The following is a 109855-nucleotide window of genomic DNA, read 5'->3' as shown; positions in this document are numbered from 1 at the left end:
GCCGCCCAAATCGACGGGCAAGGAGGACCGGGCCATTCCCGGGGCGGGCATCGCGTGTTTGCAATCCCGACGCATCCGGGTTGCGCACCTATGCCTGCGTCCCCGCCCGCCCTATCAGGGCGCCTTCGGAGCGCAATTTCGCGTCCTGTTCATGAGCGGCATCCTGGCCGGTTGGGTCGTGCGACGATATCCGGCCCGATCGCCATATTCGATCGTAACGAACTTTGGCATCGTGAGGACTCCTTTCAGGGTTTGACATAAGGCTTGGGCGACCGCTGCCAAGCAGGCTATCTGCAACTGCGACAGCGCAAAAGGTTCAGCCGATCTCGACCCAGGCGGGGGCGTGATCGCTTGGCTTTTCCCACCCACGAGTCTCGACATCGACACCTGCGGCCAGAATGCCCTTCGCAAGAGACGGGCTTACGAGCAGATGGTCCATCCGCAGGCCGGAGCTTCGGTCGTAGCCGCCGCGATAGGAAAAGTTCCAGTAGGTGTATATGCCCTTGTCCGGATGGATACGGCGCATCGCATCCACCCAGCCCAAGCTCAGCATGTGCGCATAAGCTTTCCTGCTTTCGGGGAAGAGCATCGCCCAGCCAACGCCTGGGTACTGCAGCATCTATCTCAGTGGGCACGACGTTGTAGTCACCACAAAGCACCGTGCGCTCGCCCAACAGCGATCGGCTGTAGGTGATGAGACGCTCGAACCAGCGGAGCTTGTAATCGAACTTGGGCCCTGGCGCGGGATTGCCATTGGGCAGATAGATGCAGCCGACGATGAGACCGTCGATCTCTGCCTCCAGATAGCGGCTGTGCGTGTCATCGGGATCGCCAGGCAAGCCACGGCGGCGTCCGACCGGATCCTTTCCGCGCACCAATATCGCCACCCCGTTGTAGGATTTCTGGCCGTGCCAGATAGCGCCGAAGCCGGCGTCCCGTATTGCCTCGATGGGAAAATTCTCGTCGGACGTTTTCAGCTCCTGGAGGCAGACAACGTCATAATCGGTTTCGCGAAGCCACTTCAGGAGCACGGGGAGTCGGCCGTTCACACCATTGACGTTGAAGGTCGCGATCCGGGTCATCTCCTCAGCTCCGACGTGGGCAATCCAATTGCCGGCGCCTCGCTCGCCCGGCAAAAAAAGACCCCGCCGAGAGTTCGACGGGGCCGCATTTCTTAGAGCGGTGTGGTTCGCCGAACACGATCTCGTTCAGCCTCAATGTCATCATAGGGCTCCGCGGCAGCGTCAAATCCTGTCCATCCCCCGGCCTCGTAAGCGCTACGCCGCTCGTCAAGATTGACGGCACGCTCTCCACGCAGGATCCGTTCAGCCTCGCCGGCAAGCCGATCATCCACTCTGGCAGTCACGAGACTGCCGCCACGGCGCACGCCCTCAGCATAGACATGCGCATCGCGTTCCGAGACGCCGGATTCGGTCAGCGCACCGACGATGCCGCCAGCGGCTCCGCCGACCAGAGCGCCGCCGACCGCGCCGGCAGCCGTCGCAGCGAGCCAACCTGCCGCCACGACGGGCCCGACACCCGGGATGGCCATGATCCCAAGCCCGGTAAGGAGCCCGCCGGCGCCGCCGACGAGCGCTCCCAGGCCAGCGCCGGCGGCGGCATCTTCACCGGCGTCTGAAGTCTCATCCTGTCGATACCGATTGTCGGCATTGTTCGCCACGATGCTGATGTCGTCTCGCGGCACGCCGATCGCTTCCAACTCGCTTACGGCGTTGGCAGCGTCCTGATAGTCATCGAAAAGTCCGGTGACAGTCGTCATTTTTCACTCCATTCGTAATCTTGGTTATTGAGCCCCGGCAACAACGTTGCCTTTGAAATCAAGCGCGACGGCTACCTGCTTTCCGTCTTTCTCGGCGGTGCCGCGCCAGATACCCTGGTCGTCCTTCGTCAGCGCGCTGACATTCGAGAAGCCGGCATCCTGAATGCGCGATTTCGCCTGCGTTTCAGTGAAGCTATTGGCTCCGGGCACCGGGGCGGATGCGTTCTGATCGGTGCCTGTGGCCGCGGGGGCGGTGCTGGTGGTTGTGGTATCGTCGGTTTTGCCGGAGGCGATCTTTTCGACCATCTCCTGATGCATTTTGAGCGTCGGCAGCGTCTGCTGCGCGAATGCCTTGAGATCGGCGTTGTCGCCGTCGGCCGCATAGTCCTGGAACAGTTTGACCGCGTCGGCATGCGCGTCTTGCTGCATCTTCACGTAGGACTGGTCGACCGATCCGTTCGCGGACTTCAGCGCCTCGAGGTCGCTCTTGTGCTTCGCATCGGTGTCCGCGGGAACCTGTAGTTTCTGCTCGCCGGCGATCGACTGCAGCTTGGCGTTAGCCGCGCCATGATCGGTTATCATTTTCTGGGCGAAGTCGTTGACGGCCTGGTCTTTCGCCTTGCCCTGGACGATCTTGCTTGACTCGACTTCGAAGATCCCGCCTTCGGCTGCCTTGTTAACGAAATCCTGTGCCTTCTCGGCGCTGAGCGCCGGCTGGGCAAAACCCAGCGCGACGGCCGTGCAGAGCCCGGCCGATAGCAAACGAAGTTTCATAGATGATGTCCTCCAACGCACTGAATTGTGCCTGGAGGCAAACAGAGGGGCGAAGCGTTTGTTCCAACGCCAATTCGATTTGGTGCTAAGCCGCTGAGCTTCGCATCTACGTCGCGCCTAAGGGGCTGGGAAGATTTCGGTACCGACGGACTCCTGCGCTCACGGGCGCAGAACGCGCAGCTCAATTTTCCGCGACGAAGGTTACGGCCTCGACATTGTGCCCATCCGGGTCGAGCAAGAAAGCTGCAAAGTAATCCGGCGCGTATTGGGTGCGAATGCCAGGCGCGCCGTTATCGCGACCTCCGGAGGCAAGGCCTGCCTCGTAGAACGCGTGTACCATTCCCCGAGAGCCGGCGCGGAACGCCATGTGGATGGGTCCAGGAGGAGGACCGAATGCCCCGATCCAGAGACGACCGGAGTAGCCGCCCAACATGGCCCAGCCCTCGCCAGATTCCAGCACGCCAAGACCGAGAGGTGCCAGCACTGCTTTGTAAAAGGCGAGCGATTTCTCTAAATTCCCGACGTTGAAGCCGATGTGGTCGAACATGCGCCTATCCTCTGATTAGCCCAACTCAGTAACGTTTAGCTTTTGGTGATCTGTCACTCGGGCGGCTGACGGTCGGACACCTCTTCGATCTTGTCCAAGACTGCCTCCGGCGCCACATCGCGCTTGAGTTCCTTGATCTCGTGATCCGCGTCGGTATCTATGTTGAGACGCTTGGCAATCTCCTCCACCAGCTTGATGAGCTTGGTGGTTTCGTGCTCGTTAAGCAGGCTGACCTGCAGATCGAGGTCTGCCCTGGAATTATCCTCCGCGGCCATTCGGTTCTGATTGATGAGCACGAAGGTCGAGAGGAAGATGGCCTCGACCGAGGCGAACATGGCCAGGATGACCAGTGATGGGTCCCAAGGTCTTACGGAGCTCAGGATGCCCACATTGAGGGCGATCCAACCGCCGAAGAAGGCGACGTGTAAGTAGACGAAGACCATGCTTCCGGCGAAGCCGCTGATCGCTGCGGCTGCGCGCTCCTCCAGCGTTGCGGCTTTGGCTTCGCGTTTTCGCCTCTCGATCAGCGCCTCAATGTTTCGCGCCAGGGCAGGGGCGAGGCCTTCTGGCGCCGGCTTGGTTGGCGTGAAATATCTGTTCCTTTTCGACGCGGCCATCCGTCCAATCCAGTCTCTTCGGTCTAGCCAGCCTAACTCGCCGATTGACAATTCGCTCCACGGAGCCTTCTCAGATGGCCGAATGTGGCGAGAATGCTCTTGCTTGCGATCACAGGCGCCGCGCCACACCGGATTGCCTCTCGAACCGGCGTTGTGCTGGGCCCAACCCGGCCTATTTATCCGATATGCCCGGGCGCCAAAAAACCGAACCGACCGCCAAGTTGATCGCTGAGTGGCCGCTTTTGCCTGCGGCGACTTTGGGATCGTCCATGCGGGCGAGGGGCATTTTCCTCGAGATCCGCGCGCGCCTTCCCGCGCCGCTGAGAAAGCTGCTCCACATCGAATCCCGTGTGCTTACTTTGCGGCTCCCAGATGGCTCGGATGCCGACCCTGACGCGGCAAGGGCGATCGTATCCAAAGCCATGCGCGACATCGAAGATCTGCCGGTCATCCCTCGCGAGGTCGAGGATATCCTGACGATCTCGTCCGGCGAGCGGCACCGCTGGCTAAAGGACGGTCGGCTTCAGAGCGCCGGGACGCGAACCGTGAAACTTCGCGGCCGGGCGAGGAAGATCACTTTCCACGTGTTTGACCCGCGCCACATCGAGGATGTGCTCGACCGAGATCTGGTCACTGTCTGGCGTGATGAAGACGCGGCGACAGCTGCCGAGAACCGGAGACGCGCCGCCGCAAGGGCAGCTCTGAAGCGCTCCCAAAAGAATCGCGGCGGGGCCGCAAGTAACACCGACGAGAGTCGGAACGATGCGCCCCGCCTGAGAGGTTGGGAAGATTTCGATATCGACGGCCTTTTACGCTGAGGGAATTGCCCGCCAACGTGCTTCCAAGCGACGCGTATATCATTGGCCGAGATGGACCGTCGCTTCTAGTGCGTTTCACCGTTTCATAGAAACGGCGAAACGCCCTATCTATTTGTTTTTACGCAATTCCGGGCGGAAAACCGCGCACACTTTTCCTGGAATTGCTCTAGCCGAAGCCGGGCCCCTATCGGCGGCGATTGTTGCCACCGTCAAAGTTACGTCCTATCCGGCGATACATGAAAGCATCGTCGCCGGCGGTATTGCTGCGCCGCGTTTCATCGACCAAGGTGGCCATACGGGCGTGTGCTGTCGACTTGATGCAGGCTGGATCTGTTGCGGCGGCATCGCCGACAATCGCCAATGCCTGACAGCGGCAGCCACCCCAATCGACCTCGCGGCGCTCGCAGCTTCGACACGGCTCCCGCATCCACTCGGTGCCGCGGAAGGCGTTGAATGCCGGTGAATCGGTCCAGATTTCGGCGAGGCTGCGGTCTCCGAAGCGCTCGAAGCGCAGCGAGGGGATCGTCTGGGCGGCGTGGCACGGCAACACGGTGCCGTCGGGAGTCACCATGAAGGCGTCGCGCGCCCAGCCGCCCATGCATGGCTTGGGGTAGATGGCGAAGTAATCCGGTGTGACGAAATCGATGTTCATGATGCCGGCTAGCTGTTCCTGGGCAGCCGCGACGATGTCGGCCTGCCGGTCGACGGCGGCACGGTCGGGCATCAGCAAATCGCGATTGGCGAGCGCCCAGCCGGAATATTGGACATTGGCGATCTCGAGCCGCTCCGCATCCAAGGAGAGGGCAAGGTCGATGAATTCCGGCACCTCCTCGATATTGTGGCGATGGACCGGCGCATTGATGGTGAGAGGCAGCCCGGCCGCGCGGGCGCGGTGCGCCGTCTCCAACTTCTTCTCATGGCTGCCTTGGTGGTTGCCGATACGGTCGGTGGTCGCCGGACGGGCGCCCTGGAAGCTCAGTTGCAGGTGGTCGAGACCGGCTTCGGCAAAGGCCTCGATGCGACCTTCGGCAATGCCGACGCCGGCGGTAATGAGGTTGGTGTAGACGCCAAGCGCCGAACACGCTGCGATCAGCTGTTCGAGGTCGCGGCGCAGCGTCGGTTCGCCACCGGAAAGATGCACCTGCAGGACACCGAGATCGGCGGCCTGTGAGAAGAGATCGAGCCAGGTCTGCGTGTCGAGTTCGCGGTTGGCCTTCAGCAGTTCGAGCGGATTGGAGCAATAGGGGCACCGCAGCGGGCAGCGATGCGTCAGTTCCGCCAGCATGCCGATCGGAGGCAGAAGTGCCTCGCTCACAGCTTCACCAAAAGCTTGTCCGACCACTCCTGCAGGAAGGCGACAACATCGTCCGCTACGTCCTGCGGATCGGCGTCGTAGTCCGCCGCAAGATCGGCGATGATGCGCTCGACGGTGGATTGCCCGTCGCAGCGGCGTAGTATGTCGAGGCTGATGTCGTTCGGCCAGAACACCTTCTCCGGCGAAAGCACGGCGAAGGCCAGTCGCACGGGATCGTACTGGATGCGCACATGCCTGGGCAGCGATGGCGCCGACCGCAACGACACGATGGCTCTTTCGCACAGCGCCGTCATGAGGCCGCCTCGGAGCGGAAGGCGCCGGGCGGTATGTTTCCCGGCGCGCCATAGGCATGCTGGAGCGCATCGAGCATGGCCCAGAGTATGTCGCATTTGAGCACCAGCGCATCGATAGCCTGCTGCTGGCGCTCGGGCGTGTCGGCGTGGGCGAGCACATAGGCGAGAGCGAAGTCGGCGTCGCGCGCTGCCTGTTCGGGCCGCCGGCTGAAATAGACCAGCGTATCCTCGGTGATGTAATCATATTTGGCCAGCATCGCCGGCACCCGCTCGCCGATGATGCTCGGCGAGAACATTTCCGTCAGCGACGACGCGACCGCCTCGAGCAGCGTACGGTCGGTGCAGAAAGAAAGGTAGGCGCCGACGGCGAAGCGGGTCGCCGGCAGCGCCAGCCTTTCGCTCTTGACGGATTCGGCATCGAGCCCAAGCGAGGTCGCCAGATGCAGCCAGCGCGCCATGCCGCCGCTCCAGCCGTCCTCGCCGTCGTGATCCTCGATGCGCTTGCGCCAGGCGGCGCGGAACGCCGGATCCTCGGCGCGCGCCAGGATCATTGCGTCCTTGCGCGGAATCACGGCTTGGTAGCAATAGCGGTTCAGCGCCCAGGCCTGCATCTCGGCCTTCGACAGGGCGCCGACGGTCATTCTGTGATGGAAAGGATGGCGGTTGTGATAGCGCTCGTCGCCGATCCGCCGCAGCACGGCCTCGAGCTCGCTCTTCGACAGTCCGTCTCGCGCCGCGTCGTGGAAATCGCTCAAAATTCCATCTCCATGCCATCGGCGGCGACTTCCCAGCCAGCCGCCTTGACCGCCGAGTGCTCGGCGGAATTCTCGTCCAGAACGGGATTGGTGTTGTTGACGTGGATGAAGATACGGCGACCGATCTTCACATCGGCGAGAGCGGCGATCGAACCCGCTTCTCCCGACATTGCGATATGCCCCATGCGTGCACCGGTTTTCTGGCCGACGCCGGCCGTGATCATCTCGTCGTCCGTGTAGACGGTACCGTCGAACAGAAGGCAGGCGGCTCCGGCGAGGCGCTCGCGCAGCGCGGCATCGATACGCGCGCAGCCCGGAACGTAGAAGACGGCGCCGCGACCGTCGGCCCCGCTGATGCGGACGCCGATCGTGTCGCCCGTGCCGGAGCTGAAATCGGCGGCGGGGTCACTTCTTTGCTCGAGATAGAGCGCGACCTTGCCGGGCACCGGAAAGCTGCCGACGACCACGCCGGTCGGGTGGCCGTCCGCGCCGCAGATCGCCATCTCTTGCGTCGGCGCCAGCAGGCGCCGTGGTACGATTGCCGGATCGAGGACATTGAAAATCGAATTAGCCTTCAGCGTCGCCAGCACCTGCGCCGTGGCATAGATCGCGAAAGGCTGTCGCTCACGCAGGCTGAGCAGGCCGGCGACATGGTCCACGTCGGCATTGGTCAGCACCACAGCGCGGATGGGCGTCGAACGCAGAGGTGCGTCGGCCGCGGGATGCAGCTCAGGCGTTTGCGCAATCTGCTGGCGGATGTCGGGCGATGCGTTGAACAGAACCCATCCTGTCCCGTCAGCCGACGCGGCAACGGATGATTGGGTTCGCGACTGCACGCCGGGCATGCAGGTGCGAGCCGCGCGGCTCAGGCGGTAATTGCAGTTCCATTGCGGAAAGCCGCCTCCCGCCGCCGATCCGATGATCTTCACGCGCATGGCAGTGCATGCCCAGCGGTCAACTGACCGGCACCACGTTTGCGACTGCGATCGATTTGCGTCCGCGTCTCCTGATATCGCAAAGAATTGCATGCCCCGTTGAGGGGGCATGCAATTCACGAGCTACTTTTTCGGCCGGATTTCAGCAGGCAAATATCGCGAAATCTCGAAGCCCGCAGCCACCTGACACATGGTTGGTTTTTTCCAGGTCTTCTTCATCGAGTTCTCCTTTCTGCAACCATAAGGACCGACGGCCGCCGGTAGGTTGCTAGGCCGCCTGCAAAGCACGTTGATTGGCGTCGTTCTCACCAAGAGCGTTGAGCGCCTCGTCGGTTGCCGACTCTTCCTTCAAAGTCTGCCGGAGCAGCGGAAGAGCATCCTTGAGACCGAGCTGTTCGGCCCATGCGATCAGCGTGCCGTAGCGCGCGATTTCATAATGCTCGACCGCTTGGGCGGCACCAACCAGCCCTGCGTCAAGCGCCGGCTCGTCCTTGTACTCTTCAAGGATTTCCGAGCCCTCCTCGATGATGCCGTCAATGGCCGGGCAGGTCTTGCCCCTGGCCGGCTTGCCGAGCATGTCGAAGACTTGCTCCAGGCGATCCACCTGGTCTTCAGTTTCCTTGAGGTGCTTTTCGAAAGCGGCGCCTATCTTTTCGGACTGAGCTGCTTTCGCCAGCTTTGGCAAAGCCTTCAGGATCTTCTTTTCCGCGTAGTAGAGGTCTTTTAGTCCGTCCAGGAACAAGCTTTCCAAGCCGTTCGAGGTCGCGGTCGAAGCTTTCTTCGGCATTTTTTGGATCCTCCTTGGGTGTAGGGATGTGCCTGCGGCACTCTCCCTAATCCGCTCGACGACCCGAAGTTCCGACAAGATCGCGGTGTTGCGTCAGCGCGGTCGCGGTGGCCGACGCAAACAGGCTCGTCACCTCAAGAGTGTCATCATTGCTAACAACGTGCTCACAACGACTTAGCTCCGAAGGCAGTCCGATTAAGGAGACGTCAACTTCCGCCTCGTCCGACATCGCGCATCCGCTCGATTTCCTCCGGCTCCTTGTCGTCCATTCCGGCGATCTCGTTGCGAGCCTTGTCGTTCGCCTTGATCAGCTCATCGAGCTTCGCCTGCAGCGCTTGGGTGTCGCGATGCTCGGCCCTCTGAATAAACAGCGTCATTGCCCAGGTGATCAGCGTCGCGGCGCCGTGCCAGTCAAGCGTCTCCCGCTCGAAGAGGAACCAAGCAACAGTGTAGCCGCCCAAAATCAAAAAGGCCGCCGGTCGGGACGTCAGCGTGCCGACCTTGGTCAGCGCTTCGCGAAGCTGCAATGTTGCCATGCCTGCGAACGGCTGAGAGCAATCCGGGTTCCCGCTGGAATTGGACTGGAACCAAGCTCGGGATGGGAACGTCCCCCTCGTGTCAAGCGCTCTCGCCGTGGAAAGCCATCGAGTGTTCTCGCCAGAGTGTTCAAGCTCCCCACCGTCCAGCGATCCTTTCATTCCCCACGGTTTAGGTTTACGGGAACATCAGCGTCATCGTCCAGTTATCTCGCGTCGAGGAGGAGGTGCTCCATGAACGCGACAAAGGAATTCCTGCGCAGCTGGCTGGAAGAGAATGTCGGCAACTTGCCACCCGACACCGAGATCAGCGTTCCAATGCTGGCGCAGCAATTCGAGCAGGATGCCGACGCCGCCGGCTACGGCCGCGAGGTGCGGGAGCAGGAGGTGGGCAATATTGAAGACGCGATCCAACGTGCGCTGGACAAAACCGGCGAGGAAAACAGAGGGTCGGAATCCAGTCCCGTTGAAGAGAATTCGCTGGCGCCTGTGATCAATGCCCTGGAAGCCGTTGAGCCTGAACAGGGTGATGCCGAGGGGTCCGGCAGGCCGGCCGACTCGTCTAGCGGGTCTCCTTGGTAAGCGCCGCGATTACCGCGTCCAGGACCGCCTTTGGGCAGGTCTCTCCTTCGCGAAGCGCTTCGAACAACGAGGTCACCACGCTTTCCAGCGTTCCGCCGTGATCCTTCGACAGTTTCGAAGCTGCTTGCGTGAGCGCTTCGAATTCCAAGAGACTGAGTGGAGAGTGGCGCGTCATGGTTCCTCCGTCGCGAGGCGGACGCAGGAGGCAACCGGACGCTTGCCGCACTCGTAGAGCCGAAGCGATTCAGCCTCAACCACATTTGTTGCAAGAGCAGCTGTTGCTTCTGCCCGGCTGTAGAGCAGTGGCGAGGCCGGTCCCGCCGCGCACGGAACAAAGCCCGGCCACAGAGGTTTGGCCGGCTCAACCTGCCCGGAAGTCAGCAGACGTCCGATGAATGCGGAGAAGGTGCTCAATGACGAAGCCCCGCCAAGATGACGATCCCGCTCGATCCACCCCAAGTAGGGATCGGACCGGCCAGCAAACAGGAACGGACAGGGATTCGCCGCAAGAAGATCCGGTTGAAGGCTCGCGCAAGGTTGTGGATCGCGAGCTCGCCCGGCAAAAGCCGTCGACCGGGGCTGGTAAGGACGAGGCCGAGCAGAGTCTGCGCGACCAAATCGAGGAAGAGACCGAGCTGCCTCAGAAGGGGTCGGCCTGATAGGCAGCGCACCACTGCAAAGTCGCCTGTTTTCGCCACCCCCGCCTTGATTTGCGACCATGACGGCAAAGTCCAGGAAGAACCTGCTTTTGTTGCTTGCGGCGACCACGGCTGGCTTGGCGCTCTACAACAATCTCCTCGCGAGACGGGCATTGGATGCACGCCTGCTCGGGCGCTTCATCGATCTCGGCGGAACGAAGCTGCATTTCCTGGAGGCGGGCAATGGGCAACCGCTTCTGCTGTTGCACGGCAATGGCGCCTCCGCGGAAGACTTCACGACAAGCGGCATTTTTGACAGAGCCGCCGCCAGATATCGCGTACTTGCCTTCGACAGGCCCGGCTTCGGCATGAGCACACGCCCGGCAGGCAGACCTTGGACTGCAGCCGCCCAGGCCGACCTCATCGATGCCGCGGTCGCGAAACTCGGCATCGAGCGCTACATGGTTGTCGGCCATTCCTGGGGGGCAGCGGTGGCGCTTGAGATGGCGCGCCGGCATCCCCGGTCGGTTGCCGGCGTCGTTGTCGTCGCCGGTTATCATTACCCGTCGCCAAGATTGGCGCTTGCCATCTCCGCGCTGCCGGCGGTTCCGCTGATCGGGACTGTGCTGCGCCACGCGGTGCTTCCTTCGCTGGTCAGGCTGAACTGGCGCTGGGCGATGAGGAAGATTTTTCATCCGGCAACGATCGCGATCCCTTTCGCGACAACGACAAGAGGGTTGGCGAGCCGGCCCTCGCAGCTGCGATCCATCTCCGCTGAATCCTTCCTGATGCTGGCATCGGCACTTTTCCCAAATCGCAGATATGCCGACATCGCCGTCCCTGTCGGGATAATTGCCGGCGCCGGTGATCAGCTGTTCGATGCCAAGGCCGAGGCGCTGCGGCTGCAATCCGAGATAAGCCATTCACTTCTGGATATCGTCCCGGATGCCGGACATATGGTGCATCAAAGCAGTCCGGCGGCGATCCTGGCGATGATCGACAAGGTTGCGGCTCTTGCCAATATTGGTGACATGACGAAGCAGCCGGCTCGTACGATATGATCAAATCCGCGGCCCGCGGAACAAAGTACCACGGCCGAGTTTCGGCTGGTTTCCGACGGAGAACCAGCCACGTTTTTTACCGACAAGAAATTGCAATTCCCGGCCTGGGTAGAAAAGCCGAACCATGTTGTCGCGCGCGCCCTGCAGCAGGCAGTCGGTGGCGCAAATCCCCAACACGGAGGAACTTTCCTGTGGGTGCGGCTTTATCATCGTGATTTCAAGAAATTGCAACGAGTGAAAGATGTTGCGCACCGTTGCCCGGCCGTGCCGGGTCTTCCTGCCTCTGCTGGCGCTGGCGGTTGCCTCCTGCTCCTCGTCTGAAACCGTCGACCAGCAATCAAAGCTTGCAGCATCGACGGCCCAGGCGGCGGTGCTGGTGAGCGATGCCTGGCTCGCCGGCGCCGCGCCGTCCCGCTACGCATCGTCTGCCTTGCAATCCTTCGCCAAGACACTCGCCGACGCCGGCCGGCAAGTGGAATCGGTGTCTCCGTCCGACGAGGCAAAGCGGGATGAACTGGCAAAGGCTCTCAGCCGGCTGTCGAACGCGGCAAAGCAGGCCAAGAACGCGGTCGAGGCCGAACAGCACGCCGAGGCCGCCCAGGCGCAACAGGAGCTTCGCGCCGCGCAAGGCGATCTCGCCACTGCCTATCGGCAGTATTTCTCGCCGGGCCGATGAAGAAGCTGCTGGAGATATCGCTCGGTGTCGTGACCAGCGTCGGCGGCTTCCTGGAGGTCGGGTCGATGGCGACGGCGGCACAGGCCGGCGCGCTGTTCGGCTTCCAGCTCATCTGGGCGATCGTGCTCGGCACGATCTGCATCATCTTCCTGGTCGAGATGGCCGGCCGTTTCGCTGCGGTCAGTCATCACACCATCGCCGACGGCATCCGCGAAAGGTTCGGCTTCAATGCGTTCATCTGGCCGCTGCTTGCAGTCTTGCTGGTCAACTTCCTGGTGCTTTCCGCAGAGATCGGCGGTGTTGCCATTGCCGCCGAGCTTGCCACGGGGATCAGCTTCCAATGGTGGGCCTTGCCGGTCGCTTTCCTGGCGTGGCTGCTGCTGTGGAAAGGCACGTTCGGCCTCATCGAGAAAGGGGTGTCGATGCTTGGCCTCGTCACGCTCTGCTTCGTCGTCGCGGCCGTAATGCTGCGCCCTGAATGGAAAGAGGTGGCTGTCGGCGCCGTGCCCAGCCTGCCGCACCACGACACGGCAAAATACTGGTTCATGGCCGTCAGCATTCTCGGCGCCTCGATCTCGCCCTACCTTTTCATGTTCTATTCCTCGGGCGCGATCGAGGATCAGTGGGACAAGAGCTATCTTGGCACCAATCGCGCGATCGCCGGTCTCGGTATGAGTTTCGGTGGCACGATCTCCGTGGGCGTTCTGATCGTGGCCGCGCTCGTGCTCGGCGCTCATGGCGTTAACGAGGTGGACGACTACAACCAGCTTCCGCTGATGCTGATCCCGATATTCGGCTTCTGGGGCTTTGTCCTTTTCGTTGCTTCGCTGGCCATCGCCTGCTTCGGCGCCGCTCTGGAAGTGGCTCTGCAGCAGGCCTATCTCGTCGCGCAGGGGTTCGGCTGGAATTGGGGTGAGGATCTCAAGCCGCGCGACGATCCCGGCTTCAGCCTCGTCTACACGCTGACGCTCTTCCTCGCCGCCGTTCCGATAGCGCTCGGCCTCGATCCGTTGAAGCTCACCATCTTCTCGATGGCGCTGACGGCGGCCAGCCTGCCGCTGACGGTCGTGCCGTTCCTCTTCCTGCTGAATGACGAACGCTATGTCGGCCAGCACCGCAACGGCGTGGTTTCGAACGCTGCGGTGATCTTCGTCATCGCGCTCGGCTTCGTGCTGGCGGTGGTGAGCATTCCGCTGCAGATATTCGGAGGCACGTGATGCAGTTGCTGCGCGACATACTGGACAAGCAGGTCGTCGATCGCGAGCAGATCAAGATCGGGAAGGTGGATAGCATTGTCGCCGAACTGAAGCCGGGCAAGCCGCCCACGGTAAGCGCCGTTGAACTCGGCTCGATTGCGCTGGCGCGACGGCTTGGCTCGACGCCCGCAAGATGGACCGCGAAGCTCGCGGCAAGGCTGAGCGGCAGGCGGCAGGCACGGCCGCACCGGATCGCGTGGAACAAGGTGCGCGATATCGGCGTCGATATCGAGTTCGACATCGACGTGCGCCGGACCAGGATCTTCGCCTGGCAGGACTGGCTGCGCGAACATGTTGTCGGCCGAATCCCCGGAGCGTGAGCATGGCGACCGTGCACCTCGATCACCTTGCCGGCAGGCACGTGTTCTCCGAGCACGGCAGGAGCATCGGCTATATCGAGGAGATCATCGCCGAGCGGGACGGCAGCGATCTTGTCGTCACCGAATTCCATGTGGGGATCTTCGCCGCGTTCGAGCGTTTGTCCGCTTCGACCATCGGTACGGCGCTGCTCGATTTCTTCGCGTTGCGACAGCGTGAAGGCCTTTATCGCATTCCCTGGGGCAAGCTCGATATTTCCGATCCGGCGCGCCCCAGACTGCTCTGCAGCGACGAGGAGCTTGCCGCTTTCAAGGCGCAGCCCGAGGGCAAATGACGATTTGCTAAAAAGCTGTGCGTGCGGGGGAACATAGCAGCCGGCGCGAAGTTCGGATTGGCATGGAGGAGGCTGCGCCATGAACAGTGTCATCTATCTCATCGGTCTGATCGTCGTCGTGCTCGCGGTGCTTTCCTTCCTCGGGTTTCACTAGGAGGCACCATGCAGCGCGAGAACGATCGGGGCCGCGAGCCGGCCGACTTTGCCACGGCGAAGGACGAAGTTTCCGACAGGATCCAGCAAGAAACGCAAAGCGCCGGCGAAGCGCTCCACGATGCCCGTGACGAGGTCGCCCGCAGGGCCAGCGCATTTGCGGGCGAAGCCCAGCAGGCCGTCGCCGAAAAAGCCGAGGAGGCGCAGCGCGATATCGGATCGAGCCTGTCTGCTTTCGGCGGCGCCCTGCGCGCCGCGAGCGATCACCTGGCCGAGAGCGATCAGAGCGCGGCCTCGCAGTTCATGCAGGAGGCGGCGAGCGGGCTGGAAAGGCTGTCCTCCTCGTTGAAGGAAAAGCCGTTCGGGCAGGTGCTCGAAGACGTGCAGTCTTTTGGCCGTCAGAATCCCGGAACGCTCCTTGCCGGTTCGGTTCTGGCGGGGCTTGCGCTTGGCCGATTCATCAAGGCTTCGCCGCCCGGAACGCGCGGCACGACGCAGGGCGCGGCCACGCCTGGATATCCCAGCCAAACCGGCACGGAAACGAGCGCCGGCCGGGATAAATCTCCAGCCAACTGGGGTTCCGAGGGCGGCATGCCAGGGAAGGCAGCGGAGTTGAAGAAATGAGCACCCAGGATAATCCAAGTCTCGGCACATTGGTCGCCGATCTGGCGCAACAGGTAAGCAGGCTCGTGCAAACGGAGGCCAGGCTCCTAAGGGCGGAAATCTCGGAGAGCGCGACCAAGGCCGGCGCAGGCGCCGTCGAGGTGCTGGGCGGTGCGGTATGCCTGCTCGCCGCGCTTTTGATTTTGCTGCAGGCGCTTGTCATCGCCCTGGCTCGGCTTGGCCTGGGCGCCGGGTGGTCCGCGTTGCTCGTCGGCGTGGTGGTTGCCGCTCTGGGCGTGATCCTGTTGCGGACGGGCATGGCAAGCATGGCGCCGGCTGAGCTCGCGCCGGACCGCACACAGGAGCAGCTCAAGCGTGACGTGAACGTGATCAAGGAACAAGCGCGATGACAGACAAATCCGCAGCCGAGCTCGAACGCGAGGCGGAAGCCACGCGCGCAAGAGTGGTGGCGACCGCCGACTCCATTCGCGACAAGATGACCCCCGGCCAGCTCTTCGATGAGTTCACTGGGCTTCTCAGGAATGGCACAGGCTCCGACATGCTCCACAACCTGAAGGTCCAGGTTCGGGACAATCCGTTGCCCCTGACCGTGATCGGCGCGGGCCTGGCCTGGCTGATGTTGGGCAGCGGCGCTTCGACCGCGTCGGCTGGTGCCGATGGCGTGACGCGGCGCGGTCCCGGGCTCGATCACGGAGCATTCGGTGCGGGAATGGGTTCCAGGGTCTCGGATGCGGCCGACTCTGTTGGCGAAGCGGCCAGCGGAGCGACCGCAACTGTCTCGGGAATGGCAAGCGAAGCAGCCGGTACAATGTCGGACATGGCAAGCAGCGCTGCGGACACACTCGCAAGCTCGGCGGCAGCCACGGCCGATATGGCGACAAGCGCTGGCCGGTCCGCGCACAATCTGCTTCAGGACCAGCCTCTCGCTGCGGCGGCCGTCGGCCTTGCCGTCGGAGCTGCGATCGGCGCCATGCTGCCTCACACGGAAGTCGAGGATGAGCGATTGGGTGCCTATCGCGAGAGACTTCGGGAAAGCGCCGAAGAGACTTTGAAAGAAGGCCTCGACGCCGCAAAGCAGGTCGCGGCCGAAGCCTACCAGACCGCGAGCGACGAGGCCGGACGGCAGGCGTCGGGCGAAGGGACACTGGCCGATAAGGTTAGCGATGTCGTCAAAGCCACGGCCGACAAGACCGACGAGTCGGTGCGCCAGAAGCTCTCCGATTCCGATCCATTCTCCTCGCGGAAATCGTAATCGGAACTCACGTTCAAGGAACAATGCACGCCACCGGCGGTTCGGGCGGCGTCAGATCGATGGAGACATTAAATGGCTGAATCGCGCGAATGGCTTGTCCAATGGTTGAGGGACGCTCACGCCATGGAGGAGCAGGCAGAGACGATGCTGTCGGGACAATTGAGCCGGATTGAGAGCTACCCTCAGCTCAGTGACCGAATTCGTACTCATCTGGAAGAGACGAAAGAGCAGGCAAGGCGGCTGAAGAGCTGCCTGGACCGACTCGACGAAGGATCGTCCATGCTGAAGGATGCAGGCGGCAAGCTGACCGCCACGGCGCAGTCGATCAGCGGCGTGTTTGCCGGCGACGAAGTCATGAAGGGCTCGCTGGCGAGCTACACTTTCGAACATATGGAAATCGCCTCGTACACGATCCTCATCGCCGCGGCCAATGCCGCGGGCGAGGCCGAAATTGCCCGCGTGTGCGAACAGAACCTGCGTGAGGAGGAAGCGATGGCCGAGTGGCTGAAGAGCAACCTGCCGCAGGTCACAGAACAGTTCCTGGCGCGGGCAGACATGGACAGCGACAGCGCGAAACGCTGACATTGGAAGCAGGAACAATCGGAGGTTCCACGAGTCCAGGAACATTCCTTGCTGAAAATCATTAGGTCGCTGCGGTCCTGGAGTTCCCGTGGCGATTTCGAACATCCAACTTGGCTTGCTCGACCTGAGCCGCATGCGGCTCGCGCTGGCGTTTGTCGGTCTGCTCGCTATCGCCTTCCCCGCGCTTGCCGGGCCGCAGACGATGGTGATCGGCTATCTCGGCGAACAGCGCAAACTGCCTCCACCCCTAGGGCCGTTGGACGAGGCCGTCACAGACGATGGCCTGCAGGGCGCCAGGCTGGGGATCGCCGACGACGCCGGCACCGGCCGCTTTCTCGGCCAGCAATTTCGTCTGCAAGAAAGGGTTCTCAAGCCGGGCGAAGCACCTGCCGAAGCTGTCAACGCATTCGCAGCCGCCGGCATTAGCTTCGTCGTTGCCGATCTCGATGCCGCGCAATTGCTGCAGGCGAGCGCAGCGCCTGGTGCCCAGCGAATGACGCTCTTCAACAGCCGCGACCCTGATGACAGCCTGCGTCAGGAGGACTGCCGAAGAAACGTTCTGCACACCATTCCGAGCCGCGCCATGCTGGCCGACGCCCTGGCGCAATATCTGGTCTGGAAGCGATGGCAGCACTGGTTCCTGCTGACTGGTCCGCATCCCGGCGACGTGGCCATGGCGGCGGCCTTTCGGCGCGCAGCGACGCGGTTTGGGGCGCAGATCACCATCGACAAACCTTGGACGTTTCGGCCCGCCAACGGCCGCGCCGACACCGGACATGTCACGCTCCAGACAGAGATCCCTGCCGCAACGCAGGTCGGCGACTATGATGTTCTGGTCGTCGCCGACGAAGCCGACGAATTCGGCGCTTATCTCGAGGGGCGCACCGCCTTGCCGAGGACGGTGGCCGGGACGCAAGGGCTGGTCGCAACCGGCTGGAGCGCGGTCGACGAAGAATGGGGCGCCACACAGCTCCAGGACCGCTTCCACAAGCAGTCCGGACGCTGGATGCTGCCCAGCGACTACGCCGCCTGGCTGGCGGTCAGAAGCATCGGCGAGGCGGCAACGCGGCTCCACAGCCTCGATCCGGCCGCGATCGCAAAGTATCTGCGCAGCGACGATTTCCTGCTCGCCGGCTTCAAGGGGCAAGGGCTGAGTTTCCGTCCGTGGGACGGGCAGATGCGCCAGCCCATTCTGATCGCAGGCCCGCGGCTGCTTGTTTCCAGTTCCCCGCAACCGGGTTTTCTGCATCAGCGCACGCCGCTCGACACTCTGGGTATCGATCTGGAGGAGAGCACATGCAAACTCTGATTGCGCTCGTGCTGGTGGCAATCCTTGTCCCTCCTGCGGCGGCCGAGACGATTTACGTCTCCAACGAGCAGGATAATACCGTCACGGTCGTCGACGGTGCGACCATGACACTGCAGGCGGCGATCGATGTCGGCCGGCGCCCGCGCGGCATGGCGCTTTCGGTCGACAAGAAGATGCTCTTCGTTGCCGAAGGCGACGACAACCGCATCGACGTGGTCGATCTCGCCAAGCGGCAGGTCGTCGGTCAACTGCCTTCGGGCGCCGATCCGGAATTCTTTGTCGTGCACCCGGACGGCAAGCGGCTCTTCGTGGCCAATGAGAACGACAACCAGGTCTCGGTGGTGGATATAGCTGACGCGAAAATCATCGGCACAGTCGATGTCGGCGTCGAGCCGGAGGGGATGGCGATCAGCGCCGATGGCCGGACCGTCGCCTGCACGTCCGAGACGACGAGCATGGTCCATCTCATCGACGCCGCTACGCTCGAACTCATCGACAATCTGCTCGTCGACACGCGGCCGCGCGCCGCGGCGTTCTCGGTGGACGGCAAGCAATTATGGGTGTCGTCCGAAATCCGGGGCACCGTCACGGTCTTCGACACTGCGACACGCGCTCAAACGGGCAAGATCGAGTTCGAGGTGCCGGGCATTCGGCGTGAGGGCGTGCAAGCGGTCGGCATCGAGATGTCACGCGACGGCGCGACTGCCTATGTCGCGCTCGGCCCAGCCAACAGGATTGCCGAGGTCGACACGAGGACATTCACGGTCAGGCGCCTCTATCTCGTCGGCCAGCGGCCCTGGCATGTCGCGCTCTCCGGCGACCAGAAGCAACTGATCAGCGCCAACGGCAACTCCGGCGATATCTCCTTCATCGACCTGGAGAACCAGGAGGTCGTGAAGTCGCTGCCGGTGGGGCGCGGTCCATGGGGAGTCGTGATCGGCCCATGAACGCCCTGGCGATCGAGAATCTTAGCCACAGCTTCGGAAGCCGGCAGGTTCTCCAGAATGTCTCGTTCACTGTGGATGAGGGCAGAATTTGCATCCTGCTTGGCCGTAACGGCGCCGGTAAGACAACGTTGTTCTCGCTGATCACCGGTCTCTACTACGCGCGCGCCGGGCTGGTGCGTGTGTTCGATATGGCGATGCAGGCGAACCCGTCCGCCGCGCTTGCGCAAATGGGCGTCGTCTTCCAGTTGCCGACGCTCGATCTCGATCTGACGGCGGGCGAGAACTTGCGCTACCACGCCGCGCTGCACGGGCTTCCGACGGAACTGAGCAAGGCGCTCTCGCGGGAGGAATTGAGCCGCCTCGAAGTGCTGGACAGGATCGACGATCGGACCCGCACGCTATCCGGCGGCCAGCGCCGGCGCGTGGAGATTGCGCGGGCGCTGATGCACGGCCCGCGCCTGCTGCTGCTCGACGAGCCGACCACCGGGCTTGACGTGCCGGGACGGCGCGCGCTCGAGCAGCATGTAAGGGACCTTTGCCGGGAACGTGGCATCGCCGTCCTATGGGCGACGCATTTTCTCGAAGAAGTAGCGGCCGACGACGACGTCGTAGTGCTGGATCAGGGTAGGGTTTGCTGGACCGGCCCCGCGGACCGCATCGCGCCCGTACTCGGCGTAGGAAGCGTCGCTGAAGCATTCGCCTTGCTGACGGGTTCGCCATGAAAGTCGACCACGCATTACGAGCACTCGACGGCATCTTGCGGCGGGAAATGCTGCGCTCGCTGCGGCAGCGCGCGCGCCTTTTCTCCGCAATGGTGAGGCCGCTGGTCTGGCTGGCGATTTTCGCGGCCGGCTTCCGCTCCGTTCTCGGCCTGTCGATCACGCCGCCCTACCAGACCTATGTTCTTTACGAGGTCTATGTAGTGCCTGGGCTGGCGGCCATGATGCTGCTGTTCCATGCCATGGCGAGCTCGCTGGCCATGGTCTATGACCGCGAGATGGGCAGCATGCGCCTGTTGCTAACGGCTCCTCTGCCGCGCTGGTACCTGCTTGCCGCGCGCCTTCTTGCCAGCGTGATTGTCGGCCTGCCGCTCGTATATCTGTTTCTTTTCGTAGCGCGCTTCTGGGACGTGCGGCCGCCGATCCTGGGCTATGTCGCCGTGTTCCCGGCGCTCGTGCTGTCGGGCTTGATGCTCGGCGCGTTCGGTCTGTTGGTCTCCTCGATGTCCACTCAGATGGAAAACTTCGCCGGCGTGATGAACTTCGTCATCTTCCCGATGTTCTTCGCCTCGACAGCACTTTATCCGATCTGGCGCCTCGCTGAAGCCGGTCCGGTGCTGGCGACGATCGCCGCCTGGAATCCGTTCAGCTCGGCGGTCGAGTTGATCCGCTTCGCGCTCTACTTGCGCTTCGACATGGTTTCCATGCTCGTCGTTGTCGCCTGTCTCGTGGCATTCTTCCTCGCGGCGGTGGCCGGCTATGATCCCGGCCGCGGCCTGTGGTCCCGGCGCGGCGGCGAGGGCTGATCATCTGAGCGCATAGAGATAGGCCGCGATGTCGCGCGCCTGCTGCTCGGTGATCCTTGTCGAGGGCATGGCGGTGTGCGGGTTGATTTCCCGTGCCGAGCGGATCCAGCGGATCAGGTTCTCCGGGTTGTTCGCCAGCACACCGCCGATATAGACGCGCCCGGCAAGGCTGCCGTCGAGCCGCGGCCCGACCTGGCCTTGCGCCCCCGGCACGCCGGGAATCGTATGGCAGCCTGAGCAGCCATTCGCTGTCATGATCGGAATGGCCCGCGCGCCCACGCCGCCGGTCGCCACGTCCGACTCGTGTTGGACACGCTCGCGCCGGTCGAACCACAAGGTCGTCGCCGCGATTACGACCACCAGAAGCACGATCGCGACGAGGACGCCCCCGAGCAGCCTAGCCAGGTCGGAGCGCATGGGCCGCCTCCCTGGTTCCGCTGTTGCTTATCCAAAGGCCGGCGAGCAGCAGGGCGGCTCCGCCGTAAATCAGCCCGGCCGGCACCCACATCACCAGCCCGGCGAGTTGCTGATCCTCGAGCGGGCTCAGGCGCCAGAGCGCGGCGCCGGAGGCGTTCTCCGGATACCAGAGTTTTGGCGAGACCAGCAGCAGGACGCCGAGCAAGCCGGTGTGAAGCGAGGTGAAGAAAAGATGCATGACGGAAATGCCGTAGGTCTGCTGTCGGCCGGAACGCGGCAGAAGCACCGACCAGAACAGCAGGGCGGTGCCGAGGAAGCTCGCATGCTGCGCATAATGCAGCACACCCTGCTGCAGCGCTACCTCGAACAGCACCGGGACATGCCAGATCCAGATTGCTATCCCATGAAGGATCGTCGCGCTGAGCGGGCGAGCGGCGAAGACCCAGAGCGCCTGCAGCACCTTGCCACGGGTGAGCTTTCCCGTTCCTCGACGGAGTGTGGTTGGCAATGCCCACATCAAGGCCGCACTGGGGCAAGCGGCGACAAGAAGCGGCGCCGCCACGGCCATCAGCAATTCATGCTCGATCATATGGGCAGAAAACACCCGCTCACCGAGCGCATGGATGGGGCTCACCAGAGCAACGGCCAGCACGCCCCAGCCGGCCGCGAACAGCAGAGCTTGCCGCAGCCGTTCGGGACGGCCGCGGCCGCTGCGACGCCATAGACGGCCCGCGCCGATCCCATAGATCAGAGCGATCGCTGCCAAGGGAAGCGTGATGGGAAACGCCAATGTCCATCCGGCGTCCGGCGCGCCGGCGCCGTAGCATATCGAGGTCGAGAAGAAGGTGTCGAAGCTCATCGCAGGCACTCGTCGAGGATGAGCGCGGCGCTGCCCTGCATGATGATGACGAGGGCGAACAGCAATGCGGCGAGAATGCCGAGATTGGCGACGAAACGCTCGGTGTCTCGCGTGCGCTCCGGTTTGAATGCCGCGCCGCCTTGCCGCTTAGCCCGCCATGACAGCGCGCCGCCAAGCAGGGAAAACACCGCGAGCAACAGCGCCACCGGTAGCACCACCTGGACCTGGCGATTGCACTGCCAATGCACGAGGGCGTAGTTCACCTGCGTCGAGATTGCCCAGGCCAAAGGGCCCGACAACAAACCTCCCCATGACGTGCCCAGCCGCAGCGCGCGCATCTCAGCCTAACCTCGGCAGCCAGTAGATGAGCAGGTAAATCGGAATCCAGGTGAGGACCACGAAATCCCAATAGAAGGCATTGTCGCCGACATCGCCAAAGCGACGGCCGCTATAGCCATGGTGCGTGAACATCAGCACCGTCAGGACAATCGTGTCGCCAACATCGGTGATCAGATGCGTGGTGTGGAGACCAAGCAGCACCCAGAGCATCGAGCCGTAGGCGTTCGTGTCCCAATAGATATTCAGGGCGGGGAACTCGAACCACCGCACGACAAGAGGCGCGAGGCCGAGCAGCGACATCACCACCATGCCGATCCTCACCGGCCCCATGGCGCATTGCTTGGCATAGCGATTGAGCATGTGGTTGGGCACCAGACTGACGACGAGAAGCAGCGTCACGATCGTTCCCGGCCAATGATTGGGATGCGGAGCGCTTAGGCGCCAGTTGGGCCACAACGTCGCCAGATAGAGATAGGCGCCAGCGGCCAGCGCGAAGCCCATGCCTTCCAGTGCCATGAAACCGAGCGTGCCCCACCAGGTCGGGCTACGCGGGCCATGCCCAAAGGTCGGGAGGCCGGCAAGATCCATGGCGGGACGCTGGTTCATTCCTCGTCCTCCGGATCGCCCTTGGGCCAGAACCAACCGACCAGGGTGACGGCGATCGGCGCGGCGCCCCAGACGATCGCCCATGGCGTGAAGATCGAATAGAGGAAGGTGGCCCCGACCGCGATCGCCGCCAGCAGCGGCCAGATCGACGGCGTCGCCGATTTTTCGCGGATGTCGGGATAGGCTTCCGCGACGGTGGAGACGAGCAATTCGCGAACGTCGACGCGAAGCCCGGTCGCGACGGGAAGCGCCCCACGTTCGGCCCAGAGCGGCTCGACATTGGTAACGACTGGAATGCGGGCGAAATTATAGCTGGGCGGCGGCGAGGACGTCGCCCATTCAAGAGTGCCCGCGTCCCAGGGATTGTCGCCCGCGGGCGCGCCCCTTAGCGCGCCATGGACCAAGTTGAAGGCGAACAGCACGAAGCTCAGGAAGAAGAGCACCGCGCCAGCGCTGATGAAGAGATTGATGTTCCCCCAGCCGAGCTCGGCCGGATAGGTATAGACCCTGCGCGGCATGCCCCACAGGCCGACGATGTGCATGGGGAAGAATGCCGCGTTGAAGCCGATCATCGCCAGCCAGAAATGCCAGCGCCCGAGGCGCTCGCTCATCATGCGGCCGGTGATCTTGGGGAACCAGAAATAGGCGGCTGCGAGCAGCGGGAAGACCGAGCCGCCGATCAGCACATAGTGGAAGTGAGCGACGACGAAATAGGTGTCGTGCACCTGCAGGTCGAGTGGCACCGAGGCGAGCATGACGCCGGTAAGGCCGCCGATGACGAAGGTGAAGAAGAAGCCGAAGACGAACAGCAGCGGCGTGCGGATCACCGGCCTGCCGTCCCAGAGAGTGGCCAGCCAGCAGAAGATCTGAACGCCGTTGGGGATGGCAATCAACATGCTGGACGCGGTGAAGAAACTCGCGCCCAGCTTCGGCAGCCCGGTCGCGAACATGTGGTGGACCCAGAGGCCGAACGACAGGAAGCCGACCGCGATCAGCGACAGGACCAGCCCGAGATGGCCGAAGGCCGGGCGGCGGGCGAAAGCGGGAATGATCGCCGAGACCATGCCCGTCGCCGGCAGGAAGATGATGTAAACTTCGGGATGGCCGAAAAACCAGAAGAGATGCTGGAACAGCAGCGCGTCGCCCCCCTCGGCCGGGTTGAAGATATGCGTGCCGACGAGCCGGTCGAGGATCAGGAAGGTCGAGGTGATCATCACCGCCGGCATGGCGAAAACGACGACGAAGGACGTGACCAGCAGCGCCCAGACATAGAGCGGAATCTTATCCAGCGACATGCCCGGTGCGCGCTGTTTCAGTACGGTCACGATGGTCGCAACCGCGACCGCCAGTGAGGACACTTCAGTATAGGTGATCATCTGCGCCCAGACGTCGGCGCGCTTGCCTGGACCGTATTCCGGTCCGGACAGCGGCACATAGGCGAACCAGCCGACATCCGGCGCCATCGCGAGGGCGAACGACACCCAGGCGAACAGGCCACCCGAAAGATAGACCCAATAGCTGAAGGCGTTGAGGCGGGGAAATGCGATGTTGCGGGTGCCAACCATCAACGGCACCAGGTAGATGCCGGTCGCCTGCACGATGGGCACGGCGAACAGGAACATCATGGTGACGCCGTGCATCGTGAACAGCTGATTGTAGAGATCAGGGCCGACGAGCCCGCGCCGCGGGCCTGAGAGCTGGACGCGCATGACGACGGCGTTGAGCCCGCCCAGACACAGGAAAAGGAAAGCGGTGATCAGATAGCGGCGTGCGATGACCTTGTGATCGACGCTCGACAGCGCGCCGATGATGCCGGGGGGCGTGCGCCATGTGCGCGCCAGCCAGCGATGCAGGCTGGCATCGTCCATGCCTGTGTCGCGCGGTCCGTCACGCTCTGGCGCTATATCGCCTTTGGCGGACGTTTCGCGCTCTGGCGTCAGATCGCGTTCGCTGGTGAGATCCGCGCTGCTCATTTCAGCCCCTCGAGATAGGCGACAATGGCGTTGAGTTCGTCGCCGCTCAGATCGACCACCGGCATGTGCGAGCCGGGCTTCACGCCCTGTGGGTCGGCGATCCAGGCGGCGAGATTGCCCCGGCTCATCGTCAATGTCCCGGCCGCGAGCGTCTGCCGGCTGGCGACATGGGTGAGATCGGGCGCGACCGTTCCGCCGGCAGGCGTGCCGCCGATCTTGTGACACATCACGCAGGGGCGTTTCAGGAAGAGCTCCCCGCCGGCTTTTGCCTCGTCGCTCGTTGGAGCAGCGGCCGGCTGCAACTGGTCGTTCCACCAGGCGTCGAATTTTGCGCGCGGCTCGGCGATGATGAAGGTGCCCATATTCGCGTGCTGCGCGCCGCAAAACTCGGCGCATTGGCCCCGGTAGATGCCAGGCTTGTCGGCCTTGATGTCGAGCACATTCATTCGGCCGGGAATGAGGTCGAGCTTGCCGGACAGGCTTGGGACCCAGAAGGAGTGGATAACGTCGGTCGAGGTGAGAAGAAGCCGCACAGGTTCGCCGGCGGGAATATGGATCTCGTTCGCCGTGGTCAGGATGCGGCTCGGCGTGGCATCCTCGTAGCGCACCTCCCACCACCATTGATGGCCGGTGACGCGAATGGTCAGCGCGGCGTCCGAGCCGATCGCCGCAAGCGTCCTGTTGGCGAAGAAGCTGAGCAAGGTCAGCCCGACCAGGATCACGGCGGTCAGCCCGACGGCAATCATCACCACGCGCAGCTTGCGACTATCGGCGCCGGCATCCAGCGCAAGCGGCTCGGCATGTTGCCGCGACCGCATCAGCAACGGCACGGCAAGGGCGGCCATCACCAGCACCCACACCACCGCGCACAGGCCGGTGAAGAACCAGATCAGCCATGCGAGTTCGCTCGCCGCCGGGCCTTTGGGGTCGAGCGCCGATTGCCACCCTGCGCATCCCTGAAGAAACAGGGTGATTGCCGTGGCGAACGCAATCGATGCGAGGCGTTTCACGGCGACTTCCCCAGCGTGGCGGCATCCGGCATGCGGTTTTCGGACGGATGCACCATCATGTCGTCATTGCGCGAGGGCGCGGCGGAGGAGGGCGCGTTGCCGCTCAAGGAGCGAACGAAGGCCGCAAGCTCCCAGATCTGGTCGTCGGGTATCTTGTCGCGGAAGCTCGGCATGCCGTTCGGACGGCCGTCGCGGATCGTGGCATGGATGCTTTCCATCGAGTCGCCGTAGATCCACTTCTCATCCATCAAAGCAGGGCCCATACCGCCGCCGCCATTGGCATGGCACCCCGAACAGTTGAACCAGCCGAACAGGCGCTTGCCTTCGCTCAGATGAAAGGCATTGGCCTCGAAGCTCGCCGCTTTGTTGTCCGTGGGGGATGGCCGCTGCCCACCAGGTTCCAGCGTCGTCACCGGCGTCGGCCGCTCGCCGGAGCCGAGCGCCGATTGCGGGCGCGTGTCCCGCTCTTCGCGCTGGCAGGCAGCAAGGGCCAGTGATGCGAACAGGAGCAGTGCGATGACCGGCCTCATCGCACCGGGCTCCCGGAGGCATCGAGGCGCGGCACGCCATATTGAGCCAGCAAGGCGTCTATCTCGGCCTTGTGCCTGGCCAAGGCGCCGTTCACATCGCCGCGTAGCGCATCGTCCTCGCGGCGCACGCCCATGGAGATGTCGTAAATCATGGGCAGTTGCGGGCCGTCTATGCGCGGCGTGACCGGCGTGATGCGCAGCGGCACCTTCTGCTTCTGGGCGAAATAGCCGGCGAGCGGACCCCAGACCACGGCAAGATCGATCTCGCCGTTCGCCACCGCATCGACGATGCGCGCCGGCGGATTGGGAGCGGCGTAGTCGCCATAGACGGGGTAGCCGATGAGATGCCCGACGATGCCGCGGCGGCCAAGCGCCCGGACAGGAGGCGAGTTGGCACCGTCGTCGCCGATGAGTTGAACGCCGATACGCAGGCCGCGCAATCGCGGATCGTTGAAGGAGGTCACGTCCGGGCCGTCCTGGCGCGTAAGGAAGACATAGGACGACCGGTAGTAGGGCGTGGTGGTGCGCAGCATTTCGAGATTGGCCGGCGTGCCGGGCACGAGGTCGCACAGCCCCGCCTTCAGCGTGTTGCGCACGAAGCCACGGCGCTGCGCCCACCAAGTATAGGTCAGTTTGGCGCCGAGATCGTCGGCGATGATCTCGGCGATCCTGTTCTCGAAACCCTGACCGGCCGCGTTGGAGAAGGGCAAGTTGTTCGGGTCAGCGCAGACCCTGAGCTCGCGAGCGCTGGCGGTCGCCGGCAAGAGTAGCAAGGCGAGCGCGGCGATGCCGAGCGCGATGCGCGTGAGCAGCTTCTGGGCCACGCCGTGGATCAAGCCGAACACATCAGGGCAGACGGAACACATACAGCGTGCCTCCCGCCGTGGTCGCGTTCTTCAGGTCCTTCATGACATTGACGAAACCGAGCGCCGCGGTGGCGTCGCGCGGGTCGAGGTCGCCCGAAACGATGGCGCCGGCCCAGCCGCCGACGCCGGATAAGATGGCGACATATTGGTGGCCGTCCGGGCCGCGATAGGTGATGGGTTGGCCTATGATGCCGGACGAGGTCTTGAACTGCCAAAGCAGGTCGCCGGTCTTGGCGCTCACCGCCTTGAACCAGCCTTCCATCGTTCCGTAGAAGACCACGTCGCCGGCGGTCACGACCGCGCCGCTCCACACCGGGAAATTCTCTTTAAGGCTCCAGGCGGGTTTTTCGGCGGCGATATCCCAGGCCGTGAAGGCGCCGCGATTGCCGCCCGGCCCGGGGATCATGCGGACGTTCATTCCGACATAGGGCGTGCCGGCGATGTAGTTCACCTCGACGCCCTCTTCGTCCATGCACAGATTGTTGTGCGGGATGTAGAGCAGGCCGGTCTTCGGCGAAAAGGCCGAAGGCTGCCAGTCCTTGAGGCCCGAGGCGGTCGGGCAGATGTCGCGGACAACCTTGCCGGTACCCGTCAGCTTGTCCGGGTTTTCTATCAGGCGGCCGGTCTTGAGGTCGACGCCCTTGCTGGAATTAACGGGGCCATAAGGTTTTGCGGACAGGACTTCGCCGGTCGTCCGGTCGAGGACGTAAAGATAGCCGTTGCGTTCCGGGCGGACGAGCACCTTGCGCGGCTTGCCCTGCCAATTCATGTCGAGCAGGACCTGCTCGTTGATGCCGTCATAATCGTGAAGATCGTGCGGGGTCCACTGGTAGAACCATTTCGCCGCTCCGGTATCGGCATCTCGGGCAAAGATGCCTGACGTCCATTTGTTGTCGCCGGGCCGCAAATCGGGATTCCAGGGGCCGGGATTACCGGTGCCGTGGAAGATCAGGTTGAGATCCGGATCGTAGGAAATCCAACCCCACATGTTGCCGCCACCGATCTTCCAGGCTTCCGGCGGCCATGTCGTGACGCCGAGGTCCTTGCCCTTGTCCATGTCGTAATGCGGCTTGAAGTCGGGTCCGATCAGCACCTCCTTGTCGGGACCGGTGTTGTAAGCCGTCCAGACGACATGACCGTCGCCGGCGTCGAGCGCCTTGACCCAGCCGCGCACGCCCATCTCGCCGCCGGAATTGCCGACGAGCACTTTGCCCTTCACCACCAGCGGCGCCATGGTGATGGTCTCGCCAATATTGATGTTGGCGATATGGGCGTTCCAGATCGGCTGGCCGGTGTTCGCGTCGAGCGCGATGGTGTGGCCGTCCAGCGTGTTGAAGAAGATGCGCCCGTCCGCGAAGGCCGCGCCACGGGTGACCACGTCGCAGCAGGCAACCCCTTGCGCGGCCGGCTCGGGGTTGGGCTCGTATTTCCATTTCATCGGCGCGCCGGGCTTGGAGAGGTCGAGCGCGTAGGCGACGTTCGGAAATGGCGTCACGATATACATCGTGTTGCCGATCACCAGCGGCGCCGCTTCCTGGCCCTTGTTCACCCCGGTCGAGAAGGTGAAGGCGACCTGCAGGTTCTTGACGTTGCCTTCGTTGATTTCGGCAAGCTCGCTATAGCGGGTCGAGGCGTAGTTCTTGGCCGGCATCGTCCATTGCCCGTCATCGGGCGGTGCGGCCGTGGCAGGCGGAGAGATCGCAGGTGCTGGCGGGGTCTGTGAAGCGGCCGTCAGCAAGGGCGCGCAGACCAGCAGCGTGGCAGTAAGAACGCCAAAATGTTTTCGAAATGCCGGCGCGCGGTCCGTACATACCGGGTCACCGCAGAATGCTGCAAGTTGCATTGCTTGCTTCATTTCGGCGTCGAACCTCCGACGCCGGAGCCGATTTCCGCCGCAATGTCGGCCTCGTGGCCGGCGCAAAGCGGATGACCCCAGCCGGAGGCGCTTTTTCCGCCGGGATCGAGATCGTAGATGATGGCGTCCTTGCGATTGGGATTAACACCCGCAGGAACCTTGTCCAAGCCGAGGGCCGCGCGAACGCGCCAGGCGACATTATGGTCCGCGCAGGAGGAATCGCCGCTGACACCGAGGCCACCGACAATGGCCTTGCCGTCATACAGAGCCAGGCCTCCGCCGAACACGACGAGGCCTCCGATCGGTTTGCCGATCAGCGGGTCACTGGCGCTGCCGAACGTCTTCGGATCGCCTGTGTAAGCCGCTGCCTGGTTGACGGGGTTTGTGGCCTGCAGGCCGAACAGCGGCCCACCGGGCTGCACCCCCGCGTAGAGATTGGCTGTCGAAAGCGCCATGTTCGCCAGGCTGAGCCCATTGGCCGTGTTCGCTTTCTCGGCCGCAATCAGCCGGCTGCCCGGCCACTGCGCATCGGCCGTCGGCCCGCTGAAGGCGACCGCGCAGACGGTGCCGTCGCGAGCTACGATCGCTGCCCATTCATTGGTCTCGAAGCCGCCATTCGCGGGGCCGCCGCTCGCCTTGACATTGGCCTTCAAGGCCGAGAGCAGCTTGTCGTGATCGGCCGGGCAGGGCGCCTGGGCCCGAGCAGTGCCTTGCTGCATCGAGCCAAATGCCAAGACAAGCAGGCCCAGAGCTAGTGACAAAAACCGACGATGAGCCATGACCCGAAAACGTTTGTTGATGTTACCGAACTGACAATCGGCCACTTTGTTCCTCGAACATCGCGAAGGGTTGCACTGGCGAGGTTGGCTGGCCGAGATGAGCGATCGGCGGCTCGGGGAGCTTGCGCTATCCGCTTCCCTGCGAGTCCGATACAGCAGGATTTCTGAACACAAGTCCGATCGGGGCGTTACAGGAGATGGTCGTCGGTATCCTGCAATTCGGCATCGGAACCCTTGTGGTCTGGTTCACGCTTCGCGATGTCTTTGATACCGTCGTTGTTCCGGGCGAGAGCCGGGCGTCCCTGCGTCTTGCAAGCCGGATGGTTTTCGCCGGCTTGTTCGGGCTGCGGCATACGCGCAGGCCCGGCGCCGCCATTCCGGCGGCCTTCGCGCCTTTCGTGCTGGTAGCGTCCTTCACCGGCTGGATGCTGCTTCTCATTTTCGGTTTCGGGCTGATGGTGGATGCGTTGAGTGCTTGGTACCGGCCCGCGGTCCCGACTTTCTCCCAGGCAGTATTCGTCGCAGGAAGCAGCCTGGTGACGGTCGGCCTTAGCGAAACGGACGCAACCGGTCCTGCCCGTTGGGTCAACATCGCGGCGGGATTTTGCGGCCTGTCCGTCATGACGATGGCCGTCACCTACCTGCTTCAGGTGCAGACCAGCATCGGCAGGCGTGACTCCGGCATCCTCAAGATCACCACCGCGTCAGGCGATCCGCCATCCGCGGTCGCGCTGCTGGAACGCTATGCTTCACTCGGTTGCAAGGATGAGCTGGAGCAGGTGCTCGTAAAGGGCAGGGACTGGTGCGCCGAGGTTCTGCAGAGCCACGCATCGCACCCGTTCCTGATTAATTTCCGATCCCTGGAAACCGGTGCGGGGTGGCCTGCCACGCTCGCCGCGTTGTTGGACCTTGCTGCCGTTCTCGAAGCGATCGATGAGCCCAAGCTGCGCGGCAAGGCTATCCTGCTGCGTGAGGAAGGCACTCACCTTGCAGACGAGCTGAGCAAGTTGCTTCGGCTCGACATCGACCGCCCGACAACCGATAGAGAGGTGCTGCAGCAGGTCCTGGAGCGTGCGGCTAGGGCAGGCTACGGAACGCCAAAGCCGCATGGCTTGGGACGACTGGCATCGCTCAGGGAACGCTATGCCCCAACAGTCGAGGCATTGTCGCGTCATCTGGGCAGTCCGCCTGCGCCCCTTCTGCCGAACGACCGCGGTTTGTCACGCGAGGAACTGGCGCAGTTTCCTTGACCTTGGTCACATTTCGCTGTTGCCGATTATCCCGGCTTCGCCTTCGGCGAGATTGGTGACGTGCGGAGCCTTCGAAGCGTGCAATCGAACGACAGGCTTGCCGGAGCTGTCCTGTCCAAAGAACTCGACGCCGGCGGCCTGCAAAACCTGGCGCATGGCAAGCAGTTTTTCCGCCGAGGGCATCCGGCCCCCGCGCTCGAATTCGCGAATGCTGGCTTCTCTCAAATCGCATTTTGCCCCAGGCCGTACCCGGGGCCAGTTCAACAAGGCCCTGGCTGCCATTACCTGCTCTGGCGTTAGAGGAGCCACCAAACATCTCCGCTGCTTCTTGATCCTGGCTCGAACTGAAAGTTCAAGAACATGTTCCATTGCCCGCAAAAATCGCAGGCAACATGCCCCTCGGACCGCTGCCCCTTGGAACAATGATGATCACCTTTCGTTCGGTTGCGATGAAACAGCTTCTTTCAGATTTCGCGGCAATGGCGCAGCCGGGTTATTGGATTGCCCTCGGTCTTCTCTTCATCCCTTATGGAGTGGGCGCGTTTTTCCTCGTGAGGATTTGCCACTGTATGTAACTGCGCGCGTGATGCGATCATGAGTCCGGACGGTCGACGTTGTTCGGCGGGTTTTCTTTTTGCAACTCGGAACAAGCTGCAGTTTGCCATGTTGAAAAGGTCTGCGACTGTCCCCCTCAAGCGGTCGCAGAATGGTGGAAACACCGGCCCGCGTCCTCGCCGAGGGGCGCGGGTTTCCCTTTTCGGGGTACGCCGGAACCAACCGGGATGGTTGGCGGTTCCTTCCCCTCAAAACCGGAGAACGAGTACATGCTTAGATTTATGATCGCCCTCGGCGCGGTGTATGCTGCCTTCAGACTTGGCAGGGATGTCGGGCGCGGTGAGGCTCGGATGTTGTTCAGTGGCCCGGTGGACTACGAGCGGCGGCCATCAGCACGGAGCCGGGAGGAACTCGGCCTTTGGACAAAGTGAATCGGCATCTTATGGTTGGAGCAAGGCGCCGCCGTATTGTGCCCATAGCCGGTCGCAGTCCCATTTTCTCAGGCTCGGCTTTCCCTGCAATCCGTAGAGGACCATCGCACCGCGAACATCGTAGCCCAGCACTGACGCGTTAGCGACAAATTGGATAGCATGTCCCAAGCTGAGGGTGCTGAACCTGGCTTCGGTTTTGGTGGTGAGATCAATGACACCAAAGATTTCCGCATCCCTCCCTCTGCCGGCCAAAACAGCCGACGAGATCGCATCGTCCACGGCAAGGAGCATAGCAAAGTCCCGTAAGCGCTTCCTAACTTTGGCGCGTGGAATTGGTTCCGCGTCCGGCACGGAATATCGTTTCAGGGAATGAATTGGCGAACCCCGCGATCGAAGACCGCACCGGATAGAAGGCGCTACCGTTGATGCTGCACAAGCAGCGTGGTGGTGAACGCTAACGAACCTCGCTTCTGCGGGTTCTTTCGGTCAATGGGCTGCCTTCTTTTTGGCTGCCGCCTTGGGCTGCCCCGACTTGCCCCTTGAGGCAGCGTCTTTCGAGTGGGCCGACATCGCCGGAGCAGCACCAGTCTTCTTGGCGGCTGACGATCCAGCAGACGCTCTTTTCGGAGCGTCACTCTTCGGCGCAGCTTTTCTTTCACGCGCCTTTTTCGGTTCTTTCTTCGACGAGAAAATGCCGGTGATGCTCTCAATGATGGACATTGGCTGGCCCTCTATTGAAACCGACCAACAATTCCGACCGTCCAGGAATTGTTCCATTGTTGATTCAGTTGCACCTAATGGAACAGAAATCACTCGGCGGGTTTTGGTGGATTGGCAACCAGCGATAGCGCGGGCCTCAGCCGGACCTGATCCGGATAGATCAGGTCCACTGCATACCTTCGGTTTCGGCTTGGCGGATTCTTGACAATTTGTTACGCAGATTAAGGTCGCTTCGATCTTGAAGCACTTCGTGAATAATATAAGTATATGAAATCATTGGTTTATTAGGAAAATAGCTGGCGGAGAGAGCGGGATTCGAACCCGCGTTACGGTTTCCCGTAAACACACTTTCCAGGCGTGCGCCTTCAACCACTCGGCCACCTCTCCGTCCTTGACATCTCGCGCCGGCCGGTTTTGCCGCGCGGGTTGGGGAGATGCTCCCATGGGAAGTCCTTGACGGATATGTGGTGTGCCTTCAACCGGCAGGCAACCCTTCCCTGCGCCGCCAGCCGTCCAGGCAAACAGGCGCGGGGCTCATCTAGTCGATCCGAAAGCGAATGCCAAGCCATAATGGCGTTGCAAAGGCTTTTGGCCGTCGATGGCCCCGAAGGCCGCCTTGACGACGGCCTGCCGCGCGTTCGCGTGACGTATTCGGGCTGACCCCCAAGACCCGTTCGCGCCTAAGCCGCAGCCTGGTTTCGGAGCGCGTGAGAGCCGGACAGCCGATCCGCAGCCAATGTCGTGGAAGTCGACAAGGTAACCGCATTGGCGGGGGATGCTCCGCCGTAAGCTCGCGCACGGGTATTGAGCCGGATCAAATTCCTTGCAGCCGTCGCCTTGCTATGTTGCACGCTTCCCGGGACAAGGTTGAATGCGCATCGCGATCCTGTCTGACATCCATGCCAACCGTGAGGCGTTCGACGCAGTCCTCGGTGTCGTTGGCAAGCGGGCACCGGACCAACTGGTCCTGCTTGGCGATCTGGTCGGCTACGGACCTGATCCTGTCTATGTGGTCGAGAAGGTCGCCGATCTGGTGGAGGGCGGTGCGTTCTGCATCAAGGGCAACCACGATGAAGCGGCGGCTTTGGGCCGGACCGACATGACGGAGAACGCGCGGACCGCCATCGAGTGGACCCGCGAACGGCTCGCCCGGGAGCATCTCGACTTTCTCGCGCAGCTGCCGCTTTCGCTCCGGTCCTCGGACCGGCTCTATGTTCACGCCAGCGCCGAACGGCCGGAAAAATGGCGGTACATACGCGACGTCGACGCGGCGGAACGCTGCCTCTCCTCAAGCGATGCCCGCTTCATCTTCTGTGGCCATAACCACATTCCAGCCATTTACTATGCTTTGCCCGGCAGTCGGCCGGTTCATTTTCGGCCGCTCGACAATGTGGCGGCACCCTTGTCCGAGCTCAGGCGGCACCTTGTCGTCGTCGGGGCGGTCGGCCAGCCGCGTGATGGCAATTCGGCCGCCTGCTTCGCGCTTCTCGACACGGAGCGGCGCGAGGTGACGATGGTGCGCGTTCCCTACGATCATGAAGAAACCGCTCGCAAGATTCAGGCGTCAGGCTTGCCCGGGTGGCTTGGCATGCGCTTGAAGATCGGCCGCTAGAGCGTTTTCACCGTTTCACGGAAACGGCGAACCGCTCTAGCTCCTTGTTTTTACGCAATTCCGGACGGAAAACCGCTCACACTTTTCCTGGAATTGCTCTGGTCAGCCTGGAGGCGATGGATGCAGAAGTTCGAGGCAGGGGCAAGCATCGATGGTTTCGAGCTCGTCGAGCGGCTTCAATCCGGTGGCATGGCGACGCTATGGCGGGCGAGAAATCCGAAATTCGATTTCCCGCTTCTGCTGAAGATCCCATTTCTCGACCCGGGTGGAGATGTTTCCGTCATTCTCGGCTTCGAAGCCGAGGAACTGATCCTCAAACGCCTGTCGGGTCCGCATGTGCCGCGCTTCGCGGCATCCGGCAGCCTGGCGAAGGTTCCCTATATCGCCATGGAGTTCGTCGCCGGCGTCGGTCTGGCGGAACTGACGAACGGCGCCCCACAGCCGCCGGACGAGGTGGCAAGGATCGGCGCTGAGATTGCTAAGGCACTCGCCGCCTTGCACCGCCAGAAGGTCGTCCACCTCGATCTCAAGCCTGAAAACATCATTCTGGCCGAGCGCGGCGCCGTGCTTTTGGACTTCGGCCTCGCCCGCCATGCAGAGCTTCCGGACCTTCTCGGCGAAGAGAGTTCCGTGCCGATGGGTACCGCAGCCTATATGTCGCCGGAACAGGTGCTGGGCGAGCGGTCCGACCCGGCAAGCGATATATTCGCGCTGGGCTGCATCCTCTATCAGCTCGCCACCGGCGAGGAGCCGTTCGGGCGTCCGGCCACCTTCGCGGGAATGAAGCGCAGGCTCTATCATGCGCCCCAGCCGCCGCGAGACATCGACAAGGCCATACCGAGGTGGCTGGAGGCCGTCATTCTGCGTTGCATGGAAGTCGACAGATCAAGGCGCTATGGCGAAGCGGCGCATGTTCTCTCGGATCTCAGGAACCCCGATCAGGTCGTGGTCGCCAGGAAGAGCGCGCCATCGAACGAACGGGGCTGGGGCGCGATCAGAAACCTTTTCCGCCGGACGGATGAGAAGTCGCTGGTGGGCAAGGCGGCCAGCTCCGAGGTCCGCGCCGGACCGCCGATCGTCTTGGCCGCGGTCGACCTTGCCAGCGGAAGCGATGTGCTGGCGGGCGAGGTTCGCAACGAAACCGCGCGTGTCCTTGCGGCACGTCCGGATTCCTGGCTGGCCTGCGTGACGGTGCTGAAGACCGAGATTGTCGGCAAGACACCGGATGTCGATGAATCGGGGCGCCTGGTCTATCTGCAGCGGCTGGTCGCGTTGAAGGACTGGGCGCGCCCGCTGCATCTGCCGGAGGACCGCATAAGCTATCACGTGCTGGAGGCGGTCAGTCCTGCCGACGCGATCCTCAACTATGCCGAGCACAACGATGTCGGGCACATCGTCGTCGGCGCCCGATCCTCTTCGGCAATCCGCCGCCACCTCGGCAGCGTGTCGACCAAGGTGGTGGCGCGAGCCCTTTGCTCGGTATCGGTCGTGCGATTGAAAGCGGTCGAGGAGGAAAGCCGGCTGCGGCCGTGAGGTGGTCGGTGCCCTGCAGACCATCCGAGCTTGACTTCGGCCTTGCCTGCCTGTCGACTGCTTGCAGAATTGCATTGGGCTTTGCGAGGGGCATTGTCCTGACATGGCATCGATCGACCAGCAACCCGCAGGGCGGCCGGACAGCGGGCTTTCCTTCATCCCGGTGGCCTGGCTCGTCATCGTCATGGGTCTGTCGGCCTATGGCCTGATCTCGAACTGGCGGCTGATCGGCGACTTCAGCCTGCCGGATAACGTCCTCTTCCTGATCTATGGCGGCCTCGCCGGCGGCGTCATCACCATTCTGTGGGGGCTGTACCTGCTTGGTCTCGCCTTCAACCGATCCGCCCGTTTCCCGCGCCACTACACGATCTGGCAGATCGCCATCATCATCTGGATCCTGGTGCGCCAGGCCTATGTGCTGCTCGTGTCCGACTTCGTCTTCTCGGCCGAGGGGCTGGGCTTCACCGTCGCCGAGATCGCCATCGGCCTGCTCTGCATCTATCTCCTGCGCAGCGGGGCCGGCGCCGAGACGATCTACGCCAATCCGGAGACCGAGCGGCCGCCGGTCTTCGTCTCGATCCTTGCCGCGCTGCTCGGCATCATCCTTGGCGGCGCGGTCGGCGCCTGCGGCGGGTTCTTTGCCGGTTCGCTGATTGCCGACCTGACCCATATGAGCTGCTTCGAGGGCGCCTGCGGATTCTTCGCGGCATTCGTCGGGCTGGGTGGCCTGATCGTCGGGGCGATCGCCGGTGGCATTTTCGCCATCTGGCGGGTCAACCGGCGCAGACCGGCGCGGGCTCGCTAATTTCATGGATCCGCGATTGCGCGGGAACCACGCACGCTCTATGTCGATGGCGGGGTAGACGGGAGCCTTCCCGGGGAGAGCGTCGATGCTGCGTTTCATCTTTCGGCTGGCAGCCATGGTTGCGCTGTCGATTGCCGTCATCATGGCGGTGATCGACACGACACGCTCGGTCGCCGCTTCCTCGCTGGTGATGACGCCGCTCAACGCAAGCTGGCTGGCGGTTTCGCCGGATACCCGCGCGGCCTTCGAGACTTTCGTGCGCGCCAAGGCAAATCCGCTGGTGTGGGACGGCGCAGTGGCCTGGGTGCTTGCGCAGCCCGGTTTCGCCGTGTTCGCGGTGCTTGCCTTCCTGCTCTACGCCATCGGCTATCGGCGCAAACGCCGGGGCGCCGATTTCGCTCCCAGCCCCTGAGAGCTCTTGTTCCGACGCAATTCCGGACGGAGGCCTACGGCGAAACCGCCGAGCCTGACCGCGCCGGACCGCCGGTAACCGCTTTTTCCAACAGGTCAAAAATCCACGTGAATTTTGTTTCGCGCCGTGCCAGATTGGCCGCGAGCGGGAAGGGCAAACACTTCCTGCCTGGCATCGCAAGCCTGCCGGAGAACCGGGCAGGCAGGCGGTGCAAAACGGAAAAAATAACCGACAGGGTGTGGATCACATGAAACGTATCGTTCTCGGCCTTCTGGCCGCAACCGCAATGGTTCTTCCGGCTTTCGCCGCGGACGTGCAGCCGGCCATCCTCTATGATCTGGGCGGCAAGTTCGACAAATCCTTCAACGAGGCCGCCTATCACGGCGCCGAGAAATTCAAGACCGAGACGGGCGTCGCCTATGTCGAGTTCGAAGTCTCGAATGCCTCGCAGCGCGAGCAGGCGCTGCGCCGCTTCGCCGAGGACGGCCGCAACCCGATCGTCATGGCCGGGTTTGCCTGGGAGGACGCGCTGAAAGCGGTCGCGAAAGATTATCCGGACCTGAACTTCGCCATCATCGACGACGCCGTCGACCTGCCCAACGTCCGCTCACTGGTGTTCAAGGAGAACGAAGGCTCCTACCTCGTCGGCATCCTGGCGGCGATGGCGTCGAAGTCAAAGAAGGTCGGCTTCATCGGCGGCATGGACATCCCGCTGATCCGCAAGTTCGAATGCGGCTATGTCGGCGGCGCCAAGTCGGCGGGTGCTACCGACGTTATCCAGAACATGACCGGCGACACGCCGGCCGCCTGGAACGACCCGGCCAAGGGCGGTGAGATCGCCAAGACGCAGATCGACCAGGGCGCCGACGTGGTCTACGCGGCGGCCGGCGGCACCGGCGTCGGCGTGCTGCAGGCGGCGGCGGATGCCGGCAAGCTCGGCATCGGCGTCGATTCCAACCAGAACGGCCTGCAGCCGGGCAAGGTGCTGACCTCGATGATGAAGCGCGTCGACGTCGCCGTCTACAACGCCTTCATGGACGGCAAGAACGGCACCTTCAAGGGCGGCCTCCAGAATCTCGGCCTCAAGGAAGGCGGCGTCGACTACGCCATGGACGACAACAACAAGGCGCTGGTGACCGACGAGATGAAAGCCGCGGTCGAAAAGGCCAAGGCCGACATCATCGCCGGCAAGATCGAGGTGCACGACTATACCGCTGACAACAAGTGCCCCTATTGATCGGCACATGAAGCAGGATTTGAACCGCCGGGCCAGTGCCCGGCGGTTTCATTTTTGAGAAGGGATGATGCGGCCGACGATCGAAGCCATGGCCGAAGGCGACGTTCTATAGCGTGCCGACGATATAGCCGAGCGCGAACGCTGCCAGCAGGGCGAGCGCAATGACAAAACCAAGCCTGCCGCCAAGCGAATGCAAGCCGACGCCGTAGGGCTTGCGCTCGAGCCGGTGGATCATCACCGGCGGCGGTTCGGCCTCCGGAGCGGCAATGCCGGCGAGCCGCGCCTGCATCTGCGGCAGTTCGGCAAGCCGTTGCGTGACCAGCTCCCAGCGATTGCCGCGTGCCTCGGCTGCCGCGGGATCAAGCGCGCGCAAGCGCTCGGCGAGCCGCAGCACCGTGTCGCGAAAGGCGGGATCGTTCTCGAGGTCGCGTTCGGCGCGAGCGCGTTCCCTGTCGTTCATCAAGCCGAAGACATAGTCGCCGGCCCGGGCGACACGTTCGCTTTCACTGGACATGGCCGTCTTTTCCCATGGCTCCTCACCAATGCGGCGGTTTGGTCACCGGCACGTCGGAGGCGGTCTGCTCCAACTCCAGGAACCGGTCAGTCAAGGCTGCAAGCTTGCGCTCCATACGCTCGATCACCTTCCACTGTTCGGCGATCTGGCCGGACAGTTCCTCGATGGTCTTTTCCTGTTCGGCGGCGCGGATTTCCAGCGTCGTCAGCCGATCGTCAGGCATGGCCATGCAAAACCGGGTCCTTGCGAATGTGAGAACTCTAGCCACGTTCGAAATTGACAAGGGCGCGGGGATTTGTCGAGAGTGAACAGCCGATTGGCATAAGCGGGGCATCATGCTAGGCATTTTGACCAAGCGATAAAAAAACTGAGTGGGACAGGCTGCATGGCGCAAGCCGCAATTGAGCTCATAGGCATCAACAAGAGCTTTGGCGCGGTACGCGCCAACCGCGACATCAACCTGGAGGTCGCGCGCGGCACCATCCACGGCATTGTCGGCGAGAACGGCGCCGGCAAGTCGACGCTGATGTCGATCCTCTACGGCTTCTACCAGGCCGACAGCGGCGAAATCCGCGTCGGCGGCAAGCCTGTTTCGATCCACACGTCCAACGACGCGATCGCGCTCGGCATCGGCATGGTCCACCAGCATTTCATGCTGGTGGACAATTTCACGGTGCTGGAAAATGTCATCCTCGGCGCCGAAAGCGATGCGTTGCTGAAGAGCAGCATAACCAAGGCGCGCTCGGAGCTTGACCGGCTGGAACGCGAATACGGCCTCGAGGTCGATCCCGACGCCGTCATAGAGGAGCTGCCGGTCGGCCTGCAGCAGCGCGTCGAGATCCTCAAGGCGCTCTATCGCGGCGCCGAGATCCTGATCCTCGACGAGCCGACCGGCGTTTTGACGCCGGCCGAGGCCGACCACCTTTTCCGCATCCTCAAGCAATTGAAGGACCAGGGAAAGACGATCGTGCTCATCACGCACAAGCTGCGCGAGATCATGGCGATCACCGACACGGTTTCGGTGATGCGCCAGGGAACCATGGTGGCAACCAGGACGACAAAGGAAACCACAGTCGGTGAATTGGCCGAGCTGATGGTCGGCCGGCGGGTGCTGCTCAGGGTCGAGAAAGGCCAGTCGGAAGCCGGCGCGGTGAAACTGTCGGTGAAGAACCTGACGGTGAAGGACCAGCGCGGCGTCACCATGGTCGACAACGTCTCCTTCGATGTGCGCGGCGGCGAGATCGTCGGCATCGCCGGCGTTGCCGGCAACGGCCAATCGGAACTGCTCGAGGCGATTTCCGGCATCAGGCATGCAATCTCCGGCGAGGTGATGCTCGATGGCAAGCCGATCGACCTCACCGGCAAGGCCGATCCCGGCGAATTGCGCGATCGCGGACTCGCCCACGTGCCGGAGGACCGCCACCATGTCGGGCTGGTTCTCGCCTTCGAGGAGAACGAGAATACCATCCTCGGCTATCACGACGACGAGCGCTATCTGAAAGGCCCGTTCCTCGACGTCGATGCCATCATGGCCGACGCCAAGGATAAGATCGAGAAATACGACATCCGCCCCGCCAATCCGCGGCTGAAGACGGCCAATTTCTCCGGCGGCAACCAGCAGAAGATCGTGCTGGCGCGGGAAATGGAACAGGATCCCGGCGTGCTGATCGTCGGCCAGCCGACGCGCGGCGTCGACGTCGGCGCCATCGAATTCATCCACAAGCGGCTGATCGCCATGCGCGACCAGGGCAAGGCGGTGCTGGTGGTGTCGGTCGAGCTCGACGAGATACGCTCGCTCTCCGACCGTATCCTGGTGATGTTTGCCGGCCGTGTCGTCGGCGAGCGCGGCCCGGACGCGACCGAAGGCGAACTCGGCCTGCTGATGGCCGGTGTCGAGCACCAGGAGGCCGCCGAATGAGCACGCCCTACGCCAAGCTGCCGGCCTGGGCCGATTACGGGCTGATCCCGCTGATCAACCTGTCGGTTGCCTTCATCGTCGCCGGTTTCGTCGTCATGCTGGTCGGCGAGAACCCATTCCGCGCCGCCGTCATCCTGGTCGAAGGCGCCTTCGGCAAGGGCACCGGCATCGCCTTCACGCTGTTCTATGCCACCACCTTCATCTTCACCGGACTGTCGGTGGCGGTGGCGGCGCATTGCAGCCTGTTCAACATCGGCACCGAAGGCCAGGCCTATATAGGCGGCCTCGGCATCGCGCTTGTCTGCCTGAGCTTCGACAGCGTGCTGCCCTGGTGGGTGATCTTTCCGATCGCGATCGTGGCCGCCGCGGCGTTCGGCGCGCTCTGGGGCCTGATCCCGGCCTATCTCCAGGCCAAGCGCGGCTCGCACATCGTCATCACCACCATCATGTTCAACTTCATCGCGGCCTCGACGATGGTCTATCTGCTGGTCGGCGCGCTGAAGCCGGCCGGCTCGCAGGCGCCGCAGACGCGGAATTTCCTTGCCGGCGCGGAACTGCCGAAGCTCAACTGGGTGATCGAATTGTTCGGCGCAAAGATCCGCTCGGCGCCGCTCAACATCTGTTTCCTGCTGGCGCTGGTCATGGCCTTCCTGGTCTGGCTTCTGATCTGGCGCACCCGGCTCGGCTATGAAATGCGCACTTATGGCCACAGCCCGAAGGCGGCGCGCTACGCGGGCATTTCGGAAACCCGCATCATCATCACGGCGATGATGATCTCGGGGGCATTGGCCGGCATGATGGCGCTCAACCCCGTCATGGGCGATCAGCACAATGTCGCGATCGATTTCGTGTCCGGCGCCGGCTATGTCGGCATCGCGGTCGCGCTGATGGGCCGGCTGCATCCGGTCGGCATCGTGCTGGCGGCCATCCTGTTCGGCATGCTCTACCAGGGCGGCGCCGAGCTTGCCTTCGAGATGCCGGCGATCAGCCGCGACATGATCGTCATCATCCAGGGGCTGGTCATCCTGTTTGCCGGCGCGCTGGAGCATATGTTCAGGCCTTACATCCAGGCGCTTTTCGCCTCAGTCAGTCCGAAGTCGGTCGGCATGCAGGCGGTCAAGGGGACGGGGGCCTGAGATGGATATGTTCAACGCAATCGTCCAGGTGCTGGACTCGACCATCCGCCTTTCGGTGCCGCTGCTGCTCGCCTGCCTGGCGGGCCTTTATTCCGAACGGGCCGGCATCTTCGACATCGGGCTGGAAGGCAAGATGCTGGTCGGCGCCTTTGCCGGGGCTTCCGCTGCCGCCGTCTTCCATTCGGCGCTGATCGGCCTCGGCACGGCGATCCTGATCTCGGTCGCCTTCGCCCTGGTGCATGGCTTCGCTTCGATCACGCATCGCGGCAACCAGATCGTCTCCGGCGTCGCCATCAACTTCATCGCCGCCGGATCGACCATCATCCTCGGCCAGGCCTGGTTCCAGCAGGGCGGGCGCACGCCGGCGCTGCAGCCGGGCGAACGTTTCGAGGCGATCACCTGGCCCGGCGCCGAGGCGATCAGGGATGTGCCGATCATAGGCCCGATCTATGCCGAGCTGATTTCCGGCCACTCGATCCTGGTCTATTTCGCCTTCGCCATGGTGCCGTTCACCTGGTGGGTTCTGTTTCGCACCCGCTTCGGGCTGAGGATGCGTGCCGTGGGCGAGAATCCGGCCGCCGTCGACACCGCCGGCATCTCGGTCGCCTGGCTGCGCTATCGCGCGCTGATCTGCACCGGTATCCTGACCGGCGTTGCCGGGGCTTATCTGTCGATGGTCCAGAATGGCGGCTTCGTGAAGGACATGACGGCGGGCAAGGGCTATATCGCGCTGGCAGCGCTCATCTTCGCCAAGTGGAAGCCGGTCAACGCCATGTTCGCCTGCCTGCTGTTCGGCTTCCTCGACGCGGCCTCGATCCGCTTGCAGGGTTCGCCGCTGCCCCTTGTCGGCAAGGTGCCGGCGCAGTTCATGCAGGCGCTGCCCTATGTGCTGACCGTCATCCTGCTCGCCGGCTTCATCGGCAAGGCCATCCCGCCGCGCGCCGGCGGCGTGCCTTACGTCAAGGAACGCTGAGGCTGGATTTTCGTCCGCCGCGGCCGGCATTTGAACAAGATCGTGGGAGAGAAGAACCGTATGTCGCATGATCTGTTCGAGGCGGCGAAGACGGCGATGGCCAAAGCCTATGCGCCCTATTCGAAATTCCCGGTGGGTGCCGCACTTCGCACCGAGGACGGGCGTGTCTTCACCGGCGCCAACATCGAGGTGGCGTCCTATCCGGAAGGCTGGTGCGCCGAGACGACGGCGCTCGGCCACTACATCATGGGCGGCGGCGGCAGGATCGTCGAGATCGCGGTGATCGCCGAACGCATGGCCAAATGCCCGCCCTGCGGCGGCTGCCGGCAGCGGCTGGCGGAATTCTGCCGGCCTGATACGAAGCTCTATCTCTGCGACGACACCGGCGTGGCCGAGACGGTCACCATGGGCGACATGCTGCCCTACGGCTTCAGGGGCGATATGTTGAAATGATGGAAGCGCTGGATCATCTGGTCGAGAAGTTGGACGGGCTGGCGCCCACTGCGGCGCTCGTGCTGGGCTCGGGCCTCGGCGGGCTGGTCGACCAGGTCAAGGATGCCAGGCGTATCTCCTATGCCGAGCTGCCGGGTTTTCCGCGCAGCGGTGTCTCAGGCCATGCCGGCGAGGTGGTTGCCGGGCATTTCGCCGGCACGCCGGTGCTGATGTTGTCCGGCCGCGCGCATTATTACGAGCATGGCAACGCAGCCGCCATGCGCCCGGCACTCGAGGTGCTTGCCGGCATCGGCATTTCGCATCTGATCCTCACCAATGCCGCCGGCTCGGTCGATCCCGAGATGGGACCGGGCTCGGTGATGCTGATCACCGACCACATCAATTTCTCCGGCTCCAACCCGTTGATCGGCGAGCCGAGCGACCGCCGCTTCGTCGGCCTCACCGAGGCCTATGATGCCGGCCTGCGCGGCGCGATCGAAAAGGCGGCGAAGGCGACCGGCACGGCGCTGCATCAGGGCGTCTATATGTGGTTCTCCGGACCGTGCTTCGAGACGCCGGCCGAGATCCGCATGGCGCGCGTCATGGGCGCCAACGCGGTCGGCATGTCGACCGTGCCGGAAGTCATCCTCGCCCGCTTCCTCGGCCTCAAGGTCGCCGCCTGCTCGGTGATCACCAACCTGGCGGCGGGGATGACGGGAGCGGAGCTCTCGCACCAGGAAACCAAGGACATGGCGCCGATCGGCGGCGCGCGGCTGGCGACGATCCTGCGGCGCGTCTTCCAGGACGGCTTGCCCGACTGATGCTGCCGCAGGAGATCATCCGCCGCAAGCGCGACGGCCACAGGCTCTCGACCGACGAGATCGCGGGTTTCGTCAAAGGGCTGACGGCCGGCACCCTCTCCGAGGGCCAAGTCGGCGCTTTCGCAATGGCCGTGTTCCTCAACGGCATGAGCCGCGAGGAAGCGGTGGCACTGACGATCGCCATGCGCGATTCAGGCGACGTGCTCGACTGGTCCGACCTGCCCGGCCCGGTCACCGACAAGCATTCGACCGGCGGCGTCGGCGACAACGTCTCGCTGATGCTGGCGCCGATCGTCGCCGCCTGCGGCGCCTATGTGCCGATGATCTCCGGCCGCGGCCTCGGCCACACCGGCGGCACGCTGGACAAGATGGATGCCATCCCGGGCTATGCCAGCCAGCCGGATGTGGCGCATTTGCGCAAGACGGTGCTTGAAACGGGATGCGCCATCATTGGCCAGACCGCCGATCTGGCGCCCGCCGACCGCAGGCTCTACGCGATCCGCGACGTGACGGGCACGGTCGAATCGGTCCCGCTGATCACCGCTTCGATCCTGTCGAAGAAGCTTGCCGCAGGCTTGGGCTCGCTGGTGCTCGACGTCAAGGTCGGCAATGGCGCCTTCATGGAAAAGTCGCGCGATGCCGTCGCCCTGGCCAACAGCCTGGTCGAGGTCGCCAAAGGCGCCGGCCTGAACGCTTCCGCGCTGGTGACGGGCATGAACGAACCGCTGGCTTCGGCTGCCGGCAACGCGGTCGAAGTGAAGAACGCGGTCGATTTCCTCACCGGCCGCTATCGCGACCGCCGGCTGGAGGATGTGACGCTGGCGCTGGCGGCCGAAATGCTGCAGTCGGCGGGGCTGGTTTCGTCGCAGCAAGATGGTCTCAGGCGCGCCACCGAGGCGCTTGCCGGGGGGCGTGCAGCAGCCGTCTTCGCGCGAATGGTGGCGGTGCTTGGCGGACCGGCCGATTTCATCGAGAAACCGGAAAAATATTTGCCGGCGGCGCCGGTCGAACTGGCCGTGAAAGCGGAACAGGCCGGCTTTGTGACCGGAATCGCCACGCGCGATATCGGGCTTGCCGTCGTGACGCTTGGCGGCGGGCGTTCCCGTCCGGATGACAAGATCGATCATGCGGTTGGTCTGACCCGACTGTTGCCGGTCGGCGCGGAGTTGCGCCCGGCGGAGGCGCTGGCGCTGGTCCATGCCCGCACCGACGCGGAGGCCGAGGCGGCAGCCGCGGCCGTGCGTGCTGCTTACACGATCGGGAGTTCCAAGCCACCCGCCGAAAAGACAGTGCTCAGGCGAATATTGCCCCGATAGAGCAGGTCACCGTTTCCCGGAAACGGTGACCTGCTCTATCTGTTTTGTTATGACGCAATTCCGGACGGAAAACCGCTGCACACTTTTCCTGGAATTGCTTATGACGCTTACTGGACGAGCAGCAACGCGCCGTCCTGGACCTGGTATTTCTGCAGCCGCTGCAGGAAGCTCATACCGATCAGGTTGGTCTGCAGCGCCCGGTCATCGAGCACCACCGCCTGGACGTTGTCGACCGAGATCTTGCCGATCTGCAGGCGGTCGACCGTCACGACGGCGGCCTTGATCGCTCCATTGGCGGTGTTCACCTGTTGATTGAAATCTGACGGGTTGAGCGAGATGCCGATCCTGCGCGCGGTCGAACTGTTGATGGCGACCAGTGTCGCGCCGGTGTCGATCAAGCCGTCGATCTGCCGGCCATTGAGCTTGAACTGCGATGTGAAATGGCCGCGTCCATCGGCATTGACCAGCACCTGCCGGCCAAGCGGCATCGGCGTAGCCGGCTTGGCCGGGACCGAGACGAGATTGACCTGGGGCTCGGCCTTCGCCGCCGCCGGCTGCGCGGCATCGGTCGATTTCAGCAGGCCGTCCACCAGGTGCGGATTGGCCTGAAAGACGATCGGAATCGACGCCGAGGTTCCGGCAAAGATGCCGAGGATGAGAAGCTTGCGCAGCATGGATGCCCCTTAGGTCAAGGCCACATCCTAACGCCGACATGGTGTTTTCCGCTTTAACCTGCGCCGGAACCGCGCGGTTGTGTAAACGCGCGGTTAACCGATGCGCTCATTTTGTCCCGTACATGCGGTCGCCGGCGTCGCCAAGGCCAGGCATGATGTAGCCCTTGTCGTTCAGCTGGCGGTCGATCGAGGCGGTGAAGATCGGCACATCCGGATGCGCCTTGGTGAAGCGCTCGATGCCTTCCGGGGCGGCGAGCAGGCACAGGAAGCGGATGTTGGTGGCGCCGCGTCCCTTCAGTTTGTCGATCGCGGCGATCGCCGAATTGGCGGTCGCCAGCATCGGATCGACGACGATCACCAGGCGGTCGGCAAGATCGCTCGGCGCCTTGAAGAAATATTCGACCGCTTCCAGGGTCTCATGGTCGCGGTAGAGGCCGATATGGGCGACGCGCGCGGCCGGCACCAGGTCGAGCAGGCCTTCGAGCAGGCCGTTGCCGGCGCGCAGCACCGAGGCGAAGACCAGCTTCTTGCCTTCCAGCGTCGGCGCCTCCATCTCCTCGATCGGCGTCTCGATCATAGTGGTCGTCAGTTCGAGGTTGCGGGTCACCTCATAGCCGAGCAGCAGCGAGATCTCGCGCAGCAGCCGCCGGAAGCCGGCCGTCGAGGTCTCCTTCTTGCGCATGATGGTCAGCTTGTGCTGGACAAGGGGGTGGTCGACGACGGTGACGCCCTGCATGATGTGCTCCGACTGGTTCGCAGTGGGTGGTGGTCAGTAGTGAGTAGAGAATAGTGAGCCGATTTGCGAGTCCTCGCCTCGGGGAAAGCTCCGGCCTTCAACCGCTCTATGCGCGTTCAGCCAAATCCCATAACTACTGACTGCTGACTACCGACTACTCCCTACTCACTCACCGCACCTTTGCGTCCAATCGGCTGAGCAGCATCGCCTTGGTCTTTCTGTCCACGAATGCCGCCTCGATGGTCGTCCTCGTGATCCCGGTAAGCGCCTTGTCATCCATGCGGAAATGCTCGGCTGCGATATCGTATTCGCGCTTCAGCGAGGTCCAGAAATAGGGCGGATCGTCGGAGTTGAGCGTCACCTTGCAGCCCGCCGCGCGCAGCGCCGGAAAGGGATGGTCGGCGAAGCTGTCGAACACTTTCAGCGCGATGTTGGAGCCCGGGCAGCATTCCAGCACCACGCCTTCGGCGGCGATGCGGCGGACGAGGTCCGGGTTCTCGATGGCGCGCACGCCATGGCCGATGCGCGACGGGCGGATGTGGTCGAGGGCCGCCTTGACGCTTTCCCAGCCCATCAGCTCGCCGGCATGGATGGTGATGCCGAGACCCGCCTCGCGCGCGATCTCGAAGGCGCGCACATAGTCTTCGAAGTCACCGATGCGCTCGTCGCCAGCGACGCCGAAACCGGTCACCAGCGGATGGCCGCAGCGCGCCGCGAAACGCGCCGCCTGTTCGATCGCCTCGACCCCGACATGGCGCACGCCGGTGACGATCATGCGGCCTTCGATCCCTGTCTTGGCCTTGGCGCGGGCCATGCCTTCGCCCAGCGCGTCGGTATAGGCTTTTGGCGAGAGGCCAGCCTTTATCGCATGGTCCGGCGAGGTGAAGACCTCGGAATAGATGGCGCCGTCGCGGGCGAGGCTGGTCAGATAATAGTCGGCGAGGCGAGCATAATCGTCTTCCGTGCGAAACAGGTCGGAAGCGAAATCATAAGCAGCGAGAAACGAGGTGAAATCGTGCCAGACGAAGGAGCCGTTCTGGATATAGGGCGAAGGGTCCTTGCCATATTTGCGGGCCTGGCTGACGACAAGCTCCGGTGCCGCCGCCCCTTCGATGTGGCAGTGCAACTCGGCCTTCAAAATCATGCGGTCATTCCGCCCGGCATGCTGTTCTCGCACGGAATCTGGTCGGAAAATCATGCGGGACCTTTCTCGACCGGGTTTTGCAAGCGCGGCCGAAAACCGCGCCTTGGACAATAGCGTCGGCACCATCGATCGGCTATGGTCCCGCCGGTTTTATGACGGATCAAAATAATGTCAGTTGAGAGAACCACGGCCGCGGGCGGCATGGAAACCTCCTATGGTTTCAGGAAGGTCGGGGCAGGCGAGAAGCAGCCCCTGGTCAACGACGTCTTCCACAAGGTGGCCAATCGATACGACCTGATGAACGATCTGATGTCGGCCGGGTTGCATCGCTTGTGGAAGGACGCGATGGTCGCCTGGCTGAACCCGCCGAAGCGGCCGGGCTGGAAGGTGCTCGATGTCGCCGGCGGCACCGGGGATATCGCCTTCCGCATCGTCGAGGCCAGCCAGCGCCAGGCCCACGCCACGGTGCTCGACATCAACGGTTCCATGCTTTCCGTCGGCCGCGACCGCGCCGAGAAGCTGGGCCTTGCGGCAAACACCGACTTCGTGGAGGCCAACGCCGAAGAGCTTCCTTTCGGGGACGACAGCTTCGATGCCTATACGATCGCATTCGGCATCCGTAACGTGCCGCGCATCGAGGTGGCGCTTGCCGAAGCCTATCGCGTGCTGAAGCGCGGCGGGCGGTTTCTGTGCCTTGAATTCTCGGAGGTCGAGATGCCGCTGCTCGACAAGGCCTATGAGGCCTGGTCGTTCAACGCAATCCCCAGGATCGGCAAGGTGGTGACCGGCGACGGCGAGCCCTATTCCTACCTCGTCGAATCCATCCGCAAGTTCCCCAACCAGCAGAATTTCGCGGCGATGATCGCGCGCGCCGGCTTCGATCGCGTCACCTTCCGCAACTATTCAGGCGGCATCGCCGCCCTTTATTCCGGCTGGAAGCTTTGAGGCCGGACCTTTGAAGCAGGCCCCCTTGAAACAGGCCCTCTTGAATCGGGTTGGCCAATGAGCAGCGTCGGCGCCGCCTTCAGGCTCGCCAGGGCCGGCTGGGTGCTGGTCCGCGAGGGTGTCGTCGCGGCGTTGCCGGGCGAAGAGCTTTCCGGCATGCCGAAATTCGGCTGGAGCGTGGCGCGGCTTTTCACCCGCCGCCGGGCGCTGAGCTATCAGCGCGGCGACAGGCTGGCGCGCGCGGTGGTGCGGCTCGGACCCTCCTATGTCAAGCTCGGCCAGTTCCTGGCGACGCGACCCGATGTCGTCGGCAACGACATGGCGCTCGACCTCGCGCTATTGCAGGACAAGATGCACACCTTTCCGAAGGCCGAAGCGGTGCACGCGATCGAGGCCTCGCTCGGACGCAGGATCGATGACCTTTATGCCAGCTTCGGTGAGCCGGTGGCGGCGGCCTCGATCGCGCAGGTGCACAGCGCCGAGGTCTTGCGCGAGGGCACTGCTTCGCGCGTCGCGGTGAAGGTCATCCGGCCCGGCGTGCGGCACCGCTTCTTCCAGGACCTCGAAAGCTACTTTCTCGCCGCCCACCTGCAGGAGAAATACATTCCATCGTCGCGTCGGCTGCGCCCGATCGAGGTGACGCAGACGCTGGCGCAGACCACCAGAATCGAGATGGATCTGAGGCTAGAGGCGGCCGCGCTTTCGGAACTCGGCGAGAACACCAAGGACGATCCGGGATTCCGCGTGCCCGCGGTCGACTGGGAACGGACCGGTCGCGACGTGCTCACCATGGAGTGGATCGACGGTGTCAAGATGAACGACATCGCCGGCCTCGCCGCCGCCGGGCACGACCTCAAGGCGATCGCTGCCAACCTCATCCAGTCGTTCCTCAGGCACACGCTGCGTGACGGTTTCTTCCATGCCGACATGCATCCGGGAAACCTGTTCGTCGAGGCAAACGGCACCATTGTCGCCGTCGATCTCGGCATTGCCGGGCGGCTCGGCAAGAAGGAGCGGCGCTTCCTGGCGGAAATCCTCTACGGCTTCATCGTGCGCGACTATCAGCGCGTCGCCGAAGTGCATTTCGAGGCGGGCTATGTGCCGCGCCAGCACAATGTCTCGGCCTTCGCGCAGGCGATCCGTGCCATCGGCGAGCCGATCCACGGCCAGTCGGCCGACACCATTTCGATGGCGAAGCTTTTGACGCTTCTCTTCGAGGTCACCGAGCTGTTCGACATGGCAACGCGACCAGAACTGATCCTGCTGCAGAAGACCATGGTGGTGGTCGAGGGCGTCGCGCGCACGCTCGATCCGGCCTTCAACATGTGGAAGACCTCGGAGCCGGTGGTTGGCGACTGGATCGCCGGGAATCTCGGTCCGCGCGGGTTGCTCACCGATGCGCGCGATGGCGCCAAGGCGCTGCTGGCACTGGCGCGCCAGGCGCCGGACCTTGCGGCCCGCACCGACCGGCTGTCGCGCGAGATCGACCTGATGGCGGAGAACGGCTTGCGCTTCGATGAAGCGACCGCGCGCGCTATCGGCAAGGCCGAAGCACGTCACACCCGCTCCGGCCGCGTGGCGCTGTGGGTAATCGCGCTGACTCTGATCTATGTCGCGTGGAAACTGCTGTGACCGCGGGAAGGGTCTCAGTTTGAAATTTCACCGCAGCTGGGATCTTTCCGATACTCCGAAGCCATCCCGTAACGGAAGCGGATGCCGTGTGTAGCGAGCCTCTTTGATATTCCAAACAAAATAGGCTCAGCAGTTAGAGCGGGCTGAAAGCGGAATCGAAGCACAATCGAAACCTTGTCTAGCGGGGTTGCGGGATATCCCTGGCGAAATCGATCGCTTGTTGCGATCTGCATGTAGGAGTCCACCCTCGCCGATATGATTTCGAGATGCGCAGCTATCATCTCGTCATCTGTCCAAGGCAACGTATCAGTGATGACGAACCGCAGACCATTGTTTCCCAAACGAACTTCCAAATCGTTCGAAAATTCATCCCTGATGGCAAAACTCTCGTTATTCATTATCCTTCAATCGTATTTGTGAGGCACCCGAGACGATACCTAACCGCCATGCGGCTTGCCGCCATTTGATTGCATTGCTATCATTGCAGGCGCGTTTCTGAAAGCGAGTGCAATCACATGGCCAGCATCACGATCCGAAATCTCGATGATGAGGTCAAGGATCTGCTTCGGCAGCTCGCCGCCGAAAACGGCTGCTCGATGGAAGAGCAGGCGCGGGCGATGATCCGCGCCGCGGTCGAGGGCCGGGCGGGGCAGGCCGACCGCATCGGCCAGATCGAGGAGAAGCTGCGCGCGCTGACAGGCTCACACGAGCAGGCGGTGCAGGCTGTCGCCACGTCCGGTAAGCCGGTCCCGCGCGGCTCACTCTCCGGCAAGCGCATCCTGCTGATCATCGGCGGCGGCATCGCCGCCTACAAATCGCTCGACTTGATCCGGCGGCTGCGTGAGCGCGGCGCTTCCGTGCGGGTGGTCATGACATCGGCCGCGCAGGAATTCGTAACCACTTTGTCGGTCGGCGCGCTTTCGGCCGACCACGTCTTCACCGAGCTGTTCGACCGCAAGGACGAGCACGATGTCGGCCATATCAGGCTATCGCGCGAGGCCGACCTGCTGGTGGTGGCGCCGGCGACCGCCGACCTCATGGCGAAGCTTGCCAACGGCCATGCCAACGACCTTGCCTCGACGTTGCTTCTCGCCACCGACAAGAAGGTGGTGATGGCGCCGGCGATGAATCCGAAAATGTGGGCGCATCCGGCAGCGCGGCGCAACCGGGCAACCTTGCAGAAGGACGGCATCGCCTTTGTCGGCCCCGGCAAGGGCGAGATGGCGGAAAGCAACGAAGCGGGCGAGGGGCGCATGGCCGAACCGCTGGAGATCGTCGCCGCGATCGAGGCGATGCTCGACGAGAAGCCGAAGCCGCTTGGCGGCCGCAGGGTCATCGTCACCTCGGGGCCGACGCATGAGCCGATCGATCCGGTGCGCTACATCGCCAACCGCTCGTCCGGCAAGCAGGGCCATGCCATCGCGGCCGCGCTGGCGAAGCTCGGCGCCGATGTGCGGCTGGTTTCCGGTCCGGTGAACATCCCCGATCCCACCGGCGTCGCGACCACGCATGTCGAAACGGCCGCCCAGATGAAGCAAGCGGTCGAGAGCTTGCTGCCGGCGGATGCCGCCATATTCGTCGCCGCGGTCGCCGACTGGCGCACGGCCAGTGCCGCCGGCGAGAAGATCAAGAAGGTGGCGGGCGAGGGACCGCCGTCGCTCAAGATGGTCGAGAACCCGGATATCCTTGCCGGCATCGGCCATCACAGCCAGCGGCCGGGCCTCGTCGTCGGCTTCGCCGCCGAGACGCAGGATTTGATCGCCAATGCCGAAGCCAAGCTCAAGAAAAAGGGCGCCGACTTCATCGTCGCCAACGACGTCTCGCATGAAAGCGGCATCGGGCCGTCCGGTGTGATGGGCGGCGACCGCAACAAGGTGCGCATCGTCTCCAGGACCGGCGTCGAGGAATGGCCGGAGATGGGCAAGGAGGAGGTTGCGGCGCGGCTCGCCGCGCTGATTGCCGAGCGGCTTCAGGCTATCGTCGTCTGAGCAGCTCAGCCTTCCTCGAAGAGTTCGATGCAATTGCCGGAAGGATCCTGGATGACGAGCTGCGAACCGCCGGGGCCGGTCCTCAAGGGCACTCGTATCTTGCAGCCGGCAGCCTCGATCGCGGGCAAGCGGGATTTCAGATCCTCGGTGATCAGGACGATCCGGTTCCAGCCCCCGGCCGAAGGCGTCTCGCCCTCGGCGGTCGGCTGCGCTGCCGACGAGCGGGGACCGGCGAGCCACAATGTCAGCGATCCGTGCCTGACGATGGCCATCGCGGGTCCATATTGCGCTATGAGCTCGAACTCCAGGACATCCTTGTAGAAGGCAATCGCTTCCTGAACATCATGGACGAAGTACCGTACGGCCGACATCGGTTATCCTCACTGCGGGGTTTTTCCACACAGTAGCCAATCCGCATGCGAGCGGCAGCATCTAGTTGTTAAAAAACGGCGTGGATGGGGCTCGCCTGGATGCCGACGCCATCCCCAATAGCCTTATTCGGCGGCGATACCTGGACGGTTCGTGTTCACGGTGGCTTCGATCGCCTCAGCAATGATCTTCAGCCCCAGGTCCAAGTCCTCTTCGGAAATCGTCAGCGGCGGCGCGATGCGGAAGACGCCGCCCATGCCAGGGAGCTTGACGATGTTCATGCTCAGCCCGCGCCGAAATGCTTCCACGGCAATGGCGGCGCCAAGCTGGTGATCGGGAACCCTGCCGTCCTTGACGATCTCGACACCGAGCAGGAGGCCACGGCCGCGCACGTCGCCGACGCAGTCGTAACGCTGCTTAAGTCGCGAGAGGCCATCGAACAATCGCGCGCCGAGATGGCGGGCGCGCTCGACCAGCTTTTCCTCCGCCACCACGTCGAGCACGGCGAGGCCGACGGCCGCCGGCAGCGGATCAGAGACGTGGGTGGTGTAGAACAGGAAGCCTTTCGCATGCGCTTCCTCCTCGATCTCGGCCGTCGTCATGACGGCCGATAGTGGCAGGCCGGCGCCGATCGTCTTGGAAAGCGTCAGGATGTCCGGGGTGACGCCGTCCCGCTGGAAGGCGAACATATGCCCGGTGCGGCCGATGCCGGTCTGCGCCTCGTCAAGGATCAAAAGCATGCCGCGCTCGCGGCACTTCTTTTGCAGCGCCGCCAGATAGCCTTGCGGCAATTCCAATATGCCGCCGCTCGACAGGATCGGTTCGGCGACGAAAGCGGCCAGATTGCCCGTCGACTGGCTGTCCACCAGATCGAAAGCATCATCGAGCTCGGTCTGCCAATCCAGCGAGCCGTCGGCCTGCTTGAAACGCGGCCGAAAACTGTTCGGCGCGGGGATTGCGAGCGAGCCGACGGCGGCCGGGCCGTAGCCCTTGCGGCCGGCGCTGTAGGTCGCCGATGCGGCGACACCGGTCATGCCGTGCCAGCTCTTCGAAAAGGCGACAATCTCATGCTTGCCGGTGACCAGCTTGGCCATGCGGATCGCGGCTTCGTTCGATTCCGCGCCGGTCGACAGGAGCAGCACCCGGTCGAGCCCCGGCGCCAGCGCCGCCAGCCGCTCGGCGAGTTCGACCACCGGACGGGACAGCATGCCGCTGAACAGGTGCGCCACCTGCCCGACCTGGCGGCTCACCGTGGAGACGATGCGGGGATGGGAATGGCCGAGCAGCGCGCTCATCTGGCCGGAGGTGAAATCGAGGATCGGCCGGTCATCGGCGTCGTAGACGAACGATCCCGCCGCGCGCTCGATGATCGCCGGCTCGAAACTCCCACCATACCGGATGAGATGCTTTTGCGCCGCATTCCAAAAACCATGATCCTGGTTCTTCGACATCGTTCCAGCTCCACCGCATCGATTGGCAACAAATAGCGGTTGGCGTGTGTGCAGTAAAATTGATAGTGGTCAAATCCGGATATCAATGGATTTGATATGCAGGCTCCGCTCGATCTCAAGCTCTTGTCGACATTCGTGCGTGCGGCGCATTCCGGCACGCTGAGCGCAGTGGCGGTGCAGGTCGGGCGCACGCAATCGGCCGTGACCATGCAGATCCAGCGGCTGGAGGAAGCGCTTGGCCAAAGCCTTTTTCATCGCAGCGGCAGCGGCGTGCGGCTTACCGGCAGCGGCGAACGATTTCTGGCCTATGCCGAGCGTATCCTCAAAATCCACGACGAGGCGATCTCGGCCTTTTCCGACAAGGGGCTGCACGGCTCGATCATCTTCGGTAGCCCCGAGGATTATCTGAGCGCGTTCTTTCCGGCGCTCTTGAAGAGTTTCGGCACGGTGTATCCCGATGTCGAGATCAAGGTGGTCTCGGCGCCGACGGTCGAACTGCGCACGCTCATCAATGCGCGTCAGGTCGATCTGGCGCTCGTTTCCACGCCCAATCCAAGCGATGCGCCGGATGTGGTGCGCAGGGAGTCCCTGGTCTGGGTCGGCAGCCGGCCAACCCTGGAACTCTACGATTTCGGCGACACCGTTCCGCTCGCCCTGGCCGCGTCGAACGCGATCGACCACAAGGGCGCCTGCGAGGCCATGACCCGCGCCGGGCTGCGCTACAAGATAGCCTATGCCTCAAACAGCCTTGCCGGGCTGATCGCCGTGGCCCGATCAGGCCTGGCGATCAGCGTGATGGCCGAGGGCGCGGTGCCGCCCGATCTCCATATTCTCGGCGCTCCGCTTCCTCCGCTGCCCGGGCTCGGCATTGTGATCGTTTTCGCCGACGCGGAACGATCGCCCGCGGCCACGGCCTTTGCCGATCATATCTGCAACGTTCTGCCGTCGCTTTGAGGGTCTGCTGGCTTGCGGCTTCTGGATCAGCTTGTGGCCTGGACCGTCAGCCCGCGGCCATTTGCGGCCGGGTTGCCGTCAAAGACATCCTGAGCGCCGCCAGGCACCCGACGATCCCGAGCGGCACGAAAGCCAGGAACAGCCAGCCGGCGACAGTCGCGGCCGCCTCGCGGCTCAGCCCGTCGGAGAAGCCGCTGGCATTGGCGATGATGCCGGCGACGGCCGCGCCGACCGCATAGCCGATGCGCTGCATCGTCGGCACTGCGGCGGAGGCGATGGTCTGTTCGCCCTCGCGCGCCGATGCGACGATGACGCGGGTCAGGAACGGCCAGGCGACGCCGAAGCCGCCGCCCTGCAAAAGGGCGCAGAGCAGGATCAGCGGGATCGAGCCGGCGGGGATCGTGTAGGCGAAGCCTGCAATGCCGCAGGCGATCATCAGCGCCCCGACGACGATGATCGAACGCTCGCGATGCAGTGGCGCATTAGCGACGAGGATCGACAGGATCGACCATGAGATCGATTCGGCGGCGATGATATAGCCGGTGGTGAGAAGCGGGATCTGATGCAGCGTGGTCAAGAGCAGCGGCCCGTAGATGCCGAAGGAGCAGGTCGCCACCGAGAACGCCGCGACCATGGTCATGCCGTTGCCGACCGGCGAGCGCCACGAAAACAGATTTGACGGGAAGAGCCGCGAGCGGGGTCTGAGCCCATCGACCCGGACGAACAGTGCCAGGGCGATCAGGCCGAGGCAAAGAAGCAGCGTGGAGCGAAGCAGTGTGATATCGACGCCGGCGGTTGCGATCAGCACGACGGCGACGGCAAGGCAGCCGAGCGCGCCATAGGGGAAGGGCGGTGCCGCATCGCCCGAGGCCTGCGGCCGTGACGCGCCGGCGGTGTTGAGGACGGTGAGGCTGGCAAGCGCGACGGCGATGCCGCCCAGGGTGAAGATGCCGACCGCCCAGCGCCAGGACAGAAGCTCGACCATGATCGCCCCGATCATCGGACCGCTGAAGGCGGCGATGCCCCAGATCGCCGACATCACGCCGAAGAGCTGCGGCCAGATGTTGCGTGGAAACAGGCGCTCGACGGAGATGTACGCCAGCGACACCAGCGCGCCGCCACCGAGGCCCTCGATCAATCGTCCGGCGAGGAACTGGGCCATCGAGGGCGCTACGGCGCTTACCAGCGCACCGGCCGCGTAGAGCAGGGCGGCGACGGCCATGTTGTTGCGCAGGCTGACATAGCTGACCAGCCGTCCGGCCGCGGCGCCCGCGGTGATGGCGCCAAGCTCGTAGATCGCCAGCGACCAGCCGACCAGTTGCACACCGTCCAGTTCGCCGACCATCGCCGGCATCACCGTCGCTACCATCGTCTCGTTGGTGGCGTAGAGCAGAATGCCGAGATTGATGAAGCAGAAGCGCGCCAGGTCGCCGCTCATCCACAGCGCCCGCCAGTCGACCTTGTTTTCCGATTCCCTATTCAAGACGCTCTCCCGATTTCATGTCGGGCATGTCTGTAGAACCTCAAGCGGGCTTGAGCTCAAGCGGATTTTTTATGCCGTGATGACGGACGTCAGTTCGCCGTGCTGCGCAGCTGGAACTGGCTGACGCCGATGGCGATGTTGAGGCCGGTCTGGGTCTGGATGCTGAGCGGCTGCAGGGTGAAGGCGTTGCCGGTGCCGCCGACCAGGAGATTGGCGCCGGCGCCGACCGCGGCGGTCACTTCGGCGCTGGCGCCGACATAGTCGCCGGCGAGCGCGCCCGGAGCGTAGATGTTGTTCATGGGCGTCAGCACCAGCCAGCGCATCACGCTCTGGCTGGTGGTGCCGATGTCGAGACCGTATTTGTTGACGGCGCCGAAATAGGCTTCCGGCGCGAAGGTCTTGTCGGCCGGTGTGAAGGTGCAGCTCAGATCCTTGCTGGAGCCGAAGACGAAGCCGGTGCCGCCGCCGATGGCGCAATCCAGCACGCCGAGCTCGACGCCGCCGGTTTCCGCCCGAGCCTGTCCGGCCAGTGCAACAATCACGATCGCGGCTGCGGCGATGATCCTCGACATATGTCCCCCTCTTCTTTTTGACGCAATTCCGGACGGAAAACCGTGTCACACTTTTCCTGGAATTGCTCAAAAGCATGCGCCCGGAACGGCTACAATGTCCTGTTCCGGGCCGCGCGTATAGGCGGATGTCGTTGGCGGCTGAGCGCCTATTTGTAGGAGTGGACCAGATCCAGCGATGCCACCGCGACGGCCAGGTTGACGCCGGTCTGCGCCTGGACGCTGAGCGGCTCGAGCATGAAGGCGCCGTCGAGGCCGCCGACCAGCAGGTTGGCGCCGCCGCCGGTCACGACGGAGGCCTCCGCGTTGACGCCGTAATAGCTGCCGGCGAGGTCGCCCGCCTCATGATGGCGCGTGGCGCCGAGCACTGCCCAGACGAGCTGACCCTGATGCGTCTGGCCGATGTCGACGCCGAGCTTGGAGATCATGCCGGTGTACTGCTCGGCCGGACCGTGATGATAGGGACGGAAGGTGCAGGAGACGCCCTTGTTGGATGTGATGACATAGCCGACGCCGCCATCGATGGTGCAGTCGAGCGTGCCGAGCCGGAGCGTGCCGGCGCTGACCGGCGAGGCGAGGACCGTGGCGGCAAGCGCGGCAGCGGCACAGGCAAGGGATTTGATCATTGGAATGGTCCTTTCGCGAAAATTTTGCCCCGGCTTAAACGAGCGAGGTGCGCCGAGCGTTCCGCCGAAAACTTGGCGCGAACATGGCAAAGATTAACGCGCCGCCCTGAGCAGTTAGCGGTTCGCTATCGGCGTCGCCGCGGCGCAACACTGCGGTCACCGGCGGCGACCGGGCGATCGGGGACGACGCCTAAGCGTCGTGCAATAGGCCTCTGTGGGCGTCAGCTTCCGATCAGCTGGCGTTGCCGCCTGTGCGCGAAAGACCGTCCTTGGCCGGCTGGTAGTTCGGGTCGAGGTGGATTGCCTCGCGGTAGGACTTGGCGGCCCTGACCTTGTCGCCACGGCGCTCGTAGATCAGCGCCTGGTTGGCCCAGGCCTCGGCATTCTTGCCGTCGAGCTTGATGGCCATGTTGAAGTCGGAGAAGGCGTTGTCCTCGTCGCCTGTCGCCAGATAGGAGAGGCCACGGCCGTTGTAGGGCTCGGCGGCGTCCGGCGCCAGCGAGATGGCGGTCGAGAAGTCCTCGATGGCGAATTTGTGCTGGCCCTGGCTCTGATAGATCAGGCCGCGATTGTGGTAGGCGCGCGCATCGGTCGTGTCGAGCTGGATCGCCTTCTGGAAGTCGTTGAAGGCATCCTGGGTGCGGCCCACCTTACGGTAGAGATTACCGCGGCCGATATAGGCGGCATCGTAATTGGCGTTGATCTGGATCGAGCGGTTGTAGTCGGCCAGAGCCGCTTCCTGGTTGCCGAGGAAACGCTGGATCAGCGCGCGATTCGAATAGGCCTGGTAGAAGTTCGGATTGAGCTGGATGGCCTGGTTGAAGTCCTTCAGCGCCGCCTGGTACTGGCCACCGCGGCCATAGGCCGAGCCGCGCACATTATAGCCCTCGGGATCCTGCGGATTGCGCTGGATGACCGCCGAGAGCGAGGAGATGTTCTCGCTCGAGCCCTGCGCCTTGTCGATCGAGTTGAACTCACCCGTCGGGGCCGTCTGGCATGCTGCAAGCATCAGACCCGAAAGCAGGGCCGCCGTCAGGGCGAAGCCGCGAAAAGCGGTTCCACGCTCCACGGTAATAGCGTTCATCTTTGTCCTCACTGCCGCAGCGCCGTCAGTCCGTTCCCTCTCCGAACCGGCCCGAATCTGTAAACAAAAAGGTGGCGGCGATTCCGCATCGCGCCACCTTCGGTATCCTTCGAAAAGGACGAAAAATAGGCGTTATGAGCGCGGCGAACGCGGCGCGCCACCAGCACCGGCCGGAGCCGGACGCGGGGTCATCGGCAGCAGGCCTTCGCGCTGGGCGCGCTTGCGGGCCAGCTTGCGGGCGCGGCGCACGGCTTCCGCCTTCTCGCGGGCACGCTTCTCGGACGGCTTCTCGTAGTGACCGCGCATCTTCATTTCGCGGAAAATACCTTCGCGCTGCATTTTCTTCTTCAGCGCGCGAAGCGCCTGATCAACGTTGTTGTCGCGGACGAGTACCTGCACGGGCAATCCTGTCTTCGGGTTTGAAATCGTTAGGCAATCGGCCATAGCCGGGATGCCTCCGCGGCGAGTTGCACCGCGAATTGTGGCGGCTGATAGCAGAATCAGGCTGGGATGTCCACCGCTGATTGCGGGAAAGCGCGATCAAAAACCGGAGCGGTCCGCCCCGCCGCGATTCAACCTTCCACCGCCGCCAGATGGAGGCGTGCGAAATCCTCGAAAAACTCGCCATAATCGCAGGTGATTTCCTCGCCGGCGGCGATGTCACGAATGGCGGTGGCGCCGCCATATTGCGAGAAATCCGTGTTCGGCCGCTCGGCATGGTTCATGAAGCGGCCATTATCGACCTCATAGACCATGAAGCCCGGCTTGTCCGGGCTCGGATAGGCATAGCGGTCGAGCAATTCCCTCAGATGCGGGGGCGCGGCTTCGTATTTCTCCATCGGGATCAGCCGGTCGAAATCGGGATCGAGCCGCCAGATCGACGCGCCTTTGCGGATCGGCTCGGCGGCGAAGACGCCGACGCCCTCGATGGCGCTCTGGGCAACATAGGTTCTGATCAGCAGCATCGTTCCAGCCCCGTTTCGACGGGAAACGAAAAATCGTCAAAACGGACCGGAATGCAAGGCCGTATCGCGAGATTTCAGCGGATGAGCAAGCCTGCTGTCCGCCAAACGGATCACGTCCGGTTGATCGAGGCGGCCGGCTTTGGCCGCGGCAAAGGCCGCTGTCGCCCTACTGCCGCAACAGCCAACCCAGCCTGTCCAGGGAGAAGGCGTAGCTGAGGACGATCAGCAGAGCCATGGCCAGGCCTGCAGCCGCATGACCTGCCAGATAGAACCCGGCGGAGCCGCCGAACAGTATGACGAGTTCCAACAACAACCGCGCCGCGCCCGGCACAGCAACGGGCGCTCGGCCTGAGCGGCTTGGGTCGTCGGGAACCGCGAAGGTTCCCCACAGCGCTGCCGCAACAAGCGGCAAGGCCAAGGCGAGGAGCCAGCGCCACCACCCTTCGGAAAGGCTCCAGCCTGCCATGCCGAGCCCAAGCAGCGCCGCAAGTTCGAGCAGAAAGCGCAGGGTCAGATTCCACCAGGCATTACCCATATCCATCCTCCAGGTCTCGGAGCGGTCGGTATGGCCGATCGCGGCCGCCGCTACCAGCCCGGACGCCATCCTTTCGGCATGGCGCAAAGCGGCAAGCGCCGTCGCAATCAGCGCAAGGATGACATCGCGGTTTCGCTAGTGATACTCCTCGCGTGACGGGCGGACGACATCCGCGATTTTTGGCGCGAGGCTATAACGTGAAGAAATATTCGGTATTCGCCATCGCCCGCGAGGCGATGCGCGGCCACAAGGGCTGGGAAGAGCAGTGGACCTCGCCCGAGCCGAAGAAGGAATACGACGTCATCATCGTCGGCGCCGGCGGGCACGGCCTGGCGACGGCCTATTACCTGGCGAGCGAGCACGGCATCACCAACATCGCGGTGCTGGAAAAGGGCTGGCTCGGCGGCGGCAACACCGGGCGCAACACCACCATCATCCGCTCCAACTACCTTTATGACGAAAGCGCCGGCATCTACGACCATGCGCTGAAGCTGTGGGATGGGCTCTCCCAGGAGCTCAACTACAACGTCATGTATTCGGCGCGCGGCGTCATGATGCTGGCGCACAATGTGCATGACGTGCAGGTGTTCAAGCGCCATATCCATGCGAACCGGCTCAACGGCATCGATAATGAATGGCTGACGCCGGAACAGGCGAAGGAATTCTGTCCGCCGCTCAACATCTCCAAGGAAGCGCGCTATCCGGTGATGGGGGCTGCGCTGCAGCGGCGCGGCGGCACGGCGCGGCACGACGCGGTCGCCTGGGGCTATGCGCGCGGCGCGTCGGCGCGCGGCGTACACATCATCCAGAATTGCGAGGTCACCGGCATCAAGCGCGCGGCCAACGGCGCGGTCAGCGGTGTCGAGACGACGCGCGGCTTCATCGGCGCCAAGAAGGTCGGCGTGGTCGCGGCCGGCCATTCCTCCGTCATCATGAACATGGCCGGCGTGCGCATGCCGCTCGAAAGCTATCCGCTGCAGGCGCTGGTGTCGGAGCCGATCAAGCCGGTGGTGCCCTGCGTGGTGATGTCCAACACCGTGCACGCCTATATCTCGCAGTCCGACAAGGGCGAGCTGGTCATCGGCGCCGGCACCGACCAGTATGTCTCCTATTCGCAGACCGGCGGGCTGCACATATTGCAGCACACGCTCGACGCCATCTGCGAGATGTTCCCGATCTTCACGCGCATGAAGATGCTGCGTTCCTGGGGCGGCATCGTCGACGTCACGCCGGACCGTTCGCCGATCCTGGCGAAAACGCCGGTCAAGGGCCTTTACGTCAATTGCGGCTGGGGCACGGGCGGCTTCAAGGCAACGCCCGGCTCGGGCAATGTCTTCGCGCATACGATCGCGAAGGACGAGCCGCACCCGATCAACGCGCCCTTCACGCTCGAGCGCTTCCGCACCGGCCGCCTCATCGACGAGGCCGCGGCGGCGGCAGTGGCGCACTGATGATGGCGCAAATGGCTGTCGCGATGCCGCTGGTGCTCGCCGGCGAACAGGGGTTGTTTCACCTGCCGACGCCTGGCGAAGTCCGTTTGCAGGCGATCAGCCGCGAGGACAACGAGATGGGCTGGCCGTTCTCCGTCGACGAAGGGATGTTGGCCTGCGTCTGGAGTGCAGGCCAAAAAGTGGTGATGTTCTTCGAGAACAGGCCGAAGGATCTGGATGAGAACGAGCCCTTCCAGCCGCGCGGCGTCATCGTCACCACCGACCCGATGCAGCTGACGCTCGGAAATATGGCAAACCGCGCGCTGTTCAAACCCTCGGTCAGCGTCGAGGAGCGCATGCGGCTCGTGGCGCCTTTCGCGGCGCTCGGCCAAAGGCTTTGCGATCAACCGGCCGGCGCCCGCGTCGGCCATGGCGAATTGTAGGATCCACCGAAAAATGCTTCTCATCCGCTGCCCCTATTGCGAGGAAGAGCGCCCGGAACTCGAGTTCCGCAATGCCGGCGAGGCGCATATCGCGCGCCCCACCAACATTGCCGCCGAGAGCGACGACGATTTCGAGAAATTCTTCTTCATCCGCGCGAACCCGAAGGGAGTCATCTACGAGCGCTGGCGGCACATCCATGGCTGCGCGCGCTTCTTCAACGCGGTTCGCGACACCGTCACCGACAAGTTCGTCATGACCTACAAGGCCGGCGAGCCGAAGCCCGCGAAGCTGCCTGGAGCCGCGAAATGAACGCCATGTTACGCATTTCAGGCGCCGGGCGCCTCAGCCAGGCGAAGACCGCCTCGTTCAGCTTCGACGGCAAGCCCTATGCCGGCATGGAGGGCGATACGCTCGCCTCGGCGTTGCTTGCCAACGGCGTGCATCTGGTCGGCCGTTCCTTCAAATACCACCGGCCGCGCGGCTTCCTGTCGGCCGGCGCGGAGGAGCCCAACGCGCTAGTGCAGATCGTGCGCGACGATGCGCGCAAGACGCCGAATGTTCGCGCCACCGTGCAAGAGCTCTATGACGGGCTGACCGCCAATTCGCAGAACCGCTGGCCGTCGCTTTCCTTCGACGTCGGCGCAGTCAACGACGTCGCTTCGCCGCTATTTTCGGCCGGCTTCTACTACAAGACCTTCATGTGGCCGAAATGGGCCTGGAAGGATCTCTACGAGCCGAAGATCCGCGCTGCGGCCGGCCTCGGCGTTTCGCCCGAGAAGCCGGACCCGGACCACTATGCCGCGCGCTACGCGCATTGCGAGGTGCTGGTGCTAGGCGGCGGCGCCGCCGGCATTGCCGCTGCCCTTGCCGCCGCTGAAACGGGCGTGCGGGTGATCCTCGCCGACGAGCAGGCCGAATTCGGCGGCAGCCTGCGCTTCGAGAGCGGCGCCAGGATCGATGGCCAGGACGGCTTCGCATGGGCTCAAGGCGCGATCGCGAAGCTCAAGGCGATGGACAATGTGCGCGTGCTCTCCCGCACCACCGCCTTTGGTTATTACGCGCAGAATTTCGTCGGCCTGGTCGAGCGGGTCAGCGACCATCTCAAGAGCCCGGGCCGCGAGCTGGCGCGCGAGCGCCTGTGGCAGGTCCGCGCCGGCCGCGTCGTCATCGCCACCGGCGCCATCGAGCGGCACATGGTCTTCGCCAACAACGACCGTCCCGGCGTGATGCTGGCGTCCGCGGCGCGCACCTATCTCAACCACTATGGCGTCGCGGTCGGCAGGAATATCGGCGTCTATACGGCGAACGATTCCGCCTATGCCGCCGCGATCGACCTCAAGAAGGCCGGCGTCAATATCGCGGCCATCGTCGACCTGCGGGACAACCCGACCTGTCCGGTGATCGACGAAGCGAGGGAGCTCGGCATCGAGATCAATTTCGGCCGCGCGGTGGTGAACGCTGGCGGCAAGCTGCGCGTGTCGTCCATGACCGTGCAGCCGAAGAATGGCGGCGGCGAACGCACCATCCCGGTCGACGCGATCCTGATGTCGGCCGGCTGGACGCCGTCGGTGCATCTCTTCTCGCAGTCGCGCGGCAAGGTCGCCTTCAACGACGAGACCAAACGCTTCGTGCCCGGCACCTACGCGCAGGATTGTGTCTCGGTCGGCGCCTGCAACGGCACCGACGGGCTGGACGCAACGGTCGACGAGGCCTATGCGGCCGGAGCCAAGGCGGCGAAGGATGCCGGCGTCAAGGCCGGGAAGGGAGCCAAGCCGAAAGTCGATGCCGGCGAGAGCTGGTCGCGCGGCATGCTGGGCGCCGCCCCCGGCGCCGGGCCGGCCACCACGGTCAAGGCCTTCGTCGATTTCCAGAACGACGTCACCGCCAAGGACATCCGCCAGGCGGTGCATGAAGGCATGCATTCGATCGAGCACGTCAAGCGCTTCACCACCAACGGCATGGCGACCGACCAAGGCAAGACGTCCAACATGCACGGCCTGGCGATCGCCGCCGAAGAGCTCGGCAAGCCGATCCCGCAAGTCGGCCTCACCACCTTCCGCGCGCCCTACACGCCGGTGACCTTCGGTTCGATCGTCGGCCACGCGCGCGGCGCGCTGTTCGACCCGACCCGGCGCACGGCGACGCATGGCTGGGCGGCACGCCAAGGTGCCGTGTTCGAGGATGTCGGCCACTGGAAGCGCGCCTGGTATTTCCCCAGGGCCGGCGAGGACATGCATGCCGCCGTCAACCGCGAATGCGTGACGGTGCGCAAGGTCGGCGGCCTGTTCGACGCCTCGACGCTCGGCAAGATCGAGGTGGTCGGGCCGGACGCGGCAAAGTTCATGGAGCTGCTCTACACCAATCCGTGGGAGAAGCTGGAAACCGGCCGCTGCCGCTATGGCATCATGCTGCGCGAGGACGGCTTCATCTATGACGACGGTGTCGTCGGCAGGCTGGCGCCGGACCGCTTCCACGTGACAACGACCACAGGCGGCGCGCCGCGTGTCATGAACCATATGGAGGACTATCTCCAGACCGAGTTCCCGCATCTCAATGTCTGGCTGACCTCGATCACCGAGCAATGGGCGGTGATCGCGGTGCAGGGGCCGAGCGCGCGGAAAATTATCGAACCCTTGGTCGAAGGCATCGACATGTCGGACGAGGCGATGCCGCATATGTCGGTGCGCGAGGGCAAGATCTGCGGCGTGCCGACTAGGCTGTTCCGTATGTCCTTCACCGGCGAGCGCGGTTTTGAAGTCAACGTGCCGGCCGACTATGGCGAAGCGGTCTGGGAAGCGTTGTGGGCCGAGGGCCAGAAGCATGGTGCGACCGCCTACGGCACCGAGACGATGCACGTGCTGCGCGCCGAGAAGGGCTACATCATCGTCGGGCAAGACACGGACGGCACGGTGACGCCGAACGATGCCGGGCTAGACTGGGCGGTCGGCAAGAAGAAGACCGACTTCGTCGGCATCCGTGGCCTGACCCGCTCCGACTTGGTGGCCAAGGGCCGCAAGCAGCTTGTCGGGCTGAAGACCAAGGACCCGAAAGTCGTGCTGGAAGAGGGCGCGCAGATTGTCGCGGATCCGAAACAGCCGATCCCGATGAAGATGATCGGCCACGTCACCTCCAGCTACTGGTCGGAGAATTGCGGCCGTTCGATCGCGCTGGCGCTGGTTGCCGGCGGCCGCGACCGCATGGGGCAGACGCTCTATGTGCCGATGCCGAACGGCACGATCGAGGTGGAAGTCACCGGCATGGTGTTCGTCGACGAGAAGGGAGAACGCCTCAATGGCTAAGGCTGCTGCCAAGACAAAAGCCGCTGCATCCGCTTCCGTCGAGCGCCGCCCCGCGCTTGCCGGCCGCACACTGTCGGCGCCCGGCGTGAAGGTGGAGATGCTGCCGCCGGCCGAACGCATCTCGCTGCGCGCGCCGCAAGCTTCGCTTGCCGCGCTTTCCAAGGCGCTCGGCTTGACGCTGCCGGTCAAGCCGAAGACCTCGGCCATGAAGGACGGGCGCACCGCGCTGTGGCTCGGCCCGGACGAATGGATGATCATCGACGAGGCCGGCAATGACCCGCTCGCCGACTGCGCCAAGGTGACCGCGCAGCATTCGGCGGTCGGCATCTCGCATCGGAATGTGGGGATTTCTGTCGCCGGACCAGCGGCGGCCGTGACGGTCAATTCAGGTTGTCCGCAAGACCTGTCGCTCTCCGCCTTCCCGGTCGGAGCGGCCTCGCGCACCATCCTTGGCAAATCCGAGATCGTGCTGCTGCGCACCGCAGCCGATGCCTTCCGTGTGGAATGCTGGCGTTCCTTCTCGGACTATGTCTTTACTCTGCTTTCGGAAGCGGCGAGCGACGCGGCGGACTGATCTTTCACGCTGCACCCTCGGATAGCCGCGCAGCCGGAACCATCGCCGGCCCTGTCCGTTTCCGCAGCCTGCGAGGGAGATCGCCGATGCCGTCCAGAACCGCGCCGAAGTCGCCGAAGAAGACAGCGGCTGTCCGATCGCTGGAGCATGAAAGGCACGAGATCGAGGAAGAAGAACTCGAGGAAGGCCTCGAGGATACTTTTCCGGCCAGCGACCCCGTATCAATTACCAGTAGCGCCATTCCCGGCGCCCCGGCCAAGCCCGGCAAGGCCAAGACCGTGGCGGGAACGAAATCGCGCAAGAAATAGGCTTTACTCGAAGCGACAGACAAAACGAAAAGGGCGGCCAAGTGCCGCCCGTTTCGTTTGAAATCTTACCAGTAGCGCTTACAGGCCGGGCACGAACCACGGGTTGACGTCGATGCCAAGCTTCGGGCTCTTCGGCTGGGTCTTGGTGGTGTCCGCCTTCTCGACGGAGCCGGTCGCGGTGCAATCGAGGGCCACATTGGCGTTGGTCTGGTTGCAGGCAGCCGGCGCATGCTTGGCCGGCTGGCTCGCGCCGGCAACCGCGGCGCCCGAGAAAGCCAGGACGGCAGCGAGGGTGAGGATGGTCTTCTTCATTTTCCGTCTCCGGTTCGTACATGTACGATACAGCGTACACATACGGTTAACGGAAGCTGAATTCAAGAGGCAATTTGTACGCGTACGACAACTTTTCTTGAACGTAAGAATTCGTCGCCGCGAATCCAAGCGATCGGCATCACGGAAAAGCGGCGCAAACGCCGGTCAGCAGTTGACAGGTGTTTCGGTGAGCGGGGGGATATCCTGCGCCGACAAAGAGGCCAGCATGAAATCGCACATCCGCTTCACATAGGCCTGGGGATCACCGAACGGATAGAAGGGGAAGGTGATCAGCAGCGAAATCATGCCGTGACCGACGGTCCACAGCATGGTGGCAATGGCGCGCGGATCGCCCTTGAGCCTGCCCGCGGCAACACAGGCCTCGACACGTTTGATCAGCACCTTCATGGCGGGGTTGCCCTCTTCAATGTCCTCGTAACTGCGCCCCTCCGGCAGCCTGGTCTTCTCAGTCATGAAGACGGTGCGGTATTCGTTGGGATTGCCGAGCCCGAAGGCGGCGTATTCGGTCATTACCGCCTTGAGCGCCTCGACCGGGTCGTCGGCGGGGTGTTCCTCGATGCGCCGCGCCAGCGTTTCGAACGCGTCCTCGGCGAGCGCGAACAGGATGTCCTGCTTGTCGGCGAAGTAGGAATAGACCGACATCGGCGCATAGCCGACGCGCTTGGCGAGCTTGCGGATGGTCAGGCCTTCGTAGCCTTCTTCCTGCACCAGCTTGTGAGCTGCCGCGACGAGTTCGGAGCGCAGCTCCGCCTTCTGTTTTTCGCGGCGTTTCTGAACGCTCAGCGTCAATGTCCGCTGCCTTTTATCGTTGGTTGCCTGACGAAATTATATACGCTGTACGGAAACGGACAAGGGAGCAGGCTGGTTCCCTTGCGTGCGCTCCAACCTCTGTTTAACGCCTTCCGGTCGGAAAACCGCAAAGCACTTTTCCTGGAATTGCTCAAATCGCCCCGATGCCGCCATCGAGCGCGAGAGCATGGCCGGTCATGAAGGAATTGGCCGGGTCGGCGAGGAACAGGATGCCGGTCGTGATCTCGTCGACCTCGCCGACACGCTTCATCGGCACGCCGCGCGTGAGCTCGGCAAGTGCTTCGGCTTCAGGCGCGCCAGTGAGGCGGATGAAGCCGTCGACCATCGCCGTGCGCGTATGGGCGGGACAGACGGCGTTGATGCGAATCCCCTTGCTGGCGTATTCGACCGCCGCCGAGCGCGTCAGCCCGACGACGCCATGCTTGGCGGCGGCATAGACCGAAAGCTTGGGCGCGCCGGAGAGGCCGGCGACCGAAGCGATGTTGACGATGACGCCGCCCTTGCCGCTTTCCCTGAACTGGCGCCCCATCTGAGGGATCTGGTGCTTCATGGCATAGAAGACGCCGAGCAGGTCGACCTCGACCACGCGGCGTGCCTCCTCGGATGTGACCTGCGGCAGGCGCACGAAGCTGTGCACGATGCCGGCATTGTTGACGGCGATGTCGAGCCGGCCGAATTTTTCGACGGCCAGTTGCACAAGATCCTCCGAGAGCTTTTCATCGGCGATGTTGCCGGCAAGGATCGCCGTCTCGGCGTCGAGAGTAGCCGCGAAATCGGCAAGCGCGGCCTCGTTGAGGTCGGAAAGAACCAGCCGCGCGCCCTCGGCGGCAAAGGCCTTTGCCGCGCCGCTGCCGAGACCGCCCGTCGCGCCGGTGATGAGGACGGTCGCCCCGTTGAAACGGCCCATTTGTCCGCTCTCCGCTTCAGCTCTTCTTGTCGATCAGTTCCACCGCCAGCGCCGCAAGCAGTTTGACGGCCTCTCCGTAGGTCTTGGCCTTCTCGGGATTGGAGGCATTGCCGTCCAGCGCGCGGCGATAGACGCCCTGGCAGATCGCCGCAAGCCTGAAGAATGAGAAGGCCAGGAAGAAGGTCCAGTTGTCGATCGTCCCGATGCCGCGCCGCTTGCAATAGGCTGCGACATAGGCCTCCTCGGACGGCAGGCCGGCAGCGGCGCGGTCAACGCCGCCGAGGCCGCGAAAGCCCGAGGCATGCGGCAGCCGCCATTGCATGCATTGATAGGCGAGGTCGGCGAAGGGGTGGCCGATCGTCGACAGCTCCCAGTCGAGCACCGCGATGACTTTCGGCGCATCGAGCGCGAACATCATGTTGTCCAGCCGGTAGTCGCCATGGACAAGCGAGACGCGACCGTCATCGGCCGGCATATGGGTTTCGAGCCATGCAATCAGCCGATCCATGTCGGCGACGGTTTCGGTCTCGGAAGCGCGATACTGGCTCGTCCAGCGGGCGAACTGGCGCTCGAAATAGCTGCCGGGCTTGCCGAAATCGCCAAGGCCTGCGGCTTCCACGTCGACATCGTGCAGGGCTGCCAGCGTGGCGTTCATCGCGTCATAGATCGCGGCGCGCTCGCCACTGTCGGACGCATCGGGCAGGGACGGGTCCCAGAAGATGCGGCCGTCGAGATATTCCATGACGTAGAACATGCGGCCGATCGGCGAGTCTTCGGCCGAAAGATGCAGCATGCGCGGCACCGGCACAGCCGTGCCGGCAAGCGCCTGCATAACTCGGAATTCGCGGTCGACCTGGTGCGCGGATTTAAGCAATTGTCCCGGCGGCTTGGCGCGCAGCACAAAGCGGCCGCTGGCGGCGGTCAACAGATAGGTCGGATTGGACTGTCCGGACTTGAATTTCTCGATCGAAGCAAGGCTGGCAAAACCCGGAATATGCGCCTCGAGATAGGGCGCAAGCACCGCCTGGTCTATGGCGCCGGCCTCGCCGCTCATGCGTTCTCGGGCTGACGCTCGATCAGCGTCAAAGTCAGCCAGCGCGCCGTCAGGGCGGGCTTCTTCGAGCCTTCGATCTCAATGGTCACGTCATGCGCCGTCTGCACCCAGCCGGAGGGCCTCACCTTGACGTCGGCCAGCACGAAGCGGGTGCGGATGCGCGCGCCCGTCTTCACCGGCGCCAGGAAACGCAGCGTGTCGAAGCCGTGATTGACGCCCATCTTGGTGTTTTCCAGCGGCGGCATGGTCTCGAAGGTCATCGCCGACAAAAGCGACAGCGACAGGAAACCATGCGCGATGGTGCCGCCGAACGGCGTCTCGCGCTCGGCGCGCTCCGGATCGCAGTGGATGAACTGGTGGTCGTCGGTCGCATCGGCGAACTGGTCGATCATGCGCTGCGTCACCGTTCGCCAGGGCGAGACGCCGACCTCCTTGCCGACGCTTGCCAGAAGCGTATCGAGACTGATCGGTTCCACGCTGATGTCCTCCGCACCCCCGCCCGATTCCCTGAATCGGGCGACTTACTCCTTGAACAAAGTCATTCCATGCTGCACCGACTGGCCGCCGTCGATGGGCAGGATGGCGCCGGTGACATAGCTTCCGGCACGGCTGCACAAATAAAGCGTTGCGCCGGCAATGTCATCCGCCACGCCGATGCGGCCGAGCGGAACATGGTTACCAACATGTTTCGCCTGCTCCTCGGTCGCGGTGGCGAAGGCCGTCATGCGGCTCTGGAAAGGACCGGGCGCAAAGGCGTTGACGGTGATGCGGCGGGCGGCGAACTCGATTGCCAGCGTGCGCGTCAGATGATGCACCGCCGCTTTCGAGGCCGCGTAGGAATAGGCGTCGTCGGCCAGCGGCTGGGTGCCCATCACCGAGCCGAGATTGATCACGCGGGCCGGGTCCTCGTCGCTTGCCGCGGCATCGAGCAGCGGCAAGAGTTCCCTGGTCAGGTGGAAGACGGCGGTGACGTTGACGCCGAACACCTTGGCCCAGGCATGGTAGGGGAAATCCTGCAGCGGCGCGCCCCAGGAAATGCCGGCATTGTTGACCAGGATGTGCAGGCGCTCCGTGCGCGCCTTGACCTCGGCGACAAGTGCGGCGATGCCCGCTTCGCTGGACACGTCGCCGGCAAAGCCTTCGGCCTGGCCGGAGCCGCCGAGCGCGTTCAATTCGTTGGCGACCTTGGCGCAGTCCTCGCCCTTGCGCGAGGCGATCATCACATGAGCACCGGCGCGCACCAGGCCGGTCGCCACCATGCGGCCGATGCCGGTCGCCGCGCCCGTTACCAGCGCGGTCTTGCCGGCGACCGAGAACAGCTTGTCCAGATAGCTCATCGCATTCCTCCCGCACCCTCGATCAAACCGGCGAGGGACTCGCGTTGACAAGGCTAGCCGAAGTACGGTCATCCTTGCCACGGGTAAAGATCTATCTGCGAAAGGGCCGGAAGCGATGGCGGACATGAATCTCGGCATGACCGAGCGGCTGAAGCCGATCCACCAGCGCGTGGCGGCGATGGTGCGCGACGAGATCGCGCCGCTGGGCGAGGAGTTTCTGGCCGAAATCGGCAATGAGGGCGACCGCTGGGCCTACACCGCCAGGCAGACCGAGATCCTCGAAGGCTTGAAGACGAAGGCGCGGGAGCGCGGGTTGTGGAATTTCTGGCTGACCGATTCCAAACGCGGCTACGGTCTTTCCACCGTCGAATATGCCTATCTGGCGGAGGAGATGGGCAAGGCGCATCTCGGCGCCGAGACCTTCAACTGCTCGGCGCCCGACACCGGCAACATGGAGGTGCTGGAGCGTTACGGCTCGGAAGCGCACAAGCGCGATTGGCTGGAGCCGCTGCTCGAGGGCAGGATTCGTTCGGCCTATCTGATGACCGAGCCGGACGTCGCCTCCTCGGACGCGACGAATATTTCGATGCGCTGCGAGCGGCAGGGCGGCGCCTATGTGCTGAACGGCGAGAAATGGTGGGCGTCCGGCGCCGGAGATCCGCGCTGCGCCATCTATATCGTCATGGTCAGGACCGGCTCGGACCAGGAGCCGCAGCATCGCCGGCACTCGATGATCCTGGTGCCCGCCGACAGCACGGGCATCACCAAATTGCGGCCAATGCAAGTCTATGGCGACGACGACGCCCCGCATGGCCATATGCATCTGCGATTCGACAATGTGCGGGTGCCGGCGGCGAATTTGATCCTCGGCGAGGGCAGGGGCTTCGAGATCGCGCAGGGGCGGCTGGGGCCGGGCCGCATCCATCACTGCATGCGCGCCATCGGCCAGGCCGAGATGGCGCTGGAGATGCTGTGCCAGCGCTCGGTGCGGCGTGAGGCCTTCGGCCAGTCGCTGGCCAAGCTCGGCGCCAATTTCGACATCATCGCCGAATGCCGGATGGAGATCGAGATGGCGCGGCTCTTGTGCCTCAAGGCTGCGTGGATGATCGACCAGGGGGACGCGCGCGCGGCCGCGCCCTGGATTAGCCAGATCAAGGTCGTGGCGCCCCGCGTCGCGCTGAAGGTCACCGACGAGGCGGTGCAGATGTTCGGCGCGCAAGGCATCAGCCAGGATACGCCGCTTGCCCGCTCCTGGACACATTTGCGGACGCTGCGGCTGGCCGACGGGCCGGACGCCGTGCACCGGCGCCAGGTGGCGCGCACGGAACTGAAGAAATACACGCAGGAAAAGGTCTGACGCCATGACGCTTCCATCGCAAATGCGAGGTCTGCTGCTTGTCGGCGACGGCTATACAAAGACGCCTTCTGCGGCCGCGCTGGAGGCAATGGAGCCTTACCTTGAGCCCGGCAGCATAGCCGTGCCGGCGCCAGCGCAGACACAGGCGCTGATCAAGGTCAGCCTCGCCTCGATCAACCCCTCCGACGTCGCCTTCATCAAGGGCCAGTACGGCCAGCCGCGGGTCAAGGGCCGTCCGGCGGGCTTCGAAGGCGTCGGCGTCGTCGTCGCCACCGGCGACGGCCCGTACGCAAAAAGCCTTGCCGGCAAGCGCGTCGCCTTCGCCACCGGCGTGTCGAACTGGGGCGCCTGGGCGGACTATGCGGTTGCCGAGGCCGCGTCCTGCATCCCGCTCATCGACACGGTGCGCGACGAGGATGGGGCCGCGATGATCGTCAACCCGCTGACCGCCTTGGCCATGTTCGACATCGTCAGAGAGGAGGGCGAAAAGGCCTTCATCATGACCGCCGGCGCCAGCCAGCTCTGCAAGCTGATCATCGGGCTGGCGAAGGAAGAAGGTTTCCGGCCGATCGTCACCGTGCGCCGTGACGAGCAGATCCAGCTGCTGAAGAACCTCGGCGCCGCCCATGTGCTCAATGAGAAGGCGGCGGATTTCGAGGCAGCGCTGCGCGAGGCGATGAAGGCCGAGCAGCCGCGCATCTTCCTCGACGCGGTCACCGGCCCGCTGGCTTCGACTATCTTCAATGCCATGCCGAAACGTGCGCGCTGGATCGTCTATGGCCGGCTTGACGCCGAGCCGACGGTGATCCGCGAGCCGGGGCAACTGATCTTCCAGCACAAACGCGTCGAGGGTTTCTGGCTGGCCGAATGGATGCGGCAGTTCCGCGACAGGCTAGGTCCGGCGGTGCTGGAGGCGCAGAAGCGCTTTTCCGACGGACGCTGGTCGACCGACGTCACGGCGGTCGTGCCGCTGGACGAGGCGATGGCACGGCTGCCGGCCGAGCTCGCCAAGCCCAATGGAAAGGTGTTCATAAAACCATGATATCGCCGGACGGCGGGCCGGCGGCGGCTATGCTGCGTTGTTTTGGCCATGATATGCCGCCATCAAAATGCCGGGACGGTGCTTGACTGATCCCGCTTCGAGCGTTGGGTGGGGGCATTCGATGATAATTTCCAAGCCGGTTTTCGACCGTTTGGGATTTTGGCTGTGGGTGGGGTCGTTTCTGGTCGTGCTCGGCTTGGTGCTATGGTCGCCCGAGACACGCTCGGTGATCCGTATCTATCGATATGGCAGTGAAGCTTTCCTGAGCCGCCAACCGCTGTATCAGGTCCAAGTCGCCATGGGGTATCTATACGCTCCCGCCTTCGCCGTCCTCTACGTCCCCCTGCTGAAACTCGGGCCATATCTGGGTAACATCCTGTGGCACGCGCTGGGCTTCGGGGCGCTCACCTTTGCCGCGATGCGCCAGGTCCGCAAGGTGGGCGGCGAGGAGCAGACATGGCTCCTGTCCTTCGGTCTCTTCCTCGCCCTGCCGGTTTCGCTGGGAGCGCTTCGCAACGGCCAGGCGACGATCCTGCTGACCGGTGCGTGCTGGTTTCTGACGCTGTCGTCACTCGAGGGGCGCCGCGCCGAATGCTTCTTCTGGGCCATGCTTGCGATCATCGCCAAGCCGACGGCGATCATCATGCTGCCGCTGGTGGGCGCGCTGCGTCCCAGGCTGATACCGGTCCTGGCGCTGGCGGTGATTGTCGTGCTCGTCATCCCCTACGGTTTTGCACCCGCGGGCTACATCAACGCCCAGTATTACGATTTCTTCCGGATGCTCACTTCGATGACTGTTGACCCGACCGGCCCCTTCGTCCCGGCCGATTTCACGGCGCCCTTCACAAGGTTTGGGATGACGCTCCCGGACATTGACGCGACGATCGTGCGCGTCGCCGCGGGCTTGCTTACGCTGTGGGTGGTGCTCCAGTTCGACCGCAAGCTAGACCCGAACGTCAGCGGTCTGGCCATTTTCCTCACCGCGGCGTTCTATATGTGCGTCTTCAATCCGCGGGTCGAGCAGAACACCTATGCCATGGTGGCGGTGCCGGCAGGCCTGTCCATTGCTTTGCTGTGGCGGGAGAAGGGACCCGTGATCATGCGATGGTTGCTGGCTGTGCTGCTCTTCGTCACTGGACTGACCAGCGTCGATACGCGGCTGCACGACCTTTTCCACCCGTGGTTCCGGCCAATCGGCATCAGCATTGTTGCTTGCCTGCTGATCGGTTGGCTCTGGGCGCGAGGCAAACAGAATATGCCGGCCGCGGGAGCCGTCGCGCATGGCTGAGAGGCTCGACGTCATCGCGCCGTTCTTCAACGAGGCCGAATCCGCGATTGCCTTCGTCGGGCTGCTCGACAGGCTCGAGGCTGCCGTGGCGGAGCGCTTCGGCATGACGGTGCGCAAGATACTCGTCGATGACGGCAGCCACGACGGCAGCGCCGAGACATTCGCGGCGGCGCTGTCCGGCTCCTGGGAGATCGTGCGGCTCAGCCGTAACTTCGGCAAGGAAGCGGCGGTGCTCGCCGGCCTCGACCATTCCCGCGGCGACCTGGTCCTGATCATGGACTCCGACCTGCAGCATTCCATGGACATCAGCCTGAAGATGATCGGCGAGCTGGTCGACAACCCGGAGATCGATGTCGTCTTTGCGCAGAACGACCGGCGGGAGGGCAGTTGGCGGCGCAGCCAGCTGGCGCGGCTTTTCTACAAGCTGATCAACAGCAGCCAGCGTTTCGATATCCCCGAAAATGCCGGGGACTTCCGCGTCATGCGCGGCGCGGTGGCGCATGCCTTGACCCGCGTGCGCGACAAGCGTCGTTTTAACAAGGGCCTGTTCGCCTGGGCCGGCTTTCGCCAGAAGGCGGTGCTTTATTCGCCGGAAAGCCGCGCCGGCGGCACGTCGAAATGGAGCCGGTTCAACCTGATCGCGTTCTCGATCGAAGGGTTCACCTCGTTTTCCGTGATCCCGCTGCGCATCATCAGCCTAATCGGATTGCTGGCGGCATTTGCCGGTCTCGCCTACGGCGTGAAAGTGGTCTTCGAGGTGCTCTTCTTTGGCATCGCCGTGCCCGGCTATCCAAGCATCATGGTCGCCGTCGTGTTGCTGGGCGGCCTCAACCTGGCACTGCTCGGCCTGATCGGCGAATATGTCTGGGTGACGCTCAGCGAAAGCAAGGACCGGCCCGTCTATATCGTGCGCGATGTCCTGCAGGGCAACGCCGCCGAGCAGGCCACCCCCGGCGAATGACCCGGTCGGTCCGCTTGATTGCCGACGATTACGGGCTGGCGCCGGGCGTGTCGGATGCGATCCTCGAGCTGATCGAGCGCGGCCGCCTGACCGGAACCGGCTGCATGACCGGTTTTCCCGAGTGGGAGGAGGCGGCGGCGCGCATCAGGCCGTTCCGCCGCCAGGCTGCCGTCGGGCTGCATCTGACCCTCACCGATCAGGTCGCCGCGACCGGACCGTCCAGCCTGGCGCCGGACGGCAAGCTGCCCGGGCTCGCATCCCTTGCGCTGCCGGTGCGGCGCGGGCGTATCGACGAGCGGGACGTTCATGCCGAGCTCGACGCCCAATACGATCGCTTCGTCGAAACGCTGGCAGGCCCGCCCGACTATGTCGACGGACACCAGCATGTGCATTTTCTTCCCATGGTGCGAAATTGGTTGCTCGCGCGGTTCGGGGCAAGCGCGCGCAAACCGGCGCTGAGAGGGGCACCGGGACTTCCGGGGATGGATGCGGCGGCGCCCAAGATCGCGGCGGTCGCCGCTCTGGCCGCGGGGTTCAACGGATCGATGCGACGGGCCGGCTTCAGCGTCATGACACCGCTTTCCGGGATCTATGACTGGCGGCAGCCGGAGAAGTTCGCCTCAACGCTGCGCGCCGCGATCAAGACCTTGCCCGCACAGGGGGTGTTCATGTGCCATCCGGGCCATGTCGACGACATTTTGCGCGCCCGAGACCCGATGCAGGCCGTGCGCGAGGTTGAGTACACGGTTCTTTCCTCGCGGGATTTCAGCGACATCCTCGACAAGGCCGGAGCGCGCGTCATGGACGGCAAGGCATGAGCGCCGGCCAGCCGCAGCGTTCGACCGGCAGCAAGATCCTTCGCTTCGCCTTGGTCGGGCTGGTCAACACCGGCATCGACCTCACCGCATTTTTCCTGCTGCTCAAGCTCGCGACACCGGCTTTGGCTGCCAATGTCGGCGCCTGGTTCGTCGCGGTCCTCTTCTCCTTCGTGGCGAACCGCTTCTGGTCGTTCGAGCGGGACCCGGACATCCGGCTGCACCACTCCTTCCTGCGCTTCGTCTCGCTGGGAGCGCTGATTTCGCTTGGTGTTTCCAGTCTCTCGATCGCGGCACTGGCAGGGGCCATCGGCGTGTGGCCGGCCAAGATCATCGGCGTCGTGGTGGCGGCCGTGCTGAACTTCCTGGCCGCGCGCTGGTCGATCGAGGGGCGACTGGTGAGATAAGCCGAGGCAGTTTCGCTATTCGGCGGCTCGATATCAGGACCTGATCCATGATCTGCTCATGCCGGAAGCGGGATGGCGATCCAACGAAACGTCATCCCGATCTAACGCAAGCTTTCGAGATCGCGGATGCGCTTGGCGCCGGCCGCTTCCAATTGCCTCGTTACCGCACCGATCAGTGTTTCGGCGACGACGAAGAGAGCGGCGGACGAATCCCAGGCCGAGGGCACGGCGGTACGCCCGGCGATCACATGGCGGGCGAAGCGGGCGATCGGCGACAGCCACTGGTCGGTGAAGAGAATGATCTGCACGCCGCGCTGATGCGCCTTCTCGGCGAAGCGGACGAGGCTTTCCTGGTAGCGGCGGATGTCGAAGATCACCAGCACGTCGCGCTTGCCCATGTCGATCAGGCGGTCGCGCCAGATGCTCTCCTGGCCGGCGAGGTGATAGACATCCGGCTGGATGATGGCGAGATGGGCGGCCATGTAGCGCGCCAGCGGATCGGTGAAGCGGCCGCCGATGAGGAAGGTCTTGCCACGCCGCTCGGCAAGCCGCGCCGCGATGTCGGCCAGTTGTTTATCGGTAAGGTGGCGAAACGTCTCGCGCAAATTGTCGAGCGTTGCCTCCAGCATCGGCGAGACGGCGCCGCCGGTCGAGCCTGGATTGAGCGTGCGCGATGCGGGTGACTGCAATTGCGCGGCCAGTTCATCCTGCAGCGCCGACTGGAATTCGGGGTAGTTCTGGAAACCCAGCCTGGCGACGAAACGCAGGATCGTCGGCGAGGACACGCCGGCCGCGGCCGAGAATTCGGCGACCGTCTTCAGCCCGGTCAAAGGATAGTTGGCAATCAGCGTCTGGGCGGCGCGGCGCTCGCCGGCCGGCATCGCGCCGATGCGGTCAGAGATCAGTTCGGCAATGCTGGAAATCATGGTTTTCCCCCACCCGTTGACCCGCCGCCGCCGTTTTCCCGAATTCGCGTTTGACAAAGCCGGTCAAACTGTATGAAATCATTCACAGGGACGCAATGAGACAAAATACGTAACATAAGATACAGCGTCCCGCAGGGGACGATATGGAGAAAGCTCGGCCCGCTAGCCTTGCCCCGTCTGAGACCGTAAGGGTGTCCAACCCCGACGGCTCAAGCCCCTTCGTCTTCACCTGCGATCACGCTTCCAATTTCCTCCCTGCCGAATTCGGAACGCTCGGCCTGCCGGCCGAAGACCTGACCCGCCACATCGCCTGGGATCCGGGCGCGCTTCCCGTTGCCAGCCGGATGGCCGAGGCGTTGGACGCTCCCTTGGTCGAAACCCGCGTCTCGCGCCTCGTCATCGACTGCAACCGGCCGCTCGACGCACCGGACCTGGTGCCGCCGGTCAGCGAGACGACAGTCATTCCTGGCAATGCGGGTCTTTCCGAAAAGCAGCGCGCCGCGCGGGTCGAGTTGTCCTGGCGTCCTTTCCACGACACGATTGCCAACCTCATCGACGGGCGACTGGCCCGCGGACGCGAAACGCGGCTGGTGTCGGTGCACTCCTTCACGCCAGTTTACAAGGGCAAGAGCCGGCCCTGGCATATCGGCATCATCCATGATGAGGATCGCAGGCTGGCAGCGCCGTTGATATCGGCGCTGCAACGGCTTGCCGGCGTCACCGTCGGCGTCAACGAACCCTATTCGCCGGCCGACCGCGTCTATTTCACGCTGGAGCGGCACGCGCGCTCGCGCGGCCTTGCCTGCGCGATGATCGAAATCCGCAACGACGAAATCGCCGGCGAGACCGGGCAGCGGAAATGGGCGGATCTGCTCACGGGCATATTTTCCAATCTGGAGCCCGAGGAGGCCAGGGGCTCCCGACAACGCGCAATGGGAAAGTCAGTACGAACGGCCAGCCAAGAACTATAAGGGGACTCCAACATGACAACGGATCACGCAGAGAAATCGGAGGACGTAAAAATCCTTCACAGCATGGGCTATGCCCAGGAATTGGCCCGCCGCATGAGCGGCTTCTCCAATTTCGCCATTTCCTTCTCGATCATTTGCATTCTGGCCGGCGGTATCACGTCGTTCCCGCTGGCCATGGGCACCGGCAGCGGTTTCGAAGCTACCGTCGGCTGGATCATCGGTGGTCTCTTTGCGCTTGTGGTCGCGGCTTCGCTCGGCCAGATCGGCTCGGCCTATCCCACCGCCGGCGGCCTCTACCACTGGTCCTCGATCCTTGGCGGGCGCGGCTGGGGTTGGGCGACGGCCTGGATCAATCTGCTCGGCCTGATCTTCGTCGTCGCTTCGGTGAATGTCGGCGTCTACCTGCTGTTTTCCGGGCTTGTCGCGGGACCGATCCTCGGCTGGGACACGTCAAGCTGGGGTTTCTGGCAGCAGACGACGGCGGTCGTTCTCATCACCGTCACCCAGGGCCTGTTCAACCATCTCGGCATTAAGACGACGACGATGCTGACCGACTTTTCGGGCTACCTCATCCTCGTTGTCGCGGTCGTGCTGACACTGACCTTCCTGATCTGGGGCGCGCATGGCTTCGAGCTGTCGCGGTTCACGACCTTCGTCAACACGACCGGCGATCTTGGCGGCGGCTACGTTCCGTCAGCCCGCACGGCATTCGTGGCCTTCGTGATCGGCCTCCTCTATCCGCTTTACACGATCACCGGCTTCGATGCCTCGGCGCATACCGCCGAGGAGACGCACAATGCGCGCGTCGCGGTGCCCAGGGGCATGATCCACGCGGTTCTGTGGTCTCTCGTCTTCGGCTTCGTCATGGCGGTTTCCTTCGTCGTCGCGAGCCCCGATCTCGTGGCGACCGCCAAGGACGGCGGCAATGCCTGGTTCAACCTGTTCAACAACCTGCCGGCGCCGACCTGGCTGAAGGATCTGCTCGGCATCGCCATCGTGGTGTCGAATTATCTGTGCGCGCTGGCCGGACTGACGTCGACCTCGCGCATGATCTTCGCCTTCTCGCGTGACGGAGGCCTGCCGGGGTCGTCCTTGTGGAAGCAGGTTTCGCCGACCTGGCGCACGCCGGTGCCTGCCATTTGGCTCGGCGTCGTGCTGTCGATCGCCGCCACGCTTTATTCGCCGGCTTTCGCAGCTTTGGCGGCGGGCTGCGCTCTCTTCCTCTATGTCTCCTACGCCATGCCGGTGGCGGCGGGCCTGCTGGCGGAAGGCAAGACCTGGACCGAATTCGGGCCGTTCCGTCTCGGCGTCTGGTCGAAGCCTTTCGCCATCGTTACCGTGCTCGGCGTCCTGGTGCTGATGTATGCCGGCATCCAACCGCCCTTCGACATCCTGATCAACTACGCCATCGGCCTGATCATTCTGCTTGTGGTCCTGTGGTTCGGTATTGAATCGCGGCGCTTCAAGGGTCCGCCTATCGGTGCCGACATCGCTCGTCGCGCCGCTGAGATAGCGGCGGCGGAAAAAGCCGTCGGTCAGACAGCGAGCTAAAGGCGACGCAATGCCGCCCGATCGGTCCAGGCCGATCGGGCATCGACGTGCAGCACCGGCCAGCCAAGAACCATAGGGGAATTCCGACATGACGACACCGGGCTATACCGAGTCAGACAAGGCGGAGGACGTAAAACACCTCCACAGCATGGGCTACGCCCAGGAGCTGGAGCGGCGGCTCAGCCGCTTCTCGAACTTCGCGGTTTCCTTCTCCATCATCTGCATCCTGTCCGGCGGCATCAACTCGCTGGCCCAGGCAACCTCCGGCGCCGGCGGTATCGGAATCGGCATCGGCTGGTTGGTCGGTTGCTTTGTGTCGCTGACCTTCGCGGTGGCCATGTCGCAGATCAGCTCGGCCTATCCCACGGCCGGTGGCCTCTATCACTGGGGTTCGATCCTCGGCAATCGCGGCACCGGCTGGGTGACGGCCTGGCTCAACCTGCTCGGCCTGATCACCGTGCTCGGCGCCATCAATGTCGGCACCTGGACGTTCTTCGTCGGCGCCTTCGGCCCGGCGCTGGGCATCGAGGGCACGCTGACCAACCAGATGATCTTCCTGGTCATCATCACCGGCGCCCAGGCGCTGATCAATCACCTCGGCATCAAGCTAACGGCGAAGCTCACCGACTTCTCCGGCTATCTGATCTTCTTCGGCTCGATCCTCATCGCGGTGGTCTGCCTGCTTTCGGCCGAGACCTGGGATTTCAGCCGTCTCTTCACCTTCCACAACTATTCCGGCGATGCCGGCGGCGGCGTGTGGCCGCAGGTGTCGAACGCCTGGGTCTTCGCGCTCGGCCTGCTGCTGCCGATCTATACGATCACCGGCTATGACGCCTCGGCGCATACGTCGGAGGAAACCATCAAGGCGGCCTCGTCGGTGCCGCGCGCGATGGTCATGTCCGTGATCTGGTCGGCTGTCTTCGGCTACCTGTTCCTCGCCGCTTTCGTCCTGATGATCCCGAACATGGACGACGCTGCCAAGCAGGGCTGGAACGTGTTCTTCTGGGCCTTCGACCAGCGCGTCGGCACCGGCGTCAAGGAGTTCGTTTACCTCGTGGTGTTCATCTCGCAGCTCCTGTGCGGCCTTGCCACGGTGACCTCTGCCTCGCGCATGATCTTCGCTTTCTCGCGCGACGGCGGCCTGCCAGGCTCGGCATCGCTTGCCAAGGTCAGCCCGACCTACCGCACGCCGGTGGCCGCGATCTGGACGGCCTCGATCCTGTCGGTGCTGTTCGTGTGGGGCTCGTCGGTGGTCTCGGTCGCCGGTACCTCGGCCTATACGATCGTGGTGTCCTGCACCGTCATCTTCCTGTTCCTTTCCTTCACCGTGCCGATCGTGCTCGGCATGATGGCCTGGGGCACGCCGAAGTGGGACAAGATGGGGCCGTGGAACATGGGCCGCGGCATCTTCATGCTGTTCGCCTTCCTGTCGATCGTGTCGATGATCCTGATCTTCGTCATCGGCATCCAGCCGCCGAACGACTGGGCGCTCTACATCACCGTCGGCTTCTTCATCCTGACAGCGATCGTCTGGTTCGCCTTCGAGCGCAACCGCTTCCAGGGTCCGCCGCTGGGCGACATCATCGCGGCGCGCCAGGCGGCGATCAAGGCGGCCGAACAGGCGGTCGGCGAGACCGGCCACTGATATGCGCATTGTGGACCACGGCCGGCCTTGTGCCGGCCATGGCTTCGTTTCTCCCTCTCAACGACCAAGCACTGGAGCGCCAAAGGAATGGCCGGGAATTTCTCGTTCGATCAGTTGAAGAAAGCGGTCTCGAATGGCGAGATCGACACGGTGCTGGCCTGCATCGTCGACATGCAGGGCCGGCTCTCGGGAAAACGCTTCCTGGCTCAGTATTTCGTCGATTCCGCGCATGGCGAGACGCATGGCTGCAACTATCTGCTCGCCTGCGACATCGATATGGAGCCAGTGCCGGGCTACAAGGCGGCGAGCTGGTCGAAGGGCTATGGCGACTTCGTCATGAAGCCGGACCTTTCGACGCTGCGGCGCATTCCATGGCTGGAAAAGACAGCGCTGGTCATCTGCGACGTGCTCGATCATCACACGCATGACGATCTCGCGCATTCGCCTCGCGCCATCCTGAAGAAGCAGGTCAAGCGTCTGCAGGAGCGTGGCTATATCGGCTATTTCGCCTCCGAGCTCGAATTCTATCTGTTCAACGAGACCTACGATTCGGCGCGCAAGAAGCACTGGCAGGGGCTCGATAGCGCTTCGCCTTATATCGGCGACTATCAGATAGGCATCACTTCCAAGGAAGAAGGCGTCATGCGCCGGCTTCGCAACGAGATGGAAGCCGCCGGTATCCCGATCGAGAATTCCAAGGGCGAATGGGGTCCGGGCCAGGAAGAAATCAATGTGCGCTACGCCGAGGCGCTCGACATGGCCGACCGCCACGTCATCCTGAAGAACGGCGCCAAGGAGATCGCCGATTCCGAAGGCAAGGCCATCTCCTTCATGGCCAAGTACAATTACGGGTTCGCCGGCAATTCCAGCCACATCCACAATTCGCTGTGGAGCGCCGACGGCAAGACGCCGCTGTTCTTCGACAAGAAGGCTGAGTGGACGCTATCGAGCCTTGGCCAGCAATGGGCGGCCGGCCAGCTCAAATACGCCAAGGAGTTCACCTGGTTCCTGGCGCCCTACATCAACTCCTACAAGCGCTTCCAGGCCGGCACCTTCGCGCCGACCAAGATCATGTGGAGCGAGGACAACCGTACCGCCGGCTTCCGGCTTTGCGGCGAGGGCACCAAAGGCATCCGCATGGAGTGCCGTATCGGCGGCGCCGATTTGAACCCTTATCTGGCCTTCGCGGCGCTGATCGCGTCAGGCCTCGCCGGCATCGACGAGAAACTGGAACTGCAGAAGCCTTTCGTCGGCGATGCCTATCAGGCCTCGCGCCTGCCGGAGATCCCGAAGACGCTGCGCGACGCGACCGAGACGCTGGCTAAGTCGAAGATGCTGAAGCAGGCCTTCGGCGACGACGTCATCGACCACTATGTGCACACCGCCCGCTGGGAGCAGTTCGAATACGACCGCCGCATTACGGATTGGGAACTGCATCGGGGCTTCGAGCGGTATTAAGGGCCGCGTTAGGGTCGGCGCTGCCCATTACCCCTTCCCGTGAGAACGGGAGAGGGTAGCCGGCGTCGGAACGCTTCCCTTCTCCCCGTCACCATACGGGGAGAAGGTGCCGGCAAGCGGATGAGGGTAGGCCATGCGCGTATCGATTGTTGTAAAACTGCGAGGACTTATAAAATGACCGAAACGGTCAAACTGAAATCACCCATCGACTGTTCGATCTACGCCGAGCGGCCGGTCGCGAGCGACCAGGCGATCAATGCGGCGGTCGAGCGCGCCAGGGCCGCGCAGGAGAAATGGGCCGAGACGCCGGTCGTCGAGCGCGGCAAATACATGCTGGCGATGCTCGAGGCGCTGGTCGCCATGACCGACGAGATCGTGCCAGAGATCGCCTGGCAGATGGGGCGGCCGGTGCGCTATGGCGGCGAGTTCGGCGGCGTCAAGGAACGCACCAACTACATGGTCGAGATCGCCGAAGCGGCGCTCAAGCCGATCATGGCCTCCAATCCGAAGGACGGTTTTCGGCGCTATGTGAAGAAGGTGCCCCTCGGCGTCGTGCTGGTGATCGCGCCGTGGAACTATCCCTATCTCACGGCGGTCAACACCATCGTGCCGGCGCTGATGGCGGGCAGCGCCGTCATCCTCAAGCACGCGGCTCAAACCCTCTTAGTCGGCGAGCGCTTCCAGCAGGCTTTCGACAAGGCCGGCCTGCCGAAGGGGCTGTTCCAGAACCTGGTCATGAACCATGCCCAGACCGAGAAGCTGCTCGGCTCGGGCAAGATCGACCATGTCAACTTCACCGGATCGGTCGGCGGCGGCCGCGCGATCGAGAAGGCGGCGGCCGGCACCTTCATGACGCTCGGCCTCGAGCTCGGCGGCAAGGACCCGGCCTATGTGCTGCCCGACGCCAAGATGGATCATGCGGTTGCCAATCTGGTCGACGGCGCTTTCTTCAATTCCGGCCAGTGCTGCTGCGGCATCGAGCGCGTCTATGTGCATGAGAAGGTCTATGACGAGTTCGTCGAAGGCTTCATCGCCGAGACCAGGAACTATGTCGTCGGCAATCCGCTGGAGCAGGCGACCACCATGGGGCCGATGGCGCAGGCGCGCTTCGCCGACCTTATCCGCGAGCAGAAGGCCGAGGCGCTGCGCAAGGGCGCGACCGCGCACATCAACATGAAGGTCGAGAACGACAAAGCGGGTTCGCCCTATCTGGCGCCGGAAGTGCTGACCAATGTCGACCACCAGATGAGCGTCATGCGCGAGGAAAGTTTCGGCCCGATCGTCGGCATCATGAAGGTGCGCAACGACGAAGAGGCGATCGCGCTGATGAATGACAGCCCGTACGGGCTGACGGCCTCGATTTGGACGCGCGACACCGAGCGTGCGGTTGCGATCGGCGACCGTGTCGAAACCGGAACGGTGTTCATGAACCGCTGCGACTATCTGGACCCGGCGCTGGTCTGGACCGGCGTCAAGGACACCGGCAAGGGCGCCGCGCTCTCGGCCATCGGCTACGACAATCTGACCCGGCCGAAATCCTATCACCTGCGCGAAACGATCTGACCTTTCGAAAGACAGAAAATGTCCAAGCTCATCTCCAAATGGAACTACCCCACCACCGTCCGCTTCGGCGCAGGGCGCATCAAGGAATTGCCTGATGTGCTCAATGCGACGGGCATCAAGCGGCCGCTCTTCGTCACCGATCCGGGCCTTGCGAAGCTGCCCGTCGTCGCCTCGACGCTGAAGATCCTCGACGATGCCAAGATCCCGTATGGGGTCTTCTCAGAGGTGAGGCCGAACCCGGTCGAGTCCAATCTCACCGCCGGCATCGCGGTGTTCAAGAAAGGCAAGCATGACGGCGTCATCGCCTTCGGCGGCGGCTCCGCGCTCGACCTCGGCAAGCTGATCGCCTTCCAGGCCGGGCAGACACGGCCTGTATGGGATTTCGAGGATGTGGGAGACTGGTGGACCCGGGCCAATTCGGACGTGATTGCGCCGATCATCGCGGTGCCGACCACGGCGGGCACGGGGTCCGAGGTCGGCCGCGCCGGCGTCATCACCAATGAGGAGACTCACACCAAGAAGGTCATCTTCCATCCGAAGCTTCTGCCGGCAATCGTCATTGCCGATCCGGAACTGTCGGTCGGCATGCCGCCCTTCATCACTGCCGGCACCGGCATGGACGCGCTTGCGCACTGCCTGGAGGCCTATTGCGCGCCGGGCTATCATCCGATGGCCGACGGCATCGCGGTGGAAGGTATAAGGCTGGTATTCGAGAACCTGCCGAAGGCCTTCGCCAATGGCAAGGACCTCGTCGCGCGCGCCCATATGATGAGCGCGGCGGCCATGGGCGCCACCGCCTTCCAGAAGGGGTTGGGGGCCATCCATTCGCTGTCGCATCCGATCGGCGCGCTCTACGACACCCATCACGGCATGACCAACGCGGTGTTCATGCCCTATGTGCTGGCCTTCAACCGCGAGGCGATCGAGGACCGCATCGCACGGCTAGCCGCCTATTGCGGGATCAAGGGCGGCTTCGACGGCTTCGCCAAGGCCATCATCAAGCTGCGCAAGGAACTCAAGGTGCCGCACGCGCTGCCCGGCCTGATCAAGGGGCTCGACATGGACAAGAAGCGCAAGACCCTGATCGCCGACATGGCGGTGGTCGATCCGACAGCCGGCGGCAATCCGGTCAAGCTGACCAAGAAGGCGGCGCTCACGCTGCTCGAAAATGCCATTGCCGGCTCCGTCTGAGAGCCGGCTTTCAATACCAAAATTGAAGAAGGGAACACTCAAGAAAAAGGGAGGAGAGGCAAAAATCAAGACAGCTAACCATTAGCCGGAAAATTAAGTGCGGGCTAATTGCTACAGTCCGTTAAAAAGAGTTAACTTTTTTCGCTGTGGGGCTCCGGTTTCAAAAAGCCTTCATCTGGCTGTCACACGAAAACGATACCCGCATCGCAGGCGCTTAGCGCGCCAGTTCAACGGAGAGAACACATGTTCAAGTTCACGGGGAAAGTGCTTTCCCTCTCGGCCGCGGCGCTCTTCGCGTCGACGGTGATTTCGTCCGCCGCTTCGATGGACGATCTCGTCAAGGCCGCGAAGGCGGAAGGCCAGCTCACGGTCATCGCGCTTCCGCATGACTGGTGCGGCTACGGGGCAGTGATCGACGCTTTCAAGGCTAAATATCCGGAAATCACCATCAACGAACTCAATCCGGACGCCGGCTCGGGCGACGAGGTCGAGGCGATCAAGGCCAACAAGGACAACAAAGGCCCACAGGCCCCTGACGTCATCGACGTCGGCCTGTCCTTCGGCCCGACCGCCAAGAAAGACGGGCTGATCCAAGCTTACAAGGTATCGACCTGGGATTCGATCCCGGACAGCGCCAAGGATGCCGATGGTTTTTGGGCGGGCGACTACTACGGCGTGCTGTCGTTCTTGGTGAACAAGGATCTTGTGAAGGAAGCTCCGGCTGACTGGGCAGACCTGCTGAAGTCAGATTATGCCAACACCGTCGCCCTCGCCGGGGATCCGCGTGCCTCGAACCAGGCGATCCAGGCGGTCTACGCCGCCGGCCTGTCCGGTGGTGCCGCTGCTGGTGAAGCAGCCGGCACAGCAGGTCTCGACTTCTTCAAGAAGCTCAATGCCGCTGGCAATTTTGTGCCGGTCATCGGCAAGCCAGCCACGCTGGCCCAAGGTCAGACCCCGATCCTGGTCACCTGGGACTACAACGCGCTTGCCGGCCGCGACACGCTGAAGGGCAACCCGCCCGTCGACGTCGTCGTGCCGAAGACCGGCGTCGTTGCCGGCGTCTATGTGCAGGCGATCAGCGCTTATGCACCGCATCCGAACGCCGCCAAGCTCTGGCTCGAGTATCTTTACTCCGACGAGGGTCAGATCGGTTGGCTGAAAGGTTACTGCCATCCGATCCGCTTCAACGACCTCGCCAAGAACGGCAAGCTTCCGGCCGATGTGATGGCCAAGCTGCCGCCGGCCGAAGCCTATGCCTCCGCAGTGTTCCCGACGCTCGACGAGCAGGGCAAGGCCAAGGAGGCGATCACCAAGAACTGGGACGCCACTGTCGGCGCCAACGTGAAGTAACGGAATGAAACGGCCGGGCGGCTCTGGCCGCCCGGCGCTTCTCCCAGACGGTGGCCCGCGCATGACCGACCTCTCGCTCTCCAACCAGACAATTGCGGGAAAGACCGCGCCGCCCAGCGAAGCGCGCGCGCTGCGGCTGCCGACGCAATGGATCGGCGTTGCGCCCTTCTTCATCTTCGCGGTCATGTTTCTCATCCTGCCCACGCTCTACCTGATGCTGGGCGCGTTCCAGAACGAGGCTGGTGAGTTCACGCTGGAAAATCTCATCGCCCTGTCGGAGCCAAATATCGTTGCCGCCTACTTGATTTCGATCAAGGTCAGCCTGGCATCGGCCCTCATCGGAGCGTTTGCCGGCCTGGCTATCGCCGTTGCCATCGTGCGGGGCGGCTTGCCCAATTGGATACGGTCGGCGACACTGACCTTTTCCGGGGTAGCCTCCAATTTTGCCGGTGTCCCTCTGGCATTTGCCTTCCTCGCAACGCTTGGACGCCTCGGCCTCGCCACGGTGATCCTCAACACCGTGTTTGGCCTCAACATCTACGCACATGGCTTCAACATCCTGTCGTTCTGGGGCCTCACGCTGACCTATGTCTATTTCCAGATTCCGCTGATGGTGGTCATTATCGTGCCAGCGATAGACGGACTGAAGAAGGAATGGGGCGAGGCTGCCGCGACACTTGGCGCGACGACGGCCCAGTACTGGCGCATGGTCGTCATCCCGGTGATCTGGCCGAGCTTCCTCGGCACCGTTATCCTGCTGTTCGCCAACGCCTTCGGAGCGATTGCCACCGCCTATGCGTTGACCGGCTCGTCGCTCAACATCGTGCCCATCCTCCTCTACGCCCAGATCCGCGGCGACGTGCTTCACAATGCGCATCTCGGTTATGCGATCGCCTTCGGCATGATTGTCATCACCGGCCTCGCCAATGTCTTTTACATCTGGTTCCGGACGCGCTCGGAGAGGTGGCTGAAATGAAGACCGGACGCTTCTGGGCCTGGGTCGTCTTCATCCTTGGCGCGGCCTATTTCTTTATCCCGCTGATCGCGACCGCGGAATTCTCGATGCGCATGCGTCGCGGCGCCTACTCGTTCGACGCCTACCAGATCGTGCTTGGCGACGCCCGCTTCCAGGCGACATTCATGTACTCGGTGGTTGCCGCCATATTCACCATCATCCTCGGCGTGCTGGTGGTGGTGCCGGCGGCTTATTGGATCCGGCTGCGCCTGCCGCAGCTCAGGCCGATCGTCGAGTTCATCACGCTGCTGCCGCTTGTCATCCCGGCAATCGTCATCGTCTTCGGCTATATCAGGATGTACGGCTCGAATTCGCCGTTGCCGTTCCTGGCAAATGATACGGCCACCAACGCCCTGCTGGTGATCGGCTACGCGACGCTGTCGCTGCCTTATATGTATCGGGCGGTGGATACAGGCCTTCGCACCATTGATGTGCGCACGCTGACGGAAGCGGCGCAGATCCTTGGCGCCGGCTGGTCCACGATCATTACTCGGGTGATTCTGCCAAACGTACTGATCGCGGTGCTCTCCGGCGCCTTTCTGACTTTCGCCATCGTCATCGGCGAGTTCACGATGGCCAGCCTACTCAATCGCCCGGCCTTCGGCCCCTATCTGCAGAACATCGGCGCCAACCGCGCCTATGAACCGGCGGCGCTTGCCATCATCGCCTTCGCCATTACCTGGGGCTGCATGTCGCTGATCCAGATCCTGTCCCGCTTCGCGCCGAAATCGGCGAACCGACCGAACTGAAAGCAATAGCCATGGCCGAGCCGTTCCTCTCCATCCAGCATGTGCGAAAATCCTTCGGTGCCACGACCGTGGTCGAGGATTTCAATCTTGATGTCGCACCCGGCGAATTCGTCTCCTTCCTCGGCCCGTCCGGCTGCGGCAAGACGACGGTGCTGCGCATGGTCGCCGGCTTCGAGGAACCGTCGGCCGGCAAGATCGTCGTCGGCGGCAAGGACATCACCCGGTTGAAGCCCAACCAGCGCAATGTCGGCATGGTGTTCCAGGCCTATGCGCTGTTCCCGAACCTGACGGTGGCGCAGAACATCGGCTTCGGGCTCAAGGTGGCGGGCATGTCGAAGCCGGCCATCGATTCCCGAGTCGCCGAGATGCTCGACATCATCAAGCTCCCGCAGATGGCCGACCGCTATCCCTACCAGCTTTCCGGCGGCCAGCAGCAGCGCATCGCGCTCGCGCGGGCGATTGCCCCGAAACCCAAACTGCTTTTGCTCGACGAGCCGCTGTCGGCGCTCGACGCCAAGGTGCGCGTGTCGCTGCGCGAGGAAATCCGCTCGATCCAGAAGAAGCTCGGCATCACCACCATCTTCGTGACGCATGACCAGGAAGAGGCGCTGTCGATTTCAGACCGCATCGCGGTGATGTATGGCGGCAAGGCCGAGCAGGTCGGCACGCCATTCGAGATCTACAATCGGCCAGCGACCAAGTTCGTCGCCAATTTCGTCGGCACGCTCAACGTGCTGGAAGGCAAGGTAACCGACGCCGCCTCGGGCAAGGTGCAGGTCAACAGCCAGGAAGTCTCGCTCAAGGGCAAGCTTAATGGCTCCAAGTCCGGCGACACGCTGTCGCTAGCGCTGCGACCGGAAGCGATTTCGCTGGGGCGGCAGCCCGGCCATGACGCCAGCCTGTCGGGCGAGATCGCCGAAGTGCATTTCCTCGGCTCCGTTATCCGCGTGCGCGTCGGCATCGGCGGCAACACGGTGTCGCTCGATACCTTCAACAATTCGGCGACGCCGCCGCCGGTCGTCGGCGACAAGGCCGACATTTCCTTCTCGTCGGGCGATATGCTGGTCCTGCACTAGGCTGTGCCGATATTCAGGCGAGGCCGGCCTGCGCATCACGTTTTCCTGTGCTTCAGCGCTCACTGAAGCCCATCAGGCCAGTGCAGCCGGGCAGTATCGACGCGTTTGGATAAATCAACAGCATCCTTGTCTCAGGGTACTGCCAAGCGTCGCGCTTCATCGCTACGATAAGCTATGGCGCTATTCGAACTCACCCTTGTCCTGCTTCTAATCGCCGTTGCACTGACGGCGCTGTCTCGGCGCCTCGAAATACCCTATCCGTCTTTGCTGGCGCTTGCCGGCGTCGGACTGGCCTTCGTGCCGGGCGCGCCTGTGATCGAAATCGATCCGGAACTGGCGCTGGCGCTGTTCATCGCTCCGGTGTTGCTCGATGCCGCCTACGACACCTCGCTGCGCGACTTGAAGCGCTACCGGCTGTCGCTGGTGCTTTTGGCGCTCGGCGCCGTCGTCTTCACGGCCGTGGTGGTCGCCTTCGTCGGCTGGAAGATGGCCGGGTTGCCGATCGCGGCGGCGATCGCGCTCGGCGCCATCGTCGCGCCGCCGGACGCGGTGGCGGCAAGCGCCGTGCTCAACCAGTTCAAGGTACCGCACCGCATCACCGCCATCCTGCAGGGCGAGAGCCTGCTCAACGACGCCACGGCGCTGTTGATCTACCGGATTTCGGTTGCGGCAGCGATCGGCACGCTCATGCTGAAAGACGCCGTGCCCGTCATCCTGCTTGCAACGGTGGGCAGCGTCGTGGCCGGCTATCTGTTCGGCCGCTTCTCGGTGATCGCGCTCGCGCGCATCGAAGATGCGGCAAGCAGCACCGTGGTGCAGTTCGCCGGGACCTTCGCGGTGTGGATCATCGCCGACAAGCTGGGCCTTTCGGCCATCATCACCATCGTCGTCTACGCCATCACCATCGCGCGCCGCGCGCCGCGCCGCATGACGGCCAGACGCCGCGTCAGCACCTATTCGGTCTGGGAGTCGGCGGTATTCGTGCTCAACGTGCTGGCTTTCGTGCTGATGGGACTTCAGGCACGGTCGATCGTCGGCCGGCTCTCCGGTGACGGACAGGGCGAGGCCTTCTTGTTCGCCGCGACGGTGCTTGGCGTCGTCATCGCGGCGCGCATCGTCTGGGTGGCGGGCTATGTCGCGGTCATACGCTGGTTTGCCCGCTACGCCAGCGAGGAGGAAAGGCGCGATGGCCCGACATTTCCGGGCGCCGTGCTCGTCGGCTGGTGCGGCATGCGCGGGCTGGTGACGCTGGTCGCGGCCGTTGCCTTGCCCGCCAACTTTCCTGGTCGTGACCCGATCGTGCTTGCCGCCTTCGCCGTGGTGCTGGGCACGCTGGTGCTGCAGGGCATGAGCCTGAAGCCGCTGCTGCGCTGGCTCGACTTCCCGCGCGATACCACGATCGACGGCGAGGTGGCGCTGGCGCGCGTCGCCATCATGCAGGCCGCGCTCGACGTGCTCAGCCGCAAAACCTCGGCCGCGGCGGCTGTGGTGCGCGAACAGTATGAGGCACAGCGCAAGGTCGCGGAGAACCCAGAGGACGCTCAAGCTGCGACCGAGTATGACCGGCTGCGGCTCTACGCCATCAACCGCCAGCGCGACACGCTGGAAGAATTGCGCCGCAACGGCACGATCGGCGACGAGGCCTATCACCGGCTGGAAGAGGAGATCGACTGGGCGGAGCTGGCGGCGTCGCCGGCCGGAAGCTTCCAGCCGCTGACGACCTATTAGACGGGCGCGGTTCGCCTGCCTTCGACTGGACTATTCCGCTTGGCCTCGCGGTCCATTGCAACGCAGTAGGTGGAGCGCTACTGCGATCACCAGAAGTAAGCCGGTTAATCAATGAAGCTGATCAGCTACAACATCCAGTATGGCTACGGCAGTGACGGGCGCTACGATCTCAGCCGCGCCGCCAGGCTGGTGGAGGGCGCCGACATCATCGCCCTGCAGGAGGTCGAGCGGCATTGGCTACGCAGCAATGACGACGACCAGCCCGCGATCCTGTCCAAGCTGTTGCCCAGCTATTACTGGGCCTACGGTCCCGCCTTCGACATGGATGCCAGCGACAAGCGCGACGGCCGCGTCGTCAACCGCCGGCGGCAGTTCGGCACGATGGTGCTGTCGAGGCTGCCGATCGTCTGGTCGCGGCTGCATGCGCTGCCGATGCGCCGCACGCTGAGACCGCTCAACACGCGCAACGCCGCGCTTGAATGCATGATCCGCACGCCGGCGGGACCGGTGCGGGTGTTCTCGCTGCATCTTGCCCATATCGCGGCCGAGGAGCGGTTGGAGCAGATCGACTATCTGCTCGCCGAGCACCGCCGCGCGCCATCCGACGGCGGCCCGTGGAGCGGTGCCGACGACGAGCCGCAGCGCAACTGGACCAATGGTCAGCAGGAGCCGGAAAACCCCCAGGCGGCGATCTGGCTTGGCGATTTCAACATGGAGCCGGGCAGCGCTGAGTACCTGCGTATCGTCGGCAATACGCCCTACCATCCCGGCGCTGCTTATATCGAAGGGTTCGTCGATGCCGCCGCTGTCGCCAGCGAGCCTGGTGCGGATTTCCACACGCATGAAAAGATCATCGATGGCAGGCTGGCAAAACGCCGGCTCGACCATTGCTTCGTCGGCGGCATGCTGGCCGATCGCATCCGTTCGGTGGCTGCGGAGGTCGGCGCGGTGGCTTCCGACCATTTTCCGCTCAGGGTCGATATCGACCTGGAAACGCCGAGTATCGGCTCAGACCTGGCGGGCAGGTGAGGCGGGCATGACGCTGTTCGTCTTCCCGGCTGTGCTCTCGGCGGCGGCCATGCATGCGATCTGGAACGCGCTGGTCAAGGTGCATCTCGACCGCTTCCTGTCGATCACACTGATGACGCTCGGCATGGGCGCCGCGGCTCTCGTGGTGCTGCCCTTCGTCGAAGTGCCGAAGGCCGAGGTCTGGCCATTCATCCTCGCCTCGGTTTTCTTCCATATGGGCTACCGGACATTCCTGATCGGCGCCTACAAGGCGGGCGATTTCGCCCAGACCTATCCGCTGGCGCGCGGCACCGCGCCGCTGCTTTCGGCGCTGGGCGGCATCGTGTTGGTCGGGGAGGTGCCTGCGCCGCTCGCCATCGTCGGCATCGTGCTGTTGTCGATCGGCACGCTGGTCATGTCGTTTCGAGGCGGCGCGCATCTGGAAAAGCTCAATCCGCGCGCCGTCGGCTTTGCGCTCGGCACATCGATCTTCATCGCCAGCTATACGCTGTCCGACGGCAGCGGCGCGCGGCTCGCGGCGACCGCGACGAGCTACGCCGCCTGGCTGTTCGTCTGCGATGCGACGTGGGCGCTGGTGCTGTGCGTCGCCTTTCGCGGACCGCAGTCGCTGCCCGTGCTGGCGCGCGACTGGAAGGCAGGGCTGTTCACCGGCGTGCTCAGCGGCGCCGCTTACTGGATCGTCATGTGGGCGATGACCAAGGCGCCGATCGCCTCGGTCGCGTCGCTGCGCGAGACCTCGATCCTGTTCGCCATGCTGATCTCGGTGCTGGCCCTGGGCGAGAAGATGACGGCCTGGCGCGCGGCCGCGGCGCTCGGCATCGTCGCGGGTGTCGTCGCGCTGAGAATGGGTTGATTGCCATTCACCCGAACACGGTCATCACCTCGCCGCGCCTCTCGGGGCTGAAGCGGATGACGACGATGATGCAGACCGCAACCACGCCGGCAAACAACGCCAGCCCGTAGCCGTAACTGCCACCGGGAGCCTCGGCGATGCCGGCCTGGTAGGGGCCGCCATAGGATGCCGCCAGATTGCCGGCCTGATAGATGAAGCCGGGCAGCGTCGCCCGCACGGAGCCCGGCGACAGTTCGTTGAGATGCACCGGGATGACGCCCCAGGCGCCTTGCACGGCCACCTGCATGATAAAGGCGCCGATTGCCAGCATGAAGGGTGTGGTCGTATAGGCCCATAGCGGGATCGCCGGCAGGGCGATCAGGCAAGCGAGCGTGATGGCGTTGATGCGGCCGATCTTCTCCGACAGCGCGCCGAAGGCGAGGCCGCCGACAATGGCGCCGATATTGGCGACAATGGTGATCCAACTCACCGTATGCGGATCGAAGCCGTGCTGCTTCTTCAGGAAGATCGGATAGAGGTCCTGCGTGCCATGGCTGAAGAAGTTGAAGAACATCATCAGCACCACGGCATAGAGCGCGATGCCCCAGTGCTTCCGCAGCGTTTCGAGCAGACCGGGCCGCGCCTGTGAACGGCCTTCGACGAAAGCAGGCGATTCCGGCACATGCGAGCGGATGAACAGCACGATCAGCGCCGGCGCGAAGCTCAAGAGGAACATGGCGCGCCAGCCGATGGTGAAGTCGCCGATCTTCTGCCCGTAGAGCAGTCCGTAAGCGACGGCGGCCAGCAGGTAGCCGGCCGGATAGCCGCATTGCAGGATGCCCGAGACCACGCCGCGCGCGTTGGGGGGAATGGATTCCATGGCAAGCGAGCTGCCCAAGCCCCATTCGCCGCCCATGGCGATGCCGAACAGCGCGCGCAGCGCCAGGAATATGCCGAGGTTAGGCGAGAAGGCGGCCAAGGCGCCGATCACCGAATAGCTGACGATATTCAGCATCAGCATAGGCTTGCGGCCATATCTGTCGGCAAGCATGCCGAAGAAGAACGCGCCGATAAAGCGCGTCGCCAGTGTCAGGAACAGTGCTTTGGAGACCGCCGGGACGTCGGTTTGGAATTCAGCGGCAATATCGGTGAGCAGGAAGGTCAGAAGGAAGAAATCGAAAGCGTCGAGCGTCCAGCCCAGGAAGGATGCGACTACGGTCTTCTTCTGCTCGACGGTGAGGTTCAAGGCAGTGCTCCTTTTGAATTCCCCAAAAGGAGCGATATGTTCCACAGCGGGCAAAAGAGAACGGGACAACTGCCGGTTTTAAGCCGGCGAGCGGTCACATTTGCGTCACCTCGAGATCGATGACCATCAGCCCCTCGGTACCGCCTTCGAGGGCGGCGACAAGGCGCGCGCCGGCGCGCTGGTGCGCCTCGTGCACCAGATAGGTGTCGCGCGCGGCGGTATCGCGGAAATCGATGGTGAAGCCATGCGTGAAGCCGCGCGCGAAAGGCTCGGGGCTGACATTGGCGCTGAAATGCATTTTGCCCATGCCGTCGATGACGGCGCGCAGGGCTTCGAGATCGGCATGGATCGCCGCACGCTCGATTTCAGGAACGTCGTCGCGAAAGCGGACAAAGACGCAGTGCCGGATCATCGTTGAGGCCTCATGCCGCCTTGTTGCCCCTGAACACGGCCGGCGGCAGCGGCTCGCGGCCGAGGATGAGATCGGCGCCCTTTTCGCCGACCATGATGGTCGGCGCATTGGTGTTGGAGGAAGGGACGCGCGGCATCACCGAGGCGTCGCAGACGCGTAAGCCCTCGATGCCGCGCAGCCTGAGATCCGGCGTCACCACCGCCATCTCGTCATGACCCATGCGGCAGGTGCCGACCGGGTGGTGGTCGGTCTTGGAGGTGCGGCAGGCATAGTCGAAGAGGTCGGCGTCGCTTTGCAGGCTCGGGCCGGGCAGCACTTCGCGCAGCACATAAGGTTGCAGCGCCTTCTGGCGCATGATCTCGCGCGCCAGCCTGAGGCCCTTGATCGACATGTCGCGATCATAAGGATCGGACCAGTAGTTCGGGTCGATCAGCGGGTGGTCTGCAGGGTCGGCGCTCTTCAGCCGCACCGTGCCGCGCGAGCGCGGGCGCAGGAAGGCGGAGTTCAGCGTCACGCCCGGGTTCTTCAGCTTCTCGACGCCGGCCTCGATGCCGGAGCCGAGGCCGAGATGGAACTGGATGTCGGGCGAGGCGGCGGTCGGATCGGCGTACCAGAAGCCGCCGGTCTCGAAGAGGCTGGAGGCGACGGGTCCATTCTTGAACAAGAGGTACTGCAGCCCGGCCCACAGGGTGCGGTGCAGCTTGGCGTAGTTGTCGTAGGTATAGTCGCCGGTGCATTCGGCGATCACGAACAGGTCGAGATGATCCTGCATGTTGGAGCCGACCCCGGGCAGGTCGTGGACAGGCGTCACGCCGACCGATTTCAAATGATCGGCGGGGCCGATGCCGGACTGCATGAGCAGCTTGGGCGAACCGATGGCGCCTGAGGAGGCGATTACTTCGCGTTCAGCGCGCAAGATGGATTTTTCACCGCCTGGCCTGTCGACCACCTCGACGCCGATGGCGCGGCCTTTCTCGACGACGACCCGGGTGACCAGCACGTCGGTCCGGACCGTCAAATTCTTGCGCTCGCGGATCGGCTTCAGATAAGCGACGGAGGCCGACGAGCGCCGCGCATTCTTCTGGGTGAGCTGGTAATAGCCGACACCTTCCTGACTGGCGCCATTGAAGTCCGGGTTGAAGGGGATGCCCATTTCCTGCCCGGCACGGAAATAGGCCTCGCAGATCGGCAGCGGCGAGATCGGGTTGGAGACGCCGAGCGGGCCCTGGTCGCCGTGGAAATCGTTGGCGAAACGCTGGTTGTTCTCGGCGCGCTTGAAATAGGGCAGCACGTCGCGATAGCCCCAGCCGGTCAGCCCTTCCTCTTTCTCCCAGGCGTCGTAGTCGCGGGCGTTGCCGCGCGTGTAGATCTGCGCGTTGATCGACGAGCCGCCGCCGACGACCTTGGCCTGGGTGTACCAGAAGACCCGGTCCTTCATGTTCTTCTGCGGCACAGTCGACCAGCCCCAGGAGGCGATGCCCTTGGTCATCTTGGCGAAGCCCGCCGGCATGTGGATGAGCGGATGCCAGTCCTTGCCACCGGCTTCCAGCAGCAGGACGGAATTGCCCGGATCCTCGCTCAGCCGGTTGGCGAGCACGCAGCCGGCCGGACCGGCGCCAACAATGATGTAGTCAGCCATTGTTCCTCACAAGCGTGGCACGGAGAGCGCGCCGTCGACATCGATGACCGATCCGGTCGAAAAGCCGAATTTGCCGGAGGCGAGCGCGGCAACAACGCCGCCGATGTCGGCGGCTTCGCCCCAGCGTTTTGCCGGCACCAGGCCGCCCTCGATCAGCGCGTCATATTTGGCGGAGACGCCAGCGGTCATATCCGTGCGGATGATGCCCGGCCGCACCTCGAACACGCCGATCCCTTCGGCGGCGAGCCGCAGCGCCAGGTTCTTCACCCACATCGAAAGGCCGGCTTTCGAGACGCAGTAGTCGGCGCGCTCCGGCGAAGCCATTTCGGCGCTGACCGAAGTGATGGTGATGATCGACCGAGCTGATACCGCAGGTGTCGCCAGCATGGCCTTGGCGACCGCCTGGCTGAGGAACACCGTGCCGCGCAGGTTGATGTTCAAGGCGCGGTCGAAATTCTCCGGCTTCAGGTCCAAGAGGTCGCCGCGAACAACGGCGCTAACGCCGGCATTGTTGACCAGGCAATCGATGTGGCCGAAGGCGTTGATCGCGGCTTCGACCATTCTTTGATGAGCGGGAAGATCGGCAATGTCGCATTGGAAATAGGCGAATTTCGCGCTGCGAGCCGCAAAGTTGGTGGCGAGCTTGTCTGGCGCTTTTTCGGCAAGATCGGCGACAAGGATATCGAATCCGGCATCGGCAAGCGCCTCGGCGCAGGCGAGCCCTATGCCGCGCGCGCCGCCAGTGATGATGGCTGACGGGCGGGTCATGCGGCAAGCTCCGTCTTGCGGAGATAGTCAGCCACGCGCAGCGCCTGCGCGGCGATCGACAGCGCTGGATTGACAGCCGCCGATGTCGGCAGGAAGCCGCCATCAACGACGAACAGGTTCCGGTGATCCCAGGCGCGGCAGAAGGGGTCGAGCGGCGAGGTGGCCGGATCGTTGCCCATCTTCACCGTTCCGCATTGATGCGAGGGCGTGCGCTTGTCGAAGGGGCGCGATAAAACGATCGGGTAGCCGCAGGCGCGCAGGTTCTCGCGCATCACCTTGGTCAGGCCTTCCAGCGACTGCATGTTGGAGCGCCGCCATTGCATGACGATCTCCTTGCCGTCGACCATGATGCGGCTTTCGGGATCGGGCAGGTCCTCGCACATCAGGTACCAGTCGACGGCGTGGCCGGCCATGTAGTCGAGCGCGAATTTCGGCATCGTCTTCACATTGGCCTTGAGCATGTTGCCGTCGATCTTGCCGAGCAGCTGCACATTGCCGAGCGGCTTGCCGCCCTTGCCGTCGGACAGATAGTAGTCGTTGAGCATCAGCGTCTTCTGGTAGACGGATGTGTTGCGGCGGCGCGGGTCGATCGCCAGCATGGCGCTCGAATTGTGGTTCATGAAATTGCGCCCGACCTGGTCGGAGCTGTTGGCGAGGCCTTTGCCTCTCGCGGAGGGCGAGCGCAGCAGGATGGCGGCCGAGTTGATGGCGCCGGCCGACAGGATCACCAGTTTCGGCGACAGCGTCTTTTGCGCGCCATCTTGCGTGTAGTGGATGGCAGCGATCGACTTGCCGTCCGGCGTGGTTTCGAGCCAGTCGACATGGGCGCTGGTTTCGAGACGGATATTCGGGTCCTTCAACGCGTCCGCCAGCGGCCCGGTCTGCGCATCGATCTTGCCAAGGCCGGTGTTGGGGAAGGCGTCCCAGCCGGTCCTGCCGTCCTTCAACCAGGTCTCGATGTCGACGCCGAGCGGCAGCGAAGCGGGATGCAGGCCGAGGTTCTTGAGCTCGGCGCGGGCGCGTGCGATCGGCGGCTCGTCCGGCACCGGCTTGAAGGCATAGGGGATCGAATGGAACGGTTCGGTAGGGTCCTCGCCCAGCGTGCCGCGCACGCGAAAGAGCTGCTCGGCCTTTGAGTACCAGGGCTCGAACTCGTCATAGGAAAACGGCCAGGCCGGCGAGACGCCGCCGAAATGCTCGAGCTCGGAGAAATCCTCCTTGCGATACCGGATCAGAACCGCGCCGAAGAATTTCGAATTGCCGCCGACATAGTAATAATTGCCGGGGTTGAAGGGCGCGCCTCCGGCCTCGCGCCACATCTCCTTCGGCCGGTAGTGCTCGTCCAGGAAAATCGATCGCGTCGAGCGTGCATGTGGTGTCGCGGGCAGCGGCTCGCCGCGTTCCAGGATGAGGATCGAGGCGCCGCTGCCGGCCAAGCCGGAGGCGATCGTGGCGCCGCCAATGCCGGAGCCGATGATGACGATATCCGGGTTTGTCATAGCTTTTTAAAGTATGCGCTTCTCGGTCGCCGGGTCGAAGAACACCGCCTTGCTGAGGTTGAAGGCCAAGGGCGTGCTGGTGCCGGGCTGAATCCTGGCATCGGCTCTCAGCCGCGCCACCACGCCCTTGCCGCCGAGATTGGTGACGGCGAAGGTGTCGGAGCCGGCCGGCTCCACCACCTCGATATGGCAGTCGGCGGTGGCGATGGCGGAGCCGTTGCGCTCGGCGCCTTCCGGATCGGTCAGCGCCTCCGGGCGGACACCGAAGATGACCTGCTTGTCCTTGAAGGCCGCAAGACCGGCGGGCGCGCCGGGCATCGGCAGCACGATCGGCTGGCGCGCCTCGCGGTCGAGCACGACGGAGAGCCCGCTGCCATTGGCGTCGATCTTGGCCGGGATCAGGTTCATTGCCGGCGAGCCCATGAAGTCGGCGACGAAGATGTTGGTCGGGTTGTTGTAGATCTCGGCCGGCGTGCCGAATTGCTGCACCTCGCCGTCGCGCATCACGGCGATCTTGGTCGCCAAGGTCATCGCCTCGATCTGGTCGTGCGTGACATAGACGATCGTCGTGCCGGTGGTGGCATGCAGGCGCTTGATCTCGATGCGCATGTCGACGCGCAGCTTGGCGTCGAGATTGGAGAGCGGCTCATCGAACAGGAAGAGCTTCGGGTCGCGCACCAGCGCCCGGCCCATGGCGACGCGCTGGCGCTGGCCGCCGGAAAGCTGGCTGGGCTTGCGCTGCAGGAGATGGCCGATCTGCAGGATCTTGGCCACCTTGTCGATCGCCGCCTGGCGCTCCGCTGCCGGCACGCCCCGCATCTCCATGCCGAAGGCGATGTTTCCGGCCACCGTCATGTTCGGGTAGAGCGCGTAGCTCTGGAACACCATGGCGATGTCGCGCTTCGAAGGATGCAGGTCATTGATGGCGCGGCCGTCGACGCGGATCTCGCCCTCCGTGATCTGCTCCAGCCCGGCGATGGTGTTGAGCAAGGTGGACTTGCCGCAGCCGGACGGGCCGACCAGCACCAGGAAGCCGCCCTTTTCGAGCTCGACATTGATGCCCTTCAGGATCTCGACACTCCCGAAGCGCTTCTTCAGCCCATCAATTTCCAGAAAAGCCATGGTCGTTCCTTCAGAAAATAGGGTCAGCCCTTGACCGCGCCAGCCATCAGCCCGCGCACGAAGTAGCGCCCGGCAACGACATAGACGATCAGGGTAGGGAGCGCGGCGATCATCGCCGCGGCCATGTTGACGTTGTATTCGACGACGCCGGTCGAGGTGTTGACGACATTGTTCAGCGCCACCGTCATCGGCATCACGTCGCCGGAGCCGGCATAGGCGGAAGCGAACAGGAAGTCGTTCCAGATGTTGGTGAACTGGTAGATCACGGTCACAACGATGATCGGCAGCGAATTGGGCAGCATGATGCGGCGGAAAATCTGAAAGAAGGAGGCGCCGTCGACCTGTGCCGCCTTGATCAACTCGGTCGGGAAAGCTTCGTAATAGTTGCGGAAGAAAAGCGTGGTGAAGCCAAGGCCGTAGACCACGTGGACGAAGACGAGATTGACGGTCGAATTGCCAAGGCCAAAATTGAAGCCGGTGGCGTTCTGCAAGGTCACGCCGAAGCGTCCGAGGCTGCCGAGAATGGTCGCCATCGGCAACAGCACCGACTGGAACGGGATGAAGCAAGCAAACAGCATCATCGCGAAGACCAGCGTGTGGCCGCGGAAGCGCCATTTGGTCAGCACGTAACCATTAAGCGCGCCAAGCAGCGTCGAGATCAGCACCGCCGGCACGACCATCTTGATGGAGTTCCAGAAATAGCCCTTCATGCCGACGCAGGTCAGGCCCGAGCAAACTTCGCTCCACGCCTTTACCCATGGTGCGAAAGTCGGCGCATGCGGCAGCGACAGCATGTTGCCGTTCTGGATCTCGTCCATGGTCTTGAACGAGGTGACCAGCATGACGAAGAGCGGCATCAGGTAGAAGATCGCGAACAGCGCGAGCAGGCCGTAGATGACGATGCGGTTGATCGTTTTGGCGCTCAGGCCGCTCGAAGCCTGGCGGGCGGGTGAAGTGATGGCGCTCATCGCGACTTCTCCCTGAGCTCGGAATAGAGATACGGAACAATGATGGCCGTGATGGTCATCAGCATGATCACCGCGCTCGCCGATCCGACCGCCATCTCGTTGCGCTTGAAGGTGAACTCATACATGAAGTTCGACGGCAGCCAGGCCGAGCCGCCGGGGCCACCGCTGGTCAGCGCCACGACCAGGTCATAGGACTTGATGGCGAGGTGCGCGAGCACGATGAAGGCCGACAGGAATACGGGCCGCAGCATCGGAATGACGATGCGGCGGTAAAGCTGGAAGGTGGAAGCGCCGTCGATCTGCGCCGCCTTCATGATCTCGCCGTCGATGCCGCGCAGCCCGGCCAGGAACATCGCCATGATGAAGCCGGAAGCCTGCCAGACGCCGGCGATGACCACCGTGTAGATGACGAAATCCTTGTTCTTGATCCAGTCGAAATGGAAGCTCGTCCAGCCCCATTGATGCAGCGTCTGCTCCAGGCCGAGGCCGGGATCGAGGAACCATTTCCAGGCGACGCCGGTGACGATGAAGGAGAGCGCCATCGGGTAGAGGTAGATCGGGCGCAGCACGCCTTCGCCGCGGATCTTCTGGTCGAGCAGGATGGCCAGGAACAGGCCGAGCGCCAGGCAGATCAGGATGTAGAGGAAGCCGAAAATGCCCATATTGGTGATCGAGGTGTACCAGCTCGACGGCGGGTCGCTCTCGAACGTCCATCGCCACAGCCGCTGATAGGCGCGGGCGCCGGTGATGGCATAAGACGGGAAGGTCTTGGAGTTGGTGAAGGACAGATAGATCGTCCAAAGGATGAAGCCGTAGACGAAGACGATCGTCGCCGCGAAGCTCGGCGCCAGGACGATCTTCGGCAGCAGATCCTGCAACCGCGAACGGACCGTCGCGCCGGGACGGGCGTCATGCTCCGGTGTCAGCTTGATCTGGGTTTCGGCAACTGTGCTCATCGGCTTGTCCAGTTCCGGTTGGTCGGAAACCGCCCGGCGCGAAAACGCACCAAGGTTGTCCCACACCTTTCATCGACAGGAGACCTCCCCCGCCGAAGCGGGGGAGACCTGCGTTCAAGCGAAGCTTACTTGGCGTCGTCGATCGCCTTGACCAGCTCGGTCACGGCCTCGTCGGAGGTCTTGATCTGGCCATGGACGAACTTCGACACAACATCCTTGTAGGCGTTGGCGACGGCCGGCGGGGCGCCGTAGCCCTGGGCCAGCGAGCCGAACAGCGTGCCGCCTTCATTAGCCTTCTTCAGGTCGGCGATGCCCTTCTTGCCGCAAGCGTCGAAGTCGGTATCCGGCACGTCGGTGCGGGCCGGGACCGAACCCTTCACCACGTTGAAGGCCGACTGGAAGCTCTTCGACAGGGTGGCGGTGGCAAGCGCCACCTGGGCGGCCTTGCGGTCCTCCGGCACGTTGAACATACCGAACATGTCGGAGTTGTAGACCACGGAGCCGTCGGTGCCCGGGAAGCGGTAGCAGAGGAAGTCGGTGCCCGGCGTCTTGTTGGCGGCGTGGAACTCGCCCTTGGCCCAGTCGCCCATGACCTGAACCAGCGCATCGCCCTTGATGACCATGGCGGTGGCGAGGTTCCAGTCGCGGCCCGAGAAGTTCGGGTCGACATAGGTGACCAGCTTGGCGAGGTTGTCGAACGACTTCTTCATCGTGTCGGACTTGAGCGAGTCCTCATCGAGGTCGTTCATCGCCTTCTTGTAGAATTCCGGCCCGCCAGTCGACAGCACGACGGAGTCGAACATGGTGGCTTCCTGCCAGTTCTGGCCGCCCAGAGCGAGCGGGATGACGCCGGCAGCCTTGGCCTTGTCGAGCAATGCGATGAAGTCGTCGAAGGTCTTCGGCTCGGTGCCGCCGATCTTGTCCATCACCGCCTTGTTGATCCACAGCCAGTTGACGGAGTGGACGTTGACCGGAGCGGCCACCCACTTGCCGTCATAGACGGAGAACTTCTGCAGGGCGGCCGGAACCGACTTGTCCCAACCTTCCTTCTTGGCGGTTTCGGTCAGGTCGCCCATGACACCGGCGGCGGCATAGTCGAGCACGGTGTAGCCCAGCATCTGCGATGCGGTCGGATAGTTGCCGGCCGCGACCATCGCCTTCAGCGCGGTCATGGCGGCGTCGCCGCCGCCGCCGGCCACCGGCACGTCCTTCCAGGCATAGCCTTCCTTGGCCAGATCCTGCTTCAGCACGTTCAGAGCGGCCGCTTCGCCGCCCGACGTCCACCAATGCAGCATCTGCACTTCCTTGACGTCCGCGGCATGCGCCGAGAACGCGAAGCTCGTCGCAAGAGCCGTTCCGATAAAGAATTTGCGCAACATGTACTACCTCCCTTGTTGCATTCACATAACCGGCGGGTGTCCGCCGGCGTCTCCCAACTCAGCCGACCCACCAACCGGTGCGCTGGCCGCGATGAAACTGGATAGTCTTTTCCTCGGTATAATCCTCGACGGCGCGTTTGCCGAGTTCGCGTCCCAGACCGGACTGCTTGTAGCCCCCGAAAGGCAGCTCGGGGTAACCTTCCATGAACGTGTTCACCCAAACCGTCCCCGAACGCACACCGCGCGCCACCGACATGCAGGTGTCGATGCTGGCGCTCCACACCCCTGCAGACAAACCATAGGGCGTGTTGTTGGCAATGTGCAATGCCTTCTCAATCGTTTCAAAAGTGAGCACGGACAGCACCGGGCCGAACACTTCCTCACGCGCGATCGCCATATCCTCGGTGACGTTGCGGATGATCGTCGGATCGAGATATTGGCCGGCGTTGGATGCAAGCCGGGTGCCGCCGGTGAAAACGCTGCCGCCGTCGGTTTTCGCCGCCGTTACATAGCCGGTTACCTTTTCCATGTGGTCGGCCGAGATCATCGCGCCGACCTTGGTGCGGTCGTCGAGCGGATCGCCGACGCGGACTTTCTGGGACAGCGTCTTGACCGCGTTGAGGAAATCGTCGGCGATCGCCTCATGCACGATGAGGCGGCTGCCGGCATTGCAGCATTCGCCGGCATTGAAGAAACCGCCGAACACAGCGGCATCCGCAGCCGCTTCGAGGTCGGCATCGGGGAAGACGATCTGGCCGTTCTTGCCGCCGAGCTCCATCGAGACTTTCTTCAGCGAATTGGACGCCGTGGCCATGGTCATCTTGCCGACACGGGTCGAGCCGGTGAAGGAGACCATCTCGACCAGCGGATGGCTGACCATCGGCGCGCCGACATCGGCGCCGTAGCCGGCGAGGATGTTGACGACACCGGCCGGCAGCCCGGCTTCGAGCAGGATGTCGCCAAGCACGAAAGTCGAGGCCGACGTCATCTCGCTGGGCTTCACCACCGCCGTGCAGCCGGCGGCGAGCGCGAAGGGCAGCTTCTGGCTGACGATCAGGAAGGGGAAATTCCACGGCGTGATGATCGAGACGACGCCGATCGGTTCGCGCAGCACCACCCCCAGCATATCGTCGCCGAGATTGGCGTAGCTCTCGCCATGCAGCGTGCGGGCGAGCGAGGCGGCGTAGCGCCAGATGTCGATCGCGCCGCCGATCTCGCCGCGCGCCTGGGCGATCGGCTTGCCGGATTCCAGCGCATCGAGGCGGGCGATCTCTTCCAGCCTGGTCTCGATCAGGTCAGCCGTCTTCAGCAGAATCGCTGCGCGTTCCGACGCCTTCATGCGCGGCCATGGGCCCGTTTCGAAAGCCTTATGAGCGGCCTGGACGGCAGCTTCCACTTCAGCCGCATTTGCCTGGGCGTAGCGCGAGACGACAAAACCGTGGCCGGGGCTGGCGCGCTCGATCGTTCGGCCATCGCGGGCCTCGACATGCTTGCCGTCGATCAGGAGCTTGTAAGCCTTCGGCGCTTGGGACGCCTCTTTCGGCATGGAGATGTTGAGCGGTGGGTTCATCATGTCTTCTCTAGGATCTCGAAAAGGCCGGCTTCTGCTTGGCCTTGAAGGCGCCGACGCCGGCTTTGAGGTCGCCCGTCAGCGCAATGAAGCCGCTGGCCAGCGCCTCGGTCGCGGCTGCGTCTTCCTCGCCCTCGGCAACGCCGATCATCAGCTTGGCGGCCTCGGTCGCCAGCGGGCCGCGCTCGGCGATCTTTTCGGCCCAGGCTTTGGCTTCGTCGAACGCCTTCCCCGTTTCGACCAGCCGGTCGACGATGCCGTGCGCGAGCGCGTCGGCCGCCAGGAAAATCTCGCCGCCAATCGCCATGCGGCGCACGATCTGCGCACCGAACCGGCGCACGGCGCGCTGCGTGCCCGACCATCCGGGCACGACGCCGATCGAGGTTTCCGGGAAACCGAGCTTGATCTGGGTTTCGGCGACGCGGAAGTCACAGGCCGCCGCCAGTTCCAGCCCTCCGCCGAGCGCATGGCCGGACAGAACCGCGATGGTCGGTTGCCGGAGCCGTGCCAGCCGGTCGAAGACGCGGTGTCCGTAGCGCACCCATTGCACCTGGAAATCGGCGGCACTCATCGCGCCCCAGGCCTCGACGTCGCCGCCGGCGCAAAAGCCCTTGCCTTCGCCGCGGATGAGAACGACGCGGACGCCCTCGGCCAGTTCCGCTTCGTCGAGCGCTGCTTCAAGCGCGCGCAGCATCGGGATGTCGAGCGCGTTGAATTTGTCCGGACGGCGCAGCGTGACGATGCCTATGGCACCGTCCTTTTCGAAGGTGACAAGCTCAGCCATGCGCGCCTCCGAGCGAAGCACTGCCATTGAGCGACAGGCCGATCGGCCGGTCTTGGTAGAGCGCCGCAGGCGTCACCTTGAGGTCGTTGGCGATGGCGAGCGGAATCTCGGCCTGCGCCAGCACGTCACGCTCGAGGTCGATGCCGGGCGCGAGTTCCGTCACCATCAAACCGTTCGGCGTCAGCTTCATCACGCAACGCTCGGTGACATAGGTGATGTCCTGCCCTTGAGCGACGGCGCGTTTTCCCGAGAAGGAGATGTGCTCGACCGCCTCGACGACCTTCTTGACCTTGCCTTCCTGGTCGATGCGGATGGCGCCGTCGGCGAGCGACAGCTTGGCGCCAGCATTGAAGAAGCCGGAGAAGACGATCTTCTTCGCCCGCGACGTGATGTCGACGAAGCCGCCGGCGCCGGCCGTCACATGCGGCCGCGCCGAGAGCTTCGAGACATTGACCGAGCCGTGCCGGTCGATCTGCAGGAAGGACAGCAGCGAGGCGTCGAAGCCGCCGGCCTGGAAATAGATGAATTGATGCGGCGAGGGCATGATCGCCTCGGCATTCGAGGCGCAGCCGAACTTGAAGTCGAGCAGCGGTACGCCGCCGACCGCGCCCTGCTCGATCACCCAGGTGACCTTGCCGTGCTGGCCTTCCTCCAAAAGGATGCGCGGCACGTTGGCGGAGATGCCGAAGCCGATGTTGACGGCCATGCCGTCGCGCAATTCCATGGCAACGCGGCGGGCGATCACCTTCTGGATGTTCATCTCGGGCGTGCGGAAGGTGGAGAGCGGCCGGAAGATCTCGCCCGAGATCGCCGGGTCGTAGGGCGTCTGTGTCGTCTGCAACTGATCGGGCGCCACGACGATATGGTCGACCAGCACGCCGGGAACGCGCACGTCATGCGGCTTCAGCGTGCCGTTTTCGACGACGCGCTTCACCTGCGCGATGACGATGCCGCCATTGTTGCGGGCCGCAAGCGCCTGCTCCAGCCCGCCGAGATAGGCGCCTTCATGCTCATAGGTGAGGTTGCCGCGCTCGTCGGCCGTCGTTGCCCGAATGATCGAGATGTTGGGTACGATGGCGCGGAAATAGAGCCATTCCTCGCCGTCGAATTGCTCAACCGAGACGATCGGATCGCTGGCCGCCGCGTTCATGGCGCAGCCCTGATGGCGCGGATCGGCAAAGGTATCGAGGCCGACCTTGGTCAGCACGCCCGGGCGCTTTGCCGCGGCCTCGCGATGCATGTCGAACAGGATGCCGGAGGGCACGTTGTAGGCGGCGACCGAATTGTCGCCGATCATCTTCCAGATCTGCGGCGGCTCGGCGGAGGAGGGGCCGGACGGGTAGGAGCCGCAGAGCGTGCGCTTCAACAGGCCGGGCTTTGCGAGATGGTCGATGCCCTTGATACCGTACATGTCGCCGGCGGCGATCGGGTGCAGCGTGGTGATATTCTTCGGATGGCCTTCCGCGTCGAAGCGCTCGCCGATCGCGGCAAGCACGGCGTCCGGGCAGCCAAGGCCGCTCGACGACGACACCGAGACGACCATGCCGTCCTTGATCAGGCTTGCCGCCTGCGCTGCGGAAACGACCTTGCTCAATTCATGCTCCCGAGTTTCGGGTCGATCTTGACGGCTTTGCCTGATTTGGCCGACTGCAATGCCGCTTCGGCCGAAGCCAGCGACCAGATGCCGTCCTCGCCAGTGGCCGATGGCTGACCTTCGCCGCGGATCGCGGCATGGAACTGGCGCAGCGAGCGGGTGTAGAGGTCCTCGCGGTCGAAGCTCAGCTCTTCCTCGCCGGAAGCTGTGCGCAGCAGCACCGAGCCGATCGGCTTCTGCGTCATGACGTTGGTGGCGATGAGCGAACCTTCTGAACCGTGCACCTCGAAGCCGGTGCCGGCGTATTTGGTGGTGAAGCCCTCATGCGATTGGGCGATGACCCCGGACTTGAAGCGCCAGATGCACATGGCGCCATCCTCCAGCCCGCTGCCGGCCATGCCGGCCGATTGCGTGAAGGCCGAGATCTCGACCGGATCGTCGCCGAGCACAAAGCGCAGCGTGTCGGCGTCATGCACGGTGATGTCGAGCACCACGCCGCCGCCGGCTTCAGGCCTGGCGATGCGCCAGCCCTGCAGGTTTTCCGGCAGGTAGACGGAATGGAAGACGCGGGCTGCGACCGGCTTGCCAATACGGCCGTCAGCAATCGCCTTGCGCATGGTGCGGTGCGCGCCGGCATTGCGCAGATGGTGATTGGTGCCGAACACGATGCCGGCTTCTCTGGCCGCCGCAACCATCTTGCGCGCATCGGCGCTGGTCAGGGCCAGCGGCTTCTCGCACAGCACATGCTTGCCGGCCTTGATCGCTGCCAAGCCTTGTTCGAGATGCAATTCATTGGTGGTCGAGATGTAGACGGCGTCGATGTCCTTGCTGAGCAGTGCATCGAGGGACGAGACGGCGGCAGGAATGCCATTTTCGCGGGCATAAGCCTCTGCGCGCTCGGCGCTCGAGCTCATCACGGCGGCGACCTCGCCGTCGGCCTGCGCGCGGATGGCATTGATCATGAATTGCTTGGCGATCGTGCTGGCGCCGATCAGTCCCCATCGCACGCTCATGCCGCGTCTCCCACTTGGCTGTTGCGGTCCGGGCCGCTGCTTTCCCGCACGACGAGGCTGACGGCGCCGATATGGTCCTCGGCGCGCGTGGTGCGCGACTGGATCATCTTCAGCATGACATGGGCGGCGCGCTCGCCGAGGCCCGCCGTGTCGACGGCAACGCTAGTCAGCGCCGGGCTGTAATGCTCGGCCTCGGCGACATCGTCGAAGCCGACGACGGCAAAGTCCGTTCCCGCCTCGAGGCCTCGCTTGCGCAAGGCCAGCATGACGCCGAAGGCAACCGCGTCGTTGAAACAAAGGGCCGCCGTCGGCGGTTCGGAGATGGCCAGCGCCGTCTCCAGGCAGGCCATGCCGCCCTTGCGGCTGGTCTCGCCCTCGACGATCGTCCGGTCGGCAACCGGAATGGCGAACGCCTCGCAGGCTTCGAGGAAACCGCCCAGACGCTCCTGATAGACGACAAGGTCGGACGAGCCGCCGAAGAAAGCGAGGCGGCGATGGCCCTTGCGGATCAGATGCTCGGTGGCGAGACAGGCGCCGCGACGATTGTCGGGCGCGATTGCCGGTATGCGGCTCTCGGGCAGCCTGCGCATGGCGAACACCACGGGCAAGCCCGCCGCTTCGATGCGCCGGAAAGCGCCGGGCGTCGTGCCGCGCGCCGGCGAGACGATCAGGCCGGCGACGCCCTGTTCCATCATCGACTTCAGCACCTCTTCCTGGCGCACCGGATTCTCCGCCGTGTTGGCGAGGAAAGGAACGACGCCCGCCGCCTGGAAGACGCGCTCCATGCCGACGGCAAGCTCGGCGAAGAAGGGGTTGGTGAGATCGTTGATCACCATGCCGATGACGTTGGAATGGGCCTTACGGAGATTGGCGGCGCCGCGGTTGTAGACATAGCCGACATCCTCGATCGCCTTGCGCACCTTGACCGCGGTTTCAGGCCGGATCAGCCCGCTGCCTTGCAGCACGAGCGACACCGTCGATTTGGAC

The 109855-nt window shown here is 63.6% G+C and carries 121 protein-coding genes, 1 tRNA gene and 1 pseudogene (1 of these 123 cut by a window edge); 58 read left to right on the top strand and 65 right to left on the bottom strand.

Going from position 1 to position 109855, the window contains the following annotated elements; all coding sequences use genetic code 11:
- Positions 1-316 precede the first annotated feature (316 nt).
- The 5 genes and pseudogenes from xth to EN852_RS02290 form a co-directional block, all read right to left on the bottom strand.
- Positions 317-1082: pseudogene (gene xth / locus EN852_RS02310) on the bottom strand (exodeoxyribonuclease III).
- A 92-nt stretch (positions 1083-1174) separates the two neighbouring features.
- Entirely contained in the window at positions 1175-1780 is a 606-nt protein-coding gene (locus tag EN852_RS02305) for a general stress protein (protein ID WP_127864142.1), read from the bottom strand.
- Positions 1781-1804: 24 nt separating this feature from the next.
- Positions 1805-2554, bottom strand: coding sequence for a DUF4142 domain-containing protein (locus EN852_RS02300; RefSeq protein WP_127864808.1), 750 nt, complete (start codon positions 2552-2554; stop codon positions 1805-1807).
- A 181-nt stretch (positions 2555-2735) separates the two neighbouring features.
- Positions 2736-3101 carry a VOC family protein gene (locus tag EN852_RS02295; protein WP_127864143.1) on the bottom strand — a complete coding sequence of 122 codons (366 nt, stop codon included), beginning with the start codon at positions 3099-3101 and terminating at the stop codon, positions 2736-2738.
- A 53-nt stretch (positions 3102-3154) separates the two neighbouring features.
- Positions 3155-3718 (bottom strand): DUF1003 domain-containing protein, encoded by a 564-nt coding sequence (locus tag EN852_RS02290; protein WP_127864809.1) that lies wholly within the window; start codon positions 3716-3718, stop codon positions 3155-3157.
- A gap of 185 nt (positions 3719-3903) precedes the next feature.
- Here EN852_RS02290 and EN852_RS02285 point away from each other — a divergent pair, with 185 nt between their 5' ends.
- On the top strand, positions 3904-4536 hold the full coding sequence (locus EN852_RS02285; RefSeq protein WP_127864810.1) for a hypothetical protein: 633 nt from the start codon (positions 3904-3906) through the stop codon (positions 4534-4536).
- A gap of 184 nt (positions 4537-4720) precedes the next feature.
- On the opposite strand, the gene pqqE is transcribed toward EN852_RS02285, so the two are convergent.
- The 7 genes from pqqE to EN852_RS02250 all read right to left on the bottom strand — a co-directional run bounded on the left by pqqE (position 4721) and on the right by EN852_RS02250 (position 9148).
- On the bottom strand, positions 4721-5851 hold the full coding sequence (gene pqqE, locus EN852_RS02280; protein WP_127864144.1) for a pyrroloquinoline quinone biosynthesis protein PqqE: 1131 nt from the start codon (positions 5849-5851) through the stop codon (positions 4721-4723).
- Positions 5848-6144 carry a pyrroloquinoline quinone biosynthesis peptide chaperone PqqD gene (pqqD, locus tag EN852_RS02275; RefSeq protein ID WP_127864145.1) on the bottom strand — a complete coding sequence of 99 codons (297 nt, stop codon included), beginning with the start codon at positions 6142-6144 and terminating at the stop codon, positions 5848-5850. Before pqqD ends, pqqE begins: the two co-directional genes overlap by 4 nt.
- Positions 6141-6899 carry a pyrroloquinoline-quinone synthase PqqC gene (gene pqqC, locus EN852_RS02270; RefSeq protein WP_127864146.1) on the bottom strand — a complete coding sequence of 253 codons (759 nt, stop codon included), beginning with the start codon at positions 6897-6899 and terminating at the stop codon, positions 6141-6143. Before pqqC ends, pqqD begins: the two co-directional genes overlap by 4 nt.
- Positions 6896-7834, bottom strand: coding sequence for a pyrroloquinoline quinone biosynthesis protein PqqB (pqqB, locus tag EN852_RS02265; RefSeq protein WP_127864147.1), 939 nt, complete (start codon positions 7832-7834; stop codon positions 6896-6898). The genes pqqC and pqqB overlap by 4 nt, the downstream gene beginning before the upstream one ends.
- Before the next feature lie 123 nt (positions 7835-7957).
- Positions 7958-8053 carry a pyrroloquinoline quinone precursor peptide PqqA gene (locus EN852_RS02260; protein ID WP_108702850.1) on the bottom strand — a complete coding sequence of 32 codons (96 nt, stop codon included), beginning with the start codon at positions 8051-8053 and terminating at the stop codon, positions 7958-7960.
- Positions 8054-8102: 49 nt separating this feature from the next.
- Entirely contained in the window at positions 8103-8621 is a 519-nt protein-coding gene (locus tag EN852_RS02255; protein WP_095820222.1) for a ferritin-like domain-containing protein, read from the bottom strand.
- Between the two features lie 206 nt (positions 8622-8827).
- The gene (locus tag EN852_RS02250) at positions 8828-9148 is read right to left on the bottom strand and encodes a low affinity iron permease family protein (RefSeq protein ID WP_246694143.1); all 321 of its coding nucleotides are present in this window, start codon (positions 9146-9148) and stop codon (positions 8828-8830) included.
- Between the two features lie 243 nt (positions 9149-9391).
- Here EN852_RS02250 and EN852_RS02245 point away from each other — a divergent pair, with 243 nt between their 5' ends.
- Positions 9392-9739 carry a DUF768 domain-containing protein gene (locus EN852_RS02245; RefSeq protein ID WP_127874743.1) on the top strand — a complete coding sequence of 116 codons (348 nt, stop codon included), beginning with the start codon at positions 9392-9394 and terminating at the stop codon, positions 9737-9739.
- Here EN852_RS02245 and EN852_RS02240 read toward each other — a convergent pair.
- A complete protein-coding gene (locus EN852_RS02240; RefSeq protein ID WP_127874742.1) occupies positions 9720-9914 on the bottom strand; it encodes a hypothetical protein in 195 nt (64 codons plus the stop codon). The genes EN852_RS02245 and EN852_RS02240 overlap by 20 nt on opposite strands.
- Positions 9915-10152: 238 nt before the next feature.
- On the opposite strand from EN852_RS02240, the gene EN852_RS02235 reads away from it, so the two are divergent.
- Together EN852_RS02235 and EN852_RS02230 are read left to right on the top strand one after the other, a co-directional pair.
- The gene (locus EN852_RS02235; RefSeq protein ID WP_127874741.1) at positions 10153-10398 is read left to right on the top strand and encodes a hypothetical protein; all 246 of its coding nucleotides are present in this window, start codon (positions 10153-10155) and stop codon (positions 10396-10398) included.
- A 59-nt stretch (positions 10399-10457) separates the two neighbouring features.
- A complete protein-coding gene (locus tag EN852_RS02230) occupies positions 10458-11438 on the top strand; it encodes an alpha/beta hydrolase (protein WP_127874740.1) in 981 nt (326 codons plus the stop codon).
- Here the strand turns inward: EN852_RS02230 and EN852_RS40705 are convergent, their stop codons facing one another.
- Positions 11439-11690 carry a hypothetical protein gene (locus tag EN852_RS40705; protein ID WP_189545661.1) on the bottom strand — a complete coding sequence of 84 codons (252 nt, stop codon included), beginning with the start codon at positions 11688-11690 and terminating at the stop codon, positions 11439-11441.
- On the opposite strand from EN852_RS40705, the gene EN852_RS02220 reads away from it, so the two are divergent.
- The 12 genes from EN852_RS02220 (at position 11680) to EN852_RS02165 (ending at position 20414) form a co-directional block, all read left to right on the top strand.
- The gene (locus EN852_RS02220) at positions 11680-12114 is read left to right on the top strand and encodes a hypothetical protein (protein ID WP_127874739.1); all 435 of its coding nucleotides are present in this window, start codon (positions 11680-11682) and stop codon (positions 12112-12114) included. The genes EN852_RS40705 and EN852_RS02220 overlap by 11 nt on opposite strands.
- The gene (locus tag EN852_RS02215) at positions 12111-13331 is read left to right on the top strand and encodes a divalent metal cation transporter (protein ID WP_127874738.1); all 1221 of its coding nucleotides are present in this window, start codon (positions 12111-12113) and stop codon (positions 13329-13331) included. The genes EN852_RS02220 and EN852_RS02215 overlap by 4 nt, the downstream gene beginning before the upstream one ends.
- Entirely contained in the window at positions 13331-13690 is a 360-nt protein-coding gene (locus EN852_RS02210; RefSeq protein WP_127874737.1) for a hypothetical protein, read from the top strand. Before EN852_RS02215 ends, EN852_RS02210 begins: the two co-directional genes overlap by 1 nt.
- A gap of 2 nt (positions 13691-13692) precedes the next feature.
- A complete protein-coding gene (locus EN852_RS02205) occupies positions 13693-14022 on the top strand; it encodes a hypothetical protein (RefSeq protein WP_127874736.1) in 330 nt (109 codons plus the stop codon).
- A 162-nt stretch (positions 14023-14184) separates the two neighbouring features.
- Positions 14185-14799 (top strand): hypothetical protein, encoded by a 615-nt coding sequence (locus EN852_RS02200; protein ID WP_189545659.1) that lies wholly within the window; start codon positions 14185-14187, stop codon positions 14797-14799.
- Positions 14796-15188 (top strand): phage holin family protein, encoded by a 393-nt coding sequence (locus EN852_RS02195; RefSeq protein ID WP_127874735.1) that lies wholly within the window; start codon positions 14796-14798, stop codon positions 15186-15188. The genes EN852_RS02200 and EN852_RS02195 overlap by 4 nt, the downstream gene beginning before the upstream one ends.
- On the top strand, positions 15185-16051 hold the full coding sequence (locus EN852_RS02190; RefSeq protein ID WP_127874734.1) for a DUF3618 domain-containing protein: 867 nt from the start codon (positions 15185-15187) through the stop codon (positions 16049-16051). The genes EN852_RS02195 and EN852_RS02190 overlap by 4 nt, the downstream gene beginning before the upstream one ends.
- Before the next feature lie 72 nt (positions 16052-16123).
- The gene (locus EN852_RS02185) at positions 16124-16633 is read left to right on the top strand and encodes a DUF892 family protein (RefSeq protein ID WP_127874733.1); all 510 of its coding nucleotides are present in this window, start codon (positions 16124-16126) and stop codon (positions 16631-16633) included.
- A gap of 133 nt (positions 16634-16766) precedes the next feature.
- Positions 16767-17942 carry a branched-chain amino acid ABC transporter substrate-binding protein gene (locus tag EN852_RS02180; protein WP_127874937.1) on the top strand — a complete coding sequence of 392 codons (1176 nt, stop codon included), beginning with the start codon at positions 16767-16769 and terminating at the stop codon, positions 17940-17942.
- A complete protein-coding gene (locus EN852_RS02175) occupies positions 17930-18889 on the top strand; it encodes a PQQ-dependent catabolism-associated beta-propeller protein (protein WP_127874732.1) in 960 nt (319 codons plus the stop codon). Before EN852_RS02180 ends, EN852_RS02175 begins: the two co-directional genes overlap by 13 nt.
- Positions 18886-19611 (top strand): ATP-binding cassette domain-containing protein, encoded by a 726-nt coding sequence (locus EN852_RS02170; protein ID WP_127874731.1) that lies wholly within the window; start codon positions 18886-18888, stop codon positions 19609-19611. Before EN852_RS02175 ends, EN852_RS02170 begins: the two co-directional genes overlap by 4 nt.
- Entirely contained in the window at positions 19608-20414 is an 807-nt protein-coding gene (locus EN852_RS02165) for an ABC transporter permease (RefSeq protein WP_127874730.1), read from the top strand. The genes EN852_RS02170 and EN852_RS02165 overlap by 4 nt, the downstream gene beginning before the upstream one ends.
- Here the strand turns inward: EN852_RS02165 and EN852_RS02160 are convergent, their stop codons facing one another.
- The 10 genes from EN852_RS02160 to EN852_RS02115 are packed head-to-tail and all read right to left on the bottom strand — an operon-like array spanning position 20415 to position 29588.
- Positions 20415-20831, bottom strand: a complete 417-nt coding sequence (locus EN852_RS02160) for a c-type cytochrome (protein ID WP_127874729.1) — start codon at positions 20829-20831, stop codon at positions 20415-20417.
- Positions 20812-21690 carry a cytochrome c oxidase assembly protein gene (locus EN852_RS02155; RefSeq protein ID WP_127874728.1) on the bottom strand — a complete coding sequence of 293 codons (879 nt, stop codon included), beginning with the start codon at positions 21688-21690 and terminating at the stop codon, positions 20812-20814. Before EN852_RS02155 ends, EN852_RS02160 begins: the two co-directional genes overlap by 20 nt.
- Positions 21687-22028 carry a hypothetical protein gene (locus EN852_RS02150; protein WP_127864167.1) on the bottom strand — a complete coding sequence of 114 codons (342 nt, stop codon included), beginning with the start codon at positions 22026-22028 and terminating at the stop codon, positions 21687-21689. Before EN852_RS02150 ends, EN852_RS02155 begins: the two co-directional genes overlap by 4 nt.
- 1 nt (position 22029) lies before the next feature.
- Positions 22030-22635, bottom strand: a complete 606-nt coding sequence (locus tag EN852_RS02145; protein ID WP_127874727.1) for a cytochrome c oxidase subunit 3 — start codon at positions 22633-22635, stop codon at positions 22030-22032.
- Complete coding sequence (ctaD, locus tag EN852_RS02140; RefSeq protein ID WP_127874726.1) at positions 22632-24608, bottom strand: cytochrome c oxidase subunit I; 1977 nt, start codon at positions 24606-24608, stop codon at positions 22632-22634. Before ctaD ends, EN852_RS02145 begins: the two co-directional genes overlap by 4 nt.
- Positions 24605-25618, bottom strand: a complete 1014-nt coding sequence (gene coxB, locus EN852_RS02135; RefSeq protein ID WP_189545657.1) for a cytochrome c oxidase subunit II — start codon at positions 25616-25618, stop codon at positions 24605-24607. The genes ctaD and coxB overlap by 4 nt, the downstream gene beginning before the upstream one ends.
- Complete coding sequence (locus EN852_RS02130) at positions 25615-26148, bottom strand: c-type cytochrome (protein ID WP_127874725.1); 534 nt, start codon at positions 26146-26148, stop codon at positions 25615-25617. Before EN852_RS02130 ends, coxB begins: the two co-directional genes overlap by 4 nt.
- Positions 26145-26948, bottom strand: coding sequence for a substrate-binding domain-containing protein (locus EN852_RS02125; protein WP_246694165.1), 804 nt, complete (start codon positions 26946-26948; stop codon positions 26145-26147). The genes EN852_RS02130 and EN852_RS02125 overlap by 4 nt, the downstream gene beginning before the upstream one ends.
- A gap of 46 nt (positions 26949-26994) precedes the next feature.
- Positions 26995-28869, bottom strand: coding sequence for a methanol/ethanol family PQQ-dependent dehydrogenase (locus tag EN852_RS02120; RefSeq protein ID WP_127874723.1), 1875 nt, complete (start codon positions 28867-28869; stop codon positions 26995-26997).
- A complete protein-coding gene (locus EN852_RS02115) occupies positions 28866-29588 on the bottom strand; it encodes a heme-binding protein (protein WP_127864172.1) in 723 nt (240 codons plus the stop codon). The genes EN852_RS02120 and EN852_RS02115 overlap by 4 nt, the downstream gene beginning before the upstream one ends.
- Before the next feature lie 257 nt (positions 29589-29845).
- On the opposite strand from EN852_RS02115, the gene EN852_RS02110 reads away from it, so the two are divergent.
- Complete coding sequence (locus EN852_RS02110; protein ID WP_127874722.1) at positions 29846-30898, top strand: hypothetical protein; 1053 nt, start codon at positions 29846-29848, stop codon at positions 30896-30898.
- Positions 30899-30904: 6 nt separating this feature from the next.
- Here EN852_RS02110 and EN852_RS02105 read toward each other — a convergent pair whose 3' ends face one another.
- From EN852_RS02105 to EN852_RS02090, 4 genes are all read right to left on the bottom strand, one after another.
- Positions 30905-31180 carry an XRE family transcriptional regulator gene (locus EN852_RS02105; protein ID WP_127874721.1) on the bottom strand — a complete coding sequence of 92 codons (276 nt, stop codon included), beginning with the start codon at positions 31178-31180 and terminating at the stop codon, positions 30905-30907.
- 713 nt (positions 31181-31893) lie between these two features.
- The gene (locus EN852_RS02100) at positions 31894-32175 is read right to left on the bottom strand and encodes a hypothetical protein (RefSeq protein WP_127864175.1); all 282 of its coding nucleotides are present in this window, start codon (positions 32173-32175) and stop codon (positions 31894-31896) included.
- Positions 32176-32370: 195 nt separating this feature from the next.
- Positions 32371-32604: a hypothetical protein gene (locus tag EN852_RS02095; RefSeq protein WP_127874720.1), complete on the bottom strand. Its 234-nt coding sequence runs from the start codon at positions 32602-32604 to the stop codon at positions 32371-32373.
- Positions 32605-32901: 297 nt separating this feature from the next.
- Positions 32902-32991 (bottom strand) — tRNA-Ser (locus EN852_RS02090).
- Between the two features lie 484 nt (positions 32992-33475).
- Between EN852_RS02090 and EN852_RS02085 the strand changes: the two genes are divergently transcribed.
- From EN852_RS02085 to EN852_RS02070, 4 genes are all read left to right on the top strand, one after another.
- The gene (locus tag EN852_RS02085; RefSeq protein ID WP_127874719.1) at positions 33476-34216 is read left to right on the top strand and encodes a metallophosphoesterase; all 741 of its coding nucleotides are present in this window, start codon (positions 33476-33478) and stop codon (positions 34214-34216) included.
- Between the two features lie 120 nt (positions 34217-34336).
- Positions 34337-35749: a bifunctional serine/threonine-protein kinase/universal stress protein gene (locus EN852_RS02080; RefSeq protein ID WP_127874718.1), complete on the top strand. Its 1413-nt coding sequence runs from the start codon at positions 34337-34339 to the stop codon at positions 35747-35749.
- 103 nt (positions 35750-35852) lie between these two features.
- Entirely contained in the window at positions 35853-36554 is a 702-nt protein-coding gene (locus tag EN852_RS02075) for a DUF2569 family protein (protein WP_127874717.1), read from the top strand.
- Positions 36555-36639: 85 nt separating this feature from the next.
- Positions 36640-36966 (top strand): hypothetical protein, encoded by a 327-nt coding sequence (locus tag EN852_RS02070; RefSeq protein ID WP_127874716.1) that lies wholly within the window; start codon positions 36640-36642, stop codon positions 36964-36966.
- A gap of 34 nt (positions 36967-37000) precedes the next feature.
- On the opposite strand, the gene EN852_RS02065 is transcribed toward EN852_RS02070, so the two are convergent.
- Positions 37001-37213 carry a hypothetical protein gene (locus EN852_RS02065; protein ID WP_127874715.1) on the bottom strand — a complete coding sequence of 71 codons (213 nt, stop codon included), beginning with the start codon at positions 37211-37213 and terminating at the stop codon, positions 37001-37003.
- Between EN852_RS02065 and EN852_RS02060 the strand changes: the two genes are divergently transcribed.
- Positions 37214-38203, top strand: a complete 990-nt coding sequence (locus EN852_RS02060) for a BMP family ABC transporter substrate-binding protein (RefSeq protein ID WP_112126444.1) — start codon at positions 37214-37216, stop codon at positions 38201-38203.
- 106 nt (positions 38204-38309) lie between these two features.
- On the opposite strand, the gene EN852_RS02055 is transcribed toward EN852_RS02060, so the two are convergent.
- Together EN852_RS02055 and EN852_RS02050 are read right to left on the bottom strand one after the other, a co-directional pair.
- The gene (locus tag EN852_RS02055) at positions 38310-38717 is read right to left on the bottom strand and encodes a hypothetical protein (RefSeq protein ID WP_127874714.1); all 408 of its coding nucleotides are present in this window, start codon (positions 38715-38717) and stop codon (positions 38310-38312) included.
- A 22-nt stretch (positions 38718-38739) separates the two neighbouring features.
- Complete coding sequence (locus EN852_RS02050; RefSeq protein ID WP_095817028.1) at positions 38740-38946, bottom strand: SlyX family protein; 207 nt, start codon at positions 38944-38946, stop codon at positions 38740-38742.
- 156 nt (positions 38947-39102) lie between these two features.
- Here EN852_RS02050 and EN852_RS02045 point away from each other — a divergent pair, with 156 nt between their 5' ends.
- From EN852_RS02045 to deoA, 6 genes are read left to right on the top strand one after another with little or no spacing between them, the layout of a single operon-like run.
- On the top strand, positions 39103-40635 hold the full coding sequence (locus tag EN852_RS02045; RefSeq protein ID WP_127874713.1) for an ABC transporter ATP-binding protein: 1533 nt from the start codon (positions 39103-39105) through the stop codon (positions 40633-40635).
- Positions 40632-41771 (top strand): ABC transporter permease, encoded by a 1140-nt coding sequence (locus tag EN852_RS02040; protein WP_127874712.1) that lies wholly within the window; start codon positions 40632-40634, stop codon positions 41769-41771. The genes EN852_RS02045 and EN852_RS02040 overlap by 4 nt, the downstream gene beginning before the upstream one ends.
- 1 nt (position 41772) lies before the next feature.
- Complete coding sequence (locus tag EN852_RS02035) at positions 41773-42744, top strand: ABC transporter permease (RefSeq protein WP_127864184.1); 972 nt, start codon at positions 41773-41775, stop codon at positions 42742-42744.
- A gap of 60 nt (positions 42745-42804) precedes the next feature.
- The gene (cdd, locus tag EN852_RS02030; protein WP_127864185.1) at positions 42805-43197 is read left to right on the top strand and encodes a cytidine deaminase; all 393 of its coding nucleotides are present in this window, start codon (positions 42805-42807) and stop codon (positions 43195-43197) included.
- A complete protein-coding gene (locus EN852_RS02025) occupies positions 43194-43997 on the top strand; it encodes a purine-nucleoside phosphorylase (protein WP_127874711.1) in 804 nt (267 codons plus the stop codon). The genes cdd and EN852_RS02025 overlap by 4 nt, the downstream gene beginning before the upstream one ends.
- Positions 43997-45313 carry a thymidine phosphorylase gene (gene deoA / locus EN852_RS02020; RefSeq protein ID WP_127874710.1) on the top strand — a complete coding sequence of 439 codons (1317 nt, stop codon included), beginning with the start codon at positions 43997-43999 and terminating at the stop codon, positions 45311-45313. Before EN852_RS02025 ends, deoA begins: the two co-directional genes overlap by 1 nt.
- A gap of 107 nt (positions 45314-45420) precedes the next feature.
- On the opposite strand, the gene EN852_RS02015 is transcribed toward deoA, so the two are convergent.
- The 3 genes from EN852_RS02015 to EN852_RS02005 form a co-directional block, all read right to left on the bottom strand.
- Entirely contained in the window at positions 45421-45987 is a 567-nt protein-coding gene (locus EN852_RS02015; protein WP_127874709.1) for a TIGR02281 family clan AA aspartic protease, read from the bottom strand.
- A 106-nt stretch (positions 45988-46093) separates the two neighbouring features.
- The gene (gene upp / locus EN852_RS02010; protein ID WP_027165262.1) at positions 46094-46723 is read right to left on the bottom strand and encodes a uracil phosphoribosyltransferase; all 630 of its coding nucleotides are present in this window, start codon (positions 46721-46723) and stop codon (positions 46094-46096) included.
- A gap of 169 nt (positions 46724-46892) precedes the next feature.
- The gene (locus EN852_RS02005) at positions 46893-47867 is read right to left on the bottom strand and encodes an adenosine deaminase (protein WP_127874708.1); all 975 of its coding nucleotides are present in this window, start codon (positions 47865-47867) and stop codon (positions 46893-46895) included.
- Between the two features lie 168 nt (positions 47868-48035).
- Here EN852_RS02005 and ubiE point away from each other — a divergent pair, with 168 nt between their 5' ends.
- Positions 48036-48812 (top strand): bifunctional demethylmenaquinone methyltransferase/2-methoxy-6-polyprenyl-1,4-benzoquinol methylase UbiE, encoded by a 777-nt coding sequence (gene ubiE / locus EN852_RS02000; protein ID WP_127874707.1) that lies wholly within the window; start codon positions 48036-48038, stop codon positions 48810-48812.
- A 57-nt stretch (positions 48813-48869) separates the two neighbouring features.
- Positions 48870-50444, top strand: a complete 1575-nt coding sequence (gene ubiB / locus EN852_RS01995) for a 2-polyprenylphenol 6-hydroxylase (protein ID WP_127874706.1) — start codon at positions 48870-48872, stop codon at positions 50442-50444.
- Between the two features lie 14 nt (positions 50445-50458).
- Here the strand turns inward: ubiB and EN852_RS01990 are convergent, their stop codons facing one another.
- Positions 50459-50842: a DUF6572 domain-containing protein gene (locus tag EN852_RS01990; protein ID WP_127874705.1), complete on the bottom strand. Its 384-nt coding sequence runs from the start codon at positions 50840-50842 to the stop codon at positions 50459-50461.
- Positions 50843-50959: 117 nt separating this feature from the next.
- On the opposite strand from EN852_RS01990, the gene coaBC reads away from it, so the two are divergent.
- Positions 50960-52432 (top strand): bifunctional phosphopantothenoylcysteine decarboxylase/phosphopantothenate--cysteine ligase CoaBC, encoded by a 1473-nt coding sequence (gene coaBC / locus EN852_RS01985; RefSeq protein ID WP_210238217.1) that lies wholly within the window; start codon positions 50960-50962, stop codon positions 52430-52432.
- A gap of 5 nt (positions 52433-52437) precedes the next feature.
- Here the strand turns inward: coaBC and EN852_RS01980 are convergent, their stop codons facing one another.
- Both EN852_RS01980 and EN852_RS01975 read right to left on the bottom strand, forming a co-directional pair.
- On the bottom strand, positions 52438-52803 hold the full coding sequence (locus EN852_RS01980; protein WP_127864192.1) for a VOC family protein: 366 nt from the start codon (positions 52801-52803) through the stop codon (positions 52438-52440).
- A 123-nt stretch (positions 52804-52926) separates the two neighbouring features.
- Positions 52927-54252 carry an aspartate aminotransferase family protein gene (locus tag EN852_RS01975; protein ID WP_127874704.1) on the bottom strand — a complete coding sequence of 442 codons (1326 nt, stop codon included), beginning with the start codon at positions 54250-54252 and terminating at the stop codon, positions 52927-52929.
- Between the two features lie 96 nt (positions 54253-54348).
- On the opposite strand from EN852_RS01975, the gene EN852_RS01970 reads away from it, so the two are divergent.
- The gene (locus EN852_RS01970) at positions 54349-55206 is read left to right on the top strand and encodes a LysR family transcriptional regulator (protein WP_127874703.1); all 858 of its coding nucleotides are present in this window, start codon (positions 54349-54351) and stop codon (positions 55204-55206) included.
- Between the two features lie 46 nt (positions 55207-55252).
- Here EN852_RS01970 and EN852_RS01965 read toward each other — a convergent pair whose 3' ends face one another.
- The 7 genes from EN852_RS01965 to EN852_RS01935 all read right to left on the bottom strand — a co-directional run bounded on the left by EN852_RS01965 (position 55253) and on the right by EN852_RS01935 (position 60468).
- The gene (locus tag EN852_RS01965; protein ID WP_127874934.1) at positions 55253-56644 is read right to left on the bottom strand and encodes an MFS transporter; all 1392 of its coding nucleotides are present in this window, start codon (positions 56642-56644) and stop codon (positions 55253-55255) included.
- A 134-nt stretch (positions 56645-56778) separates the two neighbouring features.
- Positions 56779-57261, bottom strand: coding sequence for a DUF992 domain-containing protein (locus EN852_RS01960; RefSeq protein ID WP_127864195.1), 483 nt, complete (start codon positions 57259-57261; stop codon positions 56779-56781).
- Between the two features lie 146 nt (positions 57262-57407).
- Positions 57408-57884: a DUF992 domain-containing protein gene (locus tag EN852_RS01955; protein ID WP_095817041.1), complete on the bottom strand. Its 477-nt coding sequence runs from the start codon at positions 57882-57884 to the stop codon at positions 57408-57410.
- Between the two features lie 232 nt (positions 57885-58116).
- Complete coding sequence (locus EN852_RS01950) at positions 58117-58968, bottom strand: tetratricopeptide repeat protein (RefSeq protein ID WP_127864196.1); 852 nt, start codon at positions 58966-58968, stop codon at positions 58117-58119.
- Positions 58969-59100: 132 nt separating this feature from the next.
- The gene (rpsU, locus tag EN852_RS01945) at positions 59101-59367 is read right to left on the bottom strand and encodes a 30S ribosomal protein S21 (protein WP_042639546.1); all 267 of its coding nucleotides are present in this window, start codon (positions 59365-59367) and stop codon (positions 59101-59103) included.
- Positions 59368-59540: 173 nt separating this feature from the next.
- The gene (locus EN852_RS01940) at positions 59541-59933 is read right to left on the bottom strand and encodes an SET domain-containing protein-lysine N-methyltransferase (protein ID WP_127864197.1); all 393 of its coding nucleotides are present in this window, start codon (positions 59931-59933) and stop codon (positions 59541-59543) included.
- 166 nt (positions 59934-60099) lie between these two features.
- Positions 60100-60468: a DUF2568 domain-containing protein gene (locus EN852_RS01935; protein WP_127874702.1), complete on the bottom strand. Its 369-nt coding sequence runs from the start codon at positions 60466-60468 to the stop codon at positions 60100-60102.
- Positions 60469-60498: 30 nt separating this feature from the next.
- Between EN852_RS01935 and EN852_RS43110 the strand changes: the two genes are divergently transcribed.
- From EN852_RS43110 to EN852_RS01905, 7 genes are all read left to right on the top strand, one after another.
- The gene (locus EN852_RS43110; RefSeq protein ID WP_281407769.1) at positions 60499-60624 is read left to right on the top strand and encodes a hypothetical protein; all 126 of its coding nucleotides are present in this window, start codon (positions 60499-60501) and stop codon (positions 60622-60624) included.
- A 41-nt stretch (positions 60625-60665) separates the two neighbouring features.
- The gene (locus tag EN852_RS01930) at positions 60666-61919 is read left to right on the top strand and encodes a sarcosine oxidase subunit beta (protein WP_095817466.1); all 1254 of its coding nucleotides are present in this window, start codon (positions 60666-60668) and stop codon (positions 61917-61919) included.
- Positions 61919-62341, top strand: a complete 423-nt coding sequence (locus EN852_RS01925) for a hypothetical protein (RefSeq protein WP_127864200.1) — start codon at positions 61919-61921, stop codon at positions 62339-62341. Before EN852_RS01930 ends, EN852_RS01925 begins: the two co-directional genes overlap by 1 nt.
- 13 nt (positions 62342-62354) lie before the next feature.
- A complete protein-coding gene (locus EN852_RS01920; RefSeq protein WP_112126462.1) occupies positions 62355-62651 on the top strand; it encodes a sarcosine oxidase subunit delta in 297 nt (98 codons plus the stop codon).
- Positions 62648-65641 carry a sarcosine oxidase subunit alpha gene (locus tag EN852_RS01915; protein WP_127874701.1) on the top strand — a complete coding sequence of 998 codons (2994 nt, stop codon included), beginning with the start codon at positions 62648-62650 and terminating at the stop codon, positions 65639-65641. The genes EN852_RS01920 and EN852_RS01915 overlap by 4 nt, the downstream gene beginning before the upstream one ends.
- On the top strand, positions 65634-66215 hold the full coding sequence (locus EN852_RS01910; protein WP_127874700.1) for a sarcosine oxidase subunit gamma: 582 nt from the start codon (positions 65634-65636) through the stop codon (positions 66213-66215). The genes EN852_RS01915 and EN852_RS01910 overlap by 8 nt, the downstream gene beginning before the upstream one ends.
- An 86-nt stretch (positions 66216-66301) precedes the next feature.
- The gene (locus EN852_RS01905) at positions 66302-66523 is read left to right on the top strand and encodes a hypothetical protein (protein WP_127864203.1); all 222 of its coding nucleotides are present in this window, start codon (positions 66302-66304) and stop codon (positions 66521-66523) included.
- A 78-nt stretch (positions 66524-66601) separates the two neighbouring features.
- On the opposite strand, the gene EN852_RS01900 is transcribed toward EN852_RS01905, so the two are convergent.
- From EN852_RS01900 to EN852_RS01875, 6 genes are all read right to left on the bottom strand, one after another.
- Entirely contained in the window at positions 66602-66835 is a 234-nt protein-coding gene (locus EN852_RS01900; protein WP_127874699.1) for a DUF680 domain-containing protein, read from the bottom strand.
- A gap of 165 nt (positions 66836-67000) precedes the next feature.
- Entirely contained in the window at positions 67001-67645 is a 645-nt protein-coding gene (locus EN852_RS01895) for a TetR/AcrR family transcriptional regulator (RefSeq protein ID WP_127874698.1), read from the bottom strand.
- Between the two features lie 151 nt (positions 67646-67796).
- Positions 67797-68573 (bottom strand): SDR family oxidoreductase, encoded by a 777-nt coding sequence (locus EN852_RS01890; protein ID WP_127874697.1) that lies wholly within the window; start codon positions 68571-68573, stop codon positions 67797-67799.
- 16 nt (positions 68574-68589) lie between these two features.
- Entirely contained in the window at positions 68590-69627 is a 1038-nt protein-coding gene (locus tag EN852_RS01885) for a phosphotransferase family protein (protein WP_127874696.1), read from the bottom strand.
- On the bottom strand, positions 69624-70109 hold the full coding sequence (locus EN852_RS01880) for a MaoC family dehydratase (RefSeq protein WP_281035842.1): 486 nt from the start codon (positions 70107-70109) through the stop codon (positions 69624-69626). Before EN852_RS01880 ends, EN852_RS01885 begins: the two co-directional genes overlap by 4 nt.
- 39 nt (positions 70110-70148) lie before the next feature.
- Positions 70149-70964, bottom strand: coding sequence for an SDR family oxidoreductase (locus tag EN852_RS01875; protein WP_127874695.1), 816 nt, complete (start codon positions 70962-70964; stop codon positions 70149-70151).
- A gap of 115 nt (positions 70965-71079) precedes the next feature.
- Between EN852_RS01875 and EN852_RS01870 the strand changes: the two genes are divergently transcribed.
- From EN852_RS01870 to EN852_RS01845, 6 genes are all read left to right on the top strand, one after another.
- Positions 71080-72321: an acyl-CoA dehydrogenase family protein gene (locus EN852_RS01870; protein WP_127874694.1), complete on the top strand. Its 1242-nt coding sequence runs from the start codon at positions 71080-71082 to the stop codon at positions 72319-72321.
- A 4-nt stretch (positions 72322-72325) separates the two neighbouring features.
- On the top strand, positions 72326-73363 hold the full coding sequence (locus tag EN852_RS01865) for a zinc-binding dehydrogenase (RefSeq protein WP_127874693.1): 1038 nt from the start codon (positions 72326-72328) through the stop codon (positions 73361-73363).
- Positions 73364-73484: 121 nt separating this feature from the next.
- Positions 73485-74651 (top strand): glycosyltransferase family 87 protein, encoded by a 1167-nt coding sequence (locus EN852_RS01860; protein WP_127874692.1) that lies wholly within the window; start codon positions 73485-73487, stop codon positions 74649-74651.
- Positions 74644-75612, top strand: coding sequence for a glycosyltransferase family 2 protein (locus EN852_RS01855; RefSeq protein ID WP_127874691.1), 969 nt, complete (start codon positions 74644-74646; stop codon positions 75610-75612). The genes EN852_RS01860 and EN852_RS01855 overlap by 8 nt, the downstream gene beginning before the upstream one ends.
- A 14-nt stretch (positions 75613-75626) precedes the next feature.
- Positions 75627-76430 (top strand): ChbG/HpnK family deacetylase, encoded by an 804-nt coding sequence (locus EN852_RS01850; protein WP_348643419.1) that lies wholly within the window; start codon positions 75627-75629, stop codon positions 76428-76430.
- A complete protein-coding gene (locus tag EN852_RS01845; RefSeq protein ID WP_127874689.1) occupies positions 76427-76834 on the top strand; it encodes a GtrA family protein in 408 nt (135 codons plus the stop codon). The genes EN852_RS01850 and EN852_RS01845 overlap by 4 nt, the downstream gene beginning before the upstream one ends.
- A 101-nt stretch (positions 76835-76935) precedes the next feature.
- On the opposite strand, the gene EN852_RS01840 is transcribed toward EN852_RS01845, so the two are convergent.
- Positions 76936-77760 carry a MurR/RpiR family transcriptional regulator gene (locus EN852_RS01840; RefSeq protein ID WP_127864214.1) on the bottom strand — a complete coding sequence of 275 codons (825 nt, stop codon included), beginning with the start codon at positions 77758-77760 and terminating at the stop codon, positions 76936-76938.
- A gap of 143 nt (positions 77761-77903) precedes the next feature.
- Here EN852_RS01840 and EN852_RS01835 point away from each other — a divergent pair, with 143 nt between their 5' ends.
- From EN852_RS01835 to EN852_RS01775, 13 genes are all read left to right on the top strand, one after another.
- A complete protein-coding gene (locus EN852_RS01835) occupies positions 77904-78731 on the top strand; it encodes an N-formylglutamate amidohydrolase (protein ID WP_127874688.1) in 828 nt (275 codons plus the stop codon).
- A 12-nt stretch (positions 78732-78743) separates the two neighbouring features.
- Positions 78744-80282 (top strand): amino acid permease, encoded by a 1539-nt coding sequence (locus tag EN852_RS01830; protein WP_127874687.1) that lies wholly within the window; start codon positions 78744-78746, stop codon positions 80280-80282.
- A gap of 88 nt (positions 80283-80370) precedes the next feature.
- Entirely contained in the window at positions 80371-81927 is a 1557-nt protein-coding gene (locus EN852_RS01825) for an amino acid permease (RefSeq protein ID WP_127864217.1), read from the top strand.
- A gap of 87 nt (positions 81928-82014) precedes the next feature.
- A complete protein-coding gene (locus EN852_RS01820) occupies positions 82015-83385 on the top strand; it encodes a glutamine synthetase family protein (RefSeq protein ID WP_127874686.1) in 1371 nt (456 codons plus the stop codon).
- A 174-nt stretch (positions 83386-83559) separates the two neighbouring features.
- Complete coding sequence (locus tag EN852_RS01815; RefSeq protein WP_127874685.1) at positions 83560-84948, top strand: aldehyde dehydrogenase family protein; 1389 nt, start codon at positions 83560-83562, stop codon at positions 84946-84948.
- A gap of 18 nt (positions 84949-84966) precedes the next feature.
- Entirely contained in the window at positions 84967-86139 is a 1173-nt protein-coding gene (locus EN852_RS01810; protein WP_112126483.1) for an iron-containing alcohol dehydrogenase, read from the top strand.
- Between the two features lie 243 nt (positions 86140-86382).
- Entirely contained in the window at positions 86383-87489 is a 1107-nt protein-coding gene (locus EN852_RS01805; RefSeq protein ID WP_127874684.1) for an ABC transporter substrate-binding protein, read from the top strand.
- Between the two features lie 61 nt (positions 87490-87550).
- Complete coding sequence (locus tag EN852_RS01800) at positions 87551-88465, top strand: ABC transporter permease subunit (RefSeq protein ID WP_127864222.1); 915 nt, start codon at positions 87551-87553, stop codon at positions 88463-88465.
- Positions 88462-89253 carry an ABC transporter permease gene (locus EN852_RS01795; RefSeq protein ID WP_095817069.1) on the top strand — a complete coding sequence of 264 codons (792 nt, stop codon included), beginning with the start codon at positions 88462-88464 and terminating at the stop codon, positions 89251-89253. Before EN852_RS01800 ends, EN852_RS01795 begins: the two co-directional genes overlap by 4 nt.
- Positions 89254-89264: 11 nt before the next feature.
- Positions 89265-90329, top strand: coding sequence for an ABC transporter ATP-binding protein (locus EN852_RS01790; RefSeq protein WP_127874683.1), 1065 nt, complete (start codon positions 89265-89267; stop codon positions 90327-90329).
- Positions 90330-90503: 174 nt separating this feature from the next.
- On the top strand, positions 90504-92057 hold the full coding sequence (locus tag EN852_RS01785; protein WP_127874682.1) for a sodium:proton antiporter: 1554 nt from the start codon (positions 90504-90506) through the stop codon (positions 92055-92057).
- Between the two features lie 111 nt (positions 92058-92168).
- Positions 92169-93086 carry an endonuclease/exonuclease/phosphatase family protein gene (locus EN852_RS01780; protein WP_127874681.1) on the top strand — a complete coding sequence of 306 codons (918 nt, stop codon included), beginning with the start codon at positions 92169-92171 and terminating at the stop codon, positions 93084-93086.
- 7 nt (positions 93087-93093) lie between these two features.
- Positions 93094-93939, top strand: coding sequence for an EamA family transporter (locus EN852_RS01775; RefSeq protein ID WP_127874680.1), 846 nt, complete (start codon positions 93094-93096; stop codon positions 93937-93939).
- Between the two features lie 7 nt (positions 93940-93946).
- Here the strand turns inward: EN852_RS01775 and EN852_RS01770 are convergent, their stop codons facing one another.
- The 14 genes from EN852_RS01770 to EN852_RS01705 all read right to left on the bottom strand — a co-directional run.
- On the bottom strand, positions 93947-95164 hold the full coding sequence (locus tag EN852_RS01770) for an MFS transporter (RefSeq protein ID WP_127874679.1): 1218 nt from the start codon (positions 95162-95164) through the stop codon (positions 93947-93949).
- Positions 95165-95258: 94 nt separating this feature from the next.
- Entirely contained in the window at positions 95259-95576 is a 318-nt protein-coding gene (locus EN852_RS01765; RefSeq protein ID WP_127874678.1) for a Dabb family protein, read from the bottom strand.
- 10 nt (positions 95577-95586) lie between these two features.
- Complete coding sequence (locus EN852_RS01760) at positions 95587-97215, bottom strand: choline dehydrogenase (protein WP_127874677.1); 1629 nt, start codon at positions 97213-97215, stop codon at positions 95587-95589.
- 6 nt (positions 97216-97221) lie between these two features.
- Positions 97222-97983 carry a 3-ketoacyl-ACP reductase gene (locus EN852_RS01755; RefSeq protein WP_127874676.1) on the bottom strand — a complete coding sequence of 254 codons (762 nt, stop codon included), beginning with the start codon at positions 97981-97983 and terminating at the stop codon, positions 97222-97224.
- Positions 97980-99482 carry a GMC family oxidoreductase gene (locus tag EN852_RS01750; RefSeq protein ID WP_127874675.1) on the bottom strand — a complete coding sequence of 501 codons (1503 nt, stop codon included), beginning with the start codon at positions 99480-99482 and terminating at the stop codon, positions 97980-97982. Before EN852_RS01750 ends, EN852_RS01755 begins: the two co-directional genes overlap by 4 nt.
- A 6-nt stretch (positions 99483-99488) precedes the next feature.
- Positions 99489-100604 carry an ABC transporter ATP-binding protein gene (locus EN852_RS01745; RefSeq protein WP_127874674.1) on the bottom strand — a complete coding sequence of 372 codons (1116 nt, stop codon included), beginning with the start codon at positions 100602-100604 and terminating at the stop codon, positions 99489-99491.
- 23 nt (positions 100605-100627) lie between these two features.
- Positions 100628-101572, bottom strand: coding sequence for a carbohydrate ABC transporter permease (locus EN852_RS01740; protein ID WP_127874673.1), 945 nt, complete (start codon positions 101570-101572; stop codon positions 100628-100630).
- Positions 101569-102528 (bottom strand): sugar ABC transporter permease, encoded by a 960-nt coding sequence (locus tag EN852_RS01735; RefSeq protein ID WP_127874672.1) that lies wholly within the window; start codon positions 102526-102528, stop codon positions 101569-101571. The genes EN852_RS01740 and EN852_RS01735 overlap by 4 nt, the downstream gene beginning before the upstream one ends.
- Before the next feature lie 125 nt (positions 102529-102653).
- Positions 102654-103907 (bottom strand): ABC transporter substrate-binding protein, encoded by a 1254-nt coding sequence (locus tag EN852_RS01730; RefSeq protein WP_127864234.1) that lies wholly within the window; start codon positions 103905-103907, stop codon positions 102654-102656.
- 58 nt (positions 103908-103965) lie between these two features.
- Positions 103966-105477 (bottom strand): aldehyde dehydrogenase family protein, encoded by a 1512-nt coding sequence (locus EN852_RS01725; protein ID WP_127874933.1) that lies wholly within the window; start codon positions 105475-105477, stop codon positions 103966-103968.
- Positions 105478-105487: 10 nt separating this feature from the next.
- Positions 105488-106261, bottom strand: coding sequence for an enoyl-CoA hydratase/isomerase family protein (locus tag EN852_RS01720; RefSeq protein WP_127874671.1), 774 nt, complete (start codon positions 106259-106261; stop codon positions 105488-105490).
- A complete protein-coding gene (locus EN852_RS01715; protein WP_127874670.1) occupies positions 106254-107855 on the bottom strand; it encodes an acyl CoA:acetate/3-ketoacid CoA transferase in 1602 nt (533 codons plus the stop codon). The genes EN852_RS01720 and EN852_RS01715 overlap by 8 nt, the downstream gene beginning before the upstream one ends.
- The gene (locus tag EN852_RS01710) at positions 107852-108868 is read right to left on the bottom strand and encodes a Gfo/Idh/MocA family oxidoreductase (RefSeq protein ID WP_127874669.1); all 1017 of its coding nucleotides are present in this window, start codon (positions 108866-108868) and stop codon (positions 107852-107854) included. The genes EN852_RS01715 and EN852_RS01710 overlap by 4 nt, the downstream gene beginning before the upstream one ends.
- On the bottom strand, positions 108865-109855 hold the 3' portion of the coding sequence (locus EN852_RS01705; protein WP_127874668.1) for a LacI family DNA-binding transcriptional regulator. The gene runs 53 nt beyond the window's last position; 991 of the gene's 1044 nt are visible here — the last part of the coding sequence; its start codon lies off the right edge, out of view; it ends in the stop codon at positions 108865-108867. Before EN852_RS01705 ends, EN852_RS01710 begins: the two co-directional genes overlap by 4 nt.

Source organism: Mesorhizobium sp. M2E.F.Ca.ET.209.01.1.1 (assembly GCF_004010375.2).
GTDB lineage: Bacteria > Pseudomonadota > Alphaproteobacteria > Rhizobiales > Rhizobiaceae > Mesorhizobium.
Note: the sequence above shows the minus strand (reverse complement) of the source record. Positions and strands in the feature narration are given on the sequence as shown.

What these genes read in the sequence shown, in the direction of transcription:
- EN852_RS02305 (WP_127864142.1), bottom strand. Translation starts at nt 1,780, where the DNA reads ATGACGACTGTCACCGGACTTTTCGATGACTATCAGGACGCTGCCAAC.
- EN852_RS02300 (WP_127864808.1), bottom strand. Translation starts at nt 2,554, where the DNA reads ATGAAACTTCGTTTGCTATCGGCCGGGCTCTGCACGGCCGTCGCGCTG.
- EN852_RS02295 (WP_127864143.1), bottom strand. Translation starts at nt 3,101, where the DNA reads ATGTTCGACCACATCGGCTTCAACGTCGGGAATTTAGAGAAATCGCTC.
- EN852_RS02290 (WP_127864809.1), bottom strand. Translation starts at nt 3,718, where the DNA reads ATGGCCGCGTCGAAAAGGAACAGATATTTCACGCCAACCAAGCCGGCG.
- EN852_RS02285 (WP_127864810.1), top strand. Translation starts at nt 3,904, where the DNA reads ATGCCCGGGCGCCAAAAAACCGAACCGACCGCCAAGTTGATCGCTGAG.
- pqqD (WP_127864145.1), bottom strand. Translation starts at nt 6,144, where the DNA reads ATGACGGCGCTGTGCGAAAGAGCCATCGTGTCGTTGCGGTCGGCGCCA.
- pqqB (WP_127864147.1), bottom strand. Translation starts at nt 7,834, where the DNA reads ATGCGCGTGAAGATCATCGGATCGGCGGCGGGAGGCGGCTTTCCGCAA.
- EN852_RS02260 (WP_108702850.1), bottom strand. Translation starts at nt 8,053, where the DNA reads ATGAAGAAGACCTGGAAAAAACCAACCATGTGTCAGGTGGCTGCGGGC.
- EN852_RS02255 (WP_095820222.1), bottom strand. Translation starts at nt 8,621, where the DNA reads ATGCCGAAGAAAGCTTCGACCGCGACCTCGAACGGCTTGGAAAGCTTG.
- EN852_RS02245 (WP_127874743.1), top strand. Translation starts at nt 9,392, where the DNA reads ATGAACGCGACAAAGGAATTCCTGCGCAGCTGGCTGGAAGAGAATGTC.
- EN852_RS02240 (WP_127874742.1), bottom strand. Translation starts at nt 9,914, where the DNA reads ATGACGCGCCACTCTCCACTCAGTCTCTTGGAATTCGAAGCGCTCACG.
- EN852_RS02235 (WP_127874741.1), top strand. Translation starts at nt 10,153, where the DNA reads ATGACGAAGCCCCGCCAAGATGACGATCCCGCTCGATCCACCCCAAGT.
- EN852_RS02230 (WP_127874740.1), top strand. Translation starts at nt 10,458, where the DNA reads ATGACGGCAAAGTCCAGGAAGAACCTGCTTTTGTTGCTTGCGGCGACC.
- EN852_RS02220 (WP_127874739.1), top strand. Translation starts at nt 11,680, where the DNA reads ATGTTGCGCACCGTTGCCCGGCCGTGCCGGGTCTTCCTGCCTCTGCTG.
- EN852_RS02215 (WP_127874738.1), top strand. Translation starts at nt 12,111, where the DNA reads ATGAAGAAGCTGCTGGAGATATCGCTCGGTGTCGTGACCAGCGTCGGC.
- EN852_RS02210 (WP_127874737.1), top strand. Translation starts at nt 13,331, where the DNA reads ATGCAGTTGCTGCGCGACATACTGGACAAGCAGGTCGTCGATCGCGAG.
- EN852_RS02205 (WP_127874736.1), top strand. Translation starts at nt 13,693, where the DNA reads ATGGCGACCGTGCACCTCGATCACCTTGCCGGCAGGCACGTGTTCTCC.
- EN852_RS02200 (WP_189545659.1), top strand. Translation starts at nt 14,185, where the DNA reads ATGCAGCGCGAGAACGATCGGGGCCGCGAGCCGGCCGACTTTGCCACG.
- EN852_RS02195 (WP_127874735.1), top strand. Translation starts at nt 14,796, where the DNA reads ATGAGCACCCAGGATAATCCAAGTCTCGGCACATTGGTCGCCGATCTG.
- EN852_RS02190 (WP_127874734.1), top strand. Translation starts at nt 15,185, where the DNA reads ATGACAGACAAATCCGCAGCCGAGCTCGAACGCGAGGCGGAAGCCACG.
- EN852_RS02185 (WP_127874733.1), top strand. Translation starts at nt 16,124, where the DNA reads ATGGCTGAATCGCGCGAATGGCTTGTCCAATGGTTGAGGGACGCTCAC.
- EN852_RS02180 (WP_127874937.1), top strand. Translation starts at nt 16,767, where the DNA reads ATGCGGCTCGCGCTGGCGTTTGTCGGTCTGCTCGCTATCGCCTTCCCC.
- EN852_RS02175 (WP_127874732.1), top strand. Translation starts at nt 17,930, where the DNA reads ATGCAAACTCTGATTGCGCTCGTGCTGGTGGCAATCCTTGTCCCTCCT.
- EN852_RS02170 (WP_127874731.1), top strand. Translation starts at nt 18,886, where the DNA reads ATGAACGCCCTGGCGATCGAGAATCTTAGCCACAGCTTCGGAAGCCGG.
- EN852_RS02165 (WP_127874730.1), top strand. Translation starts at nt 19,608, where the DNA reads ATGAAAGTCGACCACGCATTACGAGCACTCGACGGCATCTTGCGGCGG.
- EN852_RS02160 (WP_127874729.1), bottom strand. Translation starts at nt 20,831, where the DNA reads ATGCGCTCCGACCTGGCTAGGCTGCTCGGGGGCGTCCTCGTCGCGATC.
- EN852_RS02155 (WP_127874728.1), bottom strand. Translation starts at nt 21,690, where the DNA reads ATGAGCTTCGACACCTTCTTCTCGACCTCGATATGCTACGGCGCCGGC.
- EN852_RS02150 (WP_127864167.1), bottom strand. Translation starts at nt 22,028, where the DNA reads ATGCGCGCGCTGCGGCTGGGCACGTCATGGGGAGGTTTGTTGTCGGGC.
- EN852_RS02145 (WP_127874727.1), bottom strand. Translation starts at nt 22,635, where the DNA reads ATGAACCAGCGTCCCGCCATGGATCTTGCCGGCCTCCCGACCTTTGGG.
- ctaD (WP_127874726.1), bottom strand. Translation starts at nt 24,608, where the DNA reads ATGAGCAGCGCGGATCTCACCAGCGAACGCGATCTGACGCCAGAGCGC.
- EN852_RS02130 (WP_127874725.1), bottom strand. Translation starts at nt 26,148, where the DNA reads ATGAGGCCGGTCATCGCACTGCTCCTGTTCGCATCACTGGCCCTTGCT.
- EN852_RS02120 (WP_127874723.1), bottom strand. Translation starts at nt 28,869, where the DNA reads ATGAAGCAAGCAATGCAACTTGCAGCATTCTGCGGTGACCCGGTATGT.
- EN852_RS02115 (WP_127864172.1), bottom strand. Translation starts at nt 29,588, where the DNA reads ATGCAGCAAGGCACTGCTCGGGCCCAGGCGCCCTGCCCGGCCGATCAC.
- EN852_RS02110 (WP_127874722.1), top strand. Translation starts at nt 29,846, where the DNA reads ATGGTCGTCGGTATCCTGCAATTCGGCATCGGAACCCTTGTGGTCTGG.
- EN852_RS02105 (WP_127874721.1), bottom strand. Translation starts at nt 31,180, where the DNA reads ATGGCAGCCAGGGCCTTGTTGAACTGGCCCCGGGTACGGCCTGGGGCA.
- EN852_RS02100 (WP_127864175.1), bottom strand. Translation starts at nt 32,175, where the DNA reads ATGCTCCTTGCCGTGGACGATGCGATCTCGTCGGCTGTTTTGGCCGGC.
- EN852_RS02095 (WP_127874720.1), bottom strand. Translation starts at nt 32,604, where the DNA reads ATGTCCATCATTGAGAGCATCACCGGCATTTTCTCGTCGAAGAAAGAA.
- EN852_RS02085 (WP_127874719.1), top strand. Translation starts at nt 33,476, where the DNA reads ATGCGCATCGCGATCCTGTCTGACATCCATGCCAACCGTGAGGCGTTC.
- EN852_RS02080 (WP_127874718.1), top strand. Translation starts at nt 34,337, where the DNA reads ATGCAGAAGTTCGAGGCAGGGGCAAGCATCGATGGTTTCGAGCTCGTC.
- EN852_RS02075 (WP_127874717.1), top strand. Translation starts at nt 35,853, where the DNA reads ATGGCATCGATCGACCAGCAACCCGCAGGGCGGCCGGACAGCGGGCTT.
- EN852_RS02070 (WP_127874716.1), top strand. Translation starts at nt 36,640, where the DNA reads ATGCTGCGTTTCATCTTTCGGCTGGCAGCCATGGTTGCGCTGTCGATT.
- EN852_RS02060 (WP_112126444.1), top strand. Translation starts at nt 37,214, where the DNA reads ATGAAACGTATCGTTCTCGGCCTTCTGGCCGCAACCGCAATGGTTCTT.
- EN852_RS02055 (WP_127874714.1), bottom strand. Translation starts at nt 38,717, where the DNA reads ATGTCCAGTGAAAGCGAACGTGTCGCCCGGGCCGGCGACTATGTCTTC.
- EN852_RS02050 (WP_095817028.1), bottom strand. Translation starts at nt 38,946, where the DNA reads ATGGCCATGCCTGACGATCGGCTGACGACGCTGGAAATCCGCGCCGCC.
- EN852_RS02045 (WP_127874713.1), top strand. Translation starts at nt 39,103, where the DNA reads ATGGCGCAAGCCGCAATTGAGCTCATAGGCATCAACAAGAGCTTTGGC.
- EN852_RS02040 (WP_127874712.1), top strand. Translation starts at nt 40,632, where the DNA reads ATGAGCACGCCCTACGCCAAGCTGCCGGCCTGGGCCGATTACGGGCTG.
- EN852_RS02035 (WP_127864184.1), top strand. Translation starts at nt 41,773, where the DNA reads ATGGATATGTTCAACGCAATCGTCCAGGTGCTGGACTCGACCATCCGC.
- cdd (WP_127864185.1), top strand. Translation starts at nt 42,805, where the DNA reads ATGTCGCATGATCTGTTCGAGGCGGCGAAGACGGCGATGGCCAAAGCC.
- EN852_RS02025 (WP_127874711.1), top strand. Translation starts at nt 43,194, where the DNA reads ATGATGGAAGCGCTGGATCATCTGGTCGAGAAGTTGGACGGGCTGGCG.
- deoA (WP_127874710.1), top strand. Translation starts at nt 43,997, where the DNA reads ATGCTGCCGCAGGAGATCATCCGCCGCAAGCGCGACGGCCACAGGCTC.
- EN852_RS02015 (WP_127874709.1), bottom strand. Translation starts at nt 45,987, where the DNA reads ATGCTGCGCAAGCTTCTCATCCTCGGCATCTTTGCCGGAACCTCGGCG.
- upp (WP_027165262.1), bottom strand. Translation starts at nt 46,723, where the DNA reads ATGCAGGGCGTCACCGTCGTCGACCACCCCCTTGTCCAGCACAAGCTG.
- EN852_RS02005 (WP_127874708.1), bottom strand. Translation starts at nt 47,867, where the DNA reads ATGATTTTGAAGGCCGAGTTGCACTGCCACATCGAAGGGGCGGCGGCA.
- ubiE (WP_127874707.1), top strand. Translation starts at nt 48,036, where the DNA reads ATGTCAGTTGAGAGAACCACGGCCGCGGGCGGCATGGAAACCTCCTAT.
- ubiB (WP_127874706.1), top strand. Translation starts at nt 48,870, where the DNA reads ATGAGCAGCGTCGGCGCCGCCTTCAGGCTCGCCAGGGCCGGCTGGGTG.
- EN852_RS01990 (WP_127874705.1), bottom strand. Translation starts at nt 50,842, where the DNA reads ATGAATAACGAGAGTTTTGCCATCAGGGATGAATTTTCGAACGATTTG.
- coaBC (WP_210238217.1), top strand. Translation starts at nt 50,960, where the DNA reads ATGGCCAGCATCACGATCCGAAATCTCGATGATGAGGTCAAGGATCTG.
- EN852_RS01980 (WP_127864192.1), bottom strand. Translation starts at nt 52,803, where the DNA reads ATGTCGGCCGTACGGTACTTCGTCCATGATGTTCAGGAAGCGATTGCC.
- EN852_RS01975 (WP_127874704.1), bottom strand. Translation starts at nt 54,252, where the DNA reads ATGTCGAAGAACCAGGATCATGGTTTTTGGAATGCGGCGCAAAAGCAT.
- EN852_RS01970 (WP_127874703.1), top strand. Translation starts at nt 54,349, where the DNA reads ATGCAGGCTCCGCTCGATCTCAAGCTCTTGTCGACATTCGTGCGTGCG.
- EN852_RS01965 (WP_127874934.1), bottom strand. Translation starts at nt 56,644, where the DNA reads ATGAGCGGCGACCTGGCGCGCTTCTGCTTCATCAATCTCGGCATTCTG.
- EN852_RS01960 (WP_127864195.1), bottom strand. Translation starts at nt 57,261, where the DNA reads ATGTCGAGGATCATCGCCGCAGCCGCGATCGTGATTGTTGCACTGGCC.
- EN852_RS01955 (WP_095817041.1), bottom strand. Translation starts at nt 57,884, where the DNA reads ATGATCAAATCCCTTGCCTGTGCCGCTGCCGCGCTTGCCGCCACGGTC.
- EN852_RS01950 (WP_127864196.1), bottom strand. Translation starts at nt 58,968, where the DNA reads ATGAACGCTATTACCGTGGAGCGTGGAACCGCTTTTCGCGGCTTCGCC.
- EN852_RS01940 (WP_127864197.1), bottom strand. Translation starts at nt 59,933, where the DNA reads ATGCTGCTGATCAGAACCTATGTTGCCCAGAGCGCCATCGAGGGCGTC.
- EN852_RS01935 (WP_127874702.1), bottom strand. Translation starts at nt 60,468, where the DNA reads ATGGGTAATGCCTGGTGGAATCTGACCCTGCGCTTTCTGCTCGAACTT.
- EN852_RS43110 (WP_281407769.1), top strand. Translation starts at nt 60,499, where the DNA reads ATGGCCGATCGCGGCCGCCGCTACCAGCCCGGACGCCATCCTTTCGGC.
- EN852_RS01925 (WP_127864200.1), top strand. Translation starts at nt 61,919, where the DNA reads ATGATGGCGCAAATGGCTGTCGCGATGCCGCTGGTGCTCGCCGGCGAA.
- EN852_RS01920 (WP_112126462.1), top strand. Translation starts at nt 62,355, where the DNA reads ATGCTTCTCATCCGCTGCCCCTATTGCGAGGAAGAGCGCCCGGAACTC.
- EN852_RS01915 (WP_127874701.1), top strand. Translation starts at nt 62,648, where the DNA reads ATGAACGCCATGTTACGCATTTCAGGCGCCGGGCGCCTCAGCCAGGCG.
- EN852_RS01910 (WP_127874700.1), top strand. Translation starts at nt 65,634, where the DNA reads ATGGCTAAGGCTGCTGCCAAGACAAAAGCCGCTGCATCCGCTTCCGTC.
- EN852_RS01905 (WP_127864203.1), top strand. Translation starts at nt 66,302, where the DNA reads ATGCCGTCCAGAACCGCGCCGAAGTCGCCGAAGAAGACAGCGGCTGTC.
- EN852_RS01900 (WP_127874699.1), bottom strand. Translation starts at nt 66,835, where the DNA reads ATGAAGAAGACCATCCTCACCCTCGCTGCCGTCCTGGCTTTCTCGGGC.
- EN852_RS01890 (WP_127874697.1), bottom strand. Translation starts at nt 68,573, where the DNA reads ATGGGCCGTTTCAACGGGGCGACCGTCCTCATCACCGGCGCGACGGGC.
- EN852_RS01885 (WP_127874696.1), bottom strand. Translation starts at nt 69,627, where the DNA reads ATGAGCGGCGAGGCCGGCGCCATAGACCAGGCGGTGCTTGCGCCCTAT.
- EN852_RS01875 (WP_127874695.1), bottom strand. Translation starts at nt 70,964, where the DNA reads ATGAGCTATCTGGACAAGCTGTTCTCGGTCGCCGGCAAGACCGCGCTG.
- EN852_RS01870 (WP_127874694.1), top strand. Translation starts at nt 71,080, where the DNA reads ATGGCGGACATGAATCTCGGCATGACCGAGCGGCTGAAGCCGATCCAC.
- EN852_RS01865 (WP_127874693.1), top strand. Translation starts at nt 72,326, where the DNA reads ATGACGCTTCCATCGCAAATGCGAGGTCTGCTGCTTGTCGGCGACGGC.
- EN852_RS01860 (WP_127874692.1), top strand. Translation starts at nt 73,485, where the DNA reads ATGATAATTTCCAAGCCGGTTTTCGACCGTTTGGGATTTTGGCTGTGG.
- EN852_RS01855 (WP_127874691.1), top strand. Translation starts at nt 74,644, where the DNA reads ATGGCTGAGAGGCTCGACGTCATCGCGCCGTTCTTCAACGAGGCCGAA.
- EN852_RS01845 (WP_127874689.1), top strand. Translation starts at nt 76,427, where the DNA reads ATGAGCGCCGGCCAGCCGCAGCGTTCGACCGGCAGCAAGATCCTTCGC.
- EN852_RS01840 (WP_127864214.1), bottom strand. Translation starts at nt 77,760, where the DNA reads ATGATTTCCAGCATTGCCGAACTGATCTCTGACCGCATCGGCGCGATG.
- EN852_RS01835 (WP_127874688.1), top strand. Translation starts at nt 77,904, where the DNA reads ATGGAGAAAGCTCGGCCCGCTAGCCTTGCCCCGTCTGAGACCGTAAGG.
- EN852_RS01830 (WP_127874687.1), top strand. Translation starts at nt 78,744, where the DNA reads ATGACAACGGATCACGCAGAGAAATCGGAGGACGTAAAAATCCTTCAC.
- EN852_RS01825 (WP_127864217.1), top strand. Translation starts at nt 80,371, where the DNA reads ATGACGACACCGGGCTATACCGAGTCAGACAAGGCGGAGGACGTAAAA.
- EN852_RS01820 (WP_127874686.1), top strand. Translation starts at nt 82,015, where the DNA reads ATGGCCGGGAATTTCTCGTTCGATCAGTTGAAGAAAGCGGTCTCGAAT.
- EN852_RS01815 (WP_127874685.1), top strand. Translation starts at nt 83,560, where the DNA reads ATGACCGAAACGGTCAAACTGAAATCACCCATCGACTGTTCGATCTAC.
- EN852_RS01810 (WP_112126483.1), top strand. Translation starts at nt 84,967, where the DNA reads ATGTCCAAGCTCATCTCCAAATGGAACTACCCCACCACCGTCCGCTTC.
- EN852_RS01805 (WP_127874684.1), top strand. Translation starts at nt 86,383, where the DNA reads ATGTTCAAGTTCACGGGGAAAGTGCTTTCCCTCTCGGCCGCGGCGCTC.
- EN852_RS01800 (WP_127864222.1), top strand. Translation starts at nt 87,551, where the DNA reads ATGACCGACCTCTCGCTCTCCAACCAGACAATTGCGGGAAAGACCGCG.
- EN852_RS01795 (WP_095817069.1), top strand. Translation starts at nt 88,462, where the DNA reads ATGAAGACCGGACGCTTCTGGGCCTGGGTCGTCTTCATCCTTGGCGCG.
- EN852_RS01790 (WP_127874683.1), top strand. Translation starts at nt 89,265, where the DNA reads ATGGCCGAGCCGTTCCTCTCCATCCAGCATGTGCGAAAATCCTTCGGT.
- EN852_RS01785 (WP_127874682.1), top strand. Translation starts at nt 90,504, where the DNA reads ATGGCGCTATTCGAACTCACCCTTGTCCTGCTTCTAATCGCCGTTGCA.
- EN852_RS01780 (WP_127874681.1), top strand. Translation starts at nt 92,169, where the DNA reads ATGAAGCTGATCAGCTACAACATCCAGTATGGCTACGGCAGTGACGGG.
- EN852_RS01775 (WP_127874680.1), top strand. Translation starts at nt 93,094, where the DNA reads ATGACGCTGTTCGTCTTCCCGGCTGTGCTCTCGGCGGCGGCCATGCAT.
- EN852_RS01765 (WP_127874678.1), bottom strand. Translation starts at nt 95,576, where the DNA reads ATGATCCGGCACTGCGTCTTTGTCCGCTTTCGCGACGACGTTCCTGAA.
- EN852_RS01760 (WP_127874677.1), bottom strand. Translation starts at nt 97,215, where the DNA reads ATGGCTGACTACATCATTGTTGGCGCCGGTCCGGCCGGCTGCGTGCTC.
- EN852_RS01755 (WP_127874676.1), bottom strand. Translation starts at nt 97,983, where the DNA reads ATGACCCGCCCGTCAGCCATCATCACTGGCGGCGCGCGCGGCATAGGG.
- EN852_RS01750 (WP_127874675.1), bottom strand. Translation starts at nt 99,482, where the DNA reads ATGACAAACCCGGATATCGTCATCATCGGCTCCGGCATTGGCGGCGCC.
- EN852_RS01745 (WP_127874674.1), bottom strand. Translation starts at nt 100,604, where the DNA reads ATGGCTTTTCTGGAAATTGATGGGCTGAAGAAGCGCTTCGGGAGTGTC.
- EN852_RS01740 (WP_127874673.1), bottom strand. Translation starts at nt 101,572, where the DNA reads ATGAGCGCCATCACTTCACCCGCCCGCCAGGCTTCGAGCGGCCTGAGC.
- EN852_RS01735 (WP_127874672.1), bottom strand. Translation starts at nt 102,528, where the DNA reads ATGAGCACAGTTGCCGAAACCCAGATCAAGCTGACACCGGAGCATGAC.
- EN852_RS01730 (WP_127864234.1), bottom strand. Translation starts at nt 103,907, where the DNA reads ATGTTGCGCAAATTCTTTATCGGAACGGCTCTTGCGACGAGCTTCGCG.
- EN852_RS01725 (WP_127874933.1), bottom strand. Translation starts at nt 105,477, where the DNA reads ATGAACCCACCGCTCAACATCTCCATGCCGAAAGAGGCGTCCCAAGCG.
- EN852_RS01720 (WP_127874671.1), bottom strand. Translation starts at nt 106,261, where the DNA reads ATGGCTGAGCTTGTCACCTTCGAAAAGGACGGTGCCATAGGCATCGTC.
- EN852_RS01710 (WP_127874669.1), bottom strand. Translation starts at nt 108,868, where the DNA reads ATGAGCGTGCGATGGGGACTGATCGGCGCCAGCACGATCGCCAAGCAA.